This window comes from Planobispora longispora (genome assembly GCF_016863135.1).
Lineage (GTDB): Bacteria > Actinomycetota > Actinomycetes > Streptosporangiales > Streptosporangiaceae > Planobispora > Planobispora longispora.
Map to the genome: position 1 here is coordinate 1 of NZ_BOOH01000034.1, position 112,054 is coordinate 112,054.

The 112,054-nt window shown below is 72.3% G+C and carries 110 protein-coding genes (1 of these 110 cut by a window edge); 48 read left to right on the plus strand and 62 right to left on the minus strand.

The genetic code is table 11. The features are described from left to right. Positions 1-1,612: N,N-dimethylformamidase beta subunit family domain-containing protein (locus Plo01_RS20285; RefSeq protein WP_203892228.1), on the plus strand; the 1,612-nt coding region annotated here is incomplete at its 5' end. An 87-nt stretch (positions 1,613-1,699) separates the two neighbouring features. Here Plo01_RS20285 and Plo01_RS20290 read toward each other — a convergent pair. Together Plo01_RS20290 and Plo01_RS20295 are read right to left on the minus strand one after the other, a co-directional pair. Beyond that, entirely contained in the window at positions 1,700-2,344 is a 645-nt protein-coding gene (locus tag Plo01_RS20290; RefSeq protein ID WP_203892229.1) for a M15 family metallopeptidase, read from the minus strand. A gap of 11 nt (positions 2,345-2,355) precedes the next feature. Beyond that, positions 2,356-3,516 (minus strand): ROK family transcriptional regulator, encoded by a 1,161-nt coding sequence (locus Plo01_RS20295; RefSeq protein WP_203892230.1) that lies wholly within the window; start codon positions 3,514-3,516, stop codon positions 2,356-2,358. Between the two features lie 222 nt (positions 3,517-3,738). Between Plo01_RS20295 and Plo01_RS20300 the strand changes: the two genes are divergently transcribed. The 5 genes from Plo01_RS20300 (at position 3,739) to Plo01_RS20320 (ending at position 9,118) form a co-directional block, all read left to right on the plus strand. Further along, positions 3,739-5,064, plus strand: coding sequence for an extracellular solute-binding protein (locus Plo01_RS20300; protein ID WP_203892231.1), 1,326 nt, complete (start codon positions 3,739-3,741; stop codon positions 5,062-5,064). Between the two features lie 2 nt (positions 5,065-5,066). Next, positions 5,067-6,077, plus strand: a complete 1,011-nt coding sequence (locus Plo01_RS20305; protein ID WP_203892232.1) for a carbohydrate ABC transporter permease — start codon at positions 5,067-5,069, stop codon at positions 6,075-6,077. Between the two features lie 65 nt (positions 6,078-6,142). Beyond that, positions 6,143-6,994, plus strand: a complete 852-nt coding sequence (locus Plo01_RS20310; protein ID WP_203892333.1) for a carbohydrate ABC transporter permease — start codon at positions 6,143-6,145, stop codon at positions 6,992-6,994. A 97-nt stretch (positions 6,995-7,091) separates the two neighbouring features. After that, the gene (locus tag Plo01_RS20315; RefSeq protein WP_203892233.1) at positions 7,092-8,546 is read left to right on the plus strand and encodes a glycoside hydrolase family 3 protein; all 1,455 of its coding nucleotides are present in this window, start codon (positions 7,092-7,094) and stop codon (positions 8,544-8,546) included. A 179-nt stretch (positions 8,547-8,725) separates the two neighbouring features. Further along, positions 8,726-9,118 carry a hypothetical protein gene (locus tag Plo01_RS20320; RefSeq protein ID WP_203892234.1) on the plus strand — a complete coding sequence of 131 codons (393 nt, stop codon included), beginning with the start codon at positions 8,726-8,728 and terminating at the stop codon, positions 9,116-9,118. Positions 9,119-9,158: 40 nt separating this feature from the next. On the opposite strand, the gene Plo01_RS20325 is transcribed toward Plo01_RS20320, so the two are convergent. Then, positions 9,159-10,337 (minus strand): ROK family transcriptional regulator, encoded by a 1,179-nt coding sequence (locus tag Plo01_RS20325; protein ID WP_203892235.1) that lies wholly within the window; start codon positions 10,335-10,337, stop codon positions 9,159-9,161. A 174-nt stretch (positions 10,338-10,511) separates the two neighbouring features. Between Plo01_RS20325 and Plo01_RS20330 the strand changes: the two genes are divergently transcribed. Continuing rightward, positions 10,512-10,961, plus strand: coding sequence for an RrF2 family transcriptional regulator (locus Plo01_RS20330; RefSeq protein ID WP_203892236.1), 450 nt, complete (start codon positions 10,512-10,514; stop codon positions 10,959-10,961). Positions 10,962-10,979: 18 nt separating this feature from the next. Then, a complete protein-coding gene (locus Plo01_RS41040; protein WP_275415406.1) occupies positions 10,980-11,945 on the plus strand; it encodes a DNA-formamidopyrimidine glycosylase family protein in 966 nt (321 codons plus the stop codon). A 63-nt stretch (positions 11,946-12,008) separates the two neighbouring features. Here Plo01_RS41040 and Plo01_RS20340 read toward each other — a convergent pair whose 3' ends face one another. From Plo01_RS20340 to dapA, 9 genes are all read right to left on the minus strand, one after another. After that, positions 12,009-12,407 carry a helix-turn-helix domain-containing protein gene (locus Plo01_RS20340; protein ID WP_203892237.1) on the minus strand — a complete coding sequence of 133 codons (399 nt, stop codon included), beginning with the start codon at positions 12,405-12,407 and terminating at the stop codon, positions 12,009-12,011. A 207-nt stretch (positions 12,408-12,614) separates the two neighbouring features. Continuing rightward, complete coding sequence (locus Plo01_RS20345) at positions 12,615-13,139, minus strand: CinA family protein (protein ID WP_203892238.1); 525 nt, start codon at positions 13,137-13,139, stop codon at positions 12,615-12,617. Further along, positions 13,136-13,747 (minus strand): CDP-diacylglycerol--glycerol-3-phosphate 3-phosphatidyltransferase, encoded by a 612-nt coding sequence (gene pgsA, locus Plo01_RS20350; protein ID WP_203892239.1) that lies wholly within the window; start codon positions 13,745-13,747, stop codon positions 13,136-13,138. Before pgsA ends, Plo01_RS20345 begins: the two co-directional genes overlap by 4 nt. A 25-nt stretch (positions 13,748-13,772) precedes the next feature. Further along, a complete protein-coding gene (rimO, locus tag Plo01_RS20355) occupies positions 13,773-15,182 on the minus strand; it encodes a 30S ribosomal protein S12 methylthiotransferase RimO (RefSeq protein WP_203892240.1) in 1,410 nt (469 codons plus the stop codon). Positions 15,183-15,252: 70 nt separating this feature from the next. Continuing rightward, positions 15,253-16,014 carry a helix-turn-helix domain-containing protein gene (locus Plo01_RS20360; protein ID WP_203892241.1) on the minus strand — a complete coding sequence of 254 codons (762 nt, stop codon included), beginning with the start codon at positions 16,012-16,014 and terminating at the stop codon, positions 15,253-15,255. Between the two features lie 278 nt (positions 16,015-16,292). Then, a complete protein-coding gene (locus Plo01_RS20365) occupies positions 16,293-18,851 on the minus strand; it encodes a DNA translocase FtsK (RefSeq protein WP_203892242.1) in 2,559 nt (852 codons plus the stop codon). 166 nt (positions 18,852-19,017) lie between these two features. Next, on the minus strand, positions 19,018-20,331 hold the full coding sequence (locus Plo01_RS41045) for a pectate lyase (protein ID WP_275415407.1): 1,314 nt from the start codon (positions 20,329-20,331) through the stop codon (positions 19,018-19,020). A gap of 384 nt (positions 20,332-20,715) precedes the next feature. Continuing rightward, a complete protein-coding gene (locus tag Plo01_RS20375) occupies positions 20,716-22,401 on the minus strand; it encodes a ribonuclease J (protein WP_203892243.1) in 1,686 nt (561 codons plus the stop codon). Between the two features lie 209 nt (positions 22,402-22,610). After that, positions 22,611-23,537: a 4-hydroxy-tetrahydrodipicolinate synthase gene (gene dapA, locus Plo01_RS20380; protein ID WP_203892244.1), complete on the minus strand. Its 927-nt coding sequence runs from the start codon at positions 23,535-23,537 to the stop codon at positions 22,611-22,613. Between the two features lie 454 nt (positions 23,538-23,991). Between dapA and Plo01_RS20385 the strand changes: the two genes are divergently transcribed. Together Plo01_RS20385 and Plo01_RS20390 are read left to right on the plus strand one after the other, a co-directional pair. Further along, on the plus strand, positions 23,992-24,726 hold the full coding sequence (locus Plo01_RS20385) for a GntR family transcriptional regulator (protein WP_239316717.1): 735 nt from the start codon (positions 23,992-23,994) through the stop codon (positions 24,724-24,726). Between the two features lie 173 nt (positions 24,727-24,899). Continuing rightward, a complete protein-coding gene (locus Plo01_RS20390; RefSeq protein WP_239316719.1) occupies positions 24,900-25,541 on the plus strand; it encodes a JAB domain-containing protein in 642 nt (213 codons plus the stop codon). Positions 25,542-25,831: 290 nt separating this feature from the next. On the opposite strand, the gene Plo01_RS20395 is transcribed toward Plo01_RS20390, so the two are convergent. Continuing rightward, positions 25,832-26,155 (minus strand): hypothetical protein, encoded by a 324-nt coding sequence (locus Plo01_RS20395; protein WP_203892343.1) that lies wholly within the window; start codon positions 26,153-26,155, stop codon positions 25,832-25,834. A gap of 108 nt (positions 26,156-26,263) precedes the next feature. Here Plo01_RS20395 and Plo01_RS20400 point away from each other — a divergent pair, with 108 nt between their 5' ends. Beyond that, entirely contained in the window at positions 26,264-26,746 is a 483-nt protein-coding gene (locus Plo01_RS20400; RefSeq protein ID WP_239316721.1) for a GntR family transcriptional regulator, read from the plus strand. 236 nt (positions 26,747-26,982) lie between these two features. Here the strand turns inward: Plo01_RS20400 and Plo01_RS20405 are convergent, their stop codons facing one another. From Plo01_RS20405 to Plo01_RS20420, 4 genes are all read right to left on the minus strand, one after another. After that, the gene (locus Plo01_RS20405) at positions 26,983-27,456 is read right to left on the minus strand and encodes a peroxiredoxin (protein WP_203892247.1); all 474 of its coding nucleotides are present in this window, start codon (positions 27,454-27,456) and stop codon (positions 26,983-26,985) included. Between the two features lie 159 nt (positions 27,457-27,615). Further along, positions 27,616-28,077, minus strand: coding sequence for a GNAT family N-acetyltransferase (locus Plo01_RS20410; RefSeq protein WP_203892248.1), 462 nt, complete (start codon positions 28,075-28,077; stop codon positions 27,616-27,618). 154 nt (positions 28,078-28,231) lie between these two features. Continuing rightward, positions 28,232-28,594, minus strand: coding sequence for a nuclear transport factor 2-like protein (locus Plo01_RS20415; protein ID WP_203892249.1), 363 nt, complete (start codon positions 28,592-28,594; stop codon positions 28,232-28,234). Then, positions 28,591-29,139 (minus strand): MarR family winged helix-turn-helix transcriptional regulator, encoded by a 549-nt coding sequence (locus tag Plo01_RS20420; RefSeq protein ID WP_203892250.1) that lies wholly within the window; start codon positions 29,137-29,139, stop codon positions 28,591-28,593. The genes Plo01_RS20415 and Plo01_RS20420 overlap by 4 nt, the downstream gene beginning before the upstream one ends. 187 nt (positions 29,140-29,326) lie before the next feature. On the opposite strand from Plo01_RS20420, the gene Plo01_RS20425 reads away from it, so the two are divergent. Further along, the gene (locus tag Plo01_RS20425) at positions 29,327-29,623 is read left to right on the plus strand and encodes a hypothetical protein (RefSeq protein ID WP_203892251.1); all 297 of its coding nucleotides are present in this window, start codon (positions 29,327-29,329) and stop codon (positions 29,621-29,623) included. A 30-nt stretch (positions 29,624-29,653) separates the two neighbouring features. Here the strand turns inward: Plo01_RS20425 and Plo01_RS20430 are convergent, their stop codons facing one another. From Plo01_RS20430 to Plo01_RS20445, 4 genes are all read right to left on the minus strand, one after another. Next, positions 29,654-30,607 carry a phosphotransferase family protein gene (locus tag Plo01_RS20430; protein WP_203892252.1) on the minus strand — a complete coding sequence of 318 codons (954 nt, stop codon included), beginning with the start codon at positions 30,605-30,607 and terminating at the stop codon, positions 29,654-29,656. Continuing rightward, the gene (locus tag Plo01_RS20435; protein WP_203892253.1) at positions 30,607-30,912 is read right to left on the minus strand and encodes a hypothetical protein; all 306 of its coding nucleotides are present in this window, start codon (positions 30,910-30,912) and stop codon (positions 30,607-30,609) included. Before Plo01_RS20435 ends, Plo01_RS20430 begins: the two co-directional genes overlap by 1 nt. 144 nt (positions 30,913-31,056) lie before the next feature. Further along, positions 31,057-32,079 (minus strand): hypothetical protein, encoded by a 1,023-nt coding sequence (locus Plo01_RS20440; protein WP_203892254.1) that lies wholly within the window; start codon positions 32,077-32,079, stop codon positions 31,057-31,059. A gap of 56 nt (positions 32,080-32,135) precedes the next feature. Continuing rightward, positions 32,136-33,206 (minus strand): DMT family transporter, encoded by a 1,071-nt coding sequence (locus tag Plo01_RS20445; protein ID WP_307837392.1) that lies wholly within the window; start codon positions 33,204-33,206, stop codon positions 32,136-32,138. On the opposite strand from Plo01_RS20445, the gene Plo01_RS20450 reads away from it, so the two are divergent. The 4 genes from Plo01_RS20450 (at position 33,187) to Plo01_RS20465 (ending at position 37,169) form a co-directional block, all read left to right on the plus strand. Then, a complete protein-coding gene (locus Plo01_RS20450) occupies positions 33,187-34,581 on the plus strand; it encodes an aminotransferase-like domain-containing protein (RefSeq protein ID WP_373871702.1) in 1,395 nt (464 codons plus the stop codon). The genes Plo01_RS20445 and Plo01_RS20450 overlap by 20 nt on opposite strands. 251 nt (positions 34,582-34,832) lie before the next feature. Further along, entirely contained in the window at positions 34,833-35,462 is a 630-nt protein-coding gene (locus Plo01_RS20455) for a CGNR zinc finger domain-containing protein (protein WP_203892257.1), read from the plus strand. Between the two features lie 125 nt (positions 35,463-35,587). Then, complete coding sequence (locus Plo01_RS20460) at positions 35,588-36,199, plus strand: GNAT family N-acetyltransferase (RefSeq protein ID WP_203892258.1); 612 nt, start codon at positions 35,588-35,590, stop codon at positions 36,197-36,199. A 100-nt stretch (positions 36,200-36,299) separates the two neighbouring features. Then, complete coding sequence (locus Plo01_RS20465; protein WP_203892259.1) at positions 36,300-37,169, plus strand: 1,4-dihydroxy-2-naphthoate polyprenyltransferase; 870 nt, start codon at positions 36,300-36,302, stop codon at positions 37,167-37,169. A 70-nt stretch (positions 37,170-37,239) separates the two neighbouring features. Here Plo01_RS20465 and Plo01_RS20470 read toward each other — a convergent pair whose 3' ends face one another. From Plo01_RS20470 to dapB, 3 genes are all read right to left on the minus strand, one after another. Next, on the minus strand, positions 37,240-37,749 hold the full coding sequence (locus tag Plo01_RS20470; protein ID WP_203892260.1) for a GNAT family N-acetyltransferase: 510 nt from the start codon (positions 37,747-37,749) through the stop codon (positions 37,240-37,242). Next, entirely contained in the window at positions 37,718-37,894 is a 177-nt protein-coding gene (locus Plo01_RS41540) for a zinc ribbon domain-containing protein (RefSeq protein WP_507763411.1), read from the minus strand. The genes Plo01_RS20470 and Plo01_RS41540 overlap by 32 nt, the downstream gene beginning before the upstream one ends. A gap of 68 nt (positions 37,895-37,962) precedes the next feature. After that, entirely contained in the window at positions 37,963-38,700 is a 738-nt protein-coding gene (dapB, locus tag Plo01_RS20475; RefSeq protein ID WP_203892261.1) for a 4-hydroxy-tetrahydrodipicolinate reductase, read from the minus strand. Between the two features lie 177 nt (positions 38,701-38,877). Here dapB and Plo01_RS20480 point away from each other — a divergent pair, with 177 nt between their 5' ends. Further along, the gene (locus Plo01_RS20480) at positions 38,878-39,795 is read left to right on the plus strand and encodes an LLM class flavin-dependent oxidoreductase (protein WP_203892262.1); all 918 of its coding nucleotides are present in this window, start codon (positions 38,878-38,880) and stop codon (positions 39,793-39,795) included. Between the two features lie 45 nt (positions 39,796-39,840). Here Plo01_RS20480 and Plo01_RS20485 read toward each other — a convergent pair whose 3' ends face one another. The 5 genes from Plo01_RS20485 to Plo01_RS20505 all read right to left on the minus strand — a co-directional run bounded on the left by Plo01_RS20485 (position 39,841) and on the right by Plo01_RS20505 (position 47,246). Further along, positions 39,841-41,151: a M16 family metallopeptidase gene (locus Plo01_RS20485; RefSeq protein WP_203892263.1), complete on the minus strand. Its 1,311-nt coding sequence runs from the start codon at positions 41,149-41,151 to the stop codon at positions 39,841-39,843. After that, the gene (locus Plo01_RS20490; protein ID WP_203892264.1) at positions 41,151-43,493 is read right to left on the minus strand and encodes a polyribonucleotide nucleotidyltransferase; all 2,343 of its coding nucleotides are present in this window, start codon (positions 43,491-43,493) and stop codon (positions 41,151-41,153) included. The genes Plo01_RS20485 and Plo01_RS20490 overlap by 1 nt, the downstream gene beginning before the upstream one ends. A 321-nt stretch (positions 43,494-43,814) precedes the next feature. After that, positions 43,815-44,084: a 30S ribosomal protein S15 gene (rpsO, locus tag Plo01_RS20495; protein WP_184945291.1), complete on the minus strand. Its 270-nt coding sequence runs from the start codon at positions 44,082-44,084 to the stop codon at positions 43,815-43,817. A gap of 148 nt (positions 44,085-44,232) precedes the next feature. Further along, the gene (locus Plo01_RS20500) at positions 44,233-45,852 is read right to left on the minus strand and encodes an amidohydrolase (protein WP_203892265.1); all 1,620 of its coding nucleotides are present in this window, start codon (positions 45,850-45,852) and stop codon (positions 44,233-44,235) included. Further along, complete coding sequence (locus Plo01_RS20505) at positions 45,849-47,246, minus strand: APC family permease (RefSeq protein WP_203892266.1); 1,398 nt, start codon at positions 47,244-47,246, stop codon at positions 45,849-45,851. Before Plo01_RS20505 ends, Plo01_RS20500 begins: the two co-directional genes overlap by 4 nt. A gap of 123 nt (positions 47,247-47,369) precedes the next feature. Between Plo01_RS20505 and Plo01_RS20510 the strand changes: the two genes are divergently transcribed. Further along, positions 47,370-47,990 carry a TetR/AcrR family transcriptional regulator gene (locus Plo01_RS20510; protein ID WP_203892267.1) on the plus strand — a complete coding sequence of 207 codons (621 nt, stop codon included), beginning with the start codon at positions 47,370-47,372 and terminating at the stop codon, positions 47,988-47,990. A gap of 90 nt (positions 47,991-48,080) precedes the next feature. On the opposite strand, the gene Plo01_RS20515 is transcribed toward Plo01_RS20510, so the two are convergent. The 9 genes from Plo01_RS20515 to rimP all read right to left on the minus strand — a co-directional run bounded on the left by Plo01_RS20515 (position 48,081) and on the right by rimP (position 57,139). Then, positions 48,081-49,034, minus strand: a complete 954-nt coding sequence (locus Plo01_RS20515; RefSeq protein WP_203892268.1) for a bifunctional riboflavin kinase/FAD synthetase — start codon at positions 49,032-49,034, stop codon at positions 48,081-48,083. A gap of 153 nt (positions 49,035-49,187) precedes the next feature. Further along, positions 49,188-50,087, minus strand: coding sequence for a tRNA pseudouridine(55) synthase TruB (truB, locus tag Plo01_RS20520; RefSeq protein ID WP_203892269.1), 900 nt, complete (start codon positions 50,085-50,087; stop codon positions 49,188-49,190). After that, a complete protein-coding gene (locus tag Plo01_RS20525; RefSeq protein ID WP_203892270.1) occupies positions 50,084-51,100 on the minus strand; it encodes a DHH family phosphoesterase in 1,017 nt (338 codons plus the stop codon). The genes truB and Plo01_RS20525 overlap by 4 nt, the downstream gene beginning before the upstream one ends. Further along, positions 51,097-51,594 carry a 30S ribosome-binding factor RbfA gene (gene rbfA, locus Plo01_RS20530; protein ID WP_203892271.1) on the minus strand — a complete coding sequence of 166 codons (498 nt, stop codon included), beginning with the start codon at positions 51,592-51,594 and terminating at the stop codon, positions 51,097-51,099. Before rbfA ends, Plo01_RS20525 begins: the two co-directional genes overlap by 4 nt. Positions 51,595-51,669: 75 nt before the next feature. Further along, positions 51,670-51,969: a DUF503 domain-containing protein gene (locus tag Plo01_RS20535; protein WP_203892272.1), complete on the minus strand. Its 300-nt coding sequence runs from the start codon at positions 51,967-51,969 to the stop codon at positions 51,670-51,672. Positions 51,970-52,041: 72 nt separating this feature from the next. Further along, positions 52,042-55,173, minus strand: coding sequence for a translation initiation factor IF-2 (gene infB / locus Plo01_RS20540; RefSeq protein ID WP_203892273.1), 3,132 nt, complete (start codon positions 55,171-55,173; stop codon positions 52,042-52,044). Between the two features lie 142 nt (positions 55,174-55,315). Beyond that, positions 55,316-55,618, minus strand: a complete 303-nt coding sequence (locus Plo01_RS20545; protein WP_203892274.1) for a YlxR family protein — start codon at positions 55,616-55,618, stop codon at positions 55,316-55,318. After that, positions 55,602-56,606 carry a transcription termination factor NusA gene (gene nusA / locus Plo01_RS20550; protein ID WP_239316724.1) on the minus strand — a complete coding sequence of 335 codons (1,005 nt, stop codon included), beginning with the start codon at positions 56,604-56,606 and terminating at the stop codon, positions 55,602-55,604. The genes Plo01_RS20545 and nusA overlap by 17 nt, the downstream gene beginning before the upstream one ends. Positions 56,607-56,617: 11 nt before the next feature. Next, positions 56,618-57,139 carry a ribosome maturation factor RimP gene (gene rimP / locus Plo01_RS20555; RefSeq protein ID WP_203892275.1) on the minus strand — a complete coding sequence of 174 codons (522 nt, stop codon included), beginning with the start codon at positions 57,137-57,139 and terminating at the stop codon, positions 56,618-56,620. Between the two features lie 189 nt (positions 57,140-57,328). Here rimP and Plo01_RS20560 point away from each other — a divergent pair, with 189 nt between their 5' ends. The 4 genes from Plo01_RS20560 to Plo01_RS20575 all read left to right on the plus strand — a co-directional run bounded on the left by Plo01_RS20560 (position 57,329) and on the right by Plo01_RS20575 (position 58,842). After that, positions 57,329-57,820 (plus strand): twin-arginine translocation signal domain-containing protein, encoded by a 492-nt coding sequence (locus Plo01_RS20560; protein ID WP_203892276.1) that lies wholly within the window; start codon positions 57,329-57,331, stop codon positions 57,818-57,820. After that, entirely contained in the window at positions 57,817-58,272 is a 456-nt protein-coding gene (locus Plo01_RS20565) for a ferritin-like domain-containing protein (RefSeq protein ID WP_203892277.1), read from the plus strand. Before Plo01_RS20560 ends, Plo01_RS20565 begins: the two co-directional genes overlap by 4 nt. Before the next feature lie 88 nt (positions 58,273-58,360). After that, positions 58,361-58,555, plus strand: a complete 195-nt coding sequence (locus tag Plo01_RS20570; protein WP_203892278.1) for a DUF4236 domain-containing protein — start codon at positions 58,361-58,363, stop codon at positions 58,553-58,555. Positions 58,556-58,638: 83 nt separating this feature from the next. Next, complete coding sequence (locus tag Plo01_RS20575) at positions 58,639-58,842, plus strand: DUF4236 domain-containing protein (protein ID WP_203892279.1); 204 nt, start codon at positions 58,639-58,641, stop codon at positions 58,840-58,842. A gap of 54 nt (positions 58,843-58,896) precedes the next feature. Here Plo01_RS20575 and Plo01_RS20580 read toward each other — a convergent pair whose 3' ends face one another. From Plo01_RS20580 to Plo01_RS20590, 3 genes are all read right to left on the minus strand, one after another. Further along, positions 58,897-60,495, minus strand: a complete 1,599-nt coding sequence (locus tag Plo01_RS20580; RefSeq protein WP_203892280.1) for a methyl-accepting chemotaxis protein — start codon at positions 60,493-60,495, stop codon at positions 58,897-58,899. A gap of 298 nt (positions 60,496-60,793) precedes the next feature. Continuing rightward, the gene (locus Plo01_RS20585; protein ID WP_203892281.1) at positions 60,794-62,536 is read right to left on the minus strand and encodes a proline--tRNA ligase; all 1,743 of its coding nucleotides are present in this window, start codon (positions 62,534-62,536) and stop codon (positions 60,794-60,796) included. A 50-nt stretch (positions 62,537-62,586) separates the two neighbouring features. Beyond that, entirely contained in the window at positions 62,587-63,054 is a 468-nt protein-coding gene (locus tag Plo01_RS20590; RefSeq protein WP_203892282.1) for a hypothetical protein, read from the minus strand. Positions 63,055-63,164: 110 nt separating this feature from the next. Here Plo01_RS20590 and Plo01_RS20595 point away from each other — a divergent pair, with 110 nt between their 5' ends. Further along, a complete protein-coding gene (locus Plo01_RS20595) occupies positions 63,165-64,151 on the plus strand; it encodes an acyl-CoA dehydrogenase family protein (RefSeq protein ID WP_307837393.1) in 987 nt (328 codons plus the stop codon). A 101-nt stretch (positions 64,152-64,252) separates the two neighbouring features. Here the strand turns inward: Plo01_RS20595 and Plo01_RS20600 are convergent, their stop codons facing one another. Further along, entirely contained in the window at positions 64,253-64,735 is a 483-nt protein-coding gene (locus Plo01_RS20600; RefSeq protein ID WP_203892283.1) for a sensor histidine kinase, read from the minus strand. Positions 64,736-64,845: 110 nt separating this feature from the next. Continuing rightward, positions 64,846-65,310 (minus strand): hypothetical protein, encoded by a 465-nt coding sequence (locus tag Plo01_RS20605; protein ID WP_239316726.1) that lies wholly within the window; start codon positions 65,308-65,310, stop codon positions 64,846-64,848. A gap of 244 nt (positions 65,311-65,554) precedes the next feature. Here Plo01_RS20605 and Plo01_RS20610 point away from each other — a divergent pair, with 244 nt between their 5' ends. The 7 genes from Plo01_RS20610 to Plo01_RS20640 all read left to right on the plus strand — a co-directional run bounded on the left by Plo01_RS20610 (position 65,555) and on the right by Plo01_RS20640 (position 74,987). Further along, positions 65,555-66,622, plus strand: coding sequence for an LLM class flavin-dependent oxidoreductase (locus tag Plo01_RS20610; protein ID WP_203892284.1), 1,068 nt, complete (start codon positions 65,555-65,557; stop codon positions 66,620-66,622). Next, complete coding sequence (locus tag Plo01_RS20615; RefSeq protein WP_239316728.1) at positions 66,619-67,683, plus strand: hypothetical protein; 1,065 nt, start codon at positions 66,619-66,621, stop codon at positions 67,681-67,683. Before Plo01_RS20610 ends, Plo01_RS20615 begins: the two co-directional genes overlap by 4 nt. Positions 67,684-67,701: 18 nt before the next feature. Continuing rightward, entirely contained in the window at positions 67,702-69,303 is a 1,602-nt protein-coding gene (locus Plo01_RS20620; RefSeq protein ID WP_203892285.1) for an AMP-binding protein, read from the plus strand. A 53-nt stretch (positions 69,304-69,356) separates the two neighbouring features. Next, complete coding sequence (locus tag Plo01_RS20625) at positions 69,357-70,583, plus strand: class I adenylate-forming enzyme family protein (RefSeq protein ID WP_203892286.1); 1,227 nt, start codon at positions 69,357-69,359, stop codon at positions 70,581-70,583. 16 nt (positions 70,584-70,599) lie between these two features. Then, positions 70,600-71,910 carry an FAD-dependent oxidoreductase gene (locus Plo01_RS20630; RefSeq protein WP_203892287.1) on the plus strand — a complete coding sequence of 437 codons (1,311 nt, stop codon included), beginning with the start codon at positions 70,600-70,602 and terminating at the stop codon, positions 71,908-71,910. Positions 71,911-71,995: 85 nt separating this feature from the next. Then, positions 71,996-73,747 carry a sensor domain-containing diguanylate cyclase gene (locus Plo01_RS20635; protein WP_203892288.1) on the plus strand — a complete coding sequence of 584 codons (1,752 nt, stop codon included), beginning with the start codon at positions 71,996-71,998 and terminating at the stop codon, positions 73,745-73,747. Between the two features lie 73 nt (positions 73,748-73,820). Next, on the plus strand, positions 73,821-74,987 hold the full coding sequence (locus tag Plo01_RS20640; protein ID WP_203892289.1) for a DUF6986 family protein: 1,167 nt from the start codon (positions 73,821-73,823) through the stop codon (positions 74,985-74,987). 36 nt (positions 74,988-75,023) lie between these two features. Here Plo01_RS20640 and Plo01_RS20645 read toward each other — a convergent pair whose 3' ends face one another. From Plo01_RS20645 to Plo01_RS20655, 3 genes are all read right to left on the minus strand, one after another. Further along, the gene (locus tag Plo01_RS20645; protein WP_203892290.1) at positions 75,024-75,698 is read right to left on the minus strand and encodes a copper homeostasis protein CutC; all 675 of its coding nucleotides are present in this window, start codon (positions 75,696-75,698) and stop codon (positions 75,024-75,026) included. A 52-nt stretch (positions 75,699-75,750) separates the two neighbouring features. Then, positions 75,751-76,386 (minus strand): GNAT family N-acetyltransferase, encoded by a 636-nt coding sequence (locus Plo01_RS20650; RefSeq protein WP_203892291.1) that lies wholly within the window; start codon positions 76,384-76,386, stop codon positions 75,751-75,753. Between the two features lie 195 nt (positions 76,387-76,581). After that, the gene (locus Plo01_RS20655; protein WP_203892292.1) at positions 76,582-77,328 is read right to left on the minus strand and encodes a GntR family transcriptional regulator; all 747 of its coding nucleotides are present in this window, start codon (positions 77,326-77,328) and stop codon (positions 76,582-76,584) included. Between the two features lie 262 nt (positions 77,329-77,590). Between Plo01_RS20655 and Plo01_RS20660 the strand changes: the two genes are divergently transcribed. From Plo01_RS20660 to Plo01_RS20670, 3 genes are all read left to right on the plus strand, one after another. Next, a complete protein-coding gene (locus Plo01_RS20660; RefSeq protein ID WP_203892293.1) occupies positions 77,591-77,797 on the plus strand; it encodes a hypothetical protein in 207 nt (68 codons plus the stop codon). Positions 77,798-77,994: 197 nt separating this feature from the next. Then, complete coding sequence (locus tag Plo01_RS20665; protein ID WP_203892294.1) at positions 77,995-79,953, plus strand: serine/threonine-protein kinase; 1,959 nt, start codon at positions 77,995-77,997, stop codon at positions 79,951-79,953. Further along, positions 79,953-81,980, plus strand: coding sequence for a serine/threonine-protein kinase (locus Plo01_RS20670; RefSeq protein WP_203892295.1), 2,028 nt, complete (start codon positions 79,953-79,955; stop codon positions 81,978-81,980). The genes Plo01_RS20665 and Plo01_RS20670 overlap by 1 nt, the downstream gene beginning before the upstream one ends. Positions 81,981-82,037: 57 nt before the next feature. On the opposite strand, the gene Plo01_RS20675 is transcribed toward Plo01_RS20670, so the two are convergent. Together Plo01_RS20675 and Plo01_RS20680 are read right to left on the minus strand one after the other, a co-directional pair. Continuing rightward, positions 82,038-82,439 (minus strand): Zn-ribbon domain-containing OB-fold protein, encoded by a 402-nt coding sequence (locus Plo01_RS20675; RefSeq protein WP_239316730.1) that lies wholly within the window; start codon positions 82,437-82,439, stop codon positions 82,038-82,040. 4 nt (positions 82,440-82,443) lie between these two features. Further along, positions 82,444-83,586: a thiolase C-terminal domain-containing protein gene (locus Plo01_RS20680; RefSeq protein ID WP_203892296.1), complete on the minus strand. Its 1,143-nt coding sequence runs from the start codon at positions 83,584-83,586 to the stop codon at positions 82,444-82,446. 198 nt (positions 83,587-83,784) lie between these two features. On the opposite strand from Plo01_RS20680, the gene Plo01_RS20685 reads away from it, so the two are divergent. Further along, the gene (locus Plo01_RS20685) at positions 83,785-84,429 is read left to right on the plus strand and encodes a flavin reductase family protein (RefSeq protein ID WP_203892297.1); all 645 of its coding nucleotides are present in this window, start codon (positions 83,785-83,787) and stop codon (positions 84,427-84,429) included. Between the two features lie 40 nt (positions 84,430-84,469). Then, complete coding sequence (locus Plo01_RS20690) at positions 84,470-85,621, plus strand: acyl-CoA dehydrogenase family protein (RefSeq protein ID WP_203892298.1); 1,152 nt, start codon at positions 84,470-84,472, stop codon at positions 85,619-85,621. A gap of 100 nt (positions 85,622-85,721) precedes the next feature. Here Plo01_RS20690 and Plo01_RS20695 read toward each other — a convergent pair whose 3' ends face one another. Both Plo01_RS20695 and Plo01_RS20700 read right to left on the minus strand, forming a co-directional pair. Continuing rightward, positions 85,722-86,201: an SRPBCC family protein gene (locus Plo01_RS20695; protein ID WP_203892299.1), complete on the minus strand. Its 480-nt coding sequence runs from the start codon at positions 86,199-86,201 to the stop codon at positions 85,722-85,724. Next, on the minus strand, positions 86,143-86,586 hold the full coding sequence (locus Plo01_RS20700) for an ArsR/SmtB family transcription factor (protein WP_203892300.1): 444 nt from the start codon (positions 86,584-86,586) through the stop codon (positions 86,143-86,145). Before Plo01_RS20700 ends, Plo01_RS20695 begins: the two co-directional genes overlap by 59 nt. A gap of 218 nt (positions 86,587-86,804) precedes the next feature. On the opposite strand from Plo01_RS20700, the gene Plo01_RS20705 reads away from it, so the two are divergent. Next, the gene (locus tag Plo01_RS20705; RefSeq protein WP_203892301.1) at positions 86,805-87,149 is read left to right on the plus strand and encodes a hypothetical protein; all 345 of its coding nucleotides are present in this window, start codon (positions 86,805-86,807) and stop codon (positions 87,147-87,149) included. 255 nt (positions 87,150-87,404) lie between these two features. On the opposite strand, the gene Plo01_RS20710 is transcribed toward Plo01_RS20705, so the two are convergent. Further along, the gene (locus Plo01_RS20710; RefSeq protein WP_203892302.1) at positions 87,405-88,082 is read right to left on the minus strand and encodes a hypothetical protein; all 678 of its coding nucleotides are present in this window, start codon (positions 88,080-88,082) and stop codon (positions 87,405-87,407) included. A gap of 62 nt (positions 88,083-88,144) precedes the next feature. On the opposite strand from Plo01_RS20710, the gene Plo01_RS20715 reads away from it, so the two are divergent. The 4 genes from Plo01_RS20715 (at position 88,145) to Plo01_RS20730 (ending at position 92,512) form a co-directional block, all read left to right on the plus strand. Further along, the gene (locus Plo01_RS20715) at positions 88,145-88,918 is read left to right on the plus strand and encodes a MerR family transcriptional regulator (RefSeq protein WP_203892303.1); all 774 of its coding nucleotides are present in this window, start codon (positions 88,145-88,147) and stop codon (positions 88,916-88,918) included. Between the two features lie 218 nt (positions 88,919-89,136). Next, positions 89,137-89,757 (plus strand): pentapeptide repeat-containing protein, encoded by a 621-nt coding sequence (locus Plo01_RS20720; RefSeq protein WP_203892304.1) that lies wholly within the window; start codon positions 89,137-89,139, stop codon positions 89,755-89,757. Between the two features lie 132 nt (positions 89,758-89,889). After that, positions 89,890-91,101 carry an FAD-dependent monooxygenase gene (locus Plo01_RS20725; protein ID WP_203892305.1) on the plus strand — a complete coding sequence of 404 codons (1,212 nt, stop codon included), beginning with the start codon at positions 89,890-89,892 and terminating at the stop codon, positions 91,099-91,101. A gap of 112 nt (positions 91,102-91,213) precedes the next feature. Beyond that, a complete protein-coding gene (locus Plo01_RS20730; protein ID WP_203892306.1) occupies positions 91,214-92,512 on the plus strand; it encodes a DUF2252 domain-containing protein in 1,299 nt (432 codons plus the stop codon). Positions 92,513-92,595: 83 nt separating this feature from the next. Here Plo01_RS20730 and Plo01_RS20735 read toward each other — a convergent pair whose 3' ends face one another. The 5 genes from Plo01_RS20735 to Plo01_RS20755 form a co-directional block, all read right to left on the minus strand. Then, positions 92,596-93,564 (minus strand): ABC transporter ATP-binding protein, encoded by a 969-nt coding sequence (locus Plo01_RS20735; RefSeq protein WP_203892307.1) that lies wholly within the window; start codon positions 93,562-93,564, stop codon positions 92,596-92,598. After that, positions 93,561-94,685 carry an ABC transporter ATP-binding protein gene (locus Plo01_RS20740; RefSeq protein ID WP_203892308.1) on the minus strand — a complete coding sequence of 375 codons (1,125 nt, stop codon included), beginning with the start codon at positions 94,683-94,685 and terminating at the stop codon, positions 93,561-93,563. The genes Plo01_RS20735 and Plo01_RS20740 overlap by 4 nt, the downstream gene beginning before the upstream one ends. Then, on the minus strand, positions 94,682-95,560 hold the full coding sequence (locus Plo01_RS20745) for an ABC transporter permease (protein WP_203892309.1): 879 nt from the start codon (positions 95,558-95,560) through the stop codon (positions 94,682-94,684). The genes Plo01_RS20740 and Plo01_RS20745 overlap by 4 nt, the downstream gene beginning before the upstream one ends. A 67-nt stretch (positions 95,561-95,627) precedes the next feature. Continuing rightward, entirely contained in the window at positions 95,628-96,713 is a 1,086-nt protein-coding gene (locus Plo01_RS20750) for an ABC transporter permease (RefSeq protein WP_239316732.1), read from the minus strand. Positions 96,714-96,873: 160 nt separating this feature from the next. Continuing rightward, on the minus strand, positions 96,874-98,718 hold the full coding sequence (locus Plo01_RS20755) for an ABC transporter substrate-binding protein (RefSeq protein ID WP_203892310.1): 1,845 nt from the start codon (positions 98,716-98,718) through the stop codon (positions 96,874-96,876). A 194-nt stretch (positions 98,719-98,912) separates the two neighbouring features. Between Plo01_RS20755 and Plo01_RS20760 the strand changes: the two genes are divergently transcribed. From Plo01_RS20760 to Plo01_RS20770, 3 genes are all read left to right on the plus strand, one after another. Next, complete coding sequence (locus tag Plo01_RS20760; RefSeq protein ID WP_203892311.1) at positions 98,913-99,674, plus strand: SDR family oxidoreductase; 762 nt, start codon at positions 98,913-98,915, stop codon at positions 99,672-99,674. A gap of 56 nt (positions 99,675-99,730) precedes the next feature. Then, positions 99,731-102,298: a M14 family zinc carboxypeptidase gene (locus tag Plo01_RS20765; RefSeq protein ID WP_203892312.1), complete on the plus strand. Its 2,568-nt coding sequence runs from the start codon at positions 99,731-99,733 to the stop codon at positions 102,296-102,298. A gap of 472 nt (positions 102,299-102,770) precedes the next feature. Next, positions 102,771-102,968, plus strand: coding sequence for a hypothetical protein (locus Plo01_RS20770; RefSeq protein WP_203892313.1), 198 nt, complete (start codon positions 102,771-102,773; stop codon positions 102,966-102,968). 2 nt (positions 102,969-102,970) lie between these two features. On the opposite strand, the gene Plo01_RS20775 is transcribed toward Plo01_RS20770, so the two are convergent. Then, a complete protein-coding gene (locus Plo01_RS20775; RefSeq protein WP_203892314.1) occupies positions 102,971-103,372 on the minus strand; it encodes a hypothetical protein in 402 nt (133 codons plus the stop codon). Positions 103,373-103,584: 212 nt separating this feature from the next. Here Plo01_RS20775 and Plo01_RS20780 point away from each other — a divergent pair, with 212 nt between their 5' ends. From Plo01_RS20780 to Plo01_RS20790, 3 genes are all read left to right on the plus strand, one after another. Next, complete coding sequence (locus Plo01_RS20780) at positions 103,585-103,935, plus strand: YciI family protein (RefSeq protein ID WP_203892315.1); 351 nt, start codon at positions 103,585-103,587, stop codon at positions 103,933-103,935. A 152-nt stretch (positions 103,936-104,087) separates the two neighbouring features. Next, complete coding sequence (locus Plo01_RS20785) at positions 104,088-105,365, plus strand: RNA polymerase sigma factor (RefSeq protein ID WP_239316734.1); 1,278 nt, start codon at positions 104,088-104,090, stop codon at positions 105,363-105,365. 169 nt (positions 105,366-105,534) lie between these two features. Then, positions 105,535-106,179, plus strand: a complete 645-nt coding sequence (locus Plo01_RS20790) for a flavin reductase family protein (protein WP_203892317.1) — start codon at positions 105,535-105,537, stop codon at positions 106,177-106,179. Between the two features lie 7 nt (positions 106,180-106,186). On the opposite strand, the gene Plo01_RS20795 is transcribed toward Plo01_RS20790, so the two are convergent. The 4 genes from Plo01_RS20795 to Plo01_RS20810 all read right to left on the minus strand — a co-directional run bounded on the left by Plo01_RS20795 (position 106,187) and on the right by Plo01_RS20810 (position 109,250). Beyond that, the gene (locus Plo01_RS20795) at positions 106,187-106,729 is read right to left on the minus strand and encodes an RNA 2'-phosphotransferase (protein ID WP_203892318.1); all 543 of its coding nucleotides are present in this window, start codon (positions 106,727-106,729) and stop codon (positions 106,187-106,189) included. Positions 106,730-106,809: 80 nt separating this feature from the next. Continuing rightward, on the minus strand, positions 106,810-107,361 hold the full coding sequence (locus Plo01_RS20800; protein ID WP_203892319.1) for a histidine phosphatase family protein: 552 nt from the start codon (positions 107,359-107,361) through the stop codon (positions 106,810-106,812). A 26-nt stretch (positions 107,362-107,387) separates the two neighbouring features. After that, positions 107,388-108,218 carry an ATP-grasp domain-containing protein gene (locus Plo01_RS20805; protein ID WP_239316736.1) on the minus strand — a complete coding sequence of 277 codons (831 nt, stop codon included), beginning with the start codon at positions 108,216-108,218 and terminating at the stop codon, positions 107,388-107,390. Positions 108,219-108,344: 126 nt separating this feature from the next. After that, the gene (locus Plo01_RS20810) at positions 108,345-109,250 is read right to left on the minus strand and encodes an SDR family oxidoreductase (protein WP_203892321.1); all 906 of its coding nucleotides are present in this window, start codon (positions 109,248-109,250) and stop codon (positions 108,345-108,347) included. Positions 109,251-109,454: 204 nt separating this feature from the next. On the opposite strand from Plo01_RS20810, the gene Plo01_RS20815 reads away from it, so the two are divergent. Together Plo01_RS20815 and Plo01_RS20820 are read left to right on the plus strand one after the other, a co-directional pair. Further along, on the plus strand, positions 109,455-110,099 hold the full coding sequence (locus Plo01_RS20815) for a PadR family transcriptional regulator (RefSeq protein ID WP_203892322.1): 645 nt from the start codon (positions 109,455-109,457) through the stop codon (positions 110,097-110,099). A 73-nt stretch (positions 110,100-110,172) separates the two neighbouring features. Continuing rightward, a complete protein-coding gene (locus tag Plo01_RS20820) occupies positions 110,173-110,697 on the plus strand; it encodes an FAD-dependent oxidoreductase (protein ID WP_203892323.1) in 525 nt (174 codons plus the stop codon). A 192-nt stretch (positions 110,698-110,889) separates the two neighbouring features. Here the strand turns inward: Plo01_RS20820 and Plo01_RS20825 are convergent, their stop codons facing one another. Beyond that, a protein-coding gene (locus Plo01_RS20825) for a glycoside hydrolase family 3 protein (RefSeq protein ID WP_203892324.1) crosses the window boundary here: on the minus strand, positions 110,890-112,054 show its 3' portion. It continues 344 nt past the right edge of the window; 1,165 of the gene's 1,509 nt are visible here — the last part of the coding sequence; its start codon lies off the right edge, out of view; it ends in the stop codon at positions 110,890-110,892.

Sequence of the window (112,054 nt, forward strand, 5' to 3'; positions counted from 1 at the left end):
CGAGGAGGGCGACTGCGAGGTGTACTTCGCGGTCCGCGCCGCCCGGCCGAGCTCGCCGATCCTGCTCTCGATCCCGTTCCCGACCTGGCAGGCGTACAACCGGGCGGGCATCCCCGGCGAGGGGCTCTACTGGGCCGAGCATCCCACCCGGGCCGCGCGTGTCTCCTTCGACCGGCCGGGCGGCGGTCCGCCCCCGGAGCGCTGGGAGGAGGGCATGATCCGCTGGCTGGAACCCGCCGGATACGACGTCGACTACTGCTCCGGCCTCGACCTGCACGACGGCCGGGAACTGCTGGCCGGCTACCGCCTGCTGGTGGTCAACGGCCACGACGAGTACTGGACGGCGGGCATGCGCGACACCGTCGAGGAGTTCGTCCGCCGGGGCGGCAACCTCGCGGTCTTCTCCGGCAACACCTGCTGGTGGCAGTTCCGGCTGGAGGACGGCGGGCGCACCATGGTCTGCCACCGCGACGCCGCCGCCGATCCCGTCGCCGCGACGGACCCGGCGCTCACCACGGTCGAGTGGTCCAGCTCACCCGTCGACCGGCCGGAGAACTCGATGATCGGGGTGAGCTTCCGGCGGGGCGCGGGGACCTGGGGACCGTACATGCAGCGGATGCACGACGAGTCCTACGTCGTCCGCTTCCCCGAGCACTGGGCCTTCGCCGGGACCGGGCTCGGCGAGGGCGACAAGTTCGGCCGGGGCGCGCTGGGATACGAGACCGACGCGTGCGACTTCGTCGAGATCGACGGCGTCCCGGCGGCCACCGGCCGCGACGGCACGCCGCCGTCCTTCGTGATCCTGGCCACCGCGGACCTGCGCCACTGGCACCGGTACGGCCAGGGCGGCATGGCGACCATGGGCGCCATGCGCCTGGGCGCGGGGACGGTGTTCACCGCCGCCACCGTGAACTGGGGCAACGCCCTCCACGAGCCGCACGTGGAGCGGATCACCCGCAACGTGCTGGACCGGCTGTCCGCATCCGGGGACGGCTGGGAGGTGATCGGCTCCGCGGGAGCGCTGCGCGCCATGTCGGTCCTCGGCTCCGTGCTGTACGGCGCCGACGCGGACGGCATGCTGCTGACCCGGGAGCTGTCGGGCCAGAACCTGCGCTGGCGGCGGGGCGGCTCCACGCCGGGGGTGACGGCGCTGGCCGTACCGCGCGAGGCCACCCCGGCCCGCCCCATCGGCCTGTACGGCCTCACCGGGGACGGCCGCCTGGTCTACCGCGAGCCCGACGGGTCCTGGACGACGCTCCTCGATGACGCCCCCGCCGGGGCCACGGGCCTCGCGACGGTCAACGGCGAGTTGTTCGCCGCCGCCTCCGGGACGTTGTGGCACCGGTCCGCGGAGGGCGACCGCTGGGAGCCGATCGACACCCTGCCCGGGATGACCGCCCTGACCTCCACGAACGGCCGTCTCTACGCCACGGACGCCGCGGGCCGGGTCCGCACCCGGCTGCCGCTGGGCGTCCCGGCCGAGTGGACCGATCTGTGCGACGCCGCCGGGGCCGCCGTCCTGACGGCCCACGCCGGGCGGCTGATCGCCACCGGCCCCGGCCTGCCCCTGTCCTGGCGCGCCTGCGTGCCCGACCCGGCGCCCTCGTCCTGAGAAGGCGCGGCCTCCTCGCCTTGAGAAGGGCCCGCCTCCTCGCCTTGAGAAGGCGCGGCGTCCCCGTGCTGAGAGGGCCCGGCGGGGTCACGGCTCCCGGGGGCCGTAGCGGGCCGCGGACGCCCCGGTGACCATGGCCCAGTACCGGTCGCCGTAGGACCAGTGCCACCACTCGGTCGGGTAGTTGACCAGGCCGGCCGGTTCCAGGGCCGAGGCGAGGAGCTTGCGGTGGTGGCGGGCCTCGGTGGACAGGCCGGCGGCGGCGGTGTAGCAGGCGCCGTCGCTCTGCTCGGGGGTGGCGTTGACCGGGGTGCCCATGTCGAGTTCGACGCCGTCCTCGGTGCACAGGGTCAGGTCCACCGCCGCGCCCGCGGTGTGCGGGGCGACCTCGACGGGTGAGACGTAGCGGCTGGCCGCCGACCGGAGCTCCTCGGGCGACATCCCGGGGAACTCCGCCCGCAGGGACGCCGAGTAGTCGTCGAAGATCTGCTGCTGCGTCACGATCGGCCGGTACCCCTCCACGACCAGCAGCCGGTAGCCGCCGGGGAGCTGGCCCTGCGCCGCCTCCAGCCGGGCCAGCAGTCCTTCCCGGAGATGGGCGTAGGCGCCCTCGGGGTCGGCGAGCCGGTCGTCGGTGCGCAGCCGGCCGCGGATGTCGACCAGCGGCTCTCCGCTCTCCTCGACCGGGATCGAGACGACTCGGGGGTCGGAGATCAACACGATTTCCCGCATATGCGCAATTGTCACACTGTGTCGGAGAACACCGCTTCCCGGGCCTGCTGGAGGGCGGAGACCAGGGCGCCCCGCAGCACCGGGTTGCCCTCGACCTCGGTCACCACGACCCGGGGCCGGCTCGGGCAGATCCGCGCCACGGCCTCCTCGACCCGGCCCGCCAGCGCCTCGCCCCCGGCCCGGCCGACGTCGCCGCTGAGCACGATCAGGCCCGGGTCAAGGACGACCGCCACCGCCGCCACGCCGACCGCCAGGCGGCCGGCGAGCTCGTCGAGGAAGCCCTCGGGGCCGTCGGCGACGGCCGCGCGGACCCGTTCGCCCACCGAACGGCCGTCGACGCCGTACGCGCCCGCCAGGCTGGTGACGGCGTCCCCGCCCACCAGGCGCTGGAAGGAGCCCGACTGGGGCTCGCTCACGTCGGTCGGGAGCGGCTCCCCGGGGACCGGGAGCCAGCCGATCTCGCCCGCGCCCCCGGTGAAGCCGCGGTGCAGCCGCCCGCCGAGCATGACCCCCAGGCCCTGGCCGACCCCCGCCCAGACGAGCACGAAGTCGTCCACCTCCCGGGAGGCGCCGTGGGAGCGTTCGGCCAGCGCGGCCAGGTTCACGTCGTTCTCGATCGTCACCGGGACGTCGAGGTCGCGGCGGAGCCCGGCGAGCACGCCGTCGTGCCAGGAGGGCAGGTCGAAGGAGAAACGCATGTCCCCGGTCCGGGGATCGACGACGCCCCGGGTGCCGATCACGAAGGCGCGCAGCCGCGTGAGATCGATGCCCGCCGACGCGCAGGCCTTCTCGATGACGCCGCGCACCAGCCGCACCGGGTCCTCGTACCCGCTGGGGTCGGCCGAGACCTCCGCGACGAGCTCCCCGGTGATGTCGGCGATCCCCGCGCTGATCCGGTCGGGCAGCACGTCCAGGCCCGCGACGTACGCGCAGGAGGGCACGACGCCGTAGAGCGCGGCGTTCGGGCCGCGCCCGCCGGCCTGCTCGCCGACCACCGCGACGAGGTCGCGCTCCTCCAGCCTGACCAGCAACTGGCCGGCGGTGACCTTGGACAGGCCGGTGTGCTCTCCCAGCTCCGCGCGGGTGAGCGGACCGCTGGACAGCAGCAGTTCCAGCGCCGCGCGGTCGTTGAGCTGGCGCAACAGCCGGGGTGTTCCCGGGCGTCTGGGCACGATCTGCCTCCCCCGTCACGATCCGCTAACGATCGTTTCTTTTAAGAAAGTTTCTTGTTAGTTTAGCCGCAGTCAGCCCGGCGGCAAGGGCACGAGAACGCCGCGGGATGTCAGAGCGCCGACCGTATGGAGGGCGTCTTCGATCAGGTACGGCCTGGCATGGGGACCAGACCGGCACCCGAAGCGCGACCCCGACGCGAAGCCGGGAAGGGAGAACCCCAAATGAAGTTCACGAAGATTGCCGTTGCCACGGCCACCACCGCCGCCCTGGCTCTGGGCCTCGCCGCCTGCGGCTCCAGCGAGCCCGCCACCGAGACCGCCCCGAAGGCCGACGCCTCCGCCGGCGGCAAGAAGTTCGCGGGCGAGACTCTCACCCTGTGGCGTCTGGGTGAGAGCAACCCGGCTGCCCAGAAGTACACGGACGCCCTGGTCGCCGCCTTCGAGGCGGAGACCGGTGCGAAGACCAAGGTTGAGTGGATCCCGTGGCCCCAGGTGAACGACAAGTTCACCGCGGCCGCCGCGGGCGGCGCCGGCCCGGACGTCACCGAGATCGGCAACGACCAGGTGCCGCTCTGGCGCAGCCAGGACGCCCTGCACCCCATCACCGCGGTCTTCGGCGGTGGTGACCACGCGCAGATTCCGAAGAACCTGCTCTCCCTGGAGACCGACGGCGGCGAGATCTACGCCGCGCCGTGGGGCGCCGGCACCCGCGCCGTGCTCTACCGCAAGGACTGGTTCGACGAGCTCAAGATCGAGGCCCCGAAGACCTGGGACGAGGTCATCGCCGCGGCCAAGAAGATCCAGGAGAAGAAGGGCAAGGACGTCGACGGCTTCGCCTTCAACGGCGGCTCCGACGCCAACCACCTCCTCGGCGCGCTCGCCTGGGCCGAGGGCGGCGAGTACGCCCTCAAGGAGGGCGACAAGTGGGTCGGCAAGCTGACCGACCCGGCGTTCAAGGCCGGTTTCGACACCTACACGAAGATCGTCACCGAGGGCCTGTCCAGCAAGTCCCGTCTCGGCCAGAACTCCGCCGACATCCGTACCCGCTTCGCCAACGGCAAGGTCGGCATGTACCTGACCGCCGGCTGGGACATCGCCACGATCAAGGAGGAGAGCTCGGGCAAGGTCGCCGAGGACCAGCTCGCCTTCTTCCCGCTCCCGAGCAAGAGCGGCGGGGCGGCCCCGGCCTTCTTCGGCGGCAACGACATCGCCGTCTGGAACGACGCCAAGAACAAGGACCTGGCGACCGAGTTCGTGAAGTTCTCCACCACCAAGGAGTGGGCGGGCCGGTACGCCTCCGAGGGCGGCCTGCTGCCGATCTACCCCGAGCAGCTCGAGAAGCTGAAGGAGGACCCGGCGCAGGCTCCGTTCGCCGAGGCCTTCGCCAACGCCAAGGCGCTGCCGGCCGACTCCAACTGGACCGAGGCCGGTGAGACCAAGGCCGTGCTGCAGAACGCCGCCCGGTCGGTCATCGAGGGCAAGGCCACCGCTGACGAGGCTCTGGCCAAGGCCAACACGGAACTCGAAGAGATCCTGAACCAGCAGTAACCATGGCGAACACGTCGACGCTCGCCCGGGGCGGGGGCAACCCCCCCGCCTCCGGGCGGCCCCCCACGCGCTCCAGGCGCCGGACGAAGGCCAGCGGGATGCCCGAGTGGGTCATCCCGTACGTCCTTCTCATCCCCGGCCTGCTGGTCATCGCCGGGTTGCTGCTCTACCCGACGATCCAGATGGTCATCATGTCCTTCCAGAAGGTCGGGCTGCGCCAGATCCGCGGCGTGCCGGCCGAGTCGGTGGGCACGGAGAACTACACCCAGATCTTCGAGAGCGAGATCTTCTGGTCCTCGCTCCGCAACACCGTCACCTTCGCCGTCGTCACGGTGGCCCTCACCCTGATCCTCGGCACCGCGGTGGGCACCCTGCTCAACAGGTTGAGCAGGAAGATGTCCACCTTCGTGGTCGTCGGCATCATGTCCGCGTGGGCGGTGCCGCCGGTCGCCCAGGGCGTCATCTGGCGGTGGCTCTTCGACGCCGACGCGGGCATCATCAACTGGGCGCTCAACCTGCTCCCCGACTGGTTCTCCGAGCTGCTGTTCGGGCGGTCCGACTGGACCGGCGAGCCCTGGCTCAACGACGCGTTCACCATCTACCTCGTCCTGATCGTCTGCGTGGTCTGGGCCTCGTTCCCGTTCATCGCGGTCTCGGTGCTGGCCGGGCTCAAGGGCATCCCCGCCGAGCTCTACGAGGCGGCCCGGGTCGACGGCTCCGGCGCCTGGCGGACCTTCAGAACGATCACGCTTCCGCTGCTCAGGCCGGTCTTCGCGGTGCTGACGATCCTGTCGATCATCTGGAACTTCAAGGTCTTCAGCCAGCTGTACGTGCTGATGGGCGGGCCGAACAACCGCGAGGCGTTCAACCTGTCGATGTTCTCCTTCGCCGAGGCCTTCCGCAGCCCGCCGAAGATGGGCAGCGGCGCGGCGATCGCGGTGGTGCTCACGCTGCTGCTGCTCGTCGTGACCGCTTTCTACGTCCGGCAGATCGTGAAGACGGAGGAGATGTGACGACCTCACTCACCGGCGGCAAGCCGGACGCCTCCACCCGCAACCGACCGGCCGCGAGCGGGGGGATGGATCCCCGTACCCGCAAGCGCCTCGGTGTGATCGCGCTCAACACGGCCGGAGTCCTGGTCTTCCTGTTCGCGACCTTCCCCGTCTACTGGATGGTCTCCACCGCGTTCAAGACCAACGACCAGATCTTCACGACGGACTTCATCCCCATCCCGACGGAGATCACCTTCGATCACCTGGACCGGGTGCTCACCGAGGGCGTGGCCGGCAACTCCATCTGGGTCTACATGCGCAACAGCGCCATCGTGGCCCTGGGGACCGTGCTCATCGGCGCCGTCTTCGCCCTGCTGGCCGCCACGGCCATCGCCCGCTTCCGGTTCCGGGGCCGCACCAGCTTCCTGATCACCCTGCTGATCGTCCAGATGATCCCGGCCGAGGCCCTGCTCATCCCGCTCTTCCTCAACGTCAGGCGACTCGGCCTGTACGACCAGCTGCTCGGCCTGATCGTGATCAACGTCGGCCTGACCCTCCCCTTCGGCATCTGGATGCTGCGCACGTTCGTCGCCGCGGTGCCCAAGTCGCTGGAGGAGGCGGCCTGGATCGACGGCGCGAGCCGGTTCACGACCTTCCGGAAGGTCCTGTTCCCCCTGGTGGCCCCCGGCCTGGTGGCGACGAGCATCTTCTCGTTCATCACCGCCTGGAACGAGCTGATCTTCGCGCTCATCCTCATGTCGGACTCCTCCGGCTACACGATGCCCGTCGCGCTGCAGTTCTTCTTCGGGCAGCGGGGCACCGACTGGGGCGCCATCATGGCCGGCTCCACGATGATGACCATCCCGGTCGTCGTCTTCTTCCTCCTGGTGCAGCGGCGGATGGTCTCCGGCCTCGTCGCTGGCGCAGTCAAGGGCTGACCCCCGGTGCCGGTACGGCCCGCGCCCACAAGGCGCGGGCCGCGCCCGGCCCTGCCCGTATCCGAATCCCTCCTCAGCTAAGGAGCGCTCCAGCGCCATGTCCGAGTTCATCGCGGGTCCCAGCGAGCAGGGGCTGTACCGCCTCGCGGCCGGCACGTTGCTCGTCGCCTTCCAGGGGACCACCGCTCCCGAGTGGGTGCTCCGGGAGCTGGACAACGGCCTCGGCGGCGTCACCCTCTTCGGCTTCAACGTCGCCGACCCCGGTCAGCTCTCCGCGCTGACCGCGAGGTTGCGCGCCGCGGGCGAACCCGTCATCTCGCTGGACGAGGAGGGCGGCGACGTCACCCGCCTCGCCTACCACGTGGGCAGCCCCTACCCGGGCAACGCGGCCCTCGGCGCCGTCGACGACGTCGAACTGACCCGGAGCGTCTACCGTTCCATCGGCGACGACCTGGCCCGCTGCGGGATCAACCTGGACATGGCCCCGGACGCCGACGTCAACACCGCCGACGACAACCCGGTGATCGGCACCCGCTCGTTCGGCTCCGACGCCGCACTCGTCGCCCGGCACACGGTCGCCGCCGTCCAGGGCCTGCAGTCCGCGGGCGTGGCCGCCTGCGTCAAGCACTTCCCCGGCCACGGCGCCACCCGGCAGGACTCCCACCTGGAGATCCCTCTCGTCGACGCCTCCATGGAGCTGCTGCGCGAGCGCGAGCTCGTGCCGTTCCGCGCCGCCATCGAGGCCGGGACCATGTCCGTCATGACCGCGCACGTCCGGGTCCCCGCCCTCACCGGCGACCTGCCCGCGACGCTCTCGCCCGCCGCGCTGACCACGCTGCTCCGCGGCGAACTGGGCTACGACGGCGTGGTGATCTCCGACGCCCTCGACATGCGGGCGATCACCGACGCCTACGGCCTGGCCGGGGGCGCGGTGCTCTCCCTGGCCGCGGGGACGGACCTGCTCTGCCTCGGCCCGGTCCCCAGCGAGGACGACGTCCGCGCGATCATCGCCGGGATCGTCGCCGCGGTGCGGGACGGCAGCCTGCCCCTGTCCCGCCTGGAGGAGGCCGCCGAGCACGTCTCCCGCCTCCGCGCCTGGTTCGGCGAGCCCCGGCAGGTCGCGAACGGCGAGAACGTGATCGGCCTGACTGCGGCCCGGCGCGCGGTCAGCCTCACCGGCTCGGCCGCCCCGCTGGTCAACCCGCTGGTGGTCGAGATAGACACCCCTCCCACCATCGCGGTGGGCGACGTGCCGTGGGGCTTCGCCCCGTGGCTCTCCCGGGCGGAGATCGTCCGGGTCAAGCCCGAGACCGCCGACGTTCCCGGCCTCCTGGAGGGCGCCGTCGGCCGTTCCCTGGTCATCGTCGTCAAGGACGCGCACCGCTACGAGAGCAGCCAGACGGTCGTGTCGGCGCTGCTGGCCGCCCGCCCCGACGCCACCGTGGTGGAGATGGGCCTGCCGATCTGGCGCCCGGAGGCCGCCGCGTACCTGGCCACCTACGGCGCCGCCCGGGCGAACGCCCAGGCCGCGGCCGAGCTCCTCGGCGTCTGACCCCGGCGGCCCCGCACCGCGACGCGCCCGACTCCCGACGCCTGCGCCCGCCGACGCGTCCACCCCCCAGCGCGTCCATCCGCCGACGCGTCCATCCCTGACGCGTCCGGCCCGCGGAGACCTCCACGGCGTCTGGGCCCGTGGGGGTCACAGATCATCACATAGCATCGACGTCAGCCATGCGTACCGTTCGCCTCGAAGGCCCGATCATCGTCGTCACCCCGGACCCGAATCAGGTCATCGGTGACTTCCTCGGCTATGCCCTCTCGTTGCGGAACCTCTCCGGGCTCTCCCCCGCCGTGGAGTTCGCCGAGCGTTTCTCCCCCGGAGGCCACGGCATGCGCCTGCCCGACACCTTCGTGGCCTACCGGGCCGAGGAGCCGGACGACATCCCCGAGGAGTTCGGCGAGCGGTTCGCCGAGGAGCTGGAGCGCAAGGAGCTCTGGGTTCTCACGCGGCTGTGGTACGGCCGGACGCCGGAATCCGCCGTCGTCGAGGGCGACGAGCTGCGCCACCTGCTGGACGAGGCCCTCCGGCGGCGACGGGCCGCCTACCCGCTGCGGTACGAATGACCCGGCGCCCGCGCAGACCGCCGGGTTCCGTACAGGCGCCCTAGGAGGCGAAGATCTCCTCGCGGGCCTGCTCCAGCGCCGCCAGGACCGCGCCGCGCAGGACCGGGTTGCCGTTCACCCCGCTGGCCACCACCTGCGGGCGGACCGGGCAGATCCGGGCCACGGCCTCCTCGATCCGCCCGGTGAGCGCGTTCCCGCCCGCCTGGCTGACCTCGCCCGCGAGCACGACCAGGCCGGGGTCGAGCACCACGCACACCGACGCCACGCCGAGCGCCAGCCTGCCGGCGATGTCGTCCAGGAGGGGCTCTCCGCGCTCGCCGGCCTCGACCGCGGCCGCCACGCACTCGGCCCCGCTCCGCCCCGCGAAGCCGTAGGAGGCGGCCAGCTCGGTCACCGCCTCGGCGCTCACCAGGGACTGCAGGCCGCCGGCGAGCGAGGGCAGCCGTCCGGGCACGGCCCGCACGTCCCCGGCCAGCGGCACGCCCGGCACCGGCAGGTAGCCGATCTCACCCGCGCTGCCCGAGCGGCCGCGGTGCAGCCGCCCGCCGAGCACGACGCCCAGGCCGATGCCGCGTCCCGCCCACAGGAGCACGAAGTCGTCCACGTCGCGGGCGGCGCCGAGCGTGCGCTCGGCGACGGCGACGAGGTTCACATCGTTCTCGATCTTCACGTCGCGGCGCAGGTCGCGGGCGAGCGCCTCGTGGATGCCCTCGTGCCAGCCCGGCAGGTCGAAGGAGAACCGCACGTCGCCGGTGCGCGGATCGACCACGCCGGGCGTGCCGATCACGACGGCGCGCAGCTTGGAGAGCGCGACCTTGGCCGAGCGGCACGCCTTGACCACCGCGTTGTGCACGACCGCGACCGGATCGTCGTGCTCGTCGGGCGCGACCGTCACCTCGGCGACGATCTCACCGTGGATATCGGCGATGGCGGTGGTGACGAATTCCGGGCCGACGTCCAGACCCGCTACGTAGGCGGATGAGGGGACAATTCCGTAAAGAGCGGCATTGGGCCCTCTGCCCCCGGCCTGCTCCCCGGCGACCTCCACCAGGCCCCGCTCCTCCAGCCGCGCCAGCGTCTGCGACGCCGTCACCTTGGACAGGCCGGTGAGCTCGCCGATCTGCCCGCGCGTCAGAGGCCCGGAGGTGAGCAACAGCTCCAGGGCGGCCCTGTCGTTGATCTGCCGCAGCAGCCTGGGCACGCCAGGACGTCGCTCCATACCCATGCTCTCTTGTCCGCCGTTTCCCCGTCACTATTACATTCGCAGAATAGCCACCTTATTCATTAATAAGGGTTCCTGATAGTTTAGCGTGGAAGGGAGCCCGTCCCGCTATCCCCGCTCCCGGCGGGACCTGGCACTGAGCAGTGGGCGGGAGCCGGGATAATCGATCGCATGCGCCTATCCGCCCGTGTCGACTATGCCTTGCGTGCCGCCGCCGAACTCGCCGCCGCCGGCGAAGGCCCAACCACCGTGGGCGAGCTGGCCAAGGAACAGGACATGCCTCCCAAGTACTTGGAGAACATCCTGCTCCAGATGCGCCGCGCCGGGTTGGTCCGCGGTCAGCGCGGCCCCGAAGGCGGCTACGTGCTGGCCCGGCCCGCGAGCGAGATCAGCCTTGCCGACGTGATCCGCGCCGTTGACGGCCCGCTGGCCAACGTTCGGGGCGAACGCCCCGAGCACGTCGGCTACCGGGGGCCCGCCGAGTCTCTGCAGCAGGTCTGGATCGCGTTGCGCGCCAGCGAGCGGGCCATCCTGGAGGAGGTCAGCCTCGCCAGCGTGGCCAGCGGAGCACTCCCCGCGCGGGTCCGCGAGCTCGCCTCCGACCCCACCGCCTGGGACTGACCCGGCCCGGCCGCGCCCATGCCCGAAGGTGACGTCGTCTACCGGACCGCCGCGCGGCTCGGGCGGGCGCTCGACGGCCGCCCCCTGACCCGATCCGACTTCCGCGTGCCCCGCCACGCCACGGCCGACCTGACCGGCCGGACCGTGCTGGAGACCGTCCCCCGGGGCAAACACCTGCTCACCCGCGTCGAGGGCGGCCTGACCGTCCACACCCACCTGCGGATGGAGGGGGCCTGGCACATCTCCCCCGCGGGCCGCCGCGTCCCCCCGGGCGATCTCGTCCGCCTGGTGCTGGCCAACGCCGAGTGGCAGGCCGTGGGAGTACGGCTCGGCATGGTGGACCTGCTCCGCACCGGCGATGAGCGCCGGGTGGTGGGACACCTCGGCCCCGACCCGCTGGGACCGGACTGGGACGCCCGGGAGGCCGTGCGGCGGCTCCTGGACGACCCCGGCCGGACCATCGGGGAGGCGCTGCTCGACCAGCGCAACCTGGCCGGGATCGGGACGATCTACCGGGCCGAGACGCTGTTCCTCGCGGGCGTCTGGCCGTGGCGGCCGGTGGCGGCGATCGCGGACGTCCACGGCGACGCCGATGCGGGCGGCGCGACGGGTCCGGGCGGCGACGTGACCCTCAGGGACGGCATGGGGATGGACGGCGACACGAAGGCGAGCGGCGCGACGGGTCCGGGCGGCGACGTGGCCGCCAGGGGCGGCGGGAACGCCCGTGGGGGCGCGGGAGGCGGGCGGAGCGCCGGAGGGCTCATCGGGCTCGTGGAGCTCGCGCGGGAGTTGCTGGAGGCGAACAAGGACCGGCCGGAGAACCGGACGACCACGGGGGATCTCCGCCCGGGGCGGGGCATGTGGGTCTACGGCAGGGCGGGGCGGGCCTGCCTTCGCTGCGGCGGCAAGATCAGCCGCGGCGAGATGGGGGCGCGCACGCAGGAACGCCTGATCTACTGGTGTCCCCGGTGCCAGTCGCCGTGAAGGCGCACGGCGGTATGAAGGCGCGTGACCTGCCGCCGGGCGGCGGCCATGCCGCCTGCGGCGTCAGGCGGCGACCATGTCCTTGACCTCGGGGGTGTGCTCGATGGGCGGGACCACGGCGCGGAAGCCCTCGAACGCGTCCTCCGGCAAGGGGGTCGCGGGCACGGTCTCGGGGATCGGCAGACGCTCCCGCTCGGGGACGTCGGCGAGCACCGGGGCGTGCTGGAGCTCGGCCAGCGCGAACTGGTCGGACACCTCACGGAGCACCTGGGAGAGCGGAACGCCCAGCGCGCCGCAGATCGACGCGAGCAGCTCGGACGACGCCTCCTTCTGGCCACGCTCCACCTCGGACAGGTAACCGAGGGAGACCCGCGCCAGTGTGGACACCTCGCGCAAGGTGCGACCCTGCCGCACCCGCAGCCGCCTCAGCACGTCACCGAGCAGCTGACGCAGCAGAACCATCTGTCGCTCCCTCCCCGGCGCGGACGTCTTGACGACGCTCCGCGCAATCGGTTCGTGCCGCCCGTTCTTTGAACGCGACCCTTCGTACATTCGCCTCGCCGTCATCATTGCTTGACGCTGCCCTCACTCACAGCTCCACCGTACCCGCATCCACCGACACCGCGGCAGACCGTCGTGAGCATGTTCGCTGGGGACGTAACGCGGTAATCATCCTGATTGTTCCCCCGAGTTCGGCTCCAGAACCCCGTGAAGCAGGTCTATTGCCTCGTTCACGGTCCATTGCCGGATCTCCTCACGCGTGCCGCGCAGCTGCAGATCCCGATGCCATACCCGCTCGCCGGGCCCGCTAACAGCCAGGTGAACGGTGCCGACCGGTTTCCCGTCCTGCGGGTCGGGCCCGGCCACGCCGGTGGCGGCCACGCCGTACGTGGCGCCGGTGAGCTCGCGCACGCCGCCCGCCATCGCGGCGGCGACCTCCGGATGCACGGCCCCCTCGCGCTCCAGCAGCGCCGCCGGGACGCCCAGCAGGCGGTGCTTGAGTTCGGTGGCGTAGGCGAGGACCCCACCGGCGAAGGCCGCGGAGGCTCCCGGGGGGCCGGTCAGCGCCGCGCCGATCAACCCGGCGGTCAGCGACTCGGCGGTCGCCACGGTCGCGCCCCCGCGGACGAGCAGCGCGAGCACCCGGGCGGCCTCCGGGACGGCGGGCCTCGCGGGCTCGGGGGCGTGGCTCACTGACCGGCCCGCGCTCGTTTGGCCACCTGGCGCAGCTTCACGGCCCGGATCACGTAGTCCAGCCCGGTGGCGACGGTCACGAGGATCGCCGCGCCCATCGCGATCCAGCGGAGCAGGTCGGGCACGCCCGGCCACATGTAGAGGGCGATGGCGAAGATCTGCAGGACCGTCTTCACCTTCCCGCCGTAACTGGCCGGGATGACGCCGTGCCTGATGACCGCGAACCGCAGCAGCGTGACGCCGATCTCCCTGCCCAGGATCACGATGGTGACCCACCAGCCCAGCTCGTCCAGGATCGACAGGCTGATGAGCGCGCCCCCGATCAGGGCCTTGTCGGCGATCGGGTCGGCGATCTTCCCGAAGTCGGTGACCAGGCCGTACCGGCGGGCCAGCTCACCGTCGAGGAGGTCGGTGAGCGAGGCCGCCATGAACACCACCAGCGCGGTGACCCTCCAGCCGGTGCCCGGAAGGAAGAGGCAGACCGCGAAGAACGGGACCATCGCCAGTCGTATCACCGTCACGACGTTGGCGATGTTCCACGGGCTCACCTTCGGCGGGTGCCCGTGCGCCGACGTCGCGTCGGTGCCGGTCTCTGGCGTGTTGGTCATGCGCTCTCCCGGCCCGGCGGCGCGCTCACGGGGCGGCCTTGATGCGCGCGATGAGGTCGACCCCCTCGGAGTCGACCACGACGGCCCGGACGATCTGGCCGCGGACCAGGCCGATGCCCTGGACCGTGACGCAGCCGTCGACCTCGGGGCCCTGGTGGGCGGCGCGGCCCTCGTAACCGCCGTCGCCCAGGTCCTCCTCGATGAGGACGTCCACCTCGGTGCCGATGCGCTCCTCGGCCCGCTGGGCCATGAGCTCCTCGGCCAGCTCGGTGAGCGCGGCCACGCGGGCGTCCACGGTCTCCTGGTCGAGCTTGCCGGGCAGCGACGCCGCCTCGGTGCCCTCCTCGTCGGAGTAGCCGAACACACCGATCACATCGAGCCTGGCCTCCTGCAGGAAGTCGACCAGCTCGGTGAACTCCTCCTCGGTCTCGCCGGGGAAGCCCACGATGAAGTTGGAGCGCACGCCCGCCTCCGGGGCGGCGGCCCGGATGGTCTCCAGCAGGTCGAGGAAGCGCCGGGGATCGCCGAAGCGGCGCATCCGGCGCAGCACCGAACCGCTGGCGTGCTGGAAGGACAGGTCGAAGTACGGCGCCACGCCCTCGGTCCGGGCGATCGTCTCCAGCAGGCCGGGACGGAGCTCGGCGGGCTGCAGGTAGCTGACCCGCACCCGCTCGATCCCCTCGACCGCGGCCAGGGAGGGCAGCAGCTTCTCCAGCGCCCGCAGGTCGCCGAGGTCCTTGCCGAAGGAGGTGGAGTTCTCGCTGACCAGGACGAGCTCCTTGACGCCCTGCTCGGCCAGCCACGCCGCCTCGCCGAGGAGCTCCGCGGCGCCGCGCGAGACGTAGGCGCCGCGGAACGCCGGGATGGCGCAGAAGGTGCAGCGCCGGTCGCAGCCGGAGGCCAGCTTGAGCGAGGCCACCGGCCCGTCGCCCAGGCGCTTGCGCAGCGGCCGGGGACCGCTGGCGGGGGCCAGCCCCTCGGGCAGCTCGCCGTGGCCGGGGATGCCGGCCTTGGGAGCCGCGGCGCGCTCGGCCGGGGAGATGGGCAGCAGCGTCCTGCGGTCGCGCGGGCTGTGCGGGACCAGCGGCCTGCCCTCCAGCACGTCGTCCAGGCGGTCGCCGATCTCGGTGTAGTCGTCGAAGGAGATGACGGCCGCCGCCTCGGGCAGGGCCTCGGCGAGCTGGTCGCCGTACCGCTCGGCCATGCACCCCGCGGCGACCACCTTGGCCCCCGAGTCGGCGGCGGCGAGCAGCGTGTCGATGGAGTCCTTTTTCGCTGAGTCGATGAAGCCACAGGTGTTGACGACGACGACGTCGGGGTCGTCGTCGCCCAGCTGCCAGCCGGCAGCCTCGAGCCGCGCGGCGAGCTCCTCGGAGTCGACCTCGTTACGGGCGCAGCCCAGTGTGATCAGCGATGCGGTTCGGCGGGATGACATGGTGAACACTACGGTATAGGGAGTTGGCCACTACCCGGTGCACCTCCCCCCGCTTCCGGTCCGCCGCGAGCTACCTCCGGGAGGGGGCGGCGGCCCCGTAGAAGCGCTTCAGGCTCTGCCCCGGACGCCCCGGGACACCCAGATCCTTCCCGTTCACCAGCAGGGAAACCGCTCCGGCGTCGGCGAAAGTGACCCGCACCCCGGTCTTCGCCCGCCACACGGAGGTTTTACCCGCCGGGAGCGTGCCGGAGAACAGGCGGCGCCCCCCGGCGTCCCTGACCGTGAGCCGGGTGGAGCGCTCCGCCCTGACCTGGAAGACCACCGTGCCGTTCTGCCTGGGCGAGGAGAGCGAGGCCTCCTTGCGCGGCGGCTCGGGCGCCTTGACGATGGAGGTGGACGGCGACGCGGCCGGCACCGAGACCTCCCGGCCCTCCGCCGTCGTGACGTCGCCCTTGCCGCCCATCGTCTTCACCACGCCGAACACGACCACGACGGCCAGCGCGACCGCCATGGCCATCGTCCAGTTGAGCGCGTGGCGGTCGCGGATCTTGATGGGCTTCTCCGCCTGGAAGATGCTGGAGGCCCGCACCGGCAGCGGCACGCCGCCGTGCATGTGGTCGAACTCGTGCACCATGGCCTCGGCGTCGATCCCGAGGAAGGTGGACAGGTTGCGGACGTGCCCCCGCGCGTAGAAGTCACCCCCGCACAGGGAGAAGTCGTCCCGTTCGATCGCGTTGATCAGTGCCTCGCGCACGCGGGTGCGCCTGCTCAGCTCCTCGGCGGACAGCCCCGCGGCCTCCCGCGCCTCCGCCAGCCTGGCGCCGACGCTCATGCGCGCACCTCGCCCGGCGGTTCCTCGCCCGCGCCGTACCCGGCGGCCCCCTCGTTCACCATCGCACGCCTCCCCCGACTCTGACGTTACGTAGTGACCCCCATTCAACCAGTGACGATTCGGGCGATGAACCCGGGGTGCCACAACCAGCCGTCAAGCACGCGAACCGCCCGCCGTACGCCGTCTTCAGCGGTGCGCCGTCGTCAGTCGCACACCGCCGCCGGAGGCGCGCGGCCGTCAGCGGTGGACCGCCGCCGGCCGCGCGCGTCTCCGGCCGGTCAGCCGCGCAGGTCGGCGAGGAGTCCCGGCAGGTCGTCGGGCGTGACCAGGACCTCGCGGGCCTTGGAGCCCTCGCTCGGGCCCACCACGTTCCGGCTCTCCAGCAGGTCCATCAGGCGGCCCGCCTTGGCGAAGCCCACCCGGAGCTTGCGCTGGAGCATGGAGGTCGAGCCGAACTGGGTGGTCACGATCAGCTCGGCCGCCTGGATCAGCAGGTCGAGGTCGTCGCCGATCTCCTCGTCGATCTCCTTCTTGGCCGTGGCGGCCGCCGCCACGTCCTCGCGGTACTCGACCTTCATCTGGGCCTTGCAGTGCGTCACCACCTCCATGATCTCCTTCTCGGAGACGAAGGCGTTCTGCAGGCGCATGGGCTTGCTCGCGCCCATCGGCAGGAAGAGCGCGTCACCCTGGCCCACCAGCTTCTCGGCGCCCGGCTGGTCGAGGATGACCCGGCTGTCGGCGAGGCTGGAGGTGGCGAAGGCCAGCCGCGAGGGCACGTTCGCCTTGATCAGGCCGGTGACGACGTCCACCGACGGGCGCTGCGTGGCGATCACCAGGTGGATGCCCGCGGCCCGGGCGAGCTGGGTGATGCGGACGATGGAGTCCTCGACGTCGCGGGGGGCGACCATCATCAGGTCGGCGAGCTCGTCCACGATCACCAGCAGGTACGGGTACGGCTGGTAGACCCGCTCGCTGCCCGGGGGCGGCACGAGCTTGCCCGCGCGCACCGCCTTGTTGAAGTCGTCCACGTGCCGGAACCCGCTGGCGGCCAGGTCGTCGTAGCGGCGGTCCATCTCCCCCACCACCCACTCCAGGGCCTCGGCGGCCTTCTTGGGGTTGGTGATGATCGGCGTGATCAGGTGCGGGATGCCCTCGTAGACCGACAGCTCCACCCGCTTGGGGTCGACCAGGACCATCCGGACCTCGTCCGGGGTGGCGCGCATCAGGATCGAGGTGATCAGCCCGTTGACGCAGACCGACTTGCCCGCGCCGGTGGCGCCCGCGATGAGCAGGTGCGGCATCTTGGCGAGGTTGGCCACGATCGTGCGGCCCTCGACGTCTTTGCCCAGGCCGACGATCATCGGGTGGTGGTCGGCCTGGGCCACCTGCGAGCGCAGGATGTCGCCCAGCGAGACGAGGTCCTTGTCGCTGTTGGGGATCTCGACGCCGATCGCCGAGCGGCCCGGGATCGGGGACAGGATGCGCACGTCGGCCGATTTGACGGCGTAGGCGATGTTCTTGGTGAGCGCGGTCACCTTCTCGACCTTGACCGCCGGGCCCAGCTCGATCTCGTAGCGCGTCACGGTCGGCCCCCGGGTGAAGCCGATCACCTGGGCGTCGATCGAGAACTGCTCCAGCACGCTGGTCAGCGCGTTGACCACGACCGTGTTGGCCTTCGTCTGCGGCTTGGGCGCGCTGCCCGGCTTCAGGAACTGCGCGTCGGGCAGGGTGTACGGCCCCGCCTGCGGGGAGAGCACGAGCTGCTCCACCTTGCGCGGCGCCGGGGTCGGCTCGGGCGGCGACGGCCGGCGCTCCTCGACCTCCGGCTCCTCCGTCACCAGGCCGGGCACGATCTCCGGCGAGTGGTCGGCGAGCCTGCCCGACGTCTCGGCGAGCACGGGCGTGTCGTACGGCTTGACGCCGTCGGGGTCCCCGGGGTCCGAACCCTCGGGCCCCCCGGAACCGGAGCCCGCGGAGCCGGTCTTCCCCTTGCCCCGCACGGGGCGCTTGGCCGGGGTCCGGGGCGCGCGCGCCGGCGCGGCCTCGCGGGTGAAGAGCATGTGCCTGATCTCCGCCAGCCGTTCCGGGACCCGGTGCACCGGGGTCGCGGTGATGACGAGCACGCCGAAGGCCGACAGGAGCAGCAGCAGCGGGATGGTGATGAAGACGGGCAGGATGCTGTCCGGGGGCGCGGAGATGATGAACCCGATCATCCCGCCGGCCGCCGACACCTTGTCCATGCCGTCGGAGGAGCCGCCCGAGGGGTACGGCGTGCCGTTGGCGACGTGCACGATGCCGAGCACGCCGACCGTGAGGGCGGCCCACCCGATCATCATCCGGCCGGTGTCGGTGTTCTGGTCGGGGTGACGCAGCAGCCGCCAGGCCAGCAGCGTCAGCAGGATGGGGATCAGCCAGGTCAGCGAGCCGAAGACACCGCGCATGACGGTGTTGACCACCTCGGAGACGGTGCCCGTGCCGGTCCGCCAGGTCATCGCGGCCAGCACGATCGCACCGGCGAACACGGCCAGGCCCAGCCCGTCGCGGCGGTGCACGGGGTCGAGCTCCCGCGCGTTGCGCCCCAGGGCCCGCGCGGCGCTCCCGATGCCGCCGGCGAGCAGCATCCAGATCCCCACGAACAGCTTGCCGATCATGGTGAGGACCCAGCCGATCGGGTCGGGCTGGGAGCCGGACGGCCGTCGCGGCGGGGACGCGGACTTCGCCCGGGCGGCGGAGGCCCGCCTGGCGGGAGCCGTACGGGCAGGGGTGGACCTCGACCGGCCGGGAGCTCCCTTGGCCGGAGTTTTACCTGAGGTGCCTTTAGACGTACGGGTGGCCATGGTAGGAGGCTAACGACAGTGGCCGCCGGGGAGGCGGAGGCTCGCCGGGACCGGCCCCTTCCCCGGATCGGGCCGGGGAAGGGGCCGGCGGCGGGAACGCGGCGGGGAACAGGGTGAGATCACCGTGAGGGCGCGGCGGGAGCGCGCCCCGCCGGGATCCGCGGGATTACTTGTAGGTGATGGCGGAGGCGCTGTAGACGCAGTTCACGCCGTCGGCGCCGCTACCGATCTTGCTCGGCTCTCCGCTGGTCACACCCTTGTACCTGTCGCAGATCGCGATCTTCTTGCCGGGGTCGCCGACGATGGTGATCCCCGAGAGCTTGGCGGTGTCGCCGTAGTTGCTGTTGATGCCCACCAGGGACTTGCCCGGGGCGGTCACCTGCACGTTGGAGACGACGACGTGCCGGGCGTACTGCTTGGAGCAGTTGCCGCAGGAGCGGTAGAGCTTGCCGAAGTCGGTGATCTGGAAGTTCTTGATCACCATCGTGCCGGGGCCGTTGTGCTGGAAGGTCTTGTCGGAGGCCTTGCGCGCGCCGCCGCCGTCGATGGTCATCACCTGGGAGGCCGAGGCGCCCTTGAAGGTGGCGGCGTCCTCGCCGACGTCCTCCCACCAGACGTTCTTCAGCGTGCAGGTGCCCAGGCAGTGGACGCCGTCGGCGGCGGGGGCGCCGAGGATGACGTTCTGCAGCGTGGCGCCGTCGGCCAGCTGGAACAGCGGGCCCTGGCTCTCGCTCTGGCCGTCGCTGCCCAACTCGCCGGAGCCGTAGAAGCGCTTCATGCCGCCGTCGCGAACGCCGCTGACGGGGATGGTGGAGGTGACGGCCTGCTGCCCGTTCGCCGCGGGCCAGCCGGGCAGCGGGGAGGGGCCGCTCGTCGCGGTCGGCGCCGGGGTGGGGGTCGGCTTGACCGTCGCGGTCGGCGCGGGCGTCGGGGTGGCGGTCGGCGCGGGGGCGGAGCCCGCGGCCTTGAGCGTCCAGCGCTTGCTCGCGGCCGTGTCGCAGGAGTTCTGCTGCACTCCGACGCCGGCGGCCTTGGAGCTGTCCTTGACGTTGAGGCATTTGTCGCTGCCGGCGTTGACGACCCGGTAGATCGAGCCGCTGACGAGCTGCAGCTCCCAGGTCTGGAAAGCGCTTACTTGGCAGGCCTGCTGAGCGACCGCCTTGCCCGCGGAGGTGCTGTTGCCGGCGATGCCGGCGCACTTGCCGCTGTGGGCCGCGGTCAGGCGCTGGCCCCCGGGGACGTTCGAGAGCGTCCAGGTCTGGCCGGACCGGCCGCAGGACTGCTGGACGAGCTGTACGCCCTCCGCCGTTCCCGCCGAGGGAACTTCCAGACAGAGACCACTGTTAGCGTTAACAAGCGTATACGAGCCCGCCGCCGGGGCCGCGGAAGCCGCCGCCGGCGCCACCGCGAGCGCGACGCCCGCGAGGGTTGTCGCCGCGCACGCCACAACGCGTGCGCGGGTTGCGAGATTACGTAGCACTCCTCATCTCCCTTGAGGCCGTACGTACCCGAAATTTCGGTTTGACCGGAAAAGGTCGTTCCACACCGTAGAGCAAGATCTCATCTCGGCAAACAGGAACGGGAGGAGAGGCCGCATGTTTCGGAAAGCGCATTCCATCGTGCGCGTTGGCACGGTGTTCCGGACATGAACTCTTACCCGGGCAGGCGGCCGACAGAGGGTGTCACATGCGCGGAAGCGTGCGCTGCGCCCGGGAGGCCGCAAGCCGGGAGGCCGGAAGAAACCCCGGAGAACACGGGCGCCCGGATCCGGACCTGGGAAGGTCCGGATCCGGGCGGGAGCCGTGCCACCGAAACTGCGGGGCCGGAGCGGTACGGCCGGAGCCGTACGGCCCGAGCCCCGCGATCAGACCTCGATGATCACAGGGACGATCATCGGGCGGCGGCGGTAGGTGTCGCTCACCCAGCGGCCCACACTCCTGCGGACCACCCGGCGGATCTGCTGGATGTCCACCACCCCGTCGGCGGCGTTGTCCTTCAGGACCTTCTCCACCTGCGGGATGACCTCGTCGAACCGGTCGGGGTCGATGCCCGAGCCGCGGGCGTGGATCTCCGGGGCGGCGGCCAGCTCGCCGGTGGCGGTGTCCACCACGATGATGATCGAGATGAACCCCTCCTCGCCCAGGATCCGCCGGTCCTTCAGGGCGAACTCGGTGACGTCGCCCACCGAGGTGCCGTCCACGTAGACGTAGCCGGCCTGCACCGCGCCCACGATCCGCGCGCGGCCGTCGACCAGGTCCACCACGACGCCGTCCTCGGCGATCACGATGTGGTCGTCGGGCACCCCGGTCAGCGCGGCCAGCTTGGCGTGCGCCCGCAGGTGCCGCCACTCGCCGTGCACCGGCATGAAGTTGGACGGCCGGGTCAGGTTGAGCACGTACAGCAGCTCACCCGCGGCGGCGTGCCCGGAGACGTGCACCTTGGCGTTGCCCTTGTGCACCACCCGCGCGCCCCACCGGGTCAGGCCGTTGATCACCTTGTTGACCGCGGTCTCGTTCCCGGGGACCAGCGAGGAGGCCAGCAGCACGGTGTCGCCTTCGGCGATCCGGATCGCGTGGTCGCGGTTGGCCATGCGCGACAGCGCGGCCATCGGCTCGCCCTGGGAGCCGGTGCAGATCAGCACCACGTCCTCCGGCGGCCACTCCTCGATCTCGCGGGAGTCGACGATCAGGCCCGGCGGGATTCGGAGATAGCCCAGGTCGCGCGCCACGCCCATGTTGCGGACCATGGAGCGGCCGATCAGGGCGACCTTGCGACCGTGCCTCCCGGCGGCGTCGATGACCTGCTGCACGCGGTGGATGTGGGAGGCGAAGCTCGCCACGATCACGCGCTTGCTCGCCGTGCGGATCACCTCGTCGATGACCGGGGCGATCTCCCGCTCGCTGGTGACGAAGCCCGGCACCTCGGCGTTGGTGGAGTCGGACATCAGCAGGTCGACGCCCTCCCGGCCGAGCCGGGCGAACCCGCCGAGGTCGGTCAGGCGGCCGTCGCTGGGCAGCTGGTCCATCCGGAAGTCACCGGTGTGCAGCACGATCCCGGCCGGGGTGCGGATCGCGACCGCCAGCGCGTCCGGGATCGAGTGGTTGACCGCGAAGAACTCGCAGTCGAACGGCCCGAACCGGTGCCGCTCCTCCTCGACGACCTCGACCTTGACCGGCTGGATGCGGTGCTCGGTCAGCTTGGCCTCGATCAGCGCCATCGTCAGCTTGGAGCCGACGATCGGGATGTCGGGGCGCTCGCGGAGCAGGTACGGCACGGCGCCGATGTGGTCCTCGTGACCGTGGGTCAGGATGACCGCCTCGATCTGGTCCAGCCGGTCGCGGATGTAGTCGAAGTCGGGAAGGATCAGGTCCACGCCCGGCTGCTCGGTCTCGGGGAACAGCACCCCGCAGTCCACGATCAGCAGGCGTCCGTCGAACTCGAACACCGCCATGTTGCGGCCGATCTCCCCGAGGCCGCCCAGCGCGACGATGCGCAGCGCGCCCTCCGGGAGCCGCGGCGGCGGCCCGAGTTCGGGATGGGGGTGACTCATGCGGTCACACCTCTCTCACACGTGTCGGCGAACCTCCCATACGGCAGGACTGCTCCCTCGCCGAGCACTCCGCACCCCACAAGAAGGCCTCTGTCTGCAACCTTCAAACCGCCGTTCCTCCCCACTGCGGTCATTCCCGACCGCGCCGCATCCGATGCCGGTCCTGACCGCGGTCTCACCGCGGTCAGGACCGGCCGTGGTCTTCTTTCTCACGTCACATCTCCGTCGGACAGCTTCACGCCGCCCGCCGCCAAGTCCGCCCGCAGGATCGCCAGCTCCCGCTCCGTGGCCTCCGACAGGGGCGGGCGCACGGGGCCCACCGGGCGCCCGACCATCGCCAGCGCCGCCTTCGCCATGATCGCCCCGCCGGCCTGCATCATGATCCCGGAGACCACCGGGAGCAGCCTGCGGTGGATCTCCAGCGCGCCCGCGACGTCACCGGAGCGGTGCAGCGCCATCATCTCGGCGATCTCCGCGCCCACGACGTGGCCCACGACGCTCACGCACCCGGCGGCCCCGACCGAGGCCCACGGCAGGTTCAGGGTGTCGTCGCCCGAGTAGAAGACCAGGTCGGTGGCGAGCATGACCTGGGATCCGGCGAACAGGTCGGCCTTGGCGTCCTTCACGGCGACGACGCGCTCGTGCATCGCCAGCCTGATCAGGGTCTCGGTCTGGATGGGCACGCCGCTGCGGCCGGGGATGTCGTAGAGCATGACCGGCAGCCCGGTGGCGTCGGCCACGGCGGTGAAGTGCCGGTAGAGCCCCTCCTGCGGGGGCTTGTTGTAGTAGGGCGTCACCACCAGCAGGCCGTGGGCCCCGGCGCGCTCGGCGGTCCGGGCCAGCTCGACGCTGTGGTGGGTGTCGTTGCTGCCCGCCCCCGCCACCACGACGGCGCGATCGCCGACCGCCTCCACGACCGCGCGCACCAGGCGCTCTTTCTCCTGGTCGGAGGTCGTCGGGGACTCGCCGGTCGTGCCGCTCACGACCAGGCCGTCGTTACGCTGCTCGTCCACCAGGTAGGTGGCCAGGCTCTGCACCGCCTCGTAGTCGACCGCGCCGTCCGGGGTGAACGGGGTGACCATGGCGGTCAGCATGCGGCCGAAGGGGGCGTCGGAGGTTGTCGTTGGCGCTGCCATAGACGGAACGGTACCCGGATCCGGGAAGGCGGTGGACTCCGCCACCCCGCTCCGCGCCGCGGCCGCCCCGGGCGGGATCCGCGGCCCGGCCTCCCGGGCGTCGCGAGCGGCGCCCGGGGAACGCCGGGGACGGGACCGGAAGCCGCCCCGCGAAGCCGTACAGCGACTGGATTGCGCGCTTAGATCACGAATTCGGACCACAAACCCGGACATATGACTGAAGGTGGCGCCCGACCACGAAAGAGGCCGCCGATATGTGCTCGGGGGTACACACATCGACGACCTCTACCGTTGAATCGACACTGCTCCCGGGGCCGTTACACGCTTCTCGAAAATTTTTCCCGGCGATGAGAACAACGGACGGAAGTCCGTAAAGTTGGAGCTCCAAATAGACGCCATTACCCTGGGTTTTCCCTTGAATACGACAGGATGGGGCAACGTCTAGCACCCTTGGATGGACCACGTGGCAAGCTCCGATCCGGTCTACCTCCGCGTCGTCGCCGACATCCGCCGCCAGATCCTCGACGGCTCCCTGCCCCCCGACGCCCCGATCCCCTCCCGGGCCCAGCTCACCCGCAAGTACGGCGTCGGCGAGACCGCCGCGCGCCACGCCCTGCGGGTGCTCGCCGCCGAGGGCCTGATCGTCGGCCGCGTCGGCTCCGGCCACTACGTGCGGGCCAAACCGGTGCTCCTCCCCCTGCACCGCTGGCGGTTCCACGACCACCACGTCCCGTTCGGCGCCGACCTGCACGCGCAGGGCATCCGCACCACCTGGGACCGGCGCAGCGAGCCGGTCGAGGCCACCCCCGACATCGCCCAGCGCCTCCGCATCGAGGAGTCGGCCCCCGTCACCCGGACCCGCTACGTCTTCCGCGGCGACGGCAAACCCGTCCAGCTCACCGTCTCCTACGAACCGGCCGGGTTCGGCGACCCCGCCCCCGACGAGGCCCCGCGCGCCCTCATCGGACGCATGTCCGCCCACGGCGCGAAGATCACCGAGGTGGTGGAGGAGGTCTACACCCGCGTCCCCGAGCCCGCCGAGAGCGACGTCCTCGCCCTGCCCGCCGGGACCCACGTCCTCCACGTCGAGCGCACCCACTGGGCCGGCGACCGCCCGGTCGAGACCAGCGACATCGTCATCCCCGGCGACCGCTTCCGCCTGGTCTACGCCCACCCGCTGCACCCCTGAGCACCCTTGAGCCCCGATCACCCCTGGGCGTCCCCGAGCGCCCGCCCCTCCGGAACGGACGCCGCCGGACGCCCTTCAGACGTTCCGTGATCTTCGCGTGACGAATTGTCAGGACTCCCTGGTAGAACCGTCGCAGGTTCCCATCCCGGAGGTGCCGATTGCGCGTCAAGGACATGCCCCCGACCGACCAGCCCCGTGAGCGACTCCTCTCGATCGGGGCCACGGCCCTGGCCGACCGGGAGCTGCTGGCCTTACTGCTCGGCTCCGGCGGCCGGGGCGCCAACGCGGTCGAGCTGGCCTCCCACCTGATCGCCCACTGCGGCGACCTGCGCGGCCTGGCCCGTTCCGACCCGCACCGCCTGATGTCCGTCCCCGGCATCGGCCCGGCCAAGGCGGCCCGCGTCGTGGCCGCCTTCCATCTCATGCGGCAGGCGCAGACCGAGCCCGAGCGCCGCCGCGTCACCTGCTCCGGAGACCTGGCCGCCGTGGTCTCCCCGATGTTGCGCTGCCTCAGCCATGAGCGCGTGGTCGCCGTGGTCTGCGACTCCGGCGGCGCGGTGCTCCGCAGGGCGATCGTCAGCGAGGGGGGCAGCGACCACGCCGTCGCCCCCGTCCGGGAGATCGTCACGACCGTCCTCACCTCCGGCGGCTCCTCCTTCGGCCTGGCCCACAACCACCCCAGCGGCTCCCTCGACCCCAGCCCCGCCGACCTCGACGTCACCGCCCGCCTCCGCGAGGCGGCCGAGACGGTGGGCCTGCGCTTCCTCGACCACGTGATCGTCACCGACACGGCCTGGCGCCGCATCGCCGGATAGACGCCGCCGACGGAGGGTTCCGGCCGCCGCCGCACCCCAACGGCGGCGGCCGGGGAGTGGCCTCGTCACCCTCCACGATCCGAGGCCACGTCGACCCCCGGCAGGGGGCGCATCAACCTGCCGGGGTGCTCTGATCCGATGGGCGGGTCCACACGTCCTCATCGATGGACCCGCCCACCGGAACCCGCGCCCGGCGGACGGGTGGGATGCGGGAAGTCCGCCGGCACGTCCCGGCCCGGCGGCGGAGCCTGTCCCGCCCCACCTCACCGGGCACGCCTGTCATCGACCGGTCATCGCGCGCCGCCCATCAGCAGCCGGAGCCACAGCTTCTGCGTCTCCTTCGCCGGGGCCCACGGCGATTCGTGCACCGCCGTCTTCCCCATCGCGCGGTGCGTCCGCCGTACGAACATCAGCCCGCCCGCCTGGCAGAGCTCGTAGAACGTCGCCCTGCAGTCGCACGTGTGCTCCCTGACCCGCACCCTGTCCGCCCTCGGCCGCTCCACCCGCCAATCGATCCGCTCGTGCTCCGCTTGCAAGACCCCCACATGGTGGCTGTGGTACCGGCCCACCGGCGCCACGATCACCCTGCCGGCCTCTACCGCCTCTTCGGCCACAAAGAAACAATACGTCTAGTTGTATCTTCTCGTCAAAGGAGAAACGGATACCTCCGTTTAGGTGTCTTATTTTGTGCGGTACTGTCCCTATCCGTCTATCTTCGAGTCGTGCTCGACTATGACGGAGACACCCACCTCTACCTTCAGATCGCCGAGATCATCCGCCAGCGCATCGCGGAAGCAGCCCTTCCTCCTGGGCACACCGTCCCCAGCGAGGCGGATATCCGGAACGAGTTCGGTGTGGCGAGGACGACCGCCAGGCGGGCGGTTCAAATGCTCCGCGATGAGGGACTCGTTTACACGGTCCAGGGAGAAGGCACTTTCGTCGGCCCGCCCGACAAGGGCCCTCGGCAGGCGAGAAAGATCCCGATGTACCGGCAGATCGCAGAGGATCTCACCGAACGCATCCGCGGCGGCGATCTTCGTCCTCGTCGCCCCATCCCCAGCGAGACCGCCCTGGTGGATCAGTACGACGTGGCCAGAGAGACCGCCCGCCGAGCCGTGGGACTCCTCCGAGAGCAGGGATGGATCTACACGGTGCCCCAGCGCGGGAGCTTCGTATCCCCGCAGGAAAAGTGGCCCACGGAGTAGCCGAGCCGTTTTTTCACGTTTTCTCGTCCAGTCGTATTAGCACGTCTAGCCTTAGAACGTGCTGGATCGAGAGGGTCCCGTACCGGTCTGCCTGCAGACAGCGGCCCTCATCGGGGAGTCGCCTTCCTGCGCGATCAGGGCTGGGTCTTCACCGTCCCCCATCGCGGCACATGCGTGAAACAGCCCGAGGAGTGGCCCGGGGAGACGGGAGGAGGAGGTCGACAAGCGACCGCGGATCAGGAGGCGCGGGCGCGGAGGACCTCGAGGGAGCGGTCGGCGTGGATCTCCATGCTGGCCTCGTTGTGGATCACTTCGAGGATGCGGCGGTCGACGTCGACGACGAAGGTCACCCGGCGGGTGAGGAAGGGGCCCACGGCGTAGCTGCGGCGGGCGCCGAGGGAGCGGGCGACGACGCCGTCGGGGTCGGACAGCAGTGGGTAGCCCAGGCTGTGGGTGTCGGCGAAGCGCTTCTGCCGGGGCACGGTGTCGCGGCTGATGCCGACCGGGGTGGCCTTCACCCTGGCGAACTCCGCGGACAGGTCCCGGAAACGGCAGCTCTCCAGCGTGCAGCCCGACGTCATGGCGGCGGGGTAGAAGAACAGCACCACCGGCCCGTTCTCCAGGAGCTCGTTGAGCTTGCGTGGCGTCCCGGTCTCGTCGAGGAGCTCGAAGTCCTCCACCACATCCCCGACCGCGGCGGTTACAGCCATGACAGACCCTCCCGGTAGCCACGCAGAGGCCCCCGGCGGCCGCGATCTGGCGGACGCAGCCGGAGGTCGATGTCATTGGGACCCGTTCACGACACGCCGCCTCGCCGTACGGTGGTGCGGGAAAACGTGCGGAACAGGCTCAAGGATGACGTGTCAGGATCAGTCGAGCAAGAGCTCCCCGACGATCTCCCCGTCGAAGACCTGCCCGGTACGGCGGAAACCGAGCTTGAGGTAGAACTCCTCGGCGCCGTGCTCGTGGTCCGGCACCCAGAGCACGGTGACGCGCTTGGCGCCCCTGCGCCGCGCCTCCTCGCAGAGGGCCTCCACGGCGAAGCGCCCGTATCCCTTCCCCTGGTGCTCGGCGGCGATGTTCAGCCGCCAGATGCCGTAGCGGAAGATGTCGATCGACGCGCCGGGGTCGAAGTTGCCCATGATGAACCCGACCAGCCGGTCACCGTCGTAGACCAGGCGGGGCCAGGCCGTCTCCCGGGAGGCGTAGGCCTCGGCGAGGGAGCGCTCGACCGGGGCGACGGTCCCCTCCTGCTCCGGCCGTATCTCGATCTTGAACGCGTCGCCGATGTTCTCCGGGGTCACCTGCTCCAGGCGTAATGACGAGGTCATGCGCGGCAGTAGACCACATAACCGACATTCTCCGCCTCCGAAAAAACAGCCGCCGAAGAACAGCCCCCGGGAAACACCGGAGCCCGACCGGCATCGTGTTCTACCGGTTCCAGCACGATCCGGGGCGGCGTTCCGAGAGGGATCGCGGGCGCCGTCAGGTCATCAGCGCCGCCATCGACCGCCACGGCGCCGCATCGAAGATGAGGCCGATCGAGGTGATCCTGCCGTCCCGGTCGAGGCGGAAGTGCTCGGCGGTGTGCTGGGTGCCCGCCGGGGTGGCGGTGTGCACGTCGTAGACGAGCGTGGCCTCGGCTTCGCCGTACAGCTCGCTGATCATGTCGACACCGGTGACCACCTGGACGAATCCCGGCAGTCCGGCCAGGTGGCCGGCCGGGTCGGTGGAGGCGATGAACGGACTGCGGAAGGTGAACGGCTCGGCGAGATACGCGGCCGCGGCGGTCACATCACCCCGGAACCTGGCCTCGTGGTAACCGCGGACGGCCTGTTCGGTGGTCATGGGGCTCCGTTCAGATGCTGGGCGAGCTTGTTCTGGTTGTCGGCCACGCGCAGGCAGAGGTGGCGCAGCTGGTGCAGTTCGGCTGGGGTGAACCCCCGGAAGAGCGCGGCCATGGCGGCCTGCGTCGGCCGCCTGAAGTTCTCGATCCACTCCTGCCCGGCGGGAGTGATCGCGGCCAGGACGGAACGCCGGTCATGGAGGGCGGGCGTCCGCCGCACCAGACCCTCGCGTTCGAGGGTGTCGACCAGCCCGGTGACGTTGCGGGAGCTGACTCCGGCCGACTGGGCCAGGTCGCCGATGCTGATCTCGCTGCCGGAAGCGCTGAGCCGCAGCAAGATGTCCAGCGCTCCCGAGCTCAGCCCCCGCCCCCGGGCGCCGTGGGCACGGATGCGTTCGATCGCGTGGAAGGCGATGCGGACGGCGGCCGCGGCCTCCAGGTCCAGGGTCTCCTCGCCGCCGACGAACCGGGCCATCGCGGTCCTGGTCTCGGGGTCGAAGAGCAGGCCGTCCGGGCCGGTCGACGGATTGAATACTTCCTTCTCCATGAAGGACTACTTTATTACGTACTTCCATAAATGGGAACAGGCCGGTCGCGGGGGACGGCCCGGATCGCCCCGCGCGCATCGTGCAAGGCCGAGTCACGGTCACCGCCCCCGTGTTCTCGGCGCGCCGGCGCGGGTGTCGCCGACGAGTTCCATCGCCGACAGCGCAGCCAGTCGGCTATAACGAGATATGGACGTCCCTCCTGCCCTCGATGACCTAGAGGCGCGTGTCCGCCGTCTGCTGGCGCAGACCGGCTTCGGCGACGACCTCGCCGAGACCGACGACGACCACGGGATGCGGGTGTACCCCGACCCCGCGGGAGGGCTCCGCGTGGTCTGGCGGCGGCCGGCTTCCGGCCTCACCACGGACGGAACCCGCTCCTACCCCGGCATCCACGCCGTGGTGCGGGAAGCCGTGATCAGTGTGCTGACCGGCGCCGGACACCGGGTCGTGCACACCGACGGCGTCATCCGCGTCTTCGCCTGAGCCGCTCCCCGGAATCGAGAGCCCGCCCCGTCAGGGACGGCTCACGCGCGTGCGGAGCCACTCCAGCGCGGCCCGGCCCTGGGCGGCCTGGAAGGCGCGGAGAGTGGGCAGGCCGGGCGGGGACGGCTGCCGGGACTGCCGGACGAAGTAACCGGTGAGCGCGGCCACCGTCGTGGTCACCGCCGGATCGGCCGCCCGCCCGAGCGGGTGGGCGGTGAAGACCTCCTCGGACGGCGGGCCGCCCTGCATCCGCACGCTGGGCAGCATCTGCAGCAGGTCGAACCAGGCCGGGCCGGTGAACGCCCACGGCCAGTCGACGACCATCACCCCGTCGGCGGTGAGCAGCAGGTTGTCGGCCCGGATGTCGCCGTGGACCAGGCTGTCGCCCTCGGCCGCCTCCGGCCAGCCCGCTTCCAGCTCCGCCAGCGCGTCCAGGTGGCGCGCGGCCCACGGGTCGAGTCCCGACAGGTCGTCCAGGCCCGCGTCACGGGCCTGAACCAGCCGACGCCAGCCCTGGAACTGCTCGCCGAGATGCTCCTTCGCCTCCGGAGCGGGCACCGGGGACGGGGTCAGCGCGGCGGCCAGCCCGTCCAGGGCCTCCAGCACGCGATCGAGTTCGCCGGCCCGCCACGGGTCGGCGGGCGCCCGGCCGTCCACGTCCTCGAACAGCAGCGCCACCCAGCCCTCGGACTCGAAGGAGGCCAGCAGCCTCGGCGCGGGCACCCCGGCGGGGAGCGCCGCGGCGATCCGGGCCTCGTTCCGGTAGATCCCGGGGCTGAGCGCGTTGGGCTCGGGCCCGACCGCCTTGGCGAACGCCCGCCGCCCGTCGGCCAGCGTCAGCCGTACGGCGGCGCCCGGCGAGAACCCGCCGTGCTGGGTCACGGCCCCGGCCACCGGCGCGCCCAGGTGCGTCTCGACGGATCGGCGGATCTGCTCGGGCACGGCGTTCCAGGGAAGGCGCACACCGGTCGCGGGCACGTTCATCACCCCATCGTGCCGAAGGCGGCGGACGGGAGGCGAGTGAATAACGGCGCCTCCGCCCGGCGCTCCGCACGGGGCGCGGCCCCCAGCGCCCCGGCGAGCTGGGGCGTGGCCGAGGAGATCGCCGGGAGGGCCGGGCCGCCGCCCGCGGGGACCTGGGTGAGGATCCCGTGGCCGATCGCGGAGGCCGAAGGAGCCGTCCGCAGTCCGGCTTCCAGCGGGGACAGACCGTGCACGAGCTGGAAGTACTGGGCGATGGCGTAGTTGGAGCCCCACAGGACGAAGATGCCGAGGCCCAGCGCGGCCACCGCCGCGGCGAAGGCCCGGTCCGCGAACAGCCGCGGGTCGATCAGCGGGTCGGCGAGGGCGCGCTGCCGTGCCGCGAAGACCGCTCCCAGTGCGAGGCCGGCGGGGCGCCGGGCCGACGCGCCCGCCGGGGAGATCGGCCGTGATCAGAACACCGGGATGACGTCCTCCGGGTCGAGGAAGTCGACCTCGACGCCCTCGATGTCCAGCTCCGGGATCGCCGGGAACTCGATGCCCCAGCGCTCCACGATCGCGCGGACCCGGGCCATCGCCACCCGCCAGTTCTCGGCCTGCTCCTCGTACGACAGCACGCCCAGGCCGCCGTCGCGGGCGTGGTCCATCAGGACGCGGTGGTTGTTCAGGAAGTACGGCGGCAGCTCCCAGAAGCCCCCCGGGGGCTCCCACAGGATCATGGACAGGAAGACGAACCCGGCGCGGAGCTGGCGGGTGATGAGGGAGCGGGTGTCATCGGTGAGGCCGGGCCACTCGTTCTCCAGGATGGTCATGCAGATCTGCAGGTGGCGGGACTCGTCCCGGCCGATGCGGTGGAACATCTCACTGAAGACCGGGTGCTGCGTGCCGCCGGCCATGCCGCGGAAGAGGGTGGAGGCGGCCATCTCGCCCATCATGAAGCTGGTGAACAGCACCGGCAGTGTGTACTTGCCGACGGCGGTGGTGTAGCCGTTCCAGTAGCGGCCGCCGTTGTGGTAGAGCCAGCCGATGTTGTTGTGCGCCGCCTGCTCCAGATCGGTCTCCGGGGTCCAGTTCAGCGGGCCGCCCGGCCAGAGCCTGGCGATGGTCCGCTGGCAGCACTCCTCGTGGTTCATCTCGTCGCGGGTGATCGAGAAGAAGCACTTCCTGACCGGATCCTCCTCGTGCTTCTCGAAGGCCTGGATGGTGGCCCGGGCGAAGACGGCCGGGCCGGAGGCGTCGAAGTTGGCCAGCACCGAGAACCAGTACATGATCCCCAGGCGCTGCTCGACGGTGAAGTCGGCCGGATCGAGACCGTCCCAGGGCAGGTCGGCCGGGTTCCAGAGCATGCGCTTGGACTTCTCGTAGATGGCCGCGAGCTTCTCGGTCTCCACCCGCCACTCCATCGGGTAGATGTTGGGCTGCGGGATCTCCGGCGCGGGCCAGAAGCCGCCGTCGGGAATGGCCAGATCCGCCATGTCTCCCCCTCGTGTGACACCGATAGCTCACACACTGCTCCTCGATGTCACATCTTTCAAGAGCGGGCGCGCTGCGTCATCGCGACACACGCCAGTACGGCGAGCGCGCCCACGACCGTGACCGCCCCGAAGCGCTCGCCGAGCAGGAGCCAGGCCCACGTCAGCGTCAGCAGCGGCTGGGCGAGCTGGGTCTGCCCCGCGCGGGCGATCCCGCCCACGGCCAGCCCGGCGTACCAGGGGATGAACCCGAGGAACATGGAGATCAGACCGGCGTAGGCGAATCCCGCCAGGGAGGCCGCGCCGGGCCGCACCTCGGTGGTCAGCGCCAGTACGGCGGTCGCCGGCACGGTGAGCGGCATGGCCACGACCAGGGCGTGGGAGATCACCCGCCAGCCGGGGGTCTCGCGGGCCAGGCGGCCTCCCTCGGTGTACCCGGCGGCGGCCGAGAGCAGGGCCGCCACCAGGAGCAGGTCGGCCCCGGTGACGTGGCCGCCGCCCCGGCTGAGCGTGAAGGCCGTGACGCAGACGGCTCCCAGGCCGCAGGAGGCCCAGAACAGCGCCCGGGGCCGCTCCCCCGCCCGCAGGACGGCGCAGGCCGCGGTGGCGGCGGGCAGCAGCCCGACGACCACGGCGGCGTGGGAGGCGCTCGCCCCGGAGTCGAGGGCGAGCCCGCTGAAGACGGGGAAGCCGAACACCACTCCGGCGACGATGACGAGATACGACCCCAGCCGGCCCCGGGGCGGCAGCAGCGGCGCCCCGGCGACCGCCAGGAAGACCAGGGCGGCGGCACCGGCCAGCACGGCCCGCCCGATCGCCACCAGGTAGGGGTCGAAGCCCTCCATCGCGAACACCGTCGCCGGGAACGACCCCGAGAACGCCAGCACCCCGAGGCTCGCGAGCGCCGTCCCCCGCCATGCAGTCCCCCGACGCGTCTTCCTCTCCGGCGCCGGAGCACCTCCACCTGGACGCGGAGCAGAATCCGAGACTGGGGCCGAGGGCGCCGGAGCGGGACGGCGGGAGAGGCCGGACGCGGCGGCGGGCCGGGGGTCCGCTACTCGATTTGGGGCAGTAGCGCTACTCTTGTCTCTCATGAATGACGATAGCAGTATCGTCCGATTGGCGACCATCCTCCGCGAGGAGACGGAGCGGCTCCGGCCCGGTGACCGGCTCCCCTCCAGCCGGGAGATCGTCCGGCTGCACGGCGTCAGCCCGGTGACCGTCTCGCGCGCCCTCGGGCGGCTGGCCGCCGAGGGGCGGGTGGTGACCCGGCCGGGGAGCGGGACCTACGTCGCCCACCGCCCGGCCCGCGCCGACGGCCCCGCCGACCTCTCCTGGCAGACGGTCGCGCTCGGCGACCGGGTGGTGGACGACGCCGGCGTGAGCGGCCTGCTCACGCCCCCGCCCGACGGGGTCGTCCCGCTCACCGGCGGTTACCTCAACCCGGCCCTGCGGCCCTCCAGAGCGCTCAACGCCGCCGCCGCGCGCGCCCTGCGCCGTCCCGACGCCTGGGCGCTCCCGCCGCTCACCGGTCTGGCGGAGCTGCGCGGATGGTTCGCCCGGGAGGCCGGGGGCGACGTCACGCCCTCCGACGTCCTCGTGGTCAGCGGCGGGCAGTCGGCCCTCACCCACGCCCTGCGCGCCCTCGCCGCCCCCGGCACCCCCGTGCTCGTCGAGACCCCGGCCTACCCCGGGGCGCTCGCCTCCGCGCGGGCCGCCGGGCTCCGGGCGACCGCGGTGCCGATGGACCGCGACGGGGTGCGGCCCGAGCTCCTCGCCGAGGCGTTCGCCGTCACCGGCGCCCGGGTCTTCCTCTGCCAGCCGACCCTGCACAACCCGACCGGCGCGACGCTCACGCGCGAACGCCGCGAGCAGGTCCTCGCGGTGGCGCGGGCGGCGGGGGCGTTCGTCATCGAGGACGACTACGCCCGCTACTTCGCGACCGCGCCCGTCCCGCCGCCGCTCGTCGCACTCGACGCCCACGGCACCGTGGTCCACGTCAACTCCCTGACCAAGGTGCTGGCCCCGAGCATGCGCGTGGCCGGGGTGATCGCCCGGGGGCCGGCCGCCCACCGCATCCGGGCGAGCCAGCTCGTGGACTCCTTCTTCGTCGCCAGGCCGCTCCAGGAGACGGCGCTGGAGCTCGTCAGCTCCGGCGCCTGGCCCCGGCACCTGTCCATGCTCGGCGCCGAACTGGAGACCCGCAGGAACGCCCTCGCCGCCGCCGTGACCGCCCGGCTGCCCGCCGCCGGCCTCCACCTCGTCCCCCGGGGCGGCCTGCACCTGTGGGTACGGCTCCCGCCGGACCTCGACGAGGAGGCCGTGGTCGAGGCGGCACGCCGCGAGGGGGTCCTGGTGAGCCCGGGGCGGATCTACTATCCGGCCGAGCCGCCCGGCCCCCGGATCCGCCTCACCCACGTGGCGGCGGCCCACCTCCCCGAGCTGGCCGAGGGGGTCAGGCGGCTGGCCCTCGCCGTCGAGCGGGCGGCCGGGGGCTCCCCGTGACCCGTCCTCACCGGGCGGGACGCCGTCCGCGCCCGAAGGCCGGCGCCGTACGGCCGCGCCCGGAGTCCGGCGTCGCACGGCCGCGCTCCCCTCTCGGACGGTGCTCGCTCCTGCGCCCCTCCCGGAACGCCGGATGGACCGGGTGCCGCGTGGCGATCTCCCTTCGACACCACCGAAAACGTTATGACGGCGTCTAAGCGAGGGCAACCTCCTACTGGCGTACAGTGGTCACGAAGAGGTGATCGATGCCCATGACCGGCCCCGCCGCCCTGGTGTGCGACTTCGTCAACAGTTACGACGTCGAGAGCGGCACCGACACGATCCCCTCTCCCGCCGCCCTCGTCGCGTGGCTGGGCGAGCACGGCCTGGCCGATCCCGGCGACACCGCGAGCGCGGAGGACCTGGCCACCGCCGTCGATCTCCGTGAAGGGCTGCGCGCGGCGCTCCGCCGCCACCACGGCCGGGAACCCGACGGCGACGACGGCGGAGACGGCCGGAACGGAAACAGCGCGACCGGAAACGACGGGAGCGGAAACAGGGCGACCGGGAACGGCGCGGCCGGGGAGCCGCGCCTCTCCCGCGCGCTCGACCGGCTGCCGCTCACGGTCACGTTGGCCGGTGACGCCCCCGCGCTGGAGCCGGTGGCGACCGGGGTCCCCGGCGGGCTCGCCGGGATCGCCGCCGCCGTGATGGCGCTCCACGCCGAGGGCGCCTGGCCCCGACTGAAGGTGTGCACCGAGAGCACCTGCCAGTGGGCGTTCGTCGACTCCTCCAAGAACCGTTCGCGCTCCTGGTGCTCGATGAAAGTCTGCGGTAACCGGACCAAGACCAGGGCATACCGGGCACGGCGTCAGACGGAGACGGGTTCGCGTCATCTGTGAGCCAGATTCCCCGATACGGTGTAACTGCCTGCCTCACGGGTCCGCCCGCCTGACGCCCGCTCGCGCGGAACGGCCCCCGGGGCAGCGTGTCCTGGCGGTGTACGGCAGATAAGGAGCGGGCCGAGATGGCAGACGTAGGCGTGCGGGCGGCTCGGCACGATGATGTCGACGCGGTGACGGGCACCCAGATCCGCGCCTGGCGGCAAGGCTACCGGGAGTTCCTGCCCGAGGGGCCGCTGGAGCAGATGACCGGCCCGGCCGCCGAACGCATGTGGCGGCGGCAGTGGGACGAGGCGATCATCTCCCCGCCCAGCTCCCGGCATCGCGTGCTGGTCGCGGTGGAGCAGGTCGTCCTCGACACCGACGCGTTCCCCGCGCTCGGTCCCGGCGGCATCGAGGCCCTGGCCGCGATGCAGGGCGCGGAGCGCGTGGTCGGCCTGGCCTCGCACGCCCCCGCCGAAGACCCCGACCTCGACCCCACGATCGCCTCCGAGCTGCTCACCTTCCTCGTGGACCCGGACTTCGTCCGGCGCGGCCACGGCAGCCGCCTGCTCAACGCCACGGTCGACCACCTGCGCGAGGACGGCTACCGGACCATCGTGACCTGGGTGTTCGCCGACAACCACCCGCTGCTCGGGTTCCTGGAGTCGGCGGGCTGGGGCGAGGACGGAGCCGAGCGGGTCCTCGACATGGGCCGGCCGGTGCGGATGATCCGCCTGGCCACCGACATCAGTTAGGAGCGGCCGTCCCCCGGCCCCGGAGGACCGGAACCCCACCGCGCGCCCCGGCGAACCCGGGACCGGTCGCCTGGACCCCCGAGAGGAAGACCGTAACGCCATGGCCACCCCGAGCCAGTGGATCGCCGGCGCCCGCCCGCGCACCCTTCCCGCCGCCGTCGTCCCCGTCGCCGTGGGCACCGGCGTCGCGATCGGGTACGGCGGAGCGGTGTGGTGGCGGGCGCTGCTCGCCCTGTTCGTGGCGCTCGCCCTGCAGATCGGCGTGAACTACGCCAACGACTACAGCGACGGCGTACGCGGCACCGACGACAACCGGGTCGGCCCGATGCGCCTGGTCGGATCGGGAACCGCCGCCCCGCGGCAGGTGCTGGCGGCGGCCCTGGGCTGCTTCCTGGCCGCCGCGGCAGCCGGGCTGGTCCTGGTCGTGGCGACCCGGGCGTGGTGGATGCTGGCGGTCGGCGCGGCGGCGATCGCCGCGGCCTGGTTCTACACCGGCGGCTCCCGCCCGTACGGCTACCGCGCGATGGGCGAGATCTCGGTCTTCGTCTTCTTCGGCCTGGTCGCCGTGGCCGGCACCACGTTCGTCCAGCTGGAGTGCCTGCCCTGGACCGCGCCGGCCGCCGCCGTCCCGGTCGGGCTCCTGGCCTGCGCGCTGCTGGTGGTCAACAACCTGCGCGACATCGTGACCGACGGCCCGGCGGGCAAGCGCACCATGGCCGTGCTCCTCGGCGACGGCCGCACCCGCACGCTCTACACCCTCTGCCTGGTCCTGCCGCTCGTCATCGCGGCGGCCATGGTCCCGTGGCATCCGTTCGCCGCGCTCGGCCTGCTCGCCGCACCGCTGGCGATCGGCCCGGTCCGGGCGGTCCGGGCGGGGGCCGTCGGCCCGGCGCTGATCGCCACGCTCCAGCAGACCGGCCGCCTGCAGATGGTCTTCGGCCTGCTGTTCGCCATCGGCCTGGCCCTGTAGGCGCGGCCTTCGCGGGCACGGCCCGGCCGCGCGCAGAGGGAGGATCCGCACGCTCACCGGGTCCGCGCGCTCACAACACGCGGCGCATCACGACCCGGGGCGCGAGCTCGATGCCCAGCTCCCGCTCGTGCGCCACCAGCGCGGCCGTCTCCGGCCCCCACTCGGCCCGGTCCAGTACGGCGAAGCCGCGCCGGCCGTACCACGGCCCGTTCCACGGGACGTCGCGGAAGGTGGTGAGCGTGACGGCCGGCGCCCCGACCGCCGCGGCGTGCGCGCACAGCGCCTCCACCAGGCGCCCGCCGACGCCCCGCCGCCCGTGGTCCGGGTGGACCGCCAGCTGGTCGAGATGCACGTTCCCGTCGACCCAGCCGAACAGCGCGAACCCCACCGGCGGGTCCCCCGCGACGAGCACCCTGGACGGATCGCCGACTTCCTCGACCATCGTCGTGCCCGCCGGAAAGGTGATCCCGACCTGGGCGAACACCTGGTCGGCCGCGACCTCGACCGCCACCAGCCCCGGCAGCTCCGCCGCCTCGGCCCAGCGGACCTCAGTCGAAGTCGAAGATGGAGTGCTTGTCATAGAAATGGAGGATATAGCGGCAGCGGCCGCAGATCATGAGGGTTACCCGGTGGGAGGTGATCCCCCACCGGCTGTCCAACCGGCCCCGCTCCTTCTGGAACTCAGTGTTACCGCAGAGCGGGCAGACGAGCTCAGGACGATCCATACTCTCAAGACGAGCGGCCCGTCCCGGAAAGTTCCGCCCACCCGCCCCCCGGACGCTCCGGAGACCCCTCAGAGGTCGAGCAGGTTCTCCAGCCCGACGGTCAGGCCCGGGATCTCCCGGACCCGGCGCACGCCCAGCAGCACGCCCGGAGTGAACGACGCCCGGTTCATCGTGTCGTGCCGGATGGTGAGGATCTCCCCGTCACCGCCCAGGATCACCTCCTGGTGCGCGATCAGCCCGGCCAGCCGTACGGCGTGCACGTGAACGCCGTCCACGTCCGCGCCGCGCGCGCCGTCCAGTTCCGAACTGGTCGCATCCGGCATCGGGGCCATCCCGGCCTTGCGCCGCGCCTCGGCGACCAGCTCGGCCGTGCGGCGGGCGGTCCCGGAGGGCGCGTCCGCCTTGTTCGGGTGGTGCAGCTCGACGATCTCGACGGAGTCGAAATAACGGGCGGCCTGCTGGGCGAAGTGCATCATCAGCACGGCGGCGATGCCGAAGTTCGGCGCGATCAGCGCGTTGACGCCGGGGCCGGCGTCCAGCCAGCCGCGCACCGCGGCGAGCCGGTCGGCGTCGAAGCCGGTGGTGCCGACCACGGGGTGGATGCCGTGCCCGATGCACCAGCGCATGTTGTCCATGACCACGTCGGGGTGGGTGAAGTCGACCACCACCTCGGCGCCGTCCAGCCGCTCGATCGGATCGTCCCTGTCGACGGCCGCGACCAGCTCCAGGTCGTCCGCCGCCTCGACGGCCTTGCACACTTCCACACCGACGCGCCCGCGGGCGCCGAGAACACCTACCCTGATCACGCGCCCCAGCGTATACCGTCCGCCCTTCCGGACACCGCCCGGTACGACGCGGCATCCCCCTGCCACGGCGCCGTCCCCTCGCCGCCGCCGTGGACCCGCCTCCGTGCGGTGCCGTTACGGCGGAACGGGGTGCGGTGGTGTTCAGCTCCGCGCTCCGCCGGCGTAGCGTCAGGTGTCATGCGGGCAGGCATCGTGATCCTTCCGGATCGTCCGTGGACGATCGGCGCGCAACGGTGGCGGCGCGCCGAGGCGTACGGATTCGCCCACGCCTGGACCTACGACCACATCGGATGGCGGGACCTGGTCGACGGTCCGTGGTTCGACGCCGTCCCCACCCTCACCGCGGCCGTCCTGACCACGTCCCGGATCCGTCTGGGCACCATGGTCGCCTCCCCCAACTTCCGCCATCCGGCCCACTTCGCACGCGAGGTCGTCACCCTCGACGACATCAGCCGCGGCCGGTTGGTCGTCGGCGTCGGCGCGGGCGGTGTCGCCGGGTACGACACCCGCGTGCTCGGGCAGCCGCCGCTGACCCCGCGGACGAGGGTGGACCGGTTCGCCGAGTTCCTGCACCTGCTCGACCGCATCCTGCGCGATGAGCGGGTCACCTGGCGCGGCGAGCACTACACCGTGGTCGACGCCCGCGCCACGCCCGGATGCGTCCAGTCACCGCGGGCGCCGTTCGTGGTCGCCGCGACCGGGCCGCGGTCGATGCGCCTTGCGGCGCGCTACGGCACCGGCTGGGTGACCACCGGCGCACGCACGAACGATCTCGACGCCTGGTGGCGCACGGTGGCCGAGGCGGGGCGCCGTTTCGACGACGTCCTGGGCGCCGTCGGCCGTGATCCGGCGACCATCGACCGATACCTGATGCTGGACCCGGCCTCGCCGGTCTACTCGCTGTCCAGCGCGGGGTTCTTCGCCGACGCGCTCGCGCGGGCGGCCGAGTACGGTTTCACCGACGCTGTCACGTACTGGCCGCGCAGTTCAGGCTGGTACGCGGGCGATGAGGCCGTCTTGGACAGGATCGCCGCCGACGTGCTACCGGGCTTACGGCCGCCCGGGCAGACCACCGACTCCGATGCCCGGCCCTGAACGAGGAAGGCGGTCCGCCGTGGGGCGGACCGCCGTGCTGGGGCGTCAGACGGACAGTGCCCGGCTGAAGTCCTTGTCCTCGTAGGGGCCGATGACCGCGAGGGTCAGCGGGCGCGTGAAGATGTCGCGGGCGATCTCGGTGATCTCCTCGGGAGTGACCGCGTCGATCCGCGCCAGTACCTCGTCGACCGAGAGCAGTTCGTCGTAGACGAGGTCGCCCTTGCCGATCCGGGACATCCGGGAGCCGGTGTCCTCCAGGCCGAGCACGAGGCCGCCGCGCATCTGGCCCTTGCCGCGGACGATCTCGTCCTCGGTGATGCCCTCGGCGACCACCCGGTGGATCTCCTCGCGGCAGATCTCCAGCACATCGTCGATCTTGGAGGGCAGGCAGCCGGCGTAGATGCCGAACTGGCCGGTGTCGGCGTACTGGGAGGTGTAGCTGTACGTCGAGTAGGCCAGGCCGCGCTTCTCCCGGATCTCCTGGAACAGGCGCGACGACATGCCGCCGCCGAGCGCCGCGTTGAGCACGCCGAGGGCGAAGCGGCGGTCGTCGGTGCGGGTGATGCCGGTCGTGCCCAGGACCAGGTTGGCCTGTTCGGTCGGGCGGTGCAGCACCCGGATGCCGGAGCGGGGCTCGACGCCCTCGCCGGACACCCGCGGCGGGATCGGCGAGGCGTCGCCGCCCAGGGCGCCGGCCCGCTCGTAGGCGGCGGCGACCAGTTCCACCACCTGCTCGTGGGTGACGTTGCCCGCCACCGACACCACCGTGCGGGTGGGCAGGTAGTAGGTCCGGTAGTACTCCACGATCCGGTCGCGGGCGATCGCGTTGATCGACTCGACCGTGCCGAGGATCGGCCTGCCGATGGGCGTGTCGCCGTACAGCTCCGCGGAGAACTGCTCGTGCACCACGTCCGACGGGTCGTCGTCGTGCATGGCGATCTCCTCCAGGATCACGCCACGCTCGGCCTCGACGTCGTCGGGAGTGATCAGCGAGGAGGTCACCACGTCGGCGAGCACGTCGATCGCCACCTTCAGGTCCTCGTCGAGGACCCGGGCGTAGTAGCAGGTGTACTCCTTGGCGGTGAAGGCGTTGATCTCACCGCCGATGCCCTCGATGGCCGCGGAGATCTCCAGGGCGTCCCGTGTGGGGGTCCCCTTGAACAGCAGGTGCTCAAGGAAGTGGGAGGCGCCCATGTGCTCGGGCGCCTCGTCCCTCGATCCGATGCCGACCCACATGCCGACCGCGACGGATCGCACGGTCGGCATGGATTCGGTCACCACCCGGAGCCCACCGGGGAGGACGGTGCGCTGCACGACCCCGGCGCCGTCCTTGCCGGGGTGCAGAGTGGTGGTCATCACGAGTTGCGGTCTTCTCCCCCGCGGTTGCCGCCGCTGCTGCGGGTCCGCACGCGGGTGCGGCGGGGCTTGTCCTCGGCGGGCCTGTCCTCGGCGGGAGCGGCGGAGGCGGCGGGGGCCGCGTCCGACTCGCCCGACTCGGGGGTGCCGGCCTCGCCCTTGGCCTCGGCCTCCTTCTCGACGACCTCGACCGGGACGAGCGAGAGCTTGCCGCGCGAGTCGATCTCGGCGATCTCCACCTGGATCTTCTCGCCCACGTTCATGACGTCCTCGACGTTCTCGATGCGCTTGCCGCCGTGCAGCTTGCGGATCTGGGAGACGTGCAGCAGGCCGTCCTTGCCCGGCATGAGGGAGATGAACGCGCCGAAGGCGGCGATCTTGACGACCGTGCCCAGGTAGCGCTCGCCGACCTCCGGCATGTGCGGGTTGGCGATGGCGTTGATCGCCGAACGGGCCGCCTCGGCGGACGGGCCGTCGGTGGCGCCGATGTAGATGGTGCCGTCGTCCTCGATCGTGATCTCGGCGCCGGTGTCGTCCTGGATCTGGTTGATCATCTTGCCCTTCGGGCCGATGACCTCGCCGATCTTGTCGACCGGGACCTTGATCGTGATGATGCGCGGAGCCGTGGCGTTCATCTCCGCCGGGGAGTCGATGGCCTCCTGCATCACGTCGATGATGGCCAGGCGGGCGCCCTTGGCCTGCTTCAGCGCGGCGGCCAGGACCGAGGCGGGGATGCCGTCGAGCTTGGTGTCGAGCTGCAGCGCGGTGATGACGTCCTTGGTGCCGGCGACCTTGAAGTCCATGTCGCCCATGGCGTCCTCGGCGCCGAGGATGTCGGTCAGCGTGACGTACTGGTCGCCCTCGTTGATCAGGCCCATCGCGATGCCCGCGACGATGCCCTTCAGCGGGACGCCCGCGTCCAGCAGCGACATCGTGCTGGCGCACACCGAGCCCATCGAGGTGGAGCCGTTGGAGCCGAGCGCCTCCGACACCTGGCGGATCGCGTAGGGGAACTCCTCGCGGGCCGGCAGGACCGGGATGAGCGCCCGCTCGGCGAGCGCGCCGTGGCCGATCTCGCGGCGCTTGGGAGAGCCCACCCGGCCGGTCTCGCCGGTGGAGTAGGGCGGGAAGTTGTAGTTGTGCATGTAGCGCTTGGTGCGCTCGGGGTTCAGCGTGTCGATCATCTGCTCCATGCGGAGCATGTTGAGCGTGGTGATGCCCATGATCTGGGTCTCGCCGCGCTCGAACAGGGCCGAGCCGTGGACCCGGGGCACCACGTGGACCTCGGCGGTCAGCTGGCGGATGTCCTTCGCGCCGCGGCCGTCGATGCGCACGCCCTCGTTGATGACGCGCTCGCGCATGAGCTTCTTGGTCAGCGACCGGAAGGCGGCGCCGACCTCCTTCTCGCGGCCCTCGAAGTCGGGGGCGACCTTCTCGGCGGCCAGGCTCTTGACCCGGTCGAGCTCGATCTCGCGCTCCTGCTTGCCCGCGATGGTCAGCGCGGCGGCCAGCTCGGTCTTGACCGCGCCGCTCACGGCCTCCAGGACGTCGTCCTGGTAGTCGAGGAAGACGGGGTACTCGGCGGTCTCCTTGGCGGCGACCCCGGCCAGCTTGGACTGCGCGTCGCACAGCACCTTGATGAACCGCTTGGAGGCCTCCAGGCCCTCGGCCACGGTCTCCTCGGTCGGCGCGACCGCGCCCTCGGCGACGAGCTTGAGCGTGTCGCGGGTGGACTCGGCCTCGACCATCATGATCGCGACGTCGCCGTCCTCCAGGACCCGGCCGGCCACGACCATGTCGAAGGTGGCGCTCTCCAGCTCCGAGTGGGTCGGGAAGGCGATCCACTGGCCCTCGATCAGCGCGACGCGCACGCCGCCGATCGGGCCGGAGAAGGGCAGTCCGGCGAGCTGGGTGGACAGGGACGCGGCGTTGATCGCGACCACGTCGTACAGGTGGTCGGGGTTGAGCGCCATGATCGTGGCGACGACCTGGATCTCGTTGCGCAGGCCCTTGACGAACGACGGGCGCAGCGGCCGGTCGATCAGGCGGCAGGTGAGGATGGCGTCCTCGGAGGGACGGCCCTCACGGCGGAAGAACGAGCCGGGGATGCGGCCCGCGGCGTACATCCGCTCCTCGACGTCCACCGTGAGGGGGAAGAAGTCGAGGTTCTCCTTGGGATTCTTGGACGCGGTGGTCGCGGACAGGACCATCGTCTCGTCGTCCAGGTAGGCGACGGCGGAACCCGCCGCCTGGCGCGCGAGCCGTCCGGTCTCGAACCGGATCGTACGCGTGCCGAAAGAGCCGTTGTCGATGACGGCTTCACTGCTGTGGACACCCTCCACGGGGGACCTCCTTGTGGTCGGTCACCCGCGTCCGCCCGGGCACGCGTGTCATGCCTGGGTCGTCTTTGTTGCCGCTTCCCCGTAGGTGCAGCGCCGGTCTTCGATCGAAGCGCCCGGTTCGTGTGTGCGGCATTCGCCGCGGTGACCGGGGGCCACTACCGAGGACCGGCCCTCCGACGCCGTGGGGCGCGTTTGCTTGCGGACGCGGGGGCACTTTCTCGGCTATTCAGTTTGCTCGTAGGACCGGGTTCCCGTGACGCGACGCGCCGAAACGGGCCCTACGAGATGGGGGAGCGGCGCGAACGCCACTCCCCCGTCATGCTATCGGCGAAGACCGAGTCGCTCGATAAGCGAACGGTAACGCTCGATGTCCTTGTTCTGCAGGTACTTGAGCAGGCGACGGCGACGGCCGACCAGCAGCAGCAGACCGCGCTGGCTGTGGAAGTCGTGCTTGTTCCGCTTCATGTGCTCGGTGAGCTCACTGATGCGCTTGCTGAGCAGCGCGATCTGCACCTCGGGCGAGCCGGTGTCGGCCTCGCTCTTGGCGTATTCACCGATGATCTGCTTCTTGGCGGCGCTGTCGAGCGACACGTCTCTCCTTGAACATCTACGGGCACACGTTGATTTCGGAAAAGGCCCGAGCGACCGTGTGTGCCTACAGTCGCCGTGGCGGGAGTCAGCGGCCGGGGATGACTTCACCACCGGTTACAGAGCTGACATGCCAGGCTACCATCGGCCGTCACGTGCTCGCACGCTCCACGACCCCGCCGCCCACGATCACGGTCTCGGCCCGGACCTCGGGGATGCGCTCGACCGGGATCCCGAAGAGGTCCTCGGAGAGGATCACCAGGTCGGCGAGCTTGCCCACGGTCAGGGAACCGCGGTCGTGGTCGCAGAAGTTGGCGTGGGCCGAGCCCAGCGTGTAGGCCCGGATCGCGGTCTCCAGGTCAACGGCCTCCTCCGGCACCCAGGCGGGGCCGCCCGCCAGGCCGCGCCGGGTGACGGCGGTGTAGATGCCGATCATGGGGTCCATCTCGGCGACGTTCCAGTCGCTGGAGAACGCCAGCACGGCTCCCGCCTCGTGCAGCGAGCGCATCGGCCACGCCTTGGCCCACCGGCCCGGTCCCACGGCCTCGGCCCAGTCGTGGCCGGGCCCGGCGATGTCGGGCGAGCAGTGCCGGGGCTGCATGCAGGCGACGACGCCCAGCTCGGCGAAGCGCGGCACGTCCGCCGGGTCGAGGCACTCGACGTGGACGACCTGGTGCCGGGCGTCCCGGGGGCCGTTCACCTCCCGGGCGTGCTCGACGGCGTCCAGCACGGTGCGGATGCCCCGGTCCCCGGTGGCGTGCACGAACGCCTGGAAGCCCGCCGCGTCCAGCTTGGCCAGCAGCTGCGCGAACTCCTCCGGGTCGTAGAAGGTCTCCCCCCGGTGCGCGTGCCCGCAGTACGGCTCCAGCAGCGCCGCCGTGTGCGGCTCCACCACGTCGTCGATGTAGAGCTTGAGCGGCCCGGCCCGCAGCCACTCGTCCCCGCCGCGGGCCGCTGCGGCGAAGTCCGCCAGCTCGGCGTCGCCCGTGCCGCGGGGGTGGAACAGCGCGGCGATCACCCGCGACCGGAGCCGCCCCTCGGCCCGGGCCCGCTCGAACAGCGCCAGGTCGTCCAGCGAGTTCTGCGGCTCGACGATCGTGGTGATGCCGTACCGGGTGGCCATGTCGAGGCTGGCCAGCAGCCGGGGGTACTGCCGCTCGGCGCTCGCCCACGGCACCCCCAGCCCAGCGAGGGCGCGCTGGCCGTCCCGGGACAGCCCGCGCACCGCGAACTCGGTGACGAACCCGGTCGGCTCGCCCGTCTCGTCGGTCTCGGCCACGCCGTACGGCAGGTCGGTGTGGTCGCGGTCGATGCCCAGCTCGCGCAGGCCGGCCGTGTTCAGCCACATGGTGTGCACGTCGTAGCCGAACACGAAGGCGGGCAGGCCCTCGGTGAGCGGGTCCAGGTCGGCGGCGCGCGGCATCCGGCCGCCGGGGACGGCGGAGTACTCGAAGCCCTCGCACTCGATCCACCGGGCGCCGGGGTTGGCCGCCCGCCACGCGGCGATCCGCCGGCCGATCTCCGCCAGGGAGCCCGCCCCGGCGAGCTGGACGCACGCGTCGTCCGAGCCGAGCCGTACGTGGTTGTGGGCGTCCACGAAGCCGGGCAGGACCAGCCGCCCGCCCGCGTCGATCACCTCGGCGGCCTCCGGGCGGGAGGCGTCGTCGCCGATCCAGGTGATCCGCCCGTCCCGTACGGCCAGCGCCTGCGCCCGGGGCAGCGCCGGGTCCACGGTGTGGATCCGGGCGTTGCGGACGACCAGGTCGTTCACCGCTCGTCCTCCTGGCCGGTCGTCTCCTCGGGGGCCGTCACGACCCAGCGGCTGGCGGCGCGGGGCCGCAGGTACAGGAAGTAGTAGGCGCTGCAGATCGCGATGATGCCGCCGGCGACGGCCAGGTCCGTCAGGTCCTGCTCGGCCAGGGCGTAGAGCAGGGCGGCGATCACCGCGATCGGGACCACCGGCCAGAGCGGCATCCTCCAGGCCGCGGCCCGGCGGTATCCGCCCGAGCGGGCGCGGATGGCGGCGACCGCGATGACGAGGGAGACCAGCGTCAGGATGACCGAGGTCACGCCGAGCAGTTCCTCGATGTTGAGCACGGCCGCCATCAGCGCGCCGGGCAGGCCGATGGCCAGGGTGCTGACCCAGGGCGAGCCCCACTTGGGGTGGAGCTTGGTCAGGGCGCGGTTGACCGGCTCGGGCCAGGCGCGGTCGCGTCCGGAGGCGAAGATGACGCGGCCGTTCTGCAGCGCCATGACCAGCACCGCGTTGAGGATCGCGATCGCGATGCCCAGGTTGATCATGGCGGCGAAGCCGGGGCTGGTCCAGGCCCGGACGTAGTCGGGGAAGGTGCCGTTGACCAGGTCGTCGAGCGAGCCGACGCCGAGCACCGCGGCGGCCGTGGGAATGATGATGATCGCTCCGGCCAGGCCGAGCGACCAGAAGACGGTCCGGGGGACGTTGCGGCGCGGGTTCTTGATCTCCTCGGTGAGGTAGACGGCCGAGCCGAAGCCGTTGAAGGAGAACATCGTGACCGTGAGCCCGGCCATCAGGATGCCCGCGGAGAAGGCCGACAGGCCGCCCTGGCCGTCCGGCACCACCGGGGAGACCAGCACCGACACGTCGCGCTCGGAGTTGAGGAAGCCGAAGCCCGCGACCACGGCGGCGGCGATGATCTCGACGGCGAGGAAGGCGCCGGTGATGAAGGCGTTGGAGCGCACGTCGAGCACGGCGAACACCGTGGCCAGCAGCATGACGACCGCCCCGGCGAGCGCTCGGTCCACGGTGAACAGGTCCGCCAGGTAGTCGGCGGTGCCCAGGGCGATGATCGGCGGAATGACCACCAGGAGGGAGGCGGAGAGCCCGAAGGTGACCCATCCGGCGAACCGGCCGAGCACCGTGGTCACCATGGCGTACTCGCCGCCGGAGCTCGGCACGAGCGTGCCCAGCTCGGCGTAGCAGAAGGCGATCCCGGCCGAGACCACCAGCCCGGCGACCAGGGCGATCACCGCGCCGCTCCCCTGCTCGGCCAGCACCTCGGGGACGATGATGAACAGCGACGAGGTGGGCGTGATGCACGACAGGGTCAGCATGACCGCGCCGAACAGGCCGAGGACTCGCGGCAGGGATGGAGCCGGCTGCGGCGCGAGTGTGGATTGGTCGAGCACGGGGGCTCCTCACACGACGATCAGTTTTGAATGATGTTCAAAATTTTGAATGCCATTCAAAATGCACTGTCGTAGAGTTCAGCGTCAAGACTCCTTAATGACCCGTTACCGGAACGAGGCGACATGGCACGCGGTCAGGCGCGCGGCACGGTCCGGCGGCGGCTGGAGCGCCCGCGCGAGCAGATGCTCGAAGCCGCGATGGAGGCGATCGCCGAGTACGGCCCGGCCGAGATGACGATGGCCGAGCTCGCCCGGCGGGTGGGCACCAGCGGCGGCCACGTCCTCTACTATTTCGGCAGCAAGGACCAGGTCCTGCTGGAGACGCTGCGCTGGAGCGAGGAGAAGCACGTCCCGGGCCGGACGGCGCTGCTGACGGCCGGCGGGAGCGCGATGGACCGGATCCCCGCCTTCGCCGGGCTGTACCTCCCCGAGGGGACGGCAGACCCGCGCTGGCTGCTCTGGGTGCACGTGTGGGGCCGCACGCTGGCGGTCCCCGCGCTGGGCGAGACCCAGGCGGAGCTCGACCTGGCCTGGCACCGCGACCTGGTCGCGCTGCTGGAGCAGGGCGCCCGCGCCGGCGAGTTCGCCCCCGTGGACCTGGAGGACTTCTCCGTACGGCTGCGCGCCATGCTGGACGGCTTCAGCACCCAGATCGTGATCGGCGTCCCCGGAGCCACCCGCGAGGGCTCGATCGCCCACGCGACGGCCTACGCCCGCCAGGCCCTCCTGCCCTCCCCCGCCTGACCTCGCCCGGACGCGTGTCCGGCTGATCCCCGGGGGAAGCGATCACCATGATCGACGAGGTCGGGGCGACCGCGGGCCGGGCGTCCGGCTTCAGGAGGTCAGGCGGCGGGTCTCGGCGACGTCGGCGTTCATCTGCTCGATCAGCGCCTCGATCGAGTCGAACCTCGTGTTGCCGCGGAGCCGGTGGCCGAAGTCGACGGCCACGTGCGCGCCGTACAGGTCGAGGTCGTCGCGGTCCAGCGCGTAGGCCTCGACGGTGCGGTCCACGCCCTCGAAGGTCGGGTTGGTGCCCACGGAGATGGCCGCGGGCCAGCGCTCGCCGCCGTAGACGGCCGGCAGGTTGCCGGTCGGGATGCCCTGCAGCCAGCCCGCGTAGACGCCGTCGTCGGGGATCGCGGTGAACTCCGGCGACTCGACGTTGGCGGTCGGGAAGCCCAGCTGGCGGCCGCGCTGGTAGCCGCGGACCACCACGCCCTCCACCCGGTGCGGGCGGCCCAGCGCGGCGGTGACGGCCTCGATCTGCCCGGCGGCGAGAAGTTCGCGGATCCGGGTGGAGGAGATGGCCTCGCCGTTGCTCACCAGCGGCACGCCCTCGGCCTCGAAGTCGTACTTCTCCCCGAGCGTCCGCAACGTCTCCACGTCGCCGGCGGCCTTGTGCCCGAAGCGGAAGTTCTCCCCCACCACGACCCCCGCCGCGTGCAACCGGTCGACCAGCACCGTCTGCACGAACTCGTCCGGGCTCATCTGGGAGAACTCCAGGGTGAACGGGAGCACGCAGACCGCGTCCACGCCGAGGGAGGACAGCAGCTCCGTGCGGTGCCGGGCCGTGGTCAGGCGCGGCGGGTGCGTGCCCGGCCGGACGACCTCCTCCGGATGCGGGTCGAACGTCACCACCACCGAGGGCAGCCCGAGCCGCCGCGCCATCGTCACGGCGCGCGCCACCATCTGCTGGTGCCCGGTGTGAACACCGTCGAAGACGCCGATCGTGATGACGGACCTGCCCCAGTCCTCGGGCACGTCGTCCAGTCCGTGCCAGCCTCGCACGTGAGCCTCTTCCCTCGTGACGGATCCGCTTCGAAACGCCCGGCGCCGGGGACCGCGCTGCCGCGCGACGCCCCTGTCACCGGGCACTCCACAGCCTCCCATGCTTCCCCGGCCTTCCCCCAACCGGGGAGGCGCTTGCTCCCCTTCCGAGTCTCACCCCACGAACACGGCCAGGGACTTGGCGGTCTTGCCGTGCTCCTCGACCAGGGCGATCAACGTGCCGTCCGGGTCGAACACCCCTATCGGGCCCGCGCCCAGGCCCGCCGCGGGCAGTCTCCCGCCGTGCGCGACCCTGCCCGCCTCCTCGGCGGTCACGTCGCGGCGCGGGAACGCCGCCGCGACGGCCTCGGCCATGGGCAGGATCACGCACTCCCGGCCGAGCTCCTCGATCGTGCGGGCCATCGACAGGTCGTAGGGGCCGACCCGGGTGCGGCGCAGGTAGGTCAGGTGGCCGCCGGTCCCGAGGAACGCGCCGAGGTCGCGGGCGAGCGCCCGGATGTAGGTCCCGCTGGAGCAGGTCACCGAGACGTCGACGTCGAGCAGGTCACCCTCCCGCCGGAAGGCGGTGATCTCGAAGCCGGAGACCGTCACCGGGCGCGCCTGGAGCTCGACCTCCTCCCCGGCCCTGGCCCGCTTGTAGGCCCGCTCGCCGTTCACCTTGATCGCGCTCACCTGCGGCGGGATCTGCATGATCCGCCCGGTCAGGGTCGCGACGCCGCGGCGCACGTCCTCCTCGGTCACCCCGGCCGCCGAGGCCGTCGCGACGACCTCCCCCTCGGCGTCGTCGGTGTTGGTGGACTGGCCGAGCCGGATCGTGCCGTCGTAGCCCTTCTCGGTGAGCGCCAGGTGGCCGAGGAGCCGGGTCGCCTTCTCCACGCCGACCACCAGCACGCCGGTGGCCATCGGATCGAGGGTCCCGGCATGGCCGACCCTGCGGGTGCCCGCGATGCCGCGGAGCTTGCCGACGACGTCGTGCGAGGTCCACTCGGCGGGCTTGTCCACGATGATCAACCCGCTCGGCGGAGGGGTGCGCTTGGCGCGAGCCGTGCTCATGGGGAGGTTCCTTCTGCGACGAGCGCGCGCAGACGCGCCATCGTCTCCTCGACGGGAAGGTGGGAGGTGAAGCCGGCGGCCCTGGCGTGCCCGCCGCCGCCCAGCGCGGCGCACAGGCGCGCGACGTCCGTGCCGCCCTTGGAGCGGGTGGAGACCTGCCAGACGCCGTCGTCGTCCTCCTTCAGGACGACGGCCACGTCCGCCTCGTCGGCGCGCCGGATCACGTCGATGATCCCCTCCACCGCGTCGTACGGCAGGCCGTGCGCCGCCCGGTCCGTCCGGGCGACGAACGTCCAGACCAGCCCCCCGCCCACCTCGGGCTCCAGGGTCACCCGGTCGAGGACCGCGCCCAGCGCCTTCAGGTAGCCGAACGGCGAGCGGTCCCAGAGCTGCCGGGCGATCTCCTCGGTGTTCAGGCCGGTGGCCACCAGCCGGGCGGCCATGCGGTGCGCGGCGGGAGTGGTGGAGGAGTGCCGGAAGGAGCCGGTGTCGGTGACCAGGCCGGTGTACAGGCAGGTCGCGATGGCCTCGTCGACCGGGAGGCCGAGCCGGTGCAGCAGCTTCTCCACGAGCGTGGTGGTGGAGGCGGCGGCGGGGTCGACCAGGTTGAGCGTGCCGAACCCGGGGTTGGACGGGTGGTGGTCCACCACGATCAGCTCACGGGCCTTGCCCGCGTTCTCGGCCAGCACACCGAGCCGGTCGGCGACGGCCGCGTCAAAAGTGATCATCAGGTCGGGTGCGGCCGGATAGTCGCCGGGCCCGACCAGCAGGTCCTGCCCCGGCAGGAAGCGCAGCAGCCGGGGCACCTCGAACCGGCGGTCCCCGAAGGAGGCCGCCACCCGCTTGCCCGCCGCGCGCAGCGCCAGCCCGGCCGCCAGCATCGACCCGAGGGCGTCGCCGTCCGGCGCGATGTGGCAGGCCAGGGCGACCTCGGTGGCGGAGGAGATGAGCTCGGCGGCCCGCTCCCAGTCATGGTCTGGGACCGGACCGCCGTCGAGCAGGTCGGACGTCACGTCGCCGAGTGTCCCGCGCGGTCCGGTGACTCGTCCGCGCTTTCGGGGGATTCGCCGTCTTCGCCGTCCTCGTCCTCGTCGGGCCTGCGGTACGGGTCGGCCTCGCCGGCGTACTGCGCGCTCTCGGCCTTCCTGGCGATCTCCTCGTCCCTGGCGCGGGCCTCGGCGAGCAGGTCGTTGATGTGCCGGGCGCTGTCGGGGAGCGGGTCGTGCGTGAACGTCAGCGTCGGCGTGTGGCGCAGGCCGGTCTGCCGGCCCACCTCCGAGCGGATGAGCCCCTTGGCGCTCTCCAGCGCCGCCGCGGAGTCGGCCCGCTCGGCCTCGGAGCCGAACACGGTGTAGAACACCGTGGCGTCGCTCAGGTCGGCGGTGATTCGGGCGTCGGTGATGGTGACGAAGCCCAGCCTCGGATCCTTGATCCGGCGCTCCAGCAGCTCGGCCACGATCTGCTGGATACGGTCAGCGATCTTGCGTGCGCGTGCGGCGTCCACCATATTCGCTTCCCCCCTTCTTGTACGGCCGGCGGCCGCGGAGATGGCTCCGCGACCGCCGCCCGCATCTCGTCCTCGTCAGTCCTCGTCGTCGCTGTGCAGCCGCCGTCTGGCCGACAGCAGCTCGATCTCCGGGCGGCCGGCGACCAGGCGTTCGCAGTCGTCCAGCACCTGCTCGCAGTTGGCGGCGGTGGCGGAGACGACGGCGATCCCGATCTCCGTACGGCGGTGCAGTTCGAGGTGGCCGGTCTCGCCGACCGCTACCCCCGGGAACCGCCGCTGCACCTCGGCGACGATGGGACGCACCACGGAGCGCTTCTGCTTCAGCGAACGCACGTCACCGAGCAGGATGTCCAATGTCAGAGCACCTACGTACATGGTCGGTCACCACGCGTGCCGACCCGCCCCGTCCGGTGCGGCCAAGCGCACCGGACGGGGCGGGAACGGGCATCAGTCGCGCGGCTTCTCCCGCATCTCGAACGTCTCGATGACGTCGTCGATCTGGAGGTCGTTGTATCCGACGCCGATACCGCACTCGAAGCCCTCGCGGACCTCGGTCGCGTCGTCCTTGAAGCGACGCAGCGACGACACGGTGAGGTTGTCGGAGATCACGACACCGCCACGGATGATCCGCGCCTTGCTGTTGCGGACGATCAGACCCGAACGGACCAGCGCACCGGCGATGTTGCCGATCTTCGGCACCTTGAAGACCTCGCGGACTTCGGCGGTGCCCATCTGGACCTCTTCGAACTCGGGCTTGAGCATGCCCTTGAGGGCCGCCTCGATCTCCTCGATCGCCTGGTAGATGACCGAGTAGTAGCGGATGTCGACGCCCTCGCGCTCGGCCAGGTCGCGCGCCCGGACCTCGGGACGCACGTTGAAGCCGATGATGACGGCGTTGTCGTCGGCCATGGCCAGGTTGACGTCGTACTCGGTGATGGCGCCGACCGCGCGGTGGAGCACCCGCAGGCGCACCTCCTCGCCGACGTCGATCTTGAGCAGCGCGTCCTCGAGAGCCTCGACCGAACCGGAGACGTCACCCTTGATGATGAGCTTGAGCTCGTCGATCTGGCCCTTCTCCATCTCGTTGAAGATCTCTTCGAGGGTGCGGCGCCGACCGGACTTGGCCATGTCCGCGATGCGCTTGCGCGCGGCGCGCTGCTGGGCGATCTGGCGCGCCATCCGGTCGTCGGTGACGACGATGAAGTTGTCACCGGCGCCGGGCACCGCGGTCAGACCGAGCACCAGAACCGGACGCGACGGGTCGGCCTCGTCGATCGAGTCGCCGTTGTCGTCCAGCATCGCCCGGACGCGGCCGAAGGCCTCGCCACAGACGATCGAGTCGCCGACCCGGAGCGTGCCGCGCTGGACCAGCACGGTCGCGACGGGGCCGCGCCCCTTGTCGAGGTGGGCCTCGATGGCGACGCCCTGGGCGTCCATCGTCGGGTTCGCCCGCAGGTCGAGCTCGGCGTCCGCGGTGAGCAGGACCGCCTCGAGCAGGTTCTCGATGCCGATGTCGTTCTTGGCGGAGATGTCGACGAACAGCGTGCTGCCGCCGTACTCCTCGGCGACGAGGCCGTACTCGGTGAGCTGGGCCCGGACCTTGTTCGGGTCGGCGCCCTCCTTGTCGATCTTGTTGACCGCGACCACGATCGGAACGTCCGCCGCCTGGGCGTGGTTCAGCGCCTCGATGGTCTGCGGCTTCACACCGTCGTCGGCCGCGACCACCAGGATGGCGATGTCGGTGACCTTGGCACCACGGGCACGCATGGCGGTGAACGCCTCGTGACCCGGGGTGTCGATGAAGGTGATCCGCCGCTCCTCGCCCTCGTGCTCGGTGGCGATCTGGTAGGCGCCGATGTGCTGGGTGATGCCACCGGCCTCGCGGGCCACCACGTTGGTCTTGCGGACGGCGTCGAGCAGCTTGGTCTTACCGTGGTCGACGTGACCCATGACGGTCACCACCGGCGGGCGCGCGACCAGGTCGGCCTCGTCGCCCTCGTCCTCGCCGAACTCGATGTCGAAGGACTCGAGAAGCTCGCGGTCCTCCTCCTCCGGGCTGACGACCAGGAGGTTGTAGTCGAGCTCGGCGGCCAGCAGCTGCAGGGTCTCCTCGTTGACCGACTGCGTGGCGGTCACCATCTCGCCGAGGTGCAGCATGATCTGCACCAGCGACGCGGGGTTGGCGCCGATCTTGTCCGCGAAGTCCGCCAGGGAGGCGCCGCGCGGCAGGCGGACCGTCTGGCCGCCACCGCGGGGAACCTGCACGCCGCCGATCGCCGGGGCCTGCATGTTGTCGAACTCCTGGCGCCTCTGGCGCTTGGACTTGCGGCCGCGGGCCGGGCGTCCGCCCGGACGGCCGAAGGCGCCCGCCGTGCCGCCGCCGCGGCCGCGGCCACCGCCGCCACCGGGACGACCGGCGAAGCCGCCGCCACCGCCGCCACCGGGACCGCCGGTGCCGGTGCCCGGGCGACCGGCGCCGCCACCGGGACGGGCGGCGAAGCCGCCGCCGCCGCCGGGACGACCCGCGCCACCGCCGGGACGACCCGCGCCACCGCCGGGACGACCGGCGCCGCCACCGGGACGACCGCCGCCGCCCGGACCGGCCGGACGGCCCTGGGGCATCATCATCGGGCTGGGACGCGGACCGCCGGGACGCGGACCGGCGACACCGCCGGTGCCACCGGGACGCGGGCCGCCCGCGCCGGGACCCGGACGGGGACCGGCCGCACCGGGCGGGCCGGGACGCGGACCGCCGGGACGGGGACCGGCGCCGTCGCGGGGACCGCGGTCCTCGCGGGGACCGCGATCCTCACGCGGGCCGCCGGGACGCGGACCGCGCTCGCCGGGACCTCCGGGGCCGCCCGGACGCGGCGGACGGGCCTGGCCCATGCCGCTGGCGTTCGAGGAGAACGGGTTGTTGCCCGGACGCGGGCCGCGCGGGCCCGGACGCGGGCCGGGCTTCGGCCCGCCGGCACCGGGAGCCCCGGCGCCGGGACGGGGACCCGAGGGGCCCGAAGGGGTCGCCGGACGACCCTCCGGACGCGGCGCCTCGGGCCGGCCGCCCTGAGCCGGACGGGGTCCGGGCCGCGGGCCGGGCTTCGGCCCGCCGGCACCGGGAGCCCCGGCGCCGGGACGGGGACCCGAGGGTGCCGCCGGACGGGTTTCCTGACGCGGCGCCTCGAAGCGCGGCGGCTGGACCGCCGGAGGCTGCTGCGCCGCCGGGGGCTGCTGGATCTGCGGCTGCTGAGCCTGCGGCGCGGGGGCCGCGGGTCGCGGAGCCGGGCCGGGCCTGGGACCCGGCTTGGGAACGGGCCCCGGCTTCGGGGCGGACGGCGCCGGAGCGCCGTTGGCGGCCTGGCCGCCGGCCGGCTGCGATGCCGGCCTGGGCGTCCTGCCGCCCTTGTCGGACGAGCCCTTCGCGGACCCGCCCAAAGCTTCAGTGAGCCTGCGGACTACCGGTGCTTCGATAGTCGAGGACGCCGAACGCACGAACTCGCCCATCTCCTGGAGCTTGGCCATCACGACCTTGCTCTCGACACCGAACTCCTTGGCGAGCTCGTATACCCGGACCTTCGCCACTGCACTCCCTTACTCGGCCCGGGAGGCAGTGCCGCCGGACCGTCGTTACGTAGATGTGTTCATCGCCGCATGCTCATCAGGCGCTCATAGCTATCTGACCAGCCCATCAACTCGGCGTCCTACATGACAGTTGGCAACCATTTCACCCGGTCCTTTCAGCCTGCAGCTCTTCCACGTGGTCTCGCAGCAGCGACAGATCGAGCGGTCCCGCGACGCGAAAAGCGCGCGGAAACGCTCGACGGCGCTCGGCGAGCTGGAGACAGCTCGAGGTGGGATGCAGCGAAGCACCACGCCCCGGGAGCCGTCGTCGCAGGTCGGGGACTATGACGCCCTCGACCACCACCAGGCGGAGCAGCTCGGAGGAAACCGTGCGAACCCGGCACCCCACACAGGTTCTCAGTGGGGTGACCTGGCCACCATATTCCAGCTTACCGTGTAGACGCATCTGCGGAACCAGCCGCGTCCCCCGCCTGGGTGTCGGGACGGATGTCGATGCGCCAGCCGGTGAGCCGTGCGGCCAGCCGGGCGTTCTGACCTTCCTTGCCGATGGCCAGGGAGAGCTGGTAGTCGGGCACGGTCACGCGCGCCGCGCGACCGGCGAGATCGATCACCTCGACGTTGGACACCCGGGCGGGCGAGAGCGCGTTGCCCACGAACTCCGCCGGATCCTCCGACCAGTCGATGATGTCGATCTTCTCGCCGTGCAGCTCGGTCATCACGTTGCGCACCCGCGACCCCATCGGGCCGATGCAGGCGCCCTTGGCGTTGACGCCCGGACGGCGGGACCTCACCGCGATCTTCGTCCGGTGCCCGGCCTCGCGCGCCACGGCCGCGATCTCGACCGTGCCGTCGCCGATCTCCGGGACCTCCAGCGCGAAGAGCTTCTTCACCAGGCCCGGATGGGTGCGCGAGAGGGTCACCGACGGGCCCTTGTGACCCTTCTTGACCTGGACCACGTAGCAGCGGATGCGCTCTCCGTGGACGTACTCCTCGCCGGGGACCTGCTCGTTGTGCGGGAGCACGGCCTCGATCCGGCCCAGGTCCACCAGGACGACCCGCGGGTCCTTGCCCTGCTGGATCACCCCGGCCACGAGCTCGCCCTCGCGGCTGGCGAACTCGCCGAAGTTGATCTCGTCCTCGGCGTCCCTGAGCTGCTGCAGGATGACCTGCTTGGCCGTGGTCGCCGCGATGCGGCTGAAGTTGCCCGGGGTGTCGTCGAACTCCCTGAGCACCTCCCCGCCCTCGCCGATCTCGGCCGCGTAGATGGTCACGTGGCCGGTGCTCCGGTCCAGCTCGGCGCGGGCCTTGGCGGCCGCGCCCTCGGTCCGGAAGTACGCGATCAGAAGTGCGTCCTCGATCGCCTTGACGACCAGGTCGAAGGAGATGTCCTTCTCCCGCTCCAGGCTGCGCAGGACGCTCATGTCGATGTCCACGAGGCTTCCCCTTAGCCCTCGTCGCCGTCGTCGCCGTCGTCTCCGGCGTCCTCGCCGTCGTCGTCGGTCTCGTCGAGCCGGCGGAATTCCACCTGAACCCTGCCTCGGGTCAGGTCCTGATAGTCGACGCGGTGGGCCACGCCCTCGACGTCCAGCTCCACGCCGGTCCCGTCGGTGGCGACGATCCGCCCCTCCAGGGAGGTGCCGTCCCTCAGATCGGCCTTGACCAGCCGCTTCGTGGCACGGCGCCAGTGGCGCGGCTCGGTGAGCGGGCGGTCGACCCCGGGAGAGGAGACCTCCAGGACGTACGGTGCGGAGCCCATCGCGTCATCGGCGTCGAGCGCGGCGGAGACGGCGAGGCTGACCTCTGCGACGTCGTCCAGGCTCACGCCGCCGTCACGGTCGACGACGACGCGCAGCAACCGCCGCTTGCCCGCCGGGGTGACCGTGACGTCCTCCAGGTCGAGCCCCTCGGCTCCGACGACGGGTTCAAGAAGCTTCATCAGGCGGTCGCGGGATGTGGCGCTGCCCATGCCGACCTCCCATTGTCACGATCTCAAGCGGGCGGACCTCGCCCATGCGACTCACCAGCCTATCCACACCAGGGCGTAGAAAGAGCGCCACACGGTGTGGCGAGGCCCCTCGAGGGGCGCGGCGGCTGTCATTGTGAGCCCGTACGATGCTAGTGCCGTCAGCAGCCCGCACCGAACCGGAGGTCGTCCGTGCGTTCCATCTCCCGGCGCACCCTGCTGGGGGGCGGTGCTCTCGGAGCCGCCGCCGCGATGGTCCCCGGGTGCACCGCCGAGCGGCCGGAACCGGTCGTGACGGCGGCGCCCGATCCGGAGACCGTCCTGCTCAAACAGCTGATCGAGGACAAGGAGCGGACGATCGCGCGCTACGCGGCGGCGACGTCGAGCAGGCTCGCGCCCTTCCGGGAGCGGCACGAGGCGCATCTCGCCGAACTCCGCCGCCGGCTGCCCGCCGACCCCGCGCCGGCCGGTTCCCCCGCCCCGGCCACCCCCGCGCCGTCCGCCCCGGCCACCCCCGCGCCGGAGCCGAAGGTCTCCCTGCGGAGCCTGCGCGACCTGGAGCGGAAGGCGGCGGCGCTGCGCGCCCGGCAGCTCGCGGACGCCTCGCCCCCGCTGGCCCAGCTGATCGCGTCCATCGGCGCCTGCGAGGCCGCGCACGCCGCGGCCCTGTCGAGGTCCCTGTGAGGGCCGATCAGGGGCTCGGCACGGCCCTGGCGGCCGAGCACGCCGCCGTCCACGCCTACGGGGTCATCGCCGCCAGGACCACGGGGAGGCTGCGGGCCACCGCGACGAACGCGTTCAACGCCCACCGGGCCCGCCGCGACCAGCTCCGCTCCCTGATCACCTCTCGCGGCGGCACCCCGGCCGAGCCCGAGGCGGCCTATTCCCTGCCGATCACTCCCTCCACCGCGGCCCAGGCCGTGGAGCTGGCGGTGCTGGTCGAGCGCGGGGTGACGGCGGCCTACCTGGAGCTGGCCGCCACGGAGGACGCGACGCTGCGCCGCATGGCCGCGCTCGCCATGCAGGAGTGCGTCACCCGCTCGTACGGCCTGCGCCCGGTCATCGACGCCTTCCCCGGCATGCCCCCGCCCCCCGCGTCCGGGGAGGGGACCCCCGCGCCGACCCCCTCGTCCTGACCTTTACGGGCGCTTAATCCGTTTTACCCATGTTTGAAGGGGTCCTGATGGGTAGCTGAACTCCACAACCCACCAAGGAGTCGAGATCATGGGCTGGAGTTATAGGAAGTCGATCAAGCTGGGGCCGTTCCGTCTCAACCTGTCCCGGGGCGGGGTGGGGCACAGCTGGGGCAACCGCGCCTTCCGGGTGACCAAGACGGCCGACGGCCGACGGACGCTCAACGTCAACCTTCCCGGCGGGTTCCACTGGCGCAAGACCCTGGGCAGCGACTCCCGGCGCTGACCCGGACCCCCGGCGCGGGCCCGGGAACCCCCTTCGCGTGCCGCTCGTTGTCCCGACGACGCACGACGTTCCGGGGAGACGCCATGGGCTGGAGTTACAGAAAGTCGATCAAGCTGGGACCGTTCCGGCTCAATCTGTCCCGGCACGGGGTCGGCCACAGTTTCGGCAACCGCCGGTTCCACGTCAGCAGGACGCCGGACGGCCGCACGTACGTGACCGTGAACCTTCCCGGCGGCCTCCACGTGAGCAAGGCCGTCGGCAAGCGCTCCCGGTACCACCGTCACTAGACGAGCCCCCGGATCCCCGCCGCGGCGGGGATCCGGGGGCAGCGGGACCCGGGCCTAGAAGCGGAACCCGGCCACCAGGGAGCGCAGCCGTCCCGAGGCCTCCGCGAGCTCGCCCGCGGCGCGCCGCGACTCCTCGACCGAATCGGTCGTGGACCTGGCGACGGCGGCCACCCCGGTGATGTTCTCCGCGATCTGCCCCGACCCCGCGGCCGCCTCGGCGACGCTGCGGTTCATCTCGTTCACCGTCGCGGTCTGCTCCTCGACGGCGGCGGCGATGGTCGTCTGGTAGTCGTTGATCTGGGCGATGACCCCCGCCACGTCCGCGATCGCCTGGACGGCTCCGGCGGTGTCGGCCTGGATCGCCTCGACCCGGCGCGCGATGTCCTCCGTCGCCCGGGCGGTCTCCTGGGCCAGGTCCTTGACCTCGCCCGCGACCACCGCGAAGCCCTTGCCGGACTCCCCTGCGCGGGCCGCCTCGATGGTGGCGTTGAGCGCGAGCAGGTTGGTCTGCTCGGCGATCGAGGTGATCACCTTCACCACGTCGCCGATCATCCGGCTGGACTCGCCCAGCCGCGTCACGGTCGCGGTGGTCGTCTCCACCGCGGCCACCGCGCGGCCGGCGACCGTCGCCGCCTCGCTGGCGCTGTGCGCGATCTCCCGGATGGCCGATCCCATCTCCTCCGAGCCCGTCGCCACGGTCTGGACGTTGCGGGAGACCTCGTTCGCCGCGGCCGCGACGACGTCGGTCTGGGCGGCGGACTCCGTCGCCCCGTCGGCGATCCGGCGCGACAGCGCGCCGATCCGCTCGCTGGTCCCGTTCAGGCCGTCGGCGCTGCGCGTGAAGGCGGCCATGACCTCGCCGATCTTCGCCAGGGCGGAGTTCATGGCCTGCCCCATCCGGCCGACCTCGTCTCCGGAGGTGACCTCCACCCGCCGGGTCAGGTCGCCCTCCGCGACGGCGTCCATCACCGCGACCGCCTCGGCCAGGGGGCGGGTGATGCTGCGGGTGATCCGCCAGGCCACGACGACCGCGACGGCGATCGCCAGGGCGCACAGCAGCATCATGACGGTCAGGAAGCCGTCGGCGGTGCTGCGCGCCTGGGCGGTCTCCGCCCGGTTCATCGACTCCTCGAGGTCGATCAGGCGGTTGATCGCCGCGAGCCAGTCGACGAACAGCGGCTTGGCCTGCTCCGTCAGGATCTCCATGGCCTTGCCGGTGTCGCCGGCCATGCGCAGGGTGATCACCTCGTCGATCAGCGGCAGGGTCTCCCGCTCGATCCGCTCGATCTCCGCGTGCGCGTCCTTCTCCGCCTGGCCGACCTTGTCCTCGTCGGCGAATATCGCGGTCAGCTTCTCAGCCGAGGCGGCGTAGTCGGCTGCGAGTTCCTCGATGTTGCCGACCTCCGGCTCGGCCTCGGCGGGGGTCTTGGCCATCACCACGTCCCGCAGGCTGATGGCGCGGTCGTGCACGCTCCCGCGGAAGTTGATCGCATAGCGCTGCTTCACGCTGTTGAGGTCGTTGATGGTGCTCAGCCGATTGTTGATCTCTTCGACTCGCGTCACCCCGACAACCGTCACCATCAGCATGGTGAGCACGACCACGAAGAAGCCGACGCCCAGCCTGCGGCTGATCGTGAATTTCGATGTTCTCATTAAAAGCCCTGCTTCCGACGGCAATCCCGATAAGGGCGGAACCCGGAAGGATCTTCCTTCCTGGCCGCTCGATCCCGTATCGGAAAACGCGCCGGAAAACTGAGACAAACACCCGCCCGATATCCGCGCCGTCAGAACACAGCGCACCCACCGCACCACCGGAACCCGTCGCGGCACCGGAACCCGTCGCGGCACGAAAACACCGCGGCGCCGGAGCGCGCCCTGTCAGGGCACGCCGACGAGCGGCCCGCCGGGCGGCGGACCGCTCATCGTCGTCCGGCGACGACCGTCCGGACGGTCAGGCGCGGCAGGCGGCCTCGACCCGGTCGGCCGCCTCGGCGATCGGGATCTCCTCCTTGACGCCGCTGACCCGGTCACGGAGCTCGGCGACACCCTGGGTGAGGCCCCGGCCGATGACCACGATGGTCGGCAGGCCGAGCAGCTCGGCGTCCTTGAACTTCACCCCGGGGGAGACCCCGGCGCGGTCGTCCACCAGGACGCGAAGGCCGCGCGCCCGGAGCTCCTCGGCGAGCTGGAGGGCCGCCTCGATCTGGTTCTCCTTGCCGGTGCCCACGATGTGCACGTCGGCCGGGGCGACCTCGCGGGGCCAGACCAGGCCCAGCTCGTCGTGCTTCTGCTCGGCCAGCACCGCCACCGCCCGCGAGACGCCGATGCCGTACGAGCCCATGGTGATGCGGACCGGCTTGCCGTCGGGACCGAGGGCGTCGAGCTTGGCGGCGTCGGCGTACTTGCGGCCGAGCTGGAAGATGTGGCCGATCTCGATGCCGCGGTCGATGGAGAGCGGGGAACCGCACGCGGGGCAGTCGTCCCCGGCGCGGACCTCGGCGGCCTCGATGGTGCCGTCGGGGACGAAGTCGCGTCCGGCGACCACGTTCGCGGCGTGCTTGCCGGGCTCGTTGGCGCCGGTCACCCAGGAGGTGCCGGTGACGACCCGGGGGTCGACGAGGTAGCGGACGCCGAGACCCTTGAGCACCTGCGGGCCGATGTAGCCGCGGACCAGGCCGGGGTGCCTGGCGAAGTCCTCGGCCTCGAAGATGGCGGGCTCGCCGGGGGCCAGCGACGCCTCCAGCCGCTTGAAGTCGACCTCGCGGTCGCCGGGGACGCCGATGATCAGGACCTCGGTCTTGTCCGAACCGGGCGTGGTGACCTTGACCACGACGTTCTTGAGCGTGTCGGCGGCGGTGACGTCCAGGCCGTGGTGCTCGTTGACGTGGGCCACCAGCGACTCGATGGTCGGGGTGTCCGGGGTGTCCAGCACCCGCAGGGCCGGGTGCTCGCCCCCGGGCGCGGCGGGCGCGGGAGTGGTGACCGCCTCGGCGTTTGCCGCGTAGCCGCAGTGGTGGCAGGCCACGAAGGTGTCCTCGCCGGTCGCGGCCGGGGCGAGGAACTCCTCCGACGCCGAACCGCCCATCGCCCCGGAGGTGGCGAAGCAGATCTTGTAGGTGAGCCCGAGCCGGTCGAAGGTCCGGATGTAGGCCTCGCGGTGCTGCTCGTAGGAGCGCTTGAGACCGTCGTCGTCCAGGTCGAAGGAGTAGGAGTCCTTCATGACGAACTCGCGGCCGCGCAGGATGCCGGCCCGGGGGCGGGCCTCGTCGCGGTACTTCGTCTGGATCTGGTAGAGGGTCACCGGGTAGTCCTTGTAGGAGGAGTACTCCCCCTTGACCATGTCGGTGAACATCTCTTCGTGGGTGGGGCCCAGCAGGTAGTCGGCGCCCTTGCGGTCCTTGAGACGGAAGAGCGTGTCGCCGTACTCCGTCCAGCGGCCGGTGGCCTCGTAGTACTCCCGGGGCAGGAGCGCGGGGAAGAGCACTTCCTGGGCGCCCATGCGATCCATCTCCTCGCGCACGACGCGCGCGACGTTCTCCAGGACCATCTTGCCGAGCGGCAGCCAGGAGTAGACGCCGGGGGCGACGCGACGGATGTAACCGGCGCGGACGAGCAGCTTGTGGCTCGGAACCTCCGCGTCTGCCGGGTCGTCCCTCAGCGTTCGAAGAAACAACGACGACATGCGCAGCAGCACGGCTACTCCTAGAGCTCTGTGGGGACCGTCAGGGATCGTTTCCTGACAGGTTATCGATTCGGGCGGGACGGCCGCCCGCCATTGTCCCGGCCGCCGGAGCCCCGTCGCGAACGCCGGCCGGCCGCGGCGGCGTACACCAGCGTGCCGGCGGAGGTCAGGGCCAGGAGCGTCAGGTTCAGCTCCATGCCGTCGGCGCCCAGATGGGGATCGTGGCTCCCCGCCGCGAAAAGGGTCGCGCCCAGCGTGGAGATGACCGGGCCGAGCGCGGCCAGCGCGCTGCCCAGCACCGCCCAGCCGAATCCTGCGGCGGTCCACCCCACGACGGCCGCCAGCAGGAGGTGGGCGTAGGGGTCGTAGACGGCGTGCAGCGCGGCCTGCCCGTGCGAGAGCAGCTCGCCCACCGCGCCGACCGCCAGTCCCCCGACGAGCGAGAGCATCATGTGACGCAGGATCGCTCGCTCTCTGCGCTCCCCCGCGAGGAAGTCGAGCGTGTCGTTCTGTCCAACCAAAGTCGCCAATCCCCCGATTTACATCCGACTGTGGCCATACAGAGCATATATGACCTGCAAAGATGCACAAAAACCTTCAAACCGTACCAAACAAGCTAGCGCTTGTTTATCATGTGCCCGTGGACGCCACCGACATGAGCCTCACCGAGGAGCAAGCCGCCCTCCGCGACGCCGTCCGTTCCTTCCTGTCCGAGCGCCCGGACGCGTCATGGCGCCGGTTCGCCGCCGAGCTCGGCGTGGCGGGTCTCGCCGTTCCCGAGGAGTACGGCGGGGCGGGCTGCGGCATGGCGGAGGTCGCCGTCGTCTGCGAGGAGCTGGGCCGCGCGCTGGCGCCGTACCCCTACCTGTCCACCGTCGTGCTCGCCGCCGAGGCGCTCAGGGCGGGCGGCGACCCGTCGGCGATGGCCCGCCTGCTGCCGGGCATCGCCGACGGCTCCCGGACCGCGACCGTCCTGCTGCCCGGCGACGCCGACCTGACGCTGACCGGCGGCCGGCTCACCGGCGCCGCCCGCTACGCGCTGGACGCCGAGGTGGTGCTGGCGTTCGCCGGCGGGGAACTGGTCGAGGCCGTCCCCTCTTCCCGCACGCCGCACACGACCCTGGACCCCACCCGCCCGCTCGCCACCCTGACCTTCGACGCCGTCCCGGTCCGGCCCGCCGGGGACGGCGCGGCCGCCGGCCGGATCCGCGACCTGGGGGTCACCGGCCTGGCCGCCGAGCAGGCGGGCGGCGCCGCCCGCTGCCTGGAGACGGCCGTCGCCCACGCGGCCGGGCGCCACCAGTTCGGCCGTCCCATCGGGTCGTTCCAGGCCGTCAAACACAAGCTCGCCGACATGCTGCTGATGGTCGAGTCCGCCCGGTCGGCCGCCATGGCCGCCGCCCGCGCCCTCCCCGGGGACCTCCCCGTCGCCGCCGCCGTCGCCGGCTCCTACTGCACGGAGGCGTACCTCTCCGTCGCGGGCGAGAACATCCAGATCCACGGCGGCACCGGCATCACCTGGGAGCACTCCGCCCACCGCCACTTCAAGCGCGCCGCCGCCGACGCGCAGCTCTTCGGCCCGCCCCAGGCCCACCGCGCCCGGCTGGCCTCCGCCGCCGGCCTGTGACCGCTCCCGGCACGGGTCCGCCGGCCGCTCCCGGAACGGGCCCCGCCGAGGGCTCACCGGCCGCTCCGGCAGGGGGCTCACCGATCATTCCGGTACGGGACTCACCGATCACGCAGGGGCACGACGCCCGAGACCGTCGTCCCGCCGCCGGGCGTGCCGTTGACGGTGAGCACGCCGCCGAGCTCGGCGAAAGCCGTCCGCATCGCCGCGGAGCCGCGCCCGAACGCCAGCCTGGAGAAGCCCACGCCCCCGTCGCTCACCGTCAGCTTCAAACTGTCCTGGCCGGCGGTCACCGCGACGGAGACCGAGCGCGCCCGGCTGTGCCGCTCGACGTTCGACAGCGCCTCCTCCACGGCGACGAGCACGCCCCGGGCGACCCGGGCGGGCACCCGCCTGCCGGGCAGGGCCCAGGTCTCGACCGTGATCCCCGTACGCCCCGACCAGCTCGCCAGCAGCTCTTCCAACGCCTCCGCCAACGCCCCGTCCTCGACCCCGGACGCGCGCGGGACTCCCCCGGCGGCGGCCTCCTCCGTGCCGTGGGCGCCACCGGGCACCGAGCCGGCCGCGTCACCACCGAACTGCATGGGCAACTGTTTTCTCCCGTCTTGCACGGATCATCACTTTGCCCAGCATCGCCGAGAACCGCAAGACGGCCACTGATCTGTTCACGGCGGCATACGGGGGCGGCCGCCCGTCAGCCTCCGAGGAGCTCCTCCCAGGGGTGGCGGGCGGCCGGGGGGCGGGTGGTGTCGAGGGCGTCCGCCAGGCGCCAGGGGGCGGGACGGGCGTCCAGGCGGGCGCGGCCGAGGGGGTCGACGGCCCGCAGGACGAAACGGACGCCCATCACGTCCAGGACGGCGGTCCCGGCGGCGACCAGCCCGGCCGGGGCGACCAGGGGCACGCAGTGGTCCGGCTCGCGGACGTGGGCGGCCAGGGTGTCCGCGACCTCGGAGGCGTACAGACCCTCGCGCCACTCGATGTGCCAGCTGTGGTCGGCCCCGCGCCACCAGGTCAGGTCGGAGCAGGTCTCCATCAGTTCGGCGTCGCAGGCGAGCGCGGCCATCACCCGGCCGAAGGCCTCGAAGCGGCGCGCGCCGGTCAGCTGGATCTGGATCTCGTCGGGCGCGATCGCCGCGCGCCCTCCGCACAGTCCCCTCATGACTGGGAGCGTCCCATCTCCGAAGTGTCGCGTCCCCCTCTTTGCCTCTTCTTCGCCCCGGCCTCACGAGAACCCGCCCTGCCGGCTCCCGCTCCGGCCCCGCGGGCGCCCGCCCGGCCGACCGGCCCGCCTCACGGCGCGGTCGGCTTGTTGCCGTTGCACCCGGCTGGTAATCTCGCCAAGCGAGCGCTTGGTTAAGTAAGAGCCCGCGACCGGGGATCGACGTGACACAACGGAGGCGTGGATGACGTCCCTACGGATCAGCCTGGGATACGAACTGGAGGTCCGCGGGCGTTCCCGCGAGGTCGAGCAGCGCGCGTTCCGGAACGTGATCGACCAGGTGGTCCTGGGCGACCAGCTGGGCTACGACACCGCCTGGTTCGTCGAGCACCACTTCACCCGGGGCTTCTCCCATTCCTCCGCCCCCGACCTGGTCCTGGCGGCGGCCTCCCAGCTGACCGAGCGCATCCACCTGGGTCTCGGCGTGGTCCTGCTGCCCTTCCAGTCCCCGATCCGCACCGCGGAGCGCGTCGCGACGCTCGACGTCCTCTCCGGCGGCCGGGTGGAGTTCGGCACCGGCCGGGGCGCCTCCCCGCTGGAGTACCAGGCGTTCCAGCGGCCGTTCGAGAAGTCCCGGCAGATCTGGGAGGACTCCCTGGAGGCCACGCTGGCGATCTGGAAGGCCGACGGCGAGCCGGTCAGCCGCTCGAACGAGTTCTTCGAGATCCCCGACGTCGCGGTCTACCCCCGCCCGGCGCAGGTCCCGCACCCGCCGGTGTGGGTGGCCTCCACCTCCCTGGAGGGCTACCTCGCCGCGGCCAGGCACGGCTACAACCTGCTCGGCATGACGATGCTCAAGGGCCTCGACGACGTCGCCGAGGACATCGCCAAGTACAAGAGGTGCCTGGCCGACAGCGGCTTCGACCCCGAGACGCGGCGGATCGCGCTGATGATCCCCTGGTTCGTCGGGCGGACCCGCGAGGAGGCGATCGAGATCGCCGCCGATCCCGTGCTCTGGTACATCAGGCGCCAGGTCAACCTGGTCACACCGCCCGACTACTACGACGCCCGGCACGCCACCCACAAGGTCCTCGGCCAGCTCGCCGCCGGCCTGCCGCCGGAGGACGCCATGGCCACGCTCCGCGAGCACCACATGGTGGTGGTCGACGACGTCGAGGGCTCGCGCAAGGCCGCCGCCCGGATCGCCGAGGCCGGGGCCACCGACCTGATCCTCCAGGCTCAGGTGGGCGGTCTCGCGCACGAGCAGGTCTGCTCGTCGATGCGGCTGTTCATGACCGAGGTGATGAAGTGACGACCCCGATGACCTGGCGGACCCGGAGCGACCTGGCCGCCGCGGGCCGCACCGCGACGGGACTCCTGCACGTCTCCCCGGACGGCGACACCGTCGTGCCGGGCGACCCCGCCGGAGCCGCCGGAGCGTTCGTCGCGGCGCTGCGGGCGGCGGGCGTGGACCCCTCGGACCGGGTCGTGGCGGCGCTCTCCGGGGACGGCGAGCTGGCCGCGCCGCAGTGGACGCACGCCGCGGCGGAGGTCGCGGCCGCGGCGGCCGCGGTCGGCCCCCGCGGGCGGCTCCGGCTGCACCACGCGCTGGAGACGCTGAAGGCCACGACGCTGGTCATCACGCCCACCGGGGCGATGGACCTGCTGGCCCGGCTGCACCTGGAGTTCCTGCTCGACCCGCTGGACCTGGGACTGCGGCACATCGTGCTGACCGGTGAGATCGCGTCCCGGCGGACCATGGACCACCTCGCCGCCGAGTTCGACGCGGAGGTCACGGAGGTCTACTGCTCGCCGTTCACCGCCGCCCCGCTGGGCTGGAGGTCCTCGGAGGCGGAACCGCTCACCCCGATCGCCCCGGGGTCGCTCGCCCTGGCCTCGCTGGAGAAGGACGAGCTGCTGGCCCCGCCGTACGCCGAAGGGCTGGCCGAGCTGGTCGTCGCCGACGGCGACACCGTCCTGCGGACCGGGCAGGTCGCCCGGGTGCCCGCCGGGGACGCGGTCCCCGCGCCCGCGCACACCGTCGGCGACCACGTGCTGGTGCGCGGGGTCTGGCTCTCGCTGGAGCGCGTCCGCAAGGCGATGGGCAGGATCGACGGGGTCTCCGGCTGGGAGCTCGGCATCTCGCGCCAGGGCACCCTCGACGCCGCCGTCTTGACGGTGACGTTCAACCGGGAAAGTCTCATCGACAACCCCATGTGGAAGTCCCGCATCCAGCAGTCGCTCAAGGCGCTCACCCCGATCACGATCACCGTCGAGGTCGCCGGGGAGGTCGCGGAGGCGAGCACGCCGGGCACGGTGAACGACGCGCGGGGCCACCACCTGGGCAGGGACCGCACCGCCATCGCCCGCTGACGTCCCGAAAGGCGCGAGATGGAAGTTCCGGACTGGGGGACCATCCCCCGGATGTTGCGCGACCAGGCCAAGAACCATCCCTCCGACATCGTGGTGGCCGACGGGGAGGTGCGGCTCTCCCTCGCCGAGCTGCGCACCCGGGCCGCTTCCGTCGCCCGCGGGCTGATCGCCCTGGGCGTGGCGCCCGGCGACCGGGTCGCGATCTGGGGCCTCAACGACCTGCAGTGGGTGGTCGCGGCGTTCGGGGTCTGGGACGCCGGGGCGGCGGTGGTGCCGCTGTCGTCGCGGTACAAGGGCATCGAGGCGGCCGAGCTGCTCCGCGCGACCGGGGCGGTCCTGCTGATCACCGGGGAGAGTCTCGACGGCTCCTCCTTCACCGACCTGCTGGCCGACGCGATGGGCGGCCCCGTGGCCGGGCGCCCCTTCGCCGGGCTGCACGACCTGCGGCACGCGGTCGTGCCCGAGGGCCTGGAGCGTCCCGGGACGCTCCCGCTCTTCCGGCTGCTCTCCGCGGGCTCGCGGGTCTCGCACGCCGAGGTCGAGGAGCGGGCCTGCGCCGTACGGCCCGGCGACCTGTGCGAGATCATGTCCACCTCCGGGACCACCGGCACGCCCAAGGGGGTGATGCTGGAGCACGGGCAGGTCCTGCGCGGCTACTGGGACTGGGCGGAGATCGTCACGCTCGGCCCCGGGGACCGCTACCCGGTCGTCGCGCCGTTCGCCCACGGGTTCGGCCTCAACGCCGGGCTGCTCGCCTGCGTGCTGCGCCGCGCCACGATGATGCCCATCCGGGCGTTCAGCCCGGACCTGCTCACCGAGCTGATCCGGGACAAGAGGATCACGATCCTGGCCGGGCCGCCGACCCTGTTCCACCGCATCCTGGACGAGGTCGACACCACCGGCCACACGCTCCGGGTGGCGATCTGCGGCGCCGCCGCGGTCCCGGCGGAGCTGGTCCGGCGGCTGCTGGACCGGCTCGGGCTGGAACGCATGATCAACGCGTACGGGCTGATGGAGGGCACTGTCGTCTCCATGACCAGGGCGGAGGACCCGGTCGAGGTCATCGCCTCCAGCACCGGCCGCGCGGTTCCCGGCGTCGAGGTCAAAATCGTGGACGACGGGGGCGCGGAGGTCCCGGCCGGGGAGCGCGGCGAGATCCTGGTCCGCGGGTACGGCGTCATGCGCGGCTACTGGGGCGAGCCCGTCAAGACCGCCGAGGTGGTCCGCGACGGCTGGCTGCACACCGGCGACATCGGCGCCCTCGACCCCGCCGGCAACCTGGCGATCGTGGACCGGAAGAAGGAGCTGTTCATCGTCAACGGGTTCAACGTCTCCCCCGCCGAGGTCGAGGGCCTGCTGCTGCGGGAGGGCTCGCTGGCCCAGGCGGCGGTGGTGGGGGTCCCGGACGTGCGCCGGGGCGAGGTGGGCTGGGCGTTCGTGGTGCCCCTGCCGGAGGCCGGCGCCGACCCGGAGAAGATACCGGACAAGATCATCGCATGGGCCCGGGACAACATGTCCGGCTACAAGGTCCCCGCGCGCGTGATCGTGGTGGACGCCCTCCCCGTGAACGCCAACGGCAAAATAGACAAGCGGGCATTGAAGGAACGGACCGCCATATAGGCGGTCGCGGGAGTACTTTGGAGATGGCCGCCTTCACCATGGGGAGCCCGCCCATGCTCCGACTGCTCTCCGGGGAGGCCGCACGCAGGTTCGGGGGGCGCGCCGCGGTCGACTCCGGCTCCCTCGTCCTCTCCTTCGCCGAGCTCGACCGTCTCTCCGACGGCGTCGCCGCCGGGCTCGCCCACCGGGGCGTGCGGATGGGCGACCTGGTGGTGCTCGCCCTTCCCGACGGACCCGAGTTCCCGATCTGCTACCTGGCCGCGGCCAAGGTGGGCGCGGTCACCGCGGGGCTCCGCCCCGACCGGCCCGTCCCGCCGGCCCGCCTCGATCCGGCGCTGGTGGTCGCCGCCCCCGGGACGGCGCTGCCGGGGCTGGAGGTGGTCACCCTTCCGCTGCGGGACGGCCCGGCCGGGCGCAGGCCGTACGATCCCGGACGGCTGGGAGCCCTGTACCGGTCCGAACCGCCGCCCCCGCCGCTCCCGCCCGACCCGAGGCGGCCGGTGGCCGTGGTGTTCACCCGGGGAGCCGTGCGCAGAGCGGACGGCGGGACGGCCCCGCGGGGCGCGGTGTTCTCCACCCGCCGGCTGGAGGCGGTCCGCGCGCACGGGGCCGGGCTGCGCTGGGGCACCGGCGAGGCGAGGCTGCTGTCCCGTCCCCTGGGGCATTTGACGTTCATGACCAGGCTCCCGGTCTTCCTGCAGACCGGGCGGACCGCGCTCGTGCCGCCGCGCTGGGAGCCGGAGACGGTGCTGCGGATCCTGGCCGAGCAGCGGCTGGGCGTCCTGCAGGGCACCCCGGGGCAGCTGGCGGAGCTGCTGTCCCACGAGGCCGCCGCGGCCGGGGGGCCGGTGCGGCTGCCGTACCTCCGGATGGTCCTGTCCAGCGGCGGCGCGCCGGCCGCGGAGCTGATCCGGGCGCTGCGGAAGCGGTTCGGCGTGCCGGTCTGCAACCGCTACCTGTGCACCGAGGCCGGGCTGGGCCTGGGCACCCGCCCCGAGGACCCGCCGGAGGACGCCGAGCACACGGTGGGCCGCCCGCGCGGCGGGGTGAGCGTCGCGCTGCGGGACTCCTCCGGGCGGTCGCTGCCGCCGGGCGAGATCGGCGAGGTGCTGCTCCGGTCGGAGGCGGTGGCGGACGGCTACTACCGCGACGCCCGGGCGAGCGCCGGGCTTTTCACCCGGGATGGGTACGTACGCACGGGAGACATGGGATACCTCGACGACGCCGGCCGGTTGAGTCTGGTGGGGCGTGCTTCGGTTGATACACAATCGCGGGCATAACCCTCTGGGAGGCGACGTGTCATTGCGAGTCGCGATCATCGGATCAGGGCCCGCCGGGGTCTACACGGCCGAGGCGCTGGTCAAGCAGGCCCCCGGGACGGTCGAGGTGGACGTGCTGGAACGGCTGCCCACGCCCTACGGCCTGGTCCGGTACGGCGTCGCCCCCGACCACACCTCGATCAAGTCGATCGCGGGCTACCTCCGCCGGGTGCTGGAGCTGCCGGGCGTGCGCTTCCTGGGCGGCGTCGAGTTCGGCCGGGACGTCACCGTCGAGGACCTGCGGGCCTGCTACGACGCGGTGATCTACTGCACCGGCGCGATGGTGGACCGGCGGATGGGCATCCCCGGTGAGGACCTGCCCGGCAGCGTGGCGGCCACCGATTTCGTGAACTGGTACTGCGGGCATCCGGACATGCCCGCCGACCGGTTCGTCCTCGACAGCCCCGAGGTCGCGGTGATCGGGGTGGGCAACGTGGCGGTGGACGTGGTGCGCGTCCTGGCCAAGACCGCCGAGGAGCTGCGGGCCACGGACGTTCCGGAGGAGGTCCTGACGCGGCTGGCCGAGAGCCAGGTCAAGGCCATCCACATGATCGGCCGTCGGGGGCCCGAGCATGCCAAGTTCACCCTGAAGGAGCTGCGGGAGCTCGGCGAGCTGGTCAACGCGGACGTGTGCGTGCGTCCCGACGAGGCCCCGATCTCCGGCGACCCGGCGGCGCTGTCCCGGCAGATCCGGGGGAACGTCGAGGTGATCCAGGCGTGGGCCGCCCGCACGCCCGCGGGCCGTCCCCGCCGGCTGGACGTGCGCTTCTGGATGCGCCCGGTGGAGATCCTGGGCGACGGGCGGGTGGAGGCCCTGCGCCTGGAGCGGACCCGCCTGGAGGACGGCCGGGTCGTGGGCACCGGCGAGTTCGAGACCATCCCGGTCGGCATGGTGCTGCGCTCGGTCGGTTACCGGAGCGTCCCGCTGCCCGGCGTCCCCTTCTCCGAGGCCACCATGACCGTGCCCAACGAGGCGGGACGGGTGCGCGAGCGGGAGTACGTGGCGGGCTGGCTCAAGCGCGGCCCCACCGGCGTGATCGGCACCAACAAGTCCGACGCCGCCGAGACGGTCCGCACCCTGCTGGCCGACCTCGACGGCCTGGACCCGGTACGGCGCGCGGACCTGGACGCCGTCCTCGCCGAGCGCGGGATCTCCCCCGTGACCTACCGCCAGTGGTTGTCCATCGAGGCCGCCGAGGCCGACCTGGCCCGCACCCTCGGCCGCGGCGAGCGGGTGAAGCTGCCGGGCCTGGCCGCCATGCTCGGCGCCCTGAACCGGCCGGAGTGAACCGAAAATCACCCAGCGTGTTCGCTATTTCACTCAAATGGAGGGAATCGCTAAGGAGGTGGACACCTCCGCCGATGGGCCCTTCGTGAACGGACCACTGGCTGACAAGGTTCCGGGACGGACGTCGAGGACACCCGCCCCGGGAGACTCGTCGCGCTCGACCTCAGACAGCCCTGCCGGGGCACTCACTGTCGAAGCGATCTGCGCCGAGCTGGACACGCTGGAGAGCGCCAGCGTCTACAACATCGAGACCGCCTACGACCACGCCGTGGAGCTGGAGCGGGCGGCGGAGGAGCTGGGCGAGATCGTCGCGGCGCTGCGCGCCCGGCTGATCCAGGCCGACGTGCGGATCCGCTCGGGTGAGGTGACCGCGGTCGTCCCGGTCATCTGGCAGGTCAACCAGTGGGCCGACGCCAACGGCTGCCGCCCCCTGCTGGCCCGCAGCCATCTGCTGATGGCCCGGGTCTACCGCGACCTGGGCGACGTGGCGTCCACGCTGGAGCAGATGGTCTCCTCCATGGAGGCGCTCGACGAGGACACCCCCTCCCGCATCCGGCTGACCCACCTGATGAAGCTCGCCGACGCGCTCGACGAGAGCGGCTCCAGGGACGCCTCCCACGAGCGCTACCGGCAGGCCGAGCGCCTGGCCGCCACCATCGACGTGGAGCGGCACGTGGCGGTGCTCAACAACCTCGCCTACTCGGAGTACTCGGCCGGGGATTACGAGCGTGCCTGGGAGGTCGTCGAGCGCATGCTGACGATCAGCGAGGCGCGCGGGTACGACCCCGACACGACGATCATGGACACCGTCTCCCGGGTCCAGGTCGGCCTGGGGCACTACGCCGAGGGCGTGATGACCGCCGAGGCCGGCATCGAGATGTACGACTCCCAGGAGCTGACGCAGGCCGACTCGCTCCCCGAGGCCCTGCTCACCCTGGCCATCGCGCAGCGGCACCTGGGCACCACCAGGGACGCCGAGCGCAACCTGAGCACCCTGAAGGACGCCCAGAAGACCCTCGACCGCGCCCGCGCGATCTGCGAGGAGCACGGCTTCGTCAGGATCCTGGTCCAGATCAAGCAGGAGCAGGCCGAGCTGTACGCCGCCTCCGGCGACTACCGGAAGGCCTTCGAGGCGTACAAGCTCTACCACGCCGCGGAGAAGGACCTGGTCTCCATGCAGCGGGCGGCCCGCGCCCACACCCGGCAGGCCATGTTCGAGGCGGCCGAGGCCCGCCAGGAGGCCGAGCGCTTCCGCGAGCAGGCCCGCCGCGACCCGCTCACCGGGCTGCGCAACCGCCGGTACGTGGACGAGCACCTGCCCGGCCTCCTCGCCGACGCCGCCTCGACCGGCGGCGCGGTGACGGTCGCGCTCGTGGACCTCGACCACTTCAAGCGGATCAACGACACCTGCTCCCACGACGTGGGCGACCAGGTCCTGGTGGCGATCGCCAAGATGCTCGAGGCCGTGCCGCCCTGCGACACCGGCGCCTCGGGCTTCGCGGCCCGCATGGGCGGCGAGGAGTTCCTGCTGGTCCTGAACGGGATGACCCCCACCGCCGCGGTGGCCAAGCTGGAGGACCTGCGGGCCTCCATCGCCGCCCGCTCCTGGCAGTCGCTCACCGGCGACCTGCCCGTGACGGTGAGCATCGGCGTGACGGCCTCCCAGCCGCACAGCGGCCAGGCCGAGCTCCTCAACCTCGCCGACGCGAACCTGTACACCGCCAAGCACAAGGGACGCAACCGCGTCTGCGCCACCTCCGGCGCGGCTCCGGTGCCCACCCCCTCCGGCGACCGGCGGCGTCACCGCGACGCCCCGCTCCCGGCGGACACCCGCTGAGCCCGGCTCGCCGGAGCCCCGGGGCGAGGCACTAAGGTGCGACGGGTCAGGTACGTCCACGAGGAGCACCACCATGCGCGTCACACTCGCCGACCCTCTCGCCCTGATCCCGGGCTTCGCGCAGACTCACCGAGAGCAGTCGGCGCGTTATCCGGCGGCGGCGCCGGGGTGGCAGCCGGTGCACACCGTCTACGTGCCGGCCGACCGGTTCGGCGCGGAGACGCCGGCGCAGTGGGGCGCCGCGGCGCTGGAGCTGTTCACCCGCCACCTGGCCGGGCCCGGCGATCTCGCCGCGGTCTTCGGGGTGGACGCGCATCTGGCCGATGACGTGCACGCAAGAGTGGCCGCCAAGCTCCGCCGCGAGCCGGTCGAGGACCTCCGGGTGGACTTCGAGGACGGGTACGGAGTGCGTCCCGCCGAAGAGGACGGCCACGCCGCGCGCGCGGCCGAGGCGGTCGCCGCCCTGCACGCGGCCGGGGCCCTCCCCCGCCGCTGGGGGCTGCGGGTCAAGTCGTTCGCCGACGGCGACCCGGGCCGGAGCCTGCGGACGCTGGACGGGTTCCTGACCGGCGTCGTCGAGCGGGCCGGGCTCCTGCCGGAGGGGTTCACGGTCACCTTCCCCAAGGTGCTGATGAAGGACTACCTGTACCAGTTCACCGACTGCCTGGGAGCGCTGGAGAAGGGGCTGGGCCTGGCCGGGGGCACGCTGCGGTTCGAGATCCAGGTCGAGGCCACCCAGACCGTCGGCTTCCTCGACTCCTCCCTGGCCGGCTCGCTCGGCGGGAGGCTCGCGGCCGCCCACTTCGGCGTCTTCGACTACACCGCGAGCTGCGCGCTCCCCCCGCACGAGCAGCGGCTGGACCATCCGGCCTGCGACCACGCCCGGCACGTCATGCAGACGGCGTTCGCCGGGACCGGCGTGGAGCTGTCGGACGGCTCGCTGGCCGCCTCCCCCGCCTCCGACGGCAGGGACGACGTGCACGCGCTGTGGGCGCGTCACGCGGAGCTGGTCGGGCACTCCCTGCGGCACGGCTTCTCCCAGGGCTGGGACATGCATCCCTCGCACCTGGTCAGCCGCTTCGTCACGGTCTACGCCTTCCACCTGCGCCACTACGCCGAGTTCTCCGCCCGGGTCCGGGCGTGGGAGGAGCAGCGCGAGGCCGGCGGCGGGGTGATGGACGAGCCCGCGACGGTCAAGACGATGGCCGCCGCGCTGCGCCGCGCGGATCTGGCGCTCTGAGTCCGCGCTCCCCGGCCCGCGGACCCGGCACCGCGGTCAGTCGATCAGGGTCCGCCACCGGCGGACCCTGAAGGGGTCGACCGGGTCCGACCACGACGCCCGCACGGCGCTTCCGACGTGGAAGGCCCGCACGCCGTACTCCAGCAGGACCGGGACGTGGGCGGGCTTCAGCCCGCCGCCCGCCATGATCAGGGGGCCGTCGCCGGCCTCGCACCGGGTCTTGAGGACGGGCAGGCCGTCCCCCACGCCGCCGGGCGCGCCGGAGGTGAGCACGGTGGCGAGGTTGGGCAGCAGCCGGACGGCGCGCCAGCCCGCCTGGACGTCGGCGGCGTGGTCCACCGCCCGGTGGAAGGTCCAGGGCAGCGGGGCCACCGCGTGGATCATCGCCTCGGTGGCGGCCAGGTCGACCGCGCCCTCGGCGTCGAGGAAGCCGAACACGAACCCGGCCGCGCCCGCCTCGGCCAGGGCCTTGGCGTCGCGCCGCAGCCCCTCCAGCGATTCGGGCGTGGCCAGGAACGCGGGCTCGGCGCGCAACATGACCATCTGCGGCAGCGCGCACACCTTGGAGATCTCCGCGACCGTCTCCGCCGCCGGGGTGAGCCCGTCGGAGGCCATGTCGGCGACGATCTCCAGGCGGTCGGCGCCGCCCTCTTCGGCCGCGACCGCATCACGCGCGTCGAGCGCGATCACCTCAAGCAGGGACCCGGTCATAAGATGAGGCTATCGGATGGCTTTGTCCGAGATCTCTGGGGATCGCCCTGATTCAGGCATGCTCCGCGACCCGCTCCGCGGGCGCCGGCGCCCGCCGGTCCGCGAACGGCAGCGCGGTTCCCGCAAGCCCCCCGCGCACCCCGCCGAGCCGCTGGAACAGCGCTCCCGAGGCGCGGTGCGGCAGATCGACCGTCCGCAGATGGGTGAACCGCTGGCGCCGGTAGTAGTCCTGCAGTCCCGGGTTGTCCTTGGAGCAGTCCAGCCGGAGCCAGCGCCTGCCCTCGGCGAGCACGCGCAGCCCCGCCCAGTCGAGCAGCGCCTCGCCCAGCCCGCGGCCGGAGTGGCTGCGCGCCACCGCCAGTTTGTGGACGTAGAGCGCCGCGTCCGGGCTGTCCTGCGGGGTCCAGAACTCGGGGTCGGCGTTGCCGTCCAGGGCCACGGTCGCGGCGGGGCGGCCCTCGCCGTCCCCGTCGTCCTCCCCGTCGATCACATACAGGGTGCCCTCCTCGATCAGCGGGATGATGCGTTCGGCGGGGAAACCGCCGGCGGGCCACTGCCGCACGCCGCGGCCGTTCAGCCAGGCGGCGGTCTTCGCCAGGAGCCCGAGCACGCCGGGGAGGTCGTCGCGGGTCGCCCTGCGGAGGGCGAGGCGACGCCGGGTGACGAGATTGACGGTGTTCGAGTGCATGATTCATCCCTTCGTTGCGTTCGGTACACGAGTTGACACGTTCCGTGATCGGCCGATGGCGCACGGCATCCAGGCCGGCCCTCGGAGAGGTCCTAGGGGCCGGAGGCGAAACGGGGGAAGAGACGGGGAAAGAAGCGCCGCCGCCCGCGGCGCGGGCGGGGCGGAGACCACCCGGCCGGGGTGGTCACGGGGACCTCAACGGCTTTCCAGCTCGTACCTGATCAGGTGCTTGTCGGCGGGGAGCACGGAGACCGCCACCCGTACGGGGACGTCTTCCTCGTCATAGCCGACGCGGACATAGACGAGGACCGGCGTGCCCGACTGGAGCTGCAGTCGCTCGGCCTCCGAACTGGTGGGCATCCGTGCCCAGATGTCGTCCACGACCCTGATCTGGGGGTGGCCGAGTTCCTCAAGCACCCGGTTGGCCCCGCGCGCGATGTCACCGGGACGGGCGATCTCCGATCCGGAGACCAGCGCGAGCGGGAAGTACGAGTCATTGGTGTTGTACGGCTGGCCGTCCACGAACCGCAGCCTGCGGCGGACCACGGCGAGCTCCTCGTCGGGCAGTTCCAGCCTGCTGGCGATCTCCTCCACCGGACGCACGATCGACACCTCGATCTCCTGGCCCGGCTTGCGGCCTTCCTGGGACACCGCCCAGGCGAAGGCCTCCCGAGTCTCCCCGGGCTGCGGCTGGAGCTCTCGCTGGGGATGCATGAGCAGCGGACGGCGTTCCCTGACCACGGTGCCCCGGCGCGGCGTCCGCGTGACCAGGCCCTCGTTGACCAGCTCACCGAGGGCGAGCCGGACGGTGTTCCGGCTCACCTGGTGGGTGAGCATGAGTTCGGATTCGGTCGGCAGCTGATCCCCCGGTCCGAGCACACCGGTGTAGATGGTCCTCCTGAGCTCGGAGGCCACCAATTGGTACAGCGATGACCGTGCCATTAAATCCCCTTTGTTCCAACAAACCTAGACGATCTGGTTCTAGTGGGGAACAGCCCCTTGACCTAACCTGCCAGGGGCCGCATCATCCAATCGTTGGTACAAATCCATCGAAAGGTCGGCAAGGGGGTGGAGGCCGGTGCCGTTGGTCCGTGCGGATGCGCCGTACCTGCCCTGGCGTGATCCCTGCGAGGCGACACGTTTACTGCGCTACGCGTTGCACCGCCAGGGGTTCACCCACACCTACCAGAGCAATGGGAACGGGATGTCCGTGCTTTCGGTGCTGACCGATCTGACCGTGTGGTGCAAGAGCGGATCGTTCATCTGGAGAGAAGACGGGTGCGAGATCTCGCACCCGGCGGACGATCCGGTCGGAGCGGCACGAATGATCTCCCAGCACTACCGGCGACCGGCCGCCGAGGACGACTCGGAGGTGATGGATTTCGCCCCCACCGACTCCCTGCGCGACTGACCGGCCTGAGGACCCCATCCCTCGCCGGGGTCCTCTACCGGCGCGCAGGGCGGAACGCGTCCTGGCGGGTCCCCCACGCCCGCCAGGGCGCGCTTTCGTGTGACGTTTCCCGATTTCGCGGGCTTCCGCTTTCCCGCGAGACACACCCATAATGGGCGCTCAGGTGAAATGTCTCATCGAGAGACAGGGGCGTCTGAATGCCGCATGCCGCACCTTTAACCCCGGCGGATCCACGGGAATTCGCGGGTTACCGGATCACCGGCAGGTTCGACGACCCGCGCTCGGAGGGCACCTATCTCGCCGAGGCCCCCTCCGGCGGTCAGGCGGTGATCCGGATCCTCTCCGGCGGCGCGGACCCCGACCGTTTCCTCCAGGCCGTGGAACCGCTGCGCGGGGTGTCGGCGTTCGGCGTGGCGCAGGTCCTGGGCGGCGGCGTGCACGACGGCCGGCCCTACCTGGTGAGCGAGCACGTCGAGGGCCCGGCGCTGGCGGAGGCGGTCCCGGCGGACGGCACGCTGCGCGGCGCCGCCCTGGACCGGCTGGCCATCGGCGCCATGGCCGCGCTGGCCGCCGTGCACCGGACCGGCGTCGTGCACGGCGACATCCGCCCGGAGACGGTGGTCCTGGGCCCCGACGGCCCCGTCGTCACGGATTTCGGGCTCGTCCAGGCGCTGGGGGCCGTGGACACCGGGCCGACCCGGTCCGTCGGCCTGCCCGCCTACCAGGCCCCCGAGCAACTGGGCGGTTCCCCGCCCGGCCCCGCGGCCGACGTGTTCGCCTGGGCGGCGACCATGGTGTTCGCCGCGACCGGCGTCTCCCCGTTCGCCGCCGGCACGGTGGCCATGACGATCAACCGGGTCCTGCGCGACGAGCCGAACCTCACCGCCGTGCCCGGGGAGCTGGGCTCCGTGCTGGCGGAGTGCCTGGCCAAGGACCCGGCGGACCGGCCCGCCGCCGGCGCCGTGCTGATGCGGCTGATCGGCGAATCGTCGCTCCTGCAGGCCGCCACGGCAATCGCCACCGGGCAGGTGCCCCACCCGCCGGCTCCCCCGCCGCGCGGAGGCCGTCGCCGGCGCGCCCTGCTCCTGGGCGGCGCCTTCCTCGCGGTGGCGGGCGTCGCCGGCGCCGCGGTGTACCTGGTGGCGCCGCCTCGACCGGCGGAGATCCGGCAGGCCGCCGCGGCGGTCACGCCCGGCGGCTCGCCGGCCCCGGCGCCCACGGCCGCCCAGCCCGTCACGACGGCGCAGCCGACCACCGCGGCCTGGGCGAAGGTCGAGAAACCGACCTCGGAGGTCGAGCTCGCCGGCACCTCCGTCACCGTCCACGAGCACCCCTCCGACCCCGTCAAGCTCAGCACCTACCTGCTGGCCAAGCAGCCGTTCACGTCCTACCTGCGGGAGCGGTCCGGGAACTTCCGCCAGGTCGGCACGGCGGAGCAGGCCGTGCCGTCCCCGGACGGCAGATGGGTGGCGCTGAACCCGTTCATCAAGTTCGTCGAAGCCGACCACGACCGGGTACGGCTGAGCAACCCGTCCACCGGGGAGCAGTTCACGGTCGCCACGGTCGAGAAACCCCTGCAGACGACGTTCCCGGTCTGGTCCCGCGACGGTTCCCGGCTGCTGCTGTCGATCCACGACCCGGAGAAGGAGCTGATCACCGGTTTCGTGCTCGTCGACCCGGTCTCCCGTACCGCCACCGCCGTCCAGGCCGAATACTTCGACCACGCGGCCAGGCCGTTCACCTTCATGCCCGACGGCCGGATCGCCCGCGGGTTCTCGGACGGCAAGCGGATCGGGATCAACGTCTACGACACGTCCGGGCGGGTGGCCAGGTCCATGCACTGGGTGGGCGGCCCGCAGGGCACCTCCTGGTTCTCCCCCTCCGGCGCCCTGTTCGCCACCTACTGCCCCAGGGGCGACGGGAGCATCTGCGTCTGGAGCACCGCGGAGGGCGAGCGGCGGGCCACCATCACACCGCCCGCTAAGGCGCAGCTGGACGGCTGGTTCAACGAGCAGCACGTCATCGTGCGGGTCCCGCACAAGAAGGGCGCCCGCCTCCAGCTCGTGGGCCTCGACGGCGCCGTCGAGCGTGTGCTGGCCGACGTGCCCCGGGAGGACGAGGCCTTCCTCAGGTTCGACCCGGTCGCGCCGAAGTGATGTCCCCCGGCACGCACCCCTCCCCCGAGGATCCCGGGCTCCGCGAGCTCCGCGAGCTGCCGGCGGGCTACCGCGTGCTCGGCAGGCTCGGCGCGGGCGGGCAGGGCGTGGTGTACCTCGCGGAGCTCGCGGAGCCCGCGCGCTCCGCGGAGTCGGCCGGGGGCGAGCGCGTCGCGGTCAAGGTGCTCCACCGGCACGCGGCCGGCGACCTGGGCCCGTTCCTCGCCGAGGCCGAGATGATCCGCAGGGTCCGGGCGTTCTGCACCGCCCAGGTGGTGGACTCGGGGGTGGCCGACGGCCTGCCGTACCTCGTCACCGAGTACGTCGACGGGCCGAGCCTGGCCCGGGTGATCGATGAGCGCGGCGCGCTGCGCGGGGCCGAGCTGGTCCGGCTGGTCTTCGGCACGCTCACCGCGCTGGCCGCCGTCCACCAGGCCGGGGTGGTGCACCGGGACTTCAAACCGGCCAACGTGCTGCTCGGCCGGGACGGGCCGCGAGTGATCGACTTCGGGATCGCCCGGCTGCTGGACGCCGCCGCCGGCACCGGCGAGCTGGTCGGCACGCCGCCCTACATGGCGCCGGAGCAGTTCGACGGGGCGGAGGCCGGACCGCCCGCGGACATGTTCGCCTGGGCCTCCACCGTCGTCTGCGCCGCCACCGGCAGGCCCCCGTTCGGGACCGGACCGCCCCCCGCGGTGATCAACCGGATCCTGAACGAGCCCCCGGACCTGGGCGAGGCGGGGGAACTGGACGACGAGCTGCGCCGGCTGGTGACCGCCTGCCTGGACAAGGACCCCGCCCGGCGGCCCACCGCCTCCGGCGCCCTGATGCGCCTGCTGGGCGGGGAGGTTCCCGCGCGGGAGCTCCTGCCCGAAGGGAGCCGCCGGGCCGCGCCGGACGCCCCGCCCGAGGGGGGCGTCCCCGCGGGGGGAGGGCCCCGCGGGAAGGACACCGCACCGCCGCCCGCTCCGGACCGGGCGCGACGGCCCCGGCGGGCCGTGGCGGTGGGGACCGCGCTGGCGGTCGCGCTGGTCGCGGGCGGTCTGGTGACCGCCCGCCTCCTGGCGGCCGGCGACCCGCCGGCCTCCTCCCCGTCCGCGGCTCCGCCCTCCTCGCCCGACCCCGTCGCCCCGCCGACCATGGCGGCCGAGCCGACCGCGCGGACTCCCGTCCCCGGCTCCGGGGTGACGCTGCACGAGGACCCCGCCGACGAGATGCGGGTCTCGTCCTACTGGGACCGGCGTTCGAAGGAGGCGCCCTGGTTCCTGCGGGATCCCCGCTCGGGCGCCTTCCGGCCGGTCGTGGAGCCGCGGCAGGCGATGGAGGTGGCCCCGGGCGGGCGCCTGGTCGCGTCGCTCTCGGCCCTGCGCCTGTACACGCTCGACTACGACCGCGTCCACATCGCCGACCGCGCCTCCGGCGGCTCCTACGACATCCGCACCGTGGACCGGCCGCTGTTCACCGGCGACCTCTCCTGGAACGACGACGGCACCCGGCTCCTGCTCACCGTCTACGCGGAGGCCAGGGACGACGCGCCGTCCGTCGGCTTCGCGGTGGCCGACCCGGCCGGGCGCACGGCGCGCGTCACCCGGATGCCCGCGACCGAGCACCCCTACATATGGGGTCCCGAACCCGGCACCGTGCTGCAGCGGGGTCCCGGCGGCGCGGTCCGGGTGTACGGCCTGGACGGCACGCCGCGGCGGACCATCCCCGGCGTGGGCGACCTGCTCCGGGGCGGGGCCGTCGCCACCGCCGGGGGCGGTCTGTTCCTGACCGCCTGCCCGGACGCGCCCGGGGACACGTGCGTCTGGGACTACCGCTCGGGCGCGCGCGAGGCCAGGCTGCGGACCGGCGGCCGGATCACGGTGCACGGCTGGCTGGGCGCGGAGCACCTGCTGGCCACCCGGAAGGGGGCGAAGGTCTCCGAGGTCGTCATGCTCGACCTGTCGGGGAAGGCCGTCCGGGTGCTCGCCGACGGGCCCGCCGCCGAGGTCGACAAGATCGCCCTGTCGTACACGCGGAAGTAGTCGTGCACGCAGGGGGAGGAGCCCGCAGGGCCACTCCGCCGGGGAGATCCGGGGCTCTCAGGCCGCCGGGCGCCAGTCGATCAGCGTCAGCCCGTCGTCCACCGCGGTGAAGGCCGCCTCGACGCGCTGCCCGGCCCGCGGGGGCTCCTCACCTCGCCAGTTGCCGTACATCACGCACTCGGGCGCGGCGGCCAGCCTGACCATCACCACGACGTACGGCTCCCGCACCCCGGGCAGGAACGGCTGGTGGCTGACGATCCAGCTCTCGATCCGCCCGGCGGGCTCGACCGGCTCCCAGCTCCACTCCGCGCCGCGGCAGCGGTGGCAGTAGGCGCGGGCGGGGAAGCGCGGCGTGCCGCAGGAGCCGCACCGCTGGAGGGCGAACTCGCCCGCGCGGACCCGGTCCCACCACTCCGCCGAGTCCCGGTCGGTCACCGGCCGTATCGCTTCCGCGGACACGGGTTCACCCCTTCCTGAGGATCAGCGCCGAGGTGGCGGGCAGGATGTAGCCGGGCTGGGCGGTGGACAGGGCCACCTCGGCGCCGTCCACCTGCCGGTCGCCGGCGTCGCCGCGGAGCTGGGAGACGGCCTCGGCGACGTGGTTGATCCCGTGCACGTACCCCTCGGAGAGGAACCCGCCGTGGGTGTTGACCGGGATCCCCTCCCCCGAGGCGGCGTACGGCCCGCCCTCGCCCTTGGCGCAGAACCCGTAGTCCTCCAGCTGGACGACCACCGAGTAGGTGAAGCAGTCGTAGATCTCGGCCACGTCGATCTCGGCGGGGCCGACGCCGGCCTGCCGGTACAGGCGGGGGGCCAGTTCGGCGGCGGCGGTCACCGTGACGTCGGACGGCCCGCCGGACAGGAACGAGTCGCCGCCGCCCCAGGCCGCCGCGGAGATCAGCACCGGCGGGCGGCGCAGGTCGCGGGCCCGTTCGGCGGTGGTGACGACCAGGGCGCAGGCGCCGTCGGTCTCCAGGCAGCAGTCGAGCAGCCGGAACGGCTCGGCGATCCAGCGGCTGGCGAGGTAGTCGTCGAGGGTGATCGGGGTGCGCATCAGGGCCCGGGGGTTCTTGGCCGCGCTGGCGCGCTGCCGTACGGCGAGCTGCCCGAAGTGCTCTTCTTTAGTTCCATATTTCGCCATGTGGGCGCGGGCGAACATCGCGTACTGCTGCGGCGGCGCGACGTACCCGTAGGGCGCCTGATACTGCACCTCGGGACTGACCGGCAGGCCGCGGCCGGTCCCGCCCATCCGGAACTCCGAGCGCGCGTTGATCGCCCGGTAGCAGACGACCGTCTCCGCCACCCCGGCCGCGACCGCGAGCGCGGCCTGCCCGATCACGGAGTGGGAGACGCTGCCGCCGCCGAACTGGTCCAGGTGCCAGGAAGGCCGGTGGACGCCGAGCGCGGGGCCCACCACCGAGGGAGCCGCGGAGTCGCCGACCCGGTGGGTGGCCAGGCCGTCCACGTCGTCGGCGGTCAGCCCGGCGTCCTCCAGCGCGGCCAGGATCGCCTCACAGGCCAAAGTCAGCGTGCTGACACCGGAATCCTTGGAGAACCGCGTGTACCCGACGCCCGCGACGGCCGTACGGTCCCGGAATCCCGCCACACGCACCCCCTATCCAAGCAAGCGCTTGGCCAGAGGCTAGGCTGGTGCGCCGCGAGTGTCAACGAACACACTTTTTCCGGCGCTTCCCTACCATCCAAGCAAGCGCTTGGTAATATGAAGGGGACGGCGGACCCCCGGTCCGCCGCCGCCATCCCCACGGGGGGCCGATCGGGCGCGATTGAGGAGGCGAGAGCGACCATGGGCACCCACGCGGCACGGCTGCTGGAACCGGAGGGCCACTCCCGCGCGCATCTGAACGGACACGGGACCACCGGCAACGGAGCCGCCATGCGCAACGGCCTTCTCCCGGGTCACTCCGACGGATCCGGCGACCGGTCCCGCAGGCCCGGCGACCGCAACGGGCCCGTCGACAGCACGCGGTTCCGGTCCGTGCTCGGCCACTTCGCCACCGGCGTCGTGGCCATCACCGCGATCGACCCCGACACCGGCGCGCCGTGCGGCCTGGCCGCCAACTCCTTCACCTCGGTCTCGCTCGACCCGCCGCTCGTGGCGTTCTGCGTGGCGCACACCAGCACCAGCTGGCCGCGCGTGCGCGCCGCCACGACCCTGACGGTCAACGTGCTGGCCGAGCACCAGCAGCCGGTCTGCGCGGCGCTGGCGAGCAAGGGCGGCGACAAGTTCGCCGACCTGGAGTGGACCGCCTCCCCCAGCGGCAACCCCGTGATCAGCGACGCGCTGGCCTGGATCGACTGCTCCATCGAGGCCGAGCACCCGGCCGGCGACCACGTCATCGTCGTCGCCCGCGTCCACCAGCTCGACGTCCACGGCGACAGCGGCCCGCTGGTGTTCTTCCGCGGCGGCTACGGCCGGTTCCACACATGACCGGGCTCACCGGGGCCGGGCGGCCCGCAGAGGAGGGCGCGTGACCGCCGCCTTCCGCGAGGAGATCCGCTCCTGGCTGGAGAAGCACCTGAGCGGCGAGTTCGCCCACGCCCGGGGGCTGGGCGGGCCCGGCCGCGAGCACGAGGGCCACGAGGTGCGCCTGGCCTGGGAGCGGCTGCTCGGCGCGGCGGGCTGGACCTGCCTGGGCTGGCCCGGGGAGCACGGCGGGCGGGAGGCGTCCCTGGCCGAGCAGGTCGTCTTCCACGAGGAGTACGCCCGCGCCCAGGCTCCGGCCCGGGTCGGGCACATCGGCGAGGGCCTCATCGGCCCCACCGTCATCGACTACGGCACCGAGGAGCAGAAGCGCCGCTTCCTGCCGCCGATCCGGCTCGGCGAGGAGCTGTGGTGCCAGGGCTACTCCGAGCCGGAGGCCGGGTCCGACCTGGCGAACGTGCAGACCCGGGCGCGCCTGGAGGGCGGCGAGTGGGTGATCACCGGCCAGAAGGTGTGGACCTCCCTGGCCCACGTCGCCGACTGGTGCTTCGCCCTGTGCCGCACCGAGCCGGGCTCGGCGCGGCACAGGGGGCTGTCGTACCTGCTGATCCCGATGGACCAGCCCGGCGTCGAGGTCCGGCCCATCGTCCAGCTGACCGGGACCAGCGAGTTCAACGAGGTCTTCTTCGACGGGGCCCGCACGGCCGCCGCCAACATCCTGGGCGCGCCCGGCGACGGCTGGCGGGTGGCGATGGCCACGCTCGGCTACGAGCGCGGCGCCTCCACCCTCGGCCAGCAGATCGGTTTCCAGCGGGAGTTCGACCGCGTCGTGGAGACCGCCAGGCGCACCGGCGCCGCCGAGGACCCGGTCCTGCGCGACCGGCTGGTCCGCTCGTGGCTGGAGCTGCGGATCATGCGCCTGAACGCGCTGCGCACGATGACCTCCCTGGCGGCCGGGGAACCGGGCCCCGAGGTGTCGATCGCCAAGCTCTACTGGTCGGAGTGGCACCGGCGGCTGGGCGAGCTGGCGCAGGCCGCGCAGGGCAGGGCGGGGCTGGTGGCCGACGGCCCGCCGTACGAGCTGAACGACCTGCAGCGGCTCTATCTGTTCAGCCGTGCCGACACCATCTACGCCGGGTCCAGTGAGATCCAGCGCAACATCATCGCCGAACGCACCCTCGGCCTCCCCAAGGCATAGCTCCCCGGATCCTCCTGCCTGCCGGGGCCGGAATCCGGGGAGCGGGCCTCCGACGGCCCGGGCCGCGGGTGAGGCGTGCCCGGGCGCGTCACCGCCCGCCTCAGCGGGCCGTCAGCTCGGCGAGCAGCTCCTCCAGGCGCTCGTCGGAGTCGCGCACACCGTGCTCCATGCCGGAGGCGACCATCCCGTCGCGGTCCTCGACCGACTGGAAGACCGAGACCGTGCGCACCAGCGTCCTGCCGTCGCGCTCCTCCAGGGTGAGCGTCTCCAGGCAGACGTGGCCCGGCATGCCATCGAACTCGAAGGTCTGCACGATGGCGTCCGGCGACGGGGTGCCGTGGAAGATCCCGTGGAAGCCGTACTCGTTGCCCTCGGCGTCGGTGGAGATGTAACGCCACCTGCCGCCGTCACGCACGTCGTACTCCTTGACCGTCATGGTCAGGTCGCGCGGACCGAGCCACTTCGGCAGCAGCTCCGGGTCGGTGTACGCGCGGAAAACCAGGTCGCGGGGGGCGTCGAACTCACGGGTGATGATGATCTGCGGGAGGCCGGGCTCCGCGGTGATCTGCGTCTTGGCCATTGTCTTCTCCCCTTGCTCGAACGGATTCGTCACCTTCGCCACGGCCGGGCGTCTCGTCCCGGCCGCCTTGCAGCACCACGAGCAGCTCGTCGAGCCTCTCGTGGCTCTCGTCCCAGAACCGCTGGTAACGGGCCAGCCACGTGGTCACCTCGCGCAGCGGCTCGGCCTCCAGATGGCTGAGCCGGGCGGTCGCGCGCCGGGTGCGCGAGATGAGGCCCGCGTTCTCCAGCACCTTGAGATGCCGGGAGATCGCCGGCTGGGACACGTCGAACGGCGCGGCGAGCTCGGCGACGGTCGCGTCACCTTCGATCAGGCGCAGCAGGAGCGCACGCCGGGTCGGGTCCGCGAGCGCCGCGAACACGAGACTGAGCCTGTCTTCCGCCATCGGTGGCCGCCTGTTCGATAACAGCCTTGTTTAATAACAAAACTATTCCATAACCATCATGTTAATGATGCGCCCGTACTTCCTGCCCGTCAAGAGAGCCGCAAGGAAAGTCGGTATCGTGATCCGTGGCGGGCCCGTAGCGCTTGCTCCCCGGGGCCCGAGACGCGAACCGGACCCGCGACGGCGACCGTCACCGGCGACACGACGACCGGAGAGCCATGGACCGCGAGAAGATCACCCTCAGCGGCGCCCAGGAAACCATGCTCGCCACGCTGTACGGCAGAGCACTGAACAGCCGCTCACCGAAATCGGTCCTGCACGACGACGAGGCCGCCAGGGCGGTCCGGCGCATCGACTACGACTTCCGCAGGACGGGCGTGGCAGCGACCACCGCGGCGGGAGTCGCGCTGCGAGCCCGGCAGCTCGACGGGATACCCGCCGACCGCCCGGCCGTGGCCGTCTTCGAGGGCCTGACGATGTACCTCCGTAAGGAGGACGGCAAACGGCTGATCCAGCGGATCACCGGGCGCTTCCCCGGCGGACAGCTGCTCTTCGACGCCTAACTGCGGGAGGTGCCGCCTTTGAGCGGGGACGCCTTCGCGGACGCCGTACTCGGAGCCGAGGGGATGGACCCGCACCTCTACCAGGACCTGCGCCGGCAGGTACGCGACAGAATCCGGCGTCTCCTCGTCACTGTCGGCCCGACGAGCCAAGCCTACGGTCTGCTCTGCCGAAGTGCCGGACCGACCAAGCCGCCGAGATCGAATGCGGGTCCGCTCCGGAGGAGCAAGCCGTACGGCCCTACTCTCGCGAATGGGTCACATGGCTTGACGCCGGCGACCGGCCAGGTACCGCCACCCCAGGGTGCCGTACCAGATCATGATCGGCAGGTGGAGGGCGTACCCGAGCTGTTCCAGCGCCACCGTCGGGCCGCCGGTCCCGGTCGTCCACGGGAGCGCCGCCCCGGCCAGACCGGAGAGCGCGGCGATCATGCCGGCGATGCGGAGCCCCGCGGGCATCGGGATGCCGGCCGCTCCGGCGGCGGTGGCGGCGACCCACAGCAGCCCGGCCAGGTTGACCACCCACTTGGCGGTGAGCATGAGCGCCAAGGCCACGGTGGTGGCCGCCGGGGCGGCGGGGTCGACGGCCAGCCGGGTCAGGGCCAGGTTTCCGGCGTCGTGGAGGAGGCCCGCCAGCCCGGCCGCGGTCAGCAGGCCGCCGGAGAGCGTCACCATGTGCGGTCTGGGCGCGTCCGCCGGGCGGGCGGCCAGCGCCAGCCCGGCCGCGGTCAGCGCCAGCCAGCCCAGCACGTCGAGGGCCAGCTCGGTCATGTGCAGTACGGTCTGCTCGCCCACCGCGGCCAGCGCGGCGCCGGGGTCGGACGGGTTCAGGGTCAACCCCGATGGCACCACGATGGCCGCACCCGCCACCATGGCTATCGGCGAGATCAGCAGCAGCACGCCGGTGAGCCGGTTCCGAGAGTTCAGATCAGTCATGGACGGTGACGGTAGAACCCTGACACAGGGGCAAGGTCAACATGCCGGGGAGAGGAGACACCATGTGGCGGATCGGGCAACTGGCGCGCATGGCCGGCGTCTCCGAGCGCACGCTGCGTCACTACGACAAGGTCGGACTGCTGGCCCCCGCCGCAGTCGACCGCACCACCGGCTACCGCTGGTACGGCGTGGCCGAACTGTCCCGGCTCGAACGCATCCGCGGGCTGCAGCGCCTCGGCCTGCCGCTGCGCCGGATCGCCGACCTGCTGGACGCTCCCGAGACACAGCTGCGGCAGGCGCTGACCGAGGTCGTGACCGGCATCCGGCATGACATCGCCGCAATGGCCACGACCGCAGCACACGCCGAGGACCATCTCGCCACGCCGATGTCGATCCTGCCCCAGCAGGCCGCGGTGGGCCCGCGCCGGCTGCGCGTCCGCCGCATGCGTCTCGACCATCCGTCCGAACTGGCCGCCGTCTGCCCGGCGCCACCGGCGACGCTGGTGACCTGGCTCGACGGGCAGCCGACGGGCGCGTTCACCGTCGCGGTCACCATCGGCCGGGACGGCGAGCGGCTCGTCCTGCCCGCCCGTACCGTCGTGCGGGCCGTCGTCCCCCCTTCGGGAGACGTGGTCAGCGCCGGGCAGGAGCTGTTCGGCTGGCTGCGCCGCCATCGCCTGGGCGTCGCCGGTCCCACTGTGGAGGAACACCTCGTCGACGCCGACGGCGTCCGCGCCGTCGTCCTTGAGATAGCCACCTCGCCCCTTATAGACACCTCGCCCCTGAGGCAGCCGTCTGTTCCCCGGACCGCGCCCACACCGCTTGACCGCAGGTGACCAGACGGGGCAAGTCAGGCCGAAAGTCCATCCCTGGTGGGACCGTTCTCCTCTGATCCCGCCGGTACGGGCGTGCGATGGTGTTCTCAGACCCCCGGAGACGAGGCGCCCCTCTGACTGCCGGGTCTCCGGGGGCTACATGATCGGGCGGGTCCGCGCGGGGCGCGGCCGAGGAGCCGCCCCGGAGATTGTCGGTCCGGTGGAGCAGGATGGCCGGCATGGCTGAGCGCAAGTACGGCGTGCCCGCGCCCGAGACCCGGACGACCATCCGCTCCGAGGACTGGGGCTGCGACGATCTTTCGGACCGCGCCTTCGAACGGGTCGCCTTCGTCGACGTGGACATGACCGAGGCGACGAGCCGGGGGGCGACCTTCACCGAGTGCACGTTCCGCGACGTCCGGTTCAACGCGTCCGTCCACTCCGAGAGCGCGTTCCTGAACTGCACCTTCACCCGCTGCACGTTCTTCGACGCCGCCTTCACCGGCTGTAAGCTCGTCGGCAGCATGTTCGACGACTGCACCTTCGACCTGCTCAAGGTCGACGGCGGCGACTGGTCGTTCGTCGGCCTGCCGGGAGCCGTCCTGCGCGGCGCCTCCTTCACCGGCGCGCGGATGCGCGAGGCCGATCTCACCGGCGCGCGGTGCGAGGGGGCGACGCTCCGGGAGGTCGACCTGTCCGGCGCGTGGCTGCACCGGGCCGACCTGTCCCGCTGCGACCTGCGCGGCAGCGACCTGTCCTCCCTCGACCCGCTCACCACCGCGATCAAGGACGCGGTGATCGACCTCCGCCAGGCCGTCACGATCGCCACCGCGCTCGGCCTGCAGGTGCGCTCCGAGTGAACGCCGCCGGGCGGGCGGAAGACCGGGCGGCGGGAACGGTCAGCGGGCGGTAAGGGCGCGGTCAGCGCTCCCGTCGATGCTTCTCGGCAGGCCCCTCACGGGCCGGTCCGACGACACGACGAGGAGTCCTCCGTGAAGAACACGAACGTGCTGATCTCCGGCGCCGGCATCGCCGGGCCCGCGCTGGCGCACTGGCTGAGCCGGTACGGCTTCGCCGTCACGGTGGTGGAGCGGGCCCCGGCCCTGCGCGAGGGCGGCCAGGCGGTCGACTTCCGCGGCGCGGCGCACATGGGCATGCTGCGGCGCATGGGCGTCCTGGCGGACATCCGCCGGCTGCGGACCACCCCGGGCCCGCTGACCGTGGTCGACGGGGCCGGGACGCCGCTGGTGAGCCTGCCGCCGGAGTTCACCGGCGGCGAGGTGGAGATCCTCCGGGGCGACCTGAGCCGCCTGCTGTACGAGCGGACCAGGGACGACGTCGAATACGTCTTCGGCGACTCCATCGTCTCCATGGACGAGACCGCCGCCGGGGTGGACGTCGCCTTCGACCGCGGCGCCCCGCGCAGGTTCGACCTGGTCATCGGGGCCGACGGCCTGCACTCCACCGTGCGCGGACTGACCTTCGGCCCCGAGGAGCGGTTCGTCCACCCGTCCGGCTACCACGTCGCGATCTTCACCACGGACGACGACCCCGGCCTCGGTCCGGGCTCGCTGATGTACACCGAGCCCGGCAGGGCCGTGGCCGCGGGCGGTCAGGGCGGCCGTACCGACGTCATGTGCGTCTTCTCCGCCGAACTGCCGGCCTACGACCACCGCGACGTCGCGAGGCACCGGGAGATCCTGGCCGGCGCGTACGAGGGCATGGGCTGGCTCGCCCCGCGGCTGATGACGGCCGTGTGGGAGGCCGACGACCTGTACTTCGACTCCATCGCCATGGTGCGCATGGACCGCTTCACCGGCGGGCGCGTGGCGCTGCTCGGGGACGCCGGGTACGGCGCCACCTGCGGCGGCATGGGCGCCGGGATGGCGATGATCTCCTCCTACGTGCTGGCCGGGGAGCTGGCGGAGGCCGGCGGCGACCACCGCTCCGCCTTCCCCCGCTACGAGGAGGCGATCCGCGGCTACGCCCGCGCCTGCCAGAAGGTCGCCGGCAACGTCGGGCCGTTCTTCGCGCCGCCGACCGCCAGGAAGATCCGGAGCCGGAACCGGGCCTACCGGATGCTGACCTCCCCGCTGCTGGGCGGTCTCCTCAACCGGCTGACCACCAGGGCCGCGAACTCGATCACGCTGAAGGACTACGGGAGCGCGCGGAGCACGAACGGCTCGCCGCACACGATCCCGTGATCGGCAGTCGCGCCCCCAAGATCCCATTGATTACTGATATGCCGTTAATACGTTCCAAAATCCTCCTTCGTCATCTGGCGGACACCGGTTCTGCGGGTTTACCGTGCGCATCATGACCACCGACGGGCGCTCGGCCCACATACTCGACGTCCTCGTCACCGAGTTCGGTGACTCCATGGCGATCGACCCGCCCGCCTTCCGGCGTAAGTTCCGGAAGATGGCGGCCTCCCCGTTCGCTTTCTACCGGGGCAGCGCCTGCCTGTTCTACGCGGACATGACCGGCGCGTTCGCCGACGACGCGTTCCTGGACGGCCCGACGAGCCGGGTGTGGATCCACGGTGACCTGCACGCCGAGAACTTCGGCACCTACATGAACGCCTCGGGCGTCCTCGTGTTCAACGTCAACGACTTCGACGAGGCCTACGTCGGCCCCTACGTGTGGGACCTCAAGCGCTTCGCCGCCAGCGTCGCGCTGATCGGCTACGCCAAAGCGCTCTCGGACGAGATGATCTCGGGTCTGGTCACCGAGTTCACCCGCGCCTACCTGGCCGAGCTGAACGGCATCGCGCACGACGGCGACGACGCGATCGGCTCGCTGACGCTGAAGACCACCAGCGGCGTGCTCCACCAGGTGCTGCAGCGCGCCCGGCTGCACACCCGGGTGGCCCTGCTGGACCTGGAGACCACGGTCGAGAACTACGACCGCCGCTTCGCCGTCATGGAGGGCCGTCACCCGGTCGACGAGGAGACGCGGCACGCGGTCGAGGCGGCCTTCCAGGACTACCTGACCACCCTCCCCTCGGTCTCCGAGGTCGAGCACCGGATCAAGGACGTCGCGCTGCGCAAGGGCGTCGGCATCGGCTCGGCCGGACTGCCCTCCTACAACCTGCTGCTGGAGGGCCACACCGAGGCGCTGGAGAACGACGTCATCCTCTACATGAAGCAGGCGCAGGTCCCGGCCGTGGCCCGGCACATCGCCGACGAGAAGGTGCACGGCTACTTCAGGCACCAAGGCCACCGCACCGCCGAGTCCCAGCGCGCCCTGCAGGCCTACGCCGACCCCTGGCTCGGGTACACCGAGCTGAACGGCGTCGGCCAGCTCGTCGCCGAGATCAGCCCGTACTCCGCGGACCTCGACTGGGGTGACGTGAACGAGCCGGAGGAACTCGCCTCCGTCATCCGCGACCTGGGCACCGCGGTGGCCCGCATGCACTCGGTGGCCGACGACGAGTCCAGCCACGACCTGGTCGACTTCTCCACCGAGGACGCGATCACGGCCGTGATCGGCGACGACGAGAAGGGCTTCACGGCCATGCTCGTCGACTTCGCCCACGCCTACGGCGCCCAGGCCAGGGCCGACCACCAGCTCTTCGTCGACCTGTTCCGCAACGGCCGCCTCCCCGGCCTCTGAGCCTCCGGGGCGCGGACCTCCCGCCGGGCGACAGGCCCGCGCCGGACCCAGGCTCCCGGCCGAGCTCGGATCCCCCGCCGGGCTCAGAGCGGGGCCCGGCTCACCTCGGCGAAATAGCAGGCGACCCGGGAGCCCGGCACGGCGGGCAGGATGCTCAGCGGCTGCGACCGGCAGCGCCCGTCGACCCCGGCCTCGGCCGCCTTCCCCCCGGCCAGGACCTGGCAGCGGGGGTGGAAGCGGCAGCCCCCGGGGACACGGGTCGGGTCCGGTGGCTCGCCGCCCAGCACGATGGGCGCCGGCGACTCCGGGAGCACCGAGAGAAGCGCCTGGGTGTAGGGGTGGGAGGGCGCGCTCAGCACCTGCTCGACGGGGCCCGACTCGACGATCCTGCCGAGGTACATCACCGCGACGCGGTCGGCGATGTTCCAGGCCAGGCCGAGGTCGTGGGTGACCACCAGCGCGGACAGGCCCAGCTCCGCCCGCAGGCGCAGCAGCAGGGCGAGGATCTCGCCGCGGACGGAGGCGTCCAGGGAGGCGACGGGTTCGTCGGCGACCAGGACCTTGGGATCGAGGGCGAGCGCCCCGGCGATGACCACGCGCTGGCGCTGCCCGCCGGACAGCTCGTGCGGGTACACCGGGAAGAACCGCTCCGGCGGGCGGAGCCCGGCCCGCGACAGCGCCGAGGCGACCCGTTCCCGCTCGCCGGGCAGGCCGTGGATGCGCGGCCCCTCGGCCACCGCCTCGTAGACGGTGTGCCGGGGGTTGAGCGAGCCGGTCGGATCCTGCGGCACCAGCTGGACCTCGCGGCGGTAGGCCTTGAGCGCGCGGGTGGAGTAGGTCAGGGGCGCGCCGCCGTACCGGACGGCGCCCGAGGCGGGCCGTTCCAGGCCGAGCAGGGTGCGGGCCAGCGTCGTCTTGCCGCAGCCGGACTCCCCGACGAGCGCGACGATCTCGCCCTCGCCGACGGTGAGGTTGACCCCGTCCACCGCCCGGGCCCGCCGCCCGCGCGAGGTGAACTCCACGTGCACGTCCACGGCTTCGAGCAGGGTCATGCGCTCTCCTTCGCCGGTCGCCCGGCCGGGGTCTCGTCCTCACCGGTCGTCTCCGGCTCCGGTCCCGCCTCCGGATCCGGCAGGACGTGGACGCACGCGGCGGTGTGCGAGGGAGCGGAGCTCGCGGGGCTCGCGGGCTCTTCCGGAGCGCGGTCGGCGGGCCACAGCTCGACGTCCCGCCACGCGCAGGACGGCAGCGCCACCGGGCAGCGGGGGTGGAAGGAACAGCCGCCCGGCAGCCGCATCGGATCGGGCGGGTCGCCGCCCAGGCCCCGGGGCGCCATGCGGGAGGCGAAGTCGCCGACCGTGGGGAACGCCTCGGCCAGCGCCCTGCTGTACGGGTGCCGGGCGCCGGTGAAGACCTCCCGTGACGGCCCCGTCTCGACCAGCCGCCCGGCGTACATCACCGCCAGCCGGTCGCACGTCGCCGCCAGCACCGACAGGTCGTGCGAGATCATGATCAGGCTGATGCCCCGGCCGGCGATGAGCGAGCGGATCAGCGTGAGCACCTGGGCCTGGATCATCACGTCCAGGGCCGTCGTCGGCTCGTCGGCGATGATCAGCTGGGGCTCGCAGGCCAGCGCCATGGCGATCATCACGCGCTGGCGCTGCCCGCCGGACAGCTCGTGCGGGTAGCTCCGGGCCCGCCAGGCGGGCAGGCCCACCTGCTCCAGCAGCTCGGTCACCCGCGTGCGCGCCCGCGCCGGGGTCGCCATGCGGTGCACCAGCAGCGGCTCGGCGATCTGCGTGCCGACCCGGCGCACCGGGTTCAGCGCGTGCTGGGCCCCCTGGAAGACCACCGAGGCCGACGCCCACCGCACCGCGCGCAGCCGTCCCCACGTCATCGCGAGCACGTCCTCGCCGTCCAGCATGATCTCGCCGGTCACCCGGGCGGTCTTCGGCAGCAGCCGGAGCAGGGCCAGCGCCAGCGTCGACTTCCCCGATCCGGACTCCCCGGCGACGCCGAGGGCCTCGCCCTCGGCCAGCTCCAGCGAGACCCCGCGCACGGCGGGGACGTCCCCGGCGGCGCTCCGGTAGGTGACCGCCACGTCGCGCAGCTCCAGCAGCCCTCCCCGCCGCGCCTCCGGCCGGGTTCCCGGCCGCGTCTCCGGTGATGTCACGAGACCCCCCGCAGGCGTGGGTTGAGGACGACCTCCAGCGCCCGGCCGCAGAGCGTGAACGCCAGGACGACCGCGACGATGCACAGGCCCGGCGGCAGGACGTACCACCACGCGCCGGAGGTGACCGCGCCCCAGTCGTAGGAGCCGCGCAGCATGCTGCCCCACGACGCCTGCCCGGCGTCCGCGCCGAGGAAGGCCAGGGTCGACTCGGTGACGATGGCGCCGGCCACCGTGAGGGTGGTGTTGGCGAGCACCAGCGGCGCGACGTTGGGCAGCACGTGCCGGGTCATGACGTGCCAGTGCCCCCCGCCCAGCACCCGGGAGCGCTCGACGTACGGCCGGGCCTCCACCGCCAGCGTCTGCGCCCGGATCAGCCGGGCCGTCGACGCCCAGGAGGTCACCCCGATCGCCAGGACGATCGTGGAGGTGCCGCCGCCGAGGATGGCGGCGAGCACCAGCGCCAGCACGAGCGTGGGCAGGACCAGGAACCAGTCCGTGATCCGCATCAGCACGGCCGACGGCCAGCCCCGGAAGTGCCCCGCGGTGATCCCGACGACCGTGCCGATCACCATGCTGAGCAGCGCGGACAGGAAGCCGATGAGCAGGGACACCCGCGAGCCCCACAGGATCATCAGCAGGATCGAGCGGCCCGACTCGTCGGTGCCGAGCGGGAACCCGAGGCTCGGCGGCGCCATCTTCTCGCCCGTCGCCCTGGTCACGTCCAGTCCCGACGGGTCGGTGAGCAGGGGGGTGAGCAGGGCCGCCAGGACGGCCACGACCAGGATGGCGGCGCCGTACATCCCGGACCGCTGCGCGCGGTACTCCCGCCAGAACCGGGCGAGCCCCTCGCGGCGGCGCGCCGTCACATCACTCATGCGGCTTCCCCGCCCGGCGGCTCGGGGCCCGCGTCCGCGGGCGCGCCGTGTCCGTCGATCCGCTCGCTCATGCAGACCTCACTCTGGGGTCCAGGACGTGGTAGAGCACGTCGGCCAGCGTGTTCATGACGATCACCGCGACGCACAGGACCATGAACGTCCCCTGCATCACGGCGAAGTCGGGGCCCTTGATCGCCTCGTAGAACAGCAGGCCCAGGCCCGGCCAGGAGTAGACGGTCTCGGTCGTCACCGCGCCCTGGACCACCAGCCCGATGTGCAGGAAGACCAGTGTCACCGTGGGCAGCAGGGCGTTGGGCACCGCGTGCCGCCGGCGCACCTCGGCGTCGCGCAGGCCCTTGGCGCGGGCGGTGGTCACGTAGTCCTGGCCGATCTCGTCGAGCAGGGACGAGCGCATCACCACCAGGTACTGGGCGTAGACGACGGCGACCAGGGTGACGCACGGCAGCACCAGGTGGTGGGCGACGTGCAGCAGGTAGAGCGGGCCGTCCGGCGCGTCGACGTCCTCCATGCCCCGGGTGGGGAAGATCCCCGGGATCGGCCCCACCCCGGCCGCGAAGACCATCAGCAGCAGCAGCCCGAGCCAGAACGTCGGCACCGACCACAGGGTGAGCGAGAGCCCGGTGGAGAAGCGGTCCAGCCGCCCCCCGTGGTTCCAGGCGGCCCTGGCGCCCTGCCACAGGCCCAGCGTGACGGCGACCGCCAGGCCGGTGCCGACCAGCAGCAGGGTCGGGCCGAGCCGCTCGCCGATGAGCTCGGCGACCGGCCTGCGGTACTCGTAGGAGGTGCCGAGGTCCCCCCGGAGGGACTTGAGCACGAAGTCCAGGAACTGCTCCGGCAGCGGGCGGTCCAGCCCCATCTGGCGGCGGAGCAGGGTGAGCTGGTCGGGGCTGAGCGGCACGTCCCTGGTGTAGGCGACCGCCGGGTCGCCGGGGATCAGCCGGAACAGGAAGAACGTCGCGACCACGACCATGCCGATGCTCAGGAGCGCGCCGCCGAGCTTGGCCAGGGCGTAGCGGATCAGGCCCCGTCCGGTTCCGCGGGCGCCGCGGAGCCCGGACGGCGCGGCTCCGCCCGCGGCGCCCTCTGCGGAGCCCGCCGGTCCGACGGGCTCCATCTCGGTGGGTACGGCCATGCGCGCTTACCCGCGGCCGGTCTCGGCGGGCACTGCCGTGCGGTTCCCGCGCTTCCCGCGCTTCCCGCAGTCCGCGCGGTTCATGCGACCCCCGCGGTTCGAGCGGTGGCCACGGTTCGAGCGGTGGCCTCGCTTCATGCGATCCGTACGGTCCACGGGCCTACTCCCGGTCGTCCGCGGCGGCACGGCGCCGCCGGGCCAGGAGATACCCGCCCGCGCCGAGGATCACCACCGCGCCCGCGACGATCCCGGCGATCAGGCCGGCGGAGGAGCCGCCGTCCCCGGACGATCCGGCCGGGGTGGCGACCGCCTGGAGCGAGTAGACGGGCCAGTAGCCGCTGCCGCCGTACAGGATGCCCTTGTCCTCCGGGATCGGAGTGATCGAGGTGATCCGGTCCTTGCGGTAGGCCTCCAGGTTGTTCGGGTAGTAGATGGCGATGATCGGCGCGTCGGTGTAGAGCTTCTCCTGCATCTGCTTGATCAGCTCGATGCGCTTGGGCCGGTCGAGCTCGGCCAGCTGCCGCTGGTAGAGCTTCTCGTACTCCTCGTCGCAGTAGAACGACTCGGTGCCGCCGCCCTCGCCGGCCGCCGTCGGCCGCCGGCTGCACAGGTGGGTGGCGAAGACCTCCTCCGGGTCGGGGTTGACCGACCAGCCGCTGATGGCGATGTCGTAGAGGGCGGTGCTCCCGGTCTCCTCGGTGAACTTGTTGGAGTCGAGCTTGCGCGTGGTCAGCTGGATGCCGATGTCCTTGAGCCAGCCGGTGAGGAACTGGGCCAGCTTGTCCTCGACCGGGTCCTCGGTGTGGATGCTGAAGCGCATCTCCAGTTTGCGGTCCCCGTCCGGCATGGTGCGGATGCCGTCGGAGCCCTTCTTGTACCCGGCGGCGTCGAGGATCTCGTTGGCCCGGGCCGGGTCGAAGGCGACCCGCGTGTCACCCTCGGCCTGCCAGAAGAAGTCCTTGTACATGGGCGGGACGATCGAGCCGTGGGCGGGCGCGGCCAGGCCGTTCTGCACCTGGTCGACCAGGGCCTGCTTGTCGATCGCATGGTGGATCGCCTGGCGCACCTTCGGGTCCTTCAGGGCCGGGTGGCCGTCGCCGATCTCCTTCCCGTCGGCGGTCGCCGCTCCGGGGTTGATCTGCAGGTAGGAGGCCCGGCGGCCCTGCGTGTTCCACTGCACGATGTCCGGGTCGCCGGCCAGGGCCTGGAACTGCGGGCCGGCCAGCCGGCCGATCCAGTCGATGTCGCCCTTCTTCAGCCCGACGTTGGCCGCCTCGGGGTTCTCATAGAAGATCACGTGCAGTTCGTCGATCTTGGGGGCGCCGCGCCAGTAGCCCGGGTTGGCCTTCAGCTTCACGTAGGCGTTCTTCTTGTGCTCGATCGCGATGTAGGGCCCGTTGCCGACGGCCGGGTACTGCTCGGCCTCGAAGGCGGCGATGTCGGTGACCTTCTCCCAGACGTGCTTGGGCATGATCGGGATCGGCAGCTCCAGCATCGAGGCCTGCGGCTGCTTCGTCTTGATCACCAGCGTGCGGTCGTCGGAGGCGGTCACGCTGTCGAAGTTCTCCACCGCGGGGCCGTTGGCCGTCTTCGCCCCGTCATCGGTCATGATCTTGTTGAGGGTCCACGCGGCGTCGTGCGCGGTGACCGGGGCGCCGTCGGACCACTTCGTGTCGCGGATCTTGAAGGTCCAGGTCAGCTTGTCGTCCGAGGTCTCCCACGACTCCGCCAGGTCCGGGCTCGGTGCGAGGGTCTTGGAGTCCGGGGTCGTCAGGTAGGCGTACATCCACCGGTGGACCCCGGTGGAGACCACCCGGACCGCCAGGAAGGGGTTCATCGAATCGATGGCCTGTATCGCGCCCAGGCGGACGATCCTCTTGCCCGCCGCGGGGTCCTGCGCCGCCTGCGCCGGCACGGCCGGTCCCGCCTGCGCGGCGGTCGCGGGGAAGGCCGCGAGCGACAGCCCCAGCCCCAGCGCCGCCAGCCGCACGCCCAATCTGGTCATGATGGTGCCCTCACCTTCGAACCAGCGAATCGTTGTAGTCGAAGTCACACCCTGTCGGGACGCCGTGTCAACGAGCGATGGAAGATTGTTTCACTCTTGTTTCTTTTTCCGGCATTATTTTTCACCTCGGGCGAGGGTCAAAACCGACCAGTCGGTATGGACGGGGCGGCGGCCGTACGGCATGCTTACCGGACATGAGTCTGTTCTCCGTGGAAGGCAAGACAGTCGTGGTCACGGGCGGATCCCGGGGGATCGGCCGGATGATCGCGGCGGGGTTCGTGGACGCCGGGGCCACGGTCTACATCTCCTCGCGCAAGGCCGCCGACGTCGAGAAGACGGCCGCCGAACTGGGCTGCGCCGCCGTACCGGCCGACCTGTCCACCCCCGACGGCGTCGCCACGCTCGTGGAGGCGGTCTCCGCCCGCGAGGAGCGGCTGGACGTGCTGGTCAACAACGCCGGGGCGACCTGGGGCGCGCCGCTGGAGGAGTACCCCGACCACGCCTTCGACAAGCTCTGGAACGTCAACGTCAAGGGCGTGTTCTACCTGACCCAGCGGTTCCTGCCGCTGCTGCGCGCCGCCGCGTCCGCCGAGGACCCGGCCCGGGTGATCAACATCGGATCCGTCGACGGCATCCGGGTGCCCGCGATGGAGACCTACGCCTACTCCACGACCAAGGCGGCCGTGCACATGCTCACCCGCCAGCTGGCGCACCGGCTCGCCGCCGAGTCGATCACGGTCAACGCGATCGCGCCCGGCCCGTTCGAGTCCAAGATGATGGCCTTCGCCCTCAACGACCCGGGCACCCGTGACGCGGTCGCGGCGAGCGTGCCGCTCGGCCGGATCGGCACCCCGGAGGACATGGCGGGCGCCGCGATCTACCTCTCCTCCCGGGCGGGCGCCTACCTCACCGGGGCCGTGATCCCGGTGGACGGCGGCATCACCACCCACGGCTAACCCCTCCACCCGCGACCGGGTCCGCCCATCCTCGGCACAACCACACATTTCGTATCTTGCTGGCGACGATCACGGGTGACACCGTGATCGTCATGGCGAACCGCTTCAAAGTGATCGCGACGGCCGTCCTGGCCGTCGCCGTCACGCTCCCCGCCGGGGCCGCCCACGCGGACCCCGCCCCGGCCGCATCCCCCGCCCCCGCCCTCACCGGCTGCGACGCCACCCAGACCGCCCCCTCCTACACCGGCGGCGTGCCCACGCCCCGGAGCGTGCTCGGCTTCGACCTCGGCGAGCGCGAGGTCACCGTCGCCGAGTCCGACACCCTGCTGGCCGCGATCGACGCCGCCAGCGACCGGGTCGTCTCCGGCACGCTGGCCACCAGCGCCCAGGGACGCGCGCTGAAGTACGCGATCGTCGGCGCCCCCCGGAACCTCCGGGCCCTGCCCGCGATCGAGGCCGCGATCAAGACGCTGCGCAACCCGCTCACCCCCGAGCCCGCCGCCCGCGCCCTGGCCCGGAAGACGCCCGCGATCCTCTGGGTCGCCGGGAACGTCCACGGCGGCGAGGAGAGCGGCACCGACGCCGCCCTGAAGACCCTCTACGACCTCGCCGGGCGCGACGACTGCGCGGCCCGGCGCATCCTGGACAACGCCGTCGTCGTCGTCCTGCCCACGCAGAACCCCGACGGCCGCGAGGCCGACACCCGGCGCAACGCCTACGCCTTCGACATGAACCGCGACTGGTTCGCCCGGACCCAGCCGGAGACCGACGGCAAGATCGAGCTGCTCCGGAAGTACCCGCCGCAGCTGTTCATCGACGCCCACGAGATGGGCGGCACGGAGTACTTCTTCCCGCCGAACGCCGACCCGATCTACCACGACATCGCCGAGCCGGCGGTCTCCTGGATCAACGACGTCTACGGCGCCTCGATGATCGCCGAGTTCACCCGGCGCGGCATCCCCTTCTTCAACCGCGACGTCTACGACCTGTTCTACATGGGCTACGGCGACACGGTCCCGGTGACCGGCTTCAACGCCGCGGGCATGACCTTCGAGAAGGGCGGCTCCTCCCCGATCGCCGCCCGCACCTTCGAGCAGTGGCTCACCCAGTGGGTCTCCCTGTCGGCCGCGGCCGACCGGAGGGCCGAGATCCTCACCGCCTGGGCGGGCATGCACCGGGAGGCGTTCAGGCAGGGCCTGGCCGGTGAGCTGGAGCCGAACAAGGTCTACAACCCGGGCAACGAGGTCATCACCCAGGTCCCGGACCGCAAGGTCCGCCACTACTTCCTGCGCGCCGACGACCCGGCCAAGAAGGCCGGGACCGAGCTGATCGTGCGCCGCCTGCAGCGCATGGACGTGCAGGTGTTCAAGCTCGCGCGGCCGCTGACGGTAAGGGACTTCAAGGCGTACGGCCGTCCCGAGGCGAAGACCACCCTGCCCGCGGGCACCTACTGGATCCCCATGGCCCAGGGCCAGAAGCACTGGATCCAGGCCATGCTGAACGAGGACACCTACACGCCGTTCCCGTACTTCTACGACGTCACGGCCTGGAGCCTGCCGCTGCTGGCCAACGTCTCCGGCGGCTCCTCCGGCGCCGTGCTGCTCCCGGCCGCGGTCCCGGTCAGGCCCGTCGCCGCCCCCTCGGGCCGGATCACCACCTCCCGGAAGATCGGCGTGCTCCAGCTGGCCGGTCCGGCCCAGGCCGCCAACGAGTCCACCGGCTGGCTCCGCCACCGGCTGGACCGCGACTGGCGGGTCCCGTACGAGGTGCTCGTCCCCGCCGACGTCGCCGCCGGCAGGCTCGCCGGGCTCGACGTGCTGCTGGTCCCGGACGGCCCGGCGGCGGCGGGCAACGAGACCCTCGGCGAGGCGGGCCGTGCCGCGCTGCGGGAATGGGTGGCCGCGGGCGGCCGGTACGTCGGCTGGGCGGGCGGCACGCGACTGGCCGCGCTGGCGGGCGTCTCCGGCGTCACGCTGGCCGAGCCGACCTCCGACGTGCCCGGCTCGCTGTTCCGGACGAACGTCTCCGACGGGCCCCTGGGCGCGGGCGTCGGGCCGCACGTCATGACCTTCTACGCCTACGACCTGGTGATGCGGGCCGCCGACCCGTCCCACGCGGTCGTCTCCTACCCGGCTCCGGACTCACCCGACTGGTACGTGTCCGGCTTCGCGGCGGGCGCCGAGGAACTCGGCGGCACGGCCGCGGTGGTCGACGAGCCGGTCGGCGCGGGCCACGCGGTGCTGTTCGCCGCCGACCCGAACTTCCGCGCCTTCACCGACGGCACCGCCAAGCTCGTCGCCAACGCCGTCACCGCCGACCTGCCCTCCGCGCGGGCCAGGGCCGCGGCCCCCGCGCCGGAGGCGTCCCGCGCCGCGGCGGCCGTGCCCGACCGGGAGTCCCCGATCCGGATCACCGTCCCGGCGGCCCAGAAGGCCGAGCTCGCCGCGGTCCTGACCGGCTACGGAGCCGCCTGGACCGAGCAGCCCGCCCCCGGCGGCGCGGCCCGCCTGGTGGTCGCCAACCCCGGCGGCCTGAGCCTGGACGAGCACCCGTGGGCGGCCAGGCTCCCCGCGGCCCTGCGCGCGGCGGGCGTCTCACCGCTCGCGGTGGTCCTTCCCCGCTGATCCGCCCGGTACGGCGTGCGTCCCCCTCGTGGGGACGCACGCCGTACCCCCGGCGCATCGAATGGTCCGGAACCGGGAACCCGTGGCGGGCGATCAGCCGGCCGGTATCCGGCGCCCGTGGGTGAGTGGTTAGGTATTAGAGACGATCCGCGGGAAAGGCGGCGGTTTGGCATGTCGGGGAAGCACGGCGACGACCTGTCGCACTGGATCGGCGACCCGCTGGTGGTCCAGCGGGTGTTCGACCAGCTGCCGCTGATCATCGGCGCCCTGGAGGGCCCGGAGCACCGGTTCGTGGCGACCACCGCCCTCCAGCGCGCCTACGCCGACCGCGACAGCGTGATCGGCATGCGGTGGGAGGACGCCTACCCCGAAGTCGTCAGCCAGCAGTTCAAACCGGCCTTCGACCGGGTCTACGCCTCCGGGCAGCCGGCTCACCCGCATCGCCGGCGTCACCGGCACCCGCTCGCTGACCGTGGACCTGACCGGGGTGACCCACCTGGCCAGCGCCGGCGTCGCCGTCCTGCACCGGCTGCTCGCCCTGCACCGCGACAACGGCACCACGCTGCAGCTCTACGCGCCGATCGGCACGCCCGCCGACGTGATCCTGTCACTGGTGAACGTCGCGCACGAGACCCACGATCCGCACGATGTATCAGACGCGTCCGATTGAGTTCAGGTCTCCACCGCCTCCCCTGCCGAGACGCGGGCCGGTCGCGGCGGGCGCCGGTCGAGCGCCTGGGCCCACTTGGCCGCGACGGCGGCGACCTGGATCAGCTCGGTCCGCAGCGCCTCGGGGTCGTCCTCGGCGAACGCCTCCAGCACCTCCTCGATCAGGATGTGCCGCCAGGTCAGCGTGCCGTCCGCGAAGGCCGCCCCGGTCTCCTCCTTGGCCCGCTCGGCATCGGCCGTCCCCTCCGGGCCGGTGCCGTCGGGGATGTCCTGGATCCCCCACCGGGCGTCCTGGGCGGCCCGCTCCGCGCCGATCTCGGCGAGCACCCGGGCCAGCGAGCCCGGCACGCCGAAGTCTCCGTCCGCGGGCGTCGTGCGCTGCGGCGTTGTTCCATCGATGTCCACGCCGGGGAACGCTACCGCTCCGCGACGCCCGCAGCCGATCTCCTCACCGAGATCGCGTCCCCTGGGTGACGGGGCCGGGCGCGGCGCCGGCCTCCCGGAACCCGTCGCGGAAAAATCTTCCGGGGGCGTGTCCATCCGGAGGTGTCCCGTTCGTCGTCATGGCGTACGGCGAGCACGCCGTACGAGATCACACAGAACGCAGGAGTCGGACCATGAAGTACATGCTGCTGATCAACGCCGCGATGGACGATGAGACCGGCCCCGTCGGCAACGGGTGCACCGTCGAGGACTGGATGGCCTACGACAAGACCGTGAAGGACGCGGGGATCTTCGTCACCGGGCACTCGCTGGCGGATCTGGTCACCGCCACGACGGTCCGGGTCGGTCCCGGCGGCGAGCGGACCATCACCACGGACGGGCCCTTCGCCGAGACGCGCGAGGTCCTCGGCGGCTACTACGTGATCGACGTGCCGGACCTCGACGTCGCCCTCGACTGGGCCGCCCGCTGCCCCGGGTCGTGGGGCGGCGGCTCGGTCGTGGTGCGGCCGGTCGCCGAGTTCTAGGCCCGACGGCCATGGACGAGCGAGCCGCCGAGACCTCGGGACCCACGGGATCCGCCGGGGAACCGCCCGCCGGACCGGCTGCGGGGCCTCCCGCGGGATCCGCCGGGGAACCGGCTGCCGGACCGGCTGCGGGGCCTCCCGCGGAGTGGGCCGTGGAGGCGGTGTTCCGTGAGGAGCGCGGCCGGTTGCTCGCCGCCCTCGCCCGCCGCTTCGGCGACCTCGACCTGGCCGAGGAGGTCGCCTCCGAGGCGGTCGAGGCGGCGCTGGTGCACTGGCCGGTCGAGGGCGTCCCGCCCAAGCCCGGCGCCTGGCTGATGACGACGGCGCGGCGCAAGGCCGTCGACCGGCTGCGGCGGGACAAGGTCTACGCCGCACGGCTCGCCATCCTGCAGGCGGAGGCGGACCGGGCCGGTCCCGTCCCGTCCCCGGACCCGGACGCCGATCTGCCCGACGAGCGGCTGCAGCTGTTCTTCACCTGCGCCCACCCGGCCCTTCCCGCCGAGGACCGGGGCGCGCTGACCCTGCGCTGTCTCGCCGGGCTGACCACGCCCGAGGTGGCACGGGCCTTCCTCGTGCCGGTCGAGACGATGGCCAAGCGCATCGTCCGGGCGAAGAAGAAGATCCGCGAGGCCCGCATCCCGTTCCGCGTGCCCGGCCCGGACGAGCTGCCCGGACGGCTGCCGGGAGTGCTCCAGGTCATCTACTCGATCTTCACCGAGGGCTACGCGGCCAGCTCGGGCCCGGATCTGCAACGGCTCGACCTCGCCGAGGAGGCCATCCGGCTGGCGCGGATCCTGCGCCGGCTGCTGCCCGCCGAGCGGGAGGTCGCGGGCCTGCTCGGACTGATGCTGCTGATCCACGCGCGGCGCGACGCACGGACCGGCCCGGACGGCGGGCTCGTGCTCCTCGACGACCAGGACCGCGGCCGCTGGGACCGTACGATGATCGAGGAGGGCCGCGGCCTGGTGGTCGTCGCGCTGACCGGCGGCCCGCCCGGCCCGTACGGGGTGCAGGCCGCCATCGCCGCCCTGCACGACGAGGCCGCGAACGTCGCGACCACCGACTGGCCCCAGATCGTGGCGCTCTACGACGTGCTGCTCGTGCTGACCCCGTCCCCGATCGTCGCGCTGAACCGCGCCGCGGCGGTGGCGATGCGCGACGGCCCGGAGGCGGGCCTGGCGCTGCTCGACGAGCTGGCCGGCGAGCCCCGGCTGCGCGGCTACCCCCCGTACCCGACGGCCCGGGCCGACCTGCTGTTCCGGATCGGCCGCCTCCCCGAGGCCGCGGCGGCCTACCGGGAGGCGCTCGGCCTGGCCGGCAGCGAGCCCGAGCGGGCGCACCTGCGGCGCAGACTGGCCGCGGCCGAGGCGGCGGACCCGGGGGCGCGACAGGCTCGTGACGGCGGGCCGGACGGTATGCCGCACGTGTGACGGCGCCCGGGACGACCTGACCGGCTTGTGACGCGCGCAGCCGGTGATCACTCCGCCACCCGGCTCGACGTCTGTTTTCCGCCAGCGCCCCCCCTCGGCCGGTCACGCACACTTGATCTCGTACCCGTCACGCTCGCCGCAGCGTTCCCGACCCCCAGAGGGTGGACTCGTGCACAAGGTCTCCGACTTGAAGGTGCTGTACTTCGGCACGCCCGTCGTACTGATCAGCTCCCGCAACCCCGACGGCGGCGCCAACCTCGCGCCGATGTCCTCGGCGTGGTGGCTGGGCCAGTCCTGCATGCTCGGCCTCGGCAATTCCGCCCAGACCACGGCCAATCTCCGGCGGGAACGGGAGTGCGTGCTGAACCTGGCGCCGTCGTCGCTCGTCGACGCGGTCGACCGGCTCGCCATGACCACCGGCGCCCCCGTCGTGCCACGGCGCAAGGCGGAGATGGGCTATCGCTACGAGCCGCGCAAGTTCGCCGCCGCGGGGCTGACCGAACAGCCTTCGGATCTGGTCGCCCCGCCGCGCGTCCTGGAGTGCCCGATCCAGCTGGAGTGCGAGGTGGTGGCCGCGCATCCGTTCGGCGATCACGGCGCGACCGCCACCGCGTTCCACGTCACGGTCCGCCGCGCCCACGTCCACGAGGAACTCGTCATCCCGGGGACGCACTACGTCGACCCGATCGCCTGGGACCCGCTCATCATGAAGTTCTGCGAGTTCTTCGGCGACGCGCGCAACGTCCGGTCGTCCCGGCTCGCCGCGGGCTGGCGGATGCCGCACGACCTGCGGGCCCCGGCCGAGGTCTCCTAGGACCGGCTCAGCCCGGGAACCGGATGAACGACGGCGGGACGTGGTCGGACAGCCAGACGCCGTTGGCGCTGAGGCGGAACTCGTGCCCGGCGGCGCGCATCGCGCCCGCGTCGACGGCCAGCACGACCGGCCTGCCGCGGCGGCCCCCGACGCGGGCTGCGGTCTCGCGGTCGGGCGACAGGTGGACGTGGTGGCGGCTCATCGGCCGCAGTCCCTCGGCGCGGATCGCGGCCAGGTTGCGGGCCACCGTGCCGTGGTAGAGGAACGCGGGCGGCTCGGTCACCGGCAGGTCGAGGTCCACGGCCACCGAGTGGCCCTGGCTGGCCCGGATCATGCCGTCCCCGACGGCGTAGCGCCGCTTGTCGTTGGCCGCCACGACCTGCTCCAGCTCGTCCCGCGAGATCGGGAACCCGTGCGCCGCCGCGGCCGACAGCAGCACGTCGATCTCCACCCAACCGCGCTCGTCCAGCGTGATCCCGATCCGCTCGGGCTGGTGCCGCAGGTGTTTCGCCAGATACTTGGAGATCTTCACCAGCCGCCGGTCGTCCATCGCGTCCTCCCCCGTACCGGGCGACCGTCCCGTCCCGGCTCTCACGGCGTCATGAGAGCGCCGGGCCTCTCCGGCCGCCTTCACCCGTCCCATCCGTCGGGCAGCGTGTAGGTCCAGCCTTCCCGCCAGGCGAACGGCGCGTCCACGAGTTTTTCCAGCGGCTCCCCGCCGAGCAGGTGGTCCAGCGCCCACCGGTTGGCCGAGTGGGCGATCACCAGCACCCTGCGGCCGTCCCATCCCGCGGCCAGGTCGCGCAGGAAGTCACGGGTCTGCTCGACCACCTGCCGGTAGCTCTGCCCGCCCGGCCACGGCTCGTCGACGCGCGCGGACCGCTCGGCTGCGAGGCGGGCGACGGGCATGCCGTTCCACTCGCCGTAGTCGCACTCGCGCAGCCGGGCGTCCCGGCGGATCGGGATCTCCCCGCCGGGAAAGGCGATCTCCGCCGTCTGCACGGCGCGGCGCAGGTCGGAGGTGAAGACCGCGGCCAGCCCGTCGTCCCGGCGGCGCTCGCCCAGGCTCCGGGCCAGCTCCCTGCCGCGCGGCGACAGCTCGCCGGGGAGCCAGCCGGTCGCGGTCCCGGCCTCGTTGTCGGTCGTGATCGAGTGCGTCTCGTAGACGATCGTGACGGCCACGACAGCCGAGGCTACGTCACCTCACCTCACGCCGGGGAGACCCACTCGCGCAGGGCCCGGGCCAGGTTGGCCGCCGCGTCCGGGGCGTAGCGCAGGAACAGGTAGGGCTCGGCGAGCTCGATCTCGATGAGGGCCGGGCTGCCGTCGGGGAGCCGGACCATGTCCACCCGGGCGTACAGCACGCCGGGGAACTCCGCGAGGACCCGCTCGGCGAGGGCGACCTGGTCGGGCTCCGGGGTGCGGAGATCCGCCCGGGCGTTGTCGGCGTCCGGCGCGGCGGTGCCCCCGGCGAGCATCGGGTTGCGCCGTACGGTGTGACTGAGCCGCCCGCCGAAGTAGAGCAGCGAGGTCTCCCCCTCGGCCTCGACCATGTCCAGGTACGGCTGGACCATCGCGGTACGGCCCTCGGCCGCCAGCAGGGCCGCGTGGGCCCCCGCCTTCTCCCGGTCGACGGTCCTGATCGTGTCGCGGGCGCCCGCCGAGATCGCGGGCTTGACCACGTACTCGTCGAGGACCGGCAGGTCCGCGTCCCGTCCGGGCTCGACCCAGGAGGTGGGGATGGACGGGACCGGCAGGTCGCGCAGGTAGGTCTTGTCGGTGTTGCGCTCCAGCACGGCGGCGGGGTTGGCCAGCCGGGTCACCGCCTCGACGCGGCGCGCCCAGGCCAGGAACTCCTCGCGGCGGGCCACGTAGTCCCAGACCGAGCGGACCACGACGGCGTCGAAGGAGGCCCAGTCGACGGAGGGGTCGTCCCAGCGCACGATCCGCCCGGTGATGCCCTCCTCGGCCCAGGCGGCGAGCGCGATCTCCTTCTCGTCGTCGAACCCGTCCAGGTCTTCGTACGTCACGTACGCCACGGAGATGCTCACCGAAACGCCCCAAATGTCAGCATTTAAATAACATTAGAGACATTACACATCGGAAGTGAGATCCATCCCGGCGGGTTCCGGCGCCGCCCCGGGAGGGCGTTCAGGCAGGGGCGCTCACGCGCCGTACACCGGCTCCGGCCCGGGCGCGCCGGCGAGCAGCTTGGCGACCGCCTCGCCGACCTCGGCCGGTTCCCAGCGGGCGTCCCGCTCCGCGCGCGGGCCGTGCCGCCAGCCGTCGGCGAGCGCGATGCTCCCGCCCTCCACCTCGAACATCCGCCCGGTGACGTGCGCCGAATCCGCCGATCCCAGCCAGACCACCACAGGAGCCACGTTGGCCGGGTCCATGGCGTCGAAACCGCTCTCCGGCCGGGCCATCATCTCGGCGAAGACCTCCTCGGTCATCCGGGTCCGGGCGGCCGGGGCGATCCCGTTCACGGTCACGCCGTAGCGGCCCAGCTCGGCCGCCGCGACCAGGGTGAGGGCCGCGATGCCCGCCTTGGCGGCGGCGTAGTTGCCCTGCCCGACGCTGCCGAACAGGCCCGCCCCCGAGGAGGTGTTGATCACCCTGGCGTCCACCCGCTCGCCGGACTTCGACCGCTCCCGCCAGTGCGCCGAAGCATGGCGCAGCGGCAGGAAGTGCCCCTTGAGATGGACGCGGATCACGTCGTCCCACTCCTGCTCGGTCATCGAGACCAGCATCCGGTCGCGGACGAACCCGGCGTTGTTCACCAGGACGTCGAGCCTGCCGAAGGCGCTCAGCGCCATCTTCACCAGGCGCGCCGAGCCGTCCCAGTCGGCGATGTCGTCGCTGTTGGCCACCGCCTGCCCGCCCAGGGCGCGGATCTCCTCGACCACCTCCAGGGCGGGGCCTCCGGAGCGGCCCGTCCCCCCGGGCCCGGCGCCCAGGTCGTTGACCACGACCTTCGCCCCCTGGCGGGCGAACTCCAGGGCGTGCTCCCTGCCGATGCCGCGCCCGGCGCCGGTAACGATCACCACGCGCCCGTCACAGATCCCGCTCATGCCAAGGTCCCTTCGCCGTGATCATCCAGAGTTTCCCGGGCGTTCACCCGCCCTGTCCAGACACGGTCCCCAGCCGGAGGGGTCCGGCCGTCATTTTACCAAGCAAGCGTTAGGTCGAACAGGGGGTGGCTGCCCGCCTCCTTGCTTCGAGGGGCGTACGGACACATATTCGTTCACGAGTATTCGTTGACGAGCGAAGGTCTGATGAGCAAACGACGCAAGGTGGGGAACCTGCTCGCGCCGGCGCTGCTCGCCACCGTCATCCAGCGGCCGACGCATCCGTACGAGATGGCCTCCCTGCTACGGGCCCGCGGCAAGGAAGACGACATGGAGATCAAGTGGGGCTCCCTGTACACCGTGGTGGGAAACCTGGTCAAACACGGATTCCTCGAAGTCGCGGACACCACGCGGCGGGGCGCCCGACCGGAGCGGACGGTCTACCGGATCACCGACGCCGGGCGCGCCGAACTGGTCGACTGGGCTCGCGAACTGGTCTCCATCCCGCAACCCGAGCACCCGAAGTTCAAGGCCGGGCTGTCCGTGCTCGCGACGCTCTCCCCCGACGAGGCCACGACTCTGCTGCGCGACCGGCTCGACAGGCTGGAGCAGGCGATCGCGGCGTCACGCGCGTCACTGACGCGGTACGGCCGGGACGTCCCCCGGCTGTTCCTCGTCGAGGACGAGTACGAACTCGCCGTCCGCGAGGCGGAGGCTGCATGGGTGCGCTCGCTGCTCGACGAGCTCGCCTCCGGCGCCTTCCCCGGCCTGGCCATGTGGCGGCGGTGGCACGCCACCGGCGAGATCCCACCCGAAATGGCCGAACTGGCGGAGAGAGGGAGCGTGGACTGAACGACCCCGGCGGGGTGTCGGCGCACCACCGCCGGGGTCATCGGCTTCGAGCGCGAGTTCCGTGGGAGAACCCATGACGAAAGCACGCACAGCACTGATCATCGGCGGTGGGATCGCCGGTCCGGTCACCGCCCTGGCCCTGCGCAGGGCAGGCGTCGAGGCGACCGTCTACGAGGCGTATCCGAGTACGGCGGACGGCGTCGGCGGCACGCTCGCCCTCGCCCCCAACGGGCTGGCCGCGCTCGACGTGGTCGGCGCCCGCGAGGCGGTGGCGGCCCGCGCCCTGCCGATCCCCCGGACGGTGATGTCGTTCGGCGGCAAGAAGGTCGAGATCCCCCGGCTGGCCGGCCTGCCGCCGCTGCACCTGGTGCACCGGGCCGATCTCCACCGCGCCCTGCACGACGTCGCGGCGGCCCGCGGCATCCGGGTCGAGCACGGCAGACGCCTGGTGTCCGCCGAGCAGGGCGCCACCGGCGCGCTCATGCCGCTGCTGATGAGAACGGTGATGAGGCCGGAGAAGAACGCCGGCCCGGTACAGCGGTACCGCATCGACTGGGACGCCCCTGCGGATTCGGACGGCGTGACGGCGCCCGCCTGACTACCGGCCGTTACCGGAGGCGTAATTCGCCTCCGGCACAAGAACCGCCTTTACGAAGTAATGTCAGCCCATTCCGGAAATATCAACACCTGGAGTCGCGAGTACGGACACCCCGCGCGGACCGGCCGGGCAGGACGATCCGCGCGGGCAGGGCGACCGGCCAGGCGGGGGGGAGGTCGGGCGGGCGGGAGGTCAGGCGGGAAGGTCTCCGGCGAGCAGTTCGGCCGCCGCCTGGCCGCAGACCCGGGCGGAGCCGTGGGTGGCGATGTGCACGGCGCCGAGGTCGGAGCGGCCGGGCAGTCCCATCTCGACCACGACCGCGTCCGGGCGGGCCGCCAGCAGGTGGGCGAGCGCGTCCGTCTGCCAGGCGTGGCGATGGGCGTCGCGGACCACGGCCACCAGGGGGCGGCCCGCGGCGGACGCCAGGACGGCCTCGACCGCACCCCCGGTCGCGGTCGAGGCGCCCAGGCGGGTCACCGTGGTGCCGGGCAGGAGCTTGCCGAGCGGCTCTCCGACGCCCCACGGCGTGCTCTTGTCGATGGCGAGGTTCATCTCCGGGGCGAGTTCGACGACGTGCGGCGGGGCGGGCAGGGGCAGGACCGCGTCCGCCGAGCGCCGGGTGACCCGCAGGGCGCGCCGGGCGGCGGCCATGCCGACCGGGACGTCGCCGGGGCGGCCGGGAACGGCCGGGGGGATGCGGCCGGAGGCGCCCCAGACGGCGAGCGCCTCGACCCTGCGGGCCGCGTCGGCGAGCCGCTCCTCGGGCAGCCATCCCTCGATCACGGCGTCCACGATGGCGTCGCGGATCGAGACGGCGGTCCGCTCGTCGGCGTGCTCCCCGCCCACGCAGACGGCGTCGGCGCCCGCGGCGATCGCGCGGGCGGACGCTCCGCCGATGCCGTAGGGGCCGGAGACGGCTGCCATCTCGATGCCGTCGGTGATGATCACGCCGTCGAAGCCCATCTCGACCCTCAGCAGGTCGTGCAGGATCCGGGCGCTGAGCGTCGCGGGCATCTCCGTGTCGTAGGCGGGGACCAGCAGGTGGCCGGTCATGACCAGGCGCACACCGGCCTCGATGGCCGCCCGGAAGGGACGCAGCGCCACCTCGTGGAGTTCCTCGGCGGTGGCGGCGATCAGCGGGAGTCCGTGGTGGGAGTCCACCGAGGTGTCCCCGTGGCCGGGGAAGTGCTTGGCGCAGGCGGCCACGTGGGCGGACTGCAGGCCCTTGATCCAGGCGACGGTGTGCCGGGCGACGAGGTCGGGGTCGGCGCCGAAGGAACGCAGTCCGATGACCGGGTTGTCCGGGTTGGAGTTGACGTCCGCCGAGGGCGCGAAGTCCAGGTTGACACCCGCCCGG

What these genes read in the sequence shown, in the direction of transcription:
- Plo01_RS20290 (WP_203892229.1), bottom strand. Translation starts at nt 2,344, where the DNA reads ATGCGGGAAATCGTGTTGATCTCCGACCCCCGAGTCGTCTCGATCCCG.
- Plo01_RS20300 (WP_203892231.1), top strand. Translation starts at nt 3,739, where the DNA reads ATGAAGTTCACGAAGATTGCCGTTGCCACGGCCACCACCGCCGCCCTG.
- Plo01_RS20305 (WP_203892232.1), top strand. Translation starts at nt 5,067, where the DNA reads ATGGCGAACACGTCGACGCTCGCCCGGGGCGGGGGCAACCCCCCCGCC.
- Plo01_RS20310 (WP_203892333.1), top strand. Translation starts at nt 6,143, where the DNA reads ATGGATCCCCGTACCCGCAAGCGCCTCGGTGTGATCGCGCTCAACACG.
- Plo01_RS20315 (WP_203892233.1), top strand. Translation starts at nt 7,092, where the DNA reads ATGTCCGAGTTCATCGCGGGTCCCAGCGAGCAGGGGCTGTACCGCCTC.
- Plo01_RS20320 (WP_203892234.1), top strand. Translation starts at nt 8,726, where the DNA reads ATGCGTACCGTTCGCCTCGAAGGCCCGATCATCGTCGTCACCCCGGAC.
- Plo01_RS20325 (WP_203892235.1), bottom strand. Translation starts at nt 10,337, where the DNA reads ATGGAGCGACGTCCTGGCGTGCCCAGGCTGCTGCGGCAGATCAACGAC.
- Plo01_RS20330 (WP_203892236.1), top strand. Translation starts at nt 10,512, where the DNA reads ATGCGCCTATCCGCCCGTGTCGACTATGCCTTGCGTGCCGCCGCCGAA.
- Plo01_RS41040 (WP_275415406.1), top strand. Translation starts at nt 10,980, where the DNA reads ATGCCCGAAGGTGACGTCGTCTACCGGACCGCCGCGCGGCTCGGGCGG.
- Plo01_RS20340 (WP_203892237.1), bottom strand. Translation starts at nt 12,407, where the DNA reads ATGGTTCTGCTGCGTCAGCTGCTCGGTGACGTGCTGAGGCGGCTGCGG.
- pgsA (WP_203892239.1), bottom strand. Translation starts at nt 13,747, where the DNA reads ATGACCAACACGCCAGAGACCGGCACCGACGCGACGTCGGCGCACGGG.
- rimO (WP_203892240.1), bottom strand. Translation starts at nt 15,182, where the DNA reads ATGTCATCCCGCCGAACCGCATCGCTGATCACACTGGGCTGCGCCCGT.
- Plo01_RS20360 (WP_203892241.1), bottom strand. Translation starts at nt 16,014, where the DNA reads ATGAGCGTCGGCGCCAGGCTGGCGGAGGCGCGGGAGGCCGCGGGGCTG.
- Plo01_RS20365 (WP_203892242.1), bottom strand. Translation starts at nt 18,851, where the DNA reads ATGGCCACCCGTACGTCTAAAGGCACCTCAGGTAAAACTCCGGCCAAG.
- Plo01_RS20375 (WP_203892243.1), bottom strand. Translation starts at nt 22,401, where the DNA reads ATGAGTCACCCCCATCCCGAACTCGGGCCGCCGCCGCGGCTCCCGGAG.
- dapA (WP_203892244.1), bottom strand. Translation starts at nt 23,537, where the DNA reads ATGGCAGCGCCAACGACAACCTCCGACGCCCCCTTCGGCCGCATGCTG.
- Plo01_RS20385 (WP_239316717.1), top strand. Translation starts at nt 23,992, where the DNA reads ATGGACCACGTGGCAAGCTCCGATCCGGTCTACCTCCGCGTCGTCGCC.
- Plo01_RS20390 (WP_239316719.1), top strand. Translation starts at nt 24,900, where the DNA reads ATGCCCCCGACCGACCAGCCCCGTGAGCGACTCCTCTCGATCGGGGCC.
- Plo01_RS20405 (WP_203892247.1), bottom strand. Translation starts at nt 27,456, where the DNA reads ATGGCTGTAACCGCCGCGGTCGGGGATGTGGTGGAGGACTTCGAGCTC.
- Plo01_RS20410 (WP_203892248.1), bottom strand. Translation starts at nt 28,077, where the DNA reads ATGACCTCGTCATTACGCCTGGAGCAGGTGACCCCGGAGAACATCGGC.
- Plo01_RS20415 (WP_203892249.1), bottom strand. Translation starts at nt 28,594, where the DNA reads ATGACCACCGAACAGGCCGTCCGCGGTTACCACGAGGCCAGGTTCCGG.
- Plo01_RS20420 (WP_203892250.1), bottom strand. Translation starts at nt 29,139, where the DNA reads ATGGAGAAGGAAGTATTCAATCCGTCGACCGGCCCGGACGGCCTGCTC.
- Plo01_RS20425 (WP_203892251.1), top strand. Translation starts at nt 29,327, where the DNA reads ATGGACGTCCCTCCTGCCCTCGATGACCTAGAGGCGCGTGTCCGCCGT.
- Plo01_RS20430 (WP_203892252.1), bottom strand. Translation starts at nt 30,607, where the DNA reads ATGAACGTGCCCGCGACCGGTGTGCGCCTTCCCTGGAACGCCGTGCCC.
- Plo01_RS20440 (WP_203892254.1), bottom strand. Translation starts at nt 32,079, where the DNA reads ATGGCGGATCTGGCCATTCCCGACGGCGGCTTCTGGCCCGCGCCGGAG.
- Plo01_RS20445 (WP_307837392.1), bottom strand. Translation starts at nt 33,206, where the DNA reads ATGGTCGCCAATCGGACGATACTGCTATCGTCATTCATGAGAGACAAG.
- Plo01_RS20455 (WP_203892257.1), top strand. Translation starts at nt 34,833, where the DNA reads ATGACCGGCCCCGCCGCCCTGGTGTGCGACTTCGTCAACAGTTACGAC.
- Plo01_RS20460 (WP_203892258.1), top strand. Translation starts at nt 35,588, where the DNA reads ATGGCAGACGTAGGCGTGCGGGCGGCTCGGCACGATGATGTCGACGCG.
- Plo01_RS20465 (WP_203892259.1), top strand. Translation starts at nt 36,300, where the DNA reads ATGGCCACCCCGAGCCAGTGGATCGCCGGCGCCCGCCCGCGCACCCTT.
- Plo01_RS20470 (WP_203892260.1), bottom strand. Translation starts at nt 37,749, where the DNA reads ATGACAAGCACTCCATCTTCGACTTCGACTGAGGTCCGCTGGGCCGAG.
- Plo01_RS41540 (WP_507763411.1), bottom strand. Translation starts at nt 37,894, where the DNA reads ATGGATCGTCCTGAGCTCGTCTGCCCGCTCTGCGGTAACACTGAGTTC.
- Plo01_RS20480 (WP_203892262.1), top strand. Translation starts at nt 38,878, where the DNA reads ATGCGGGCAGGCATCGTGATCCTTCCGGATCGTCCGTGGACGATCGGC.
- Plo01_RS20485 (WP_203892263.1), bottom strand. Translation starts at nt 41,151, where the DNA reads ATGACCACCACTCTGCACCCCGGCAAGGACGGCGCCGGGGTCGTGCAG.
- Plo01_RS20510 (WP_203892267.1), top strand. Translation starts at nt 47,370, where the DNA reads ATGGCACGCGGTCAGGCGCGCGGCACGGTCCGGCGGCGGCTGGAGCGC.
- truB (WP_203892269.1), bottom strand. Translation starts at nt 50,087, where the DNA reads ATGAGCACGGCTCGCGCCAAGCGCACCCCTCCGCCGAGCGGGTTGATC.
- rbfA (WP_203892271.1), bottom strand. Translation starts at nt 51,594, where the DNA reads ATGGTGGACGCCGCACGCGCACGCAAGATCGCTGACCGTATCCAGCAG.
- Plo01_RS20535 (WP_203892272.1), bottom strand. Translation starts at nt 51,969, where the DNA reads ATGTACGTAGGTGCTCTGACATTGGACATCCTGCTCGGTGACGTGCGT.
- Plo01_RS20545 (WP_203892274.1), bottom strand. Translation starts at nt 55,618, where the DNA reads ATGCGTCTACACGGTAAGCTGGAATATGGTGGCCAGGTCACCCCACTG.
- rimP (WP_203892275.1), bottom strand. Translation starts at nt 57,139, where the DNA reads ATGGGCAGCGCCACATCCCGCGACCGCCTGATGAAGCTTCTTGAACCC.
- Plo01_RS20570 (WP_203892278.1), top strand. Translation starts at nt 58,361, where the DNA reads ATGGGCTGGAGTTATAGGAAGTCGATCAAGCTGGGGCCGTTCCGTCTC.
- Plo01_RS20575 (WP_203892279.1), top strand. Translation starts at nt 58,639, where the DNA reads ATGGGCTGGAGTTACAGAAAGTCGATCAAGCTGGGACCGTTCCGGCTC.
- Plo01_RS20580 (WP_203892280.1), bottom strand. Translation starts at nt 60,495, where the DNA reads ATGAGAACATCGAAATTCACGATCAGCCGCAGGCTGGGCGTCGGCTTC.
- Plo01_RS20600 (WP_203892283.1), bottom strand. Translation starts at nt 64,735, where the DNA reads ATGCAGTTCGGTGGTGACGCGGCCGGCTCGGTGCCCGGTGGCGCCCAC.
- Plo01_RS20605 (WP_239316726.1), bottom strand. Translation starts at nt 65,310, where the DNA reads ATGAGGGGACTGTGCGGAGGGCGCGCGGCGATCGCGCCCGACGAGATC.
- Plo01_RS20610 (WP_203892284.1), top strand. Translation starts at nt 65,555, where the DNA reads ATGACGTCCCTACGGATCAGCCTGGGATACGAACTGGAGGTCCGCGGG.
- Plo01_RS20620 (WP_203892285.1), top strand. Translation starts at nt 67,702, where the DNA reads ATGGAAGTTCCGGACTGGGGGACCATCCCCCGGATGTTGCGCGACCAG.
- Plo01_RS20625 (WP_203892286.1), top strand. Translation starts at nt 69,357, where the DNA reads ATGCTCCGACTGCTCTCCGGGGAGGCCGCACGCAGGTTCGGGGGGCGC.
- Plo01_RS20640 (WP_203892289.1), top strand. Translation starts at nt 73,821, where the DNA reads ATGCGCGTCACACTCGCCGACCCTCTCGCCCTGATCCCGGGCTTCGCG.
- Plo01_RS20645 (WP_203892290.1), bottom strand. Translation starts at nt 75,698, where the DNA reads ATGACCGGGTCCCTGCTTGAGGTGATCGCGCTCGACGCGCGTGATGCG.
- Plo01_RS20650 (WP_203892291.1), bottom strand. Translation starts at nt 76,386, where the DNA reads ATGCACTCGAACACCGTCAATCTCGTCACCCGGCGTCGCCTCGCCCTC.
- Plo01_RS20655 (WP_203892292.1), bottom strand. Translation starts at nt 77,328, where the DNA reads ATGGCACGGTCATCGCTGTACCAATTGGTGGCCTCCGAGCTCAGGAGG.
- Plo01_RS20660 (WP_203892293.1), top strand. Translation starts at nt 77,591, where the DNA reads ATGTCCGTGCTTTCGGTGCTGACCGATCTGACCGTGTGGTGCAAGAGC.
- Plo01_RS20665 (WP_203892294.1), top strand. Translation starts at nt 77,995, where the DNA reads ATGCCGCATGCCGCACCTTTAACCCCGGCGGATCCACGGGAATTCGCG.
- Plo01_RS20670 (WP_203892295.1), top strand. Translation starts at nt 79,953, where the DNA reads ATGTCCCCCGGCACGCACCCCTCCCCCGAGGATCCCGGGCTCCGCGAG.
- Plo01_RS20685 (WP_203892297.1), top strand. Translation starts at nt 83,785, where the DNA reads ATGGGCACCCACGCGGCACGGCTGCTGGAACCGGAGGGCCACTCCCGC.
- Plo01_RS20695 (WP_203892299.1), bottom strand. Translation starts at nt 86,201, where the DNA reads ATGGCCAAGACGCAGATCACCGCGGAGCCCGGCCTCCCGCAGATCATC.
- Plo01_RS20700 (WP_203892300.1), bottom strand. Translation starts at nt 86,586, where the DNA reads ATGGCGGAAGACAGGCTCAGTCTCGTGTTCGCGGCGCTCGCGGACCCG.
- Plo01_RS20705 (WP_203892301.1), top strand. Translation starts at nt 86,805, where the DNA reads ATGGACCGCGAGAAGATCACCCTCAGCGGCGCCCAGGAAACCATGCTC.
- Plo01_RS20710 (WP_203892302.1), bottom strand. Translation starts at nt 88,082, where the DNA reads ATGACTGATCTGAACTCTCGGAACCGGCTCACCGGCGTGCTGCTGCTG.
- Plo01_RS20715 (WP_203892303.1), top strand. Translation starts at nt 88,145, where the DNA reads ATGTGGCGGATCGGGCAACTGGCGCGCATGGCCGGCGTCTCCGAGCGC.
- Plo01_RS20720 (WP_203892304.1), top strand. Translation starts at nt 89,137, where the DNA reads ATGGCTGAGCGCAAGTACGGCGTGCCCGCGCCCGAGACCCGGACGACC.
- Plo01_RS20730 (WP_203892306.1), top strand. Translation starts at nt 91,214, where the DNA reads ATGACCACCGACGGGCGCTCGGCCCACATACTCGACGTCCTCGTCACC.
- Plo01_RS20735 (WP_203892307.1), bottom strand. Translation starts at nt 93,564, where the DNA reads ATGACCCTGCTCGAAGCCGTGGACGTGCACGTGGAGTTCACCTCGCGC.
- Plo01_RS20745 (WP_203892309.1), bottom strand. Translation starts at nt 95,560, where the DNA reads ATGAGTGATGTGACGGCGCGCCGCCGCGAGGGGCTCGCCCGGTTCTGG.
- Plo01_RS20750 (WP_239316732.1), bottom strand. Translation starts at nt 96,713, where the DNA reads ATGGCCGTACCCACCGAGATGGAGCCCGTCGGACCGGCGGGCTCCGCA.
- Plo01_RS20755 (WP_203892310.1), bottom strand. Translation starts at nt 98,718, where the DNA reads ATGACCAGATTGGGCGTGCGGCTGGCGGCGCTGGGGCTGGGGCTGTCG.
- Plo01_RS20760 (WP_203892311.1), top strand. Translation starts at nt 98,913, where the DNA reads ATGAGTCTGTTCTCCGTGGAAGGCAAGACAGTCGTGGTCACGGGCGGA.
- Plo01_RS20780 (WP_203892315.1), top strand. Translation starts at nt 103,585, where the DNA reads ATGAAGTACATGCTGCTGATCAACGCCGCGATGGACGATGAGACCGGC.
- Plo01_RS20795 (WP_203892318.1), bottom strand. Translation starts at nt 106,729, where the DNA reads ATGGACGACCGGCGGCTGGTGAAGATCTCCAAGTATCTGGCGAAACAC.
- Plo01_RS20810 (WP_203892321.1), bottom strand. Translation starts at nt 109,250, where the DNA reads ATGAGCGGGATCTGTGACGGGCGCGTGGTGATCGTTACCGGCGCCGGG.
- Plo01_RS20815 (WP_203892322.1), top strand. Translation starts at nt 109,455, where the DNA reads ATGAGCAAACGACGCAAGGTGGGGAACCTGCTCGCGCCGGCGCTGCTC.
- Plo01_RS20820 (WP_203892323.1), top strand. Translation starts at nt 110,173, where the DNA reads ATGACGAAAGCACGCACAGCACTGATCATCGGCGGTGGGATCGCCGGT.